107 protein-coding genes, 1 tRNA gene, 1 other RNA gene and 1 pseudogene are annotated in these 110,858 nt (G+C 71.7%); 55 read left to right on the top strand and 55 right to left on the bottom strand.

Annotation, left to right across the window (positions count from 1 at the left end; translation table 11 throughout):
* Positions 1-91 precede the first annotated feature (91 nt).
* Positions 92-493 (top strand): host attachment family protein, encoded by a 402-nt coding sequence (locus J5Y10_RS14565; RefSeq protein WP_209374752.1) that lies wholly within the window; start codon positions 92-94, stop codon positions 491-493.
* A gap of 680 nt (positions 494-1,173) precedes the next feature.
* Here J5Y10_RS14565 and J5Y10_RS14560 read toward each other — a convergent pair.
* From J5Y10_RS14560 to J5Y10_RS14530, 7 genes are all read right to left on the bottom strand, one after another.
* Positions 1,174-1,575, bottom strand: a complete 402-nt coding sequence (locus J5Y10_RS14560) for a hypothetical protein (RefSeq protein WP_209374751.1) — start codon at positions 1,573-1,575, stop codon at positions 1,174-1,176.
* A 238-nt stretch (positions 1,576-1,813) separates the two neighbouring features.
* On the bottom strand, positions 1,814-1,975 hold the full coding sequence (locus J5Y10_RS14555; RefSeq protein WP_209374750.1) for a hypothetical protein: 162 nt from the start codon (positions 1,973-1,975) through the stop codon (positions 1,814-1,816).
* A 524-nt stretch (positions 1,976-2,499) separates the two neighbouring features.
* Positions 2,500-2,940: a DUF4823 domain-containing protein gene (locus J5Y10_RS14550; RefSeq protein WP_209374749.1), complete on the bottom strand. Its 441-nt coding sequence runs from the start codon at positions 2,938-2,940 to the stop codon at positions 2,500-2,502.
* 615 nt (positions 2,941-3,555) lie between these two features.
* The gene (locus J5Y10_RS14545; RefSeq protein WP_209374748.1) at positions 3,556-3,795 is read right to left on the bottom strand and encodes a hypothetical protein; all 240 of its coding nucleotides are present in this window, start codon (positions 3,793-3,795) and stop codon (positions 3,556-3,558) included.
* A 33-nt stretch (positions 3,796-3,828) separates the two neighbouring features.
* Positions 3,829-4,389 (bottom strand): DUF2569 family protein, encoded by a 561-nt coding sequence (locus J5Y10_RS14540; RefSeq protein ID WP_342452928.1) that lies wholly within the window; start codon positions 4,387-4,389, stop codon positions 3,829-3,831.
* Positions 4,390-4,661: 272 nt separating this feature from the next.
* The gene (locus J5Y10_RS14535) at positions 4,662-4,859 is read right to left on the bottom strand and encodes a hypothetical protein (RefSeq protein WP_209374746.1); all 198 of its coding nucleotides are present in this window, start codon (positions 4,857-4,859) and stop codon (positions 4,662-4,664) included.
* 654 nt (positions 4,860-5,513) lie between these two features.
* Positions 5,514-5,675, bottom strand: a complete 162-nt coding sequence (locus J5Y10_RS14530) for a hypothetical protein (protein WP_209374745.1) — start codon at positions 5,673-5,675, stop codon at positions 5,514-5,516.
* Between the two features lie 233 nt (positions 5,676-5,908).
* Between J5Y10_RS14530 and J5Y10_RS14525 the strand changes: the two genes are divergently transcribed.
* From J5Y10_RS14525 to J5Y10_RS14455, 15 genes are all read left to right on the top strand, one after another.
* On the top strand, positions 5,909-6,226 hold the full coding sequence (locus J5Y10_RS14525; protein WP_209374744.1) for a hypothetical protein: 318 nt from the start codon (positions 5,909-5,911) through the stop codon (positions 6,224-6,226).
* Positions 6,223-6,450 (top strand): hypothetical protein, encoded by a 228-nt coding sequence (locus tag J5Y10_RS14520; protein ID WP_209374743.1) that lies wholly within the window; start codon positions 6,223-6,225, stop codon positions 6,448-6,450. Before J5Y10_RS14525 ends, J5Y10_RS14520 begins: the two co-directional genes overlap by 4 nt.
* On the top strand, positions 6,447-6,935 hold the full coding sequence (locus J5Y10_RS14515; RefSeq protein WP_209374742.1) for a hypothetical protein: 489 nt from the start codon (positions 6,447-6,449) through the stop codon (positions 6,933-6,935). Before J5Y10_RS14520 ends, J5Y10_RS14515 begins: the two co-directional genes overlap by 4 nt.
* Before the next feature lie 362 nt (positions 6,936-7,297).
* Complete coding sequence (locus tag J5Y10_RS14510) at positions 7,298-7,876, top strand: hypothetical protein (protein WP_209374741.1); 579 nt, start codon at positions 7,298-7,300, stop codon at positions 7,874-7,876.
* 98 nt (positions 7,877-7,974) lie between these two features.
* The gene (locus tag J5Y10_RS14505) at positions 7,975-8,181 is read left to right on the top strand and encodes a MerR family transcriptional regulator (RefSeq protein WP_209374740.1); all 207 of its coding nucleotides are present in this window, start codon (positions 7,975-7,977) and stop codon (positions 8,179-8,181) included.
* 145 nt (positions 8,182-8,326) lie between these two features.
* On the top strand, positions 8,327-8,557 hold the full coding sequence (locus J5Y10_RS14500; RefSeq protein WP_209374739.1) for a hypothetical protein: 231 nt from the start codon (positions 8,327-8,329) through the stop codon (positions 8,555-8,557).
* Positions 8,554-9,564 carry a hypothetical protein gene (locus J5Y10_RS14495; protein WP_209374738.1) on the top strand — a complete coding sequence of 337 codons (1,011 nt, stop codon included), beginning with the start codon at positions 8,554-8,556 and terminating at the stop codon, positions 9,562-9,564. Before J5Y10_RS14500 ends, J5Y10_RS14495 begins: the two co-directional genes overlap by 4 nt.
* The gene (locus J5Y10_RS14490) at positions 9,564-11,615 is read left to right on the top strand and encodes a DUF927 domain-containing protein (protein WP_209374737.1); all 2,052 of its coding nucleotides are present in this window, start codon (positions 9,564-9,566) and stop codon (positions 11,613-11,615) included. The genes J5Y10_RS14495 and J5Y10_RS14490 overlap by 1 nt, the downstream gene beginning before the upstream one ends.
* On the top strand, positions 11,612-11,827 hold the full coding sequence (locus tag J5Y10_RS14485) for a hypothetical protein (RefSeq protein ID WP_209374736.1): 216 nt from the start codon (positions 11,612-11,614) through the stop codon (positions 11,825-11,827). Before J5Y10_RS14490 ends, J5Y10_RS14485 begins: the two co-directional genes overlap by 4 nt.
* On the top strand, positions 11,817-13,061 hold the full coding sequence (locus J5Y10_RS14480; protein ID WP_209374735.1) for a phage baseplate assembly protein: 1,245 nt from the start codon (positions 11,817-11,819) through the stop codon (positions 13,059-13,061). The genes J5Y10_RS14485 and J5Y10_RS14480 overlap by 11 nt, the downstream gene beginning before the upstream one ends.
* A gap of 44 nt (positions 13,062-13,105) precedes the next feature.
* Complete coding sequence (locus J5Y10_RS14475; RefSeq protein WP_209374734.1) at positions 13,106-13,381, top strand: hypothetical protein; 276 nt, start codon at positions 13,106-13,108, stop codon at positions 13,379-13,381.
* 58 nt (positions 13,382-13,439) lie between these two features.
* Complete coding sequence (locus J5Y10_RS14470) at positions 13,440-14,135, top strand: hypothetical protein (RefSeq protein ID WP_209374733.1); 696 nt, start codon at positions 13,440-13,442, stop codon at positions 14,133-14,135.
* A 26-nt stretch (positions 14,136-14,161) separates the two neighbouring features.
* Positions 14,162-14,716: a hypothetical protein gene (locus J5Y10_RS14465; RefSeq protein ID WP_209374732.1), complete on the top strand. Its 555-nt coding sequence runs from the start codon at positions 14,162-14,164 to the stop codon at positions 14,714-14,716.
* 235 nt (positions 14,717-14,951) lie between these two features.
* Positions 14,952-15,422, top strand: a complete 471-nt coding sequence (locus tag J5Y10_RS14460; protein ID WP_209374731.1) for a hypothetical protein — start codon at positions 14,952-14,954, stop codon at positions 15,420-15,422.
* A 562-nt stretch (positions 15,423-15,984) separates the two neighbouring features.
* A complete protein-coding gene (locus J5Y10_RS14455) occupies positions 15,985-16,332 on the top strand; it encodes a hypothetical protein (RefSeq protein WP_209374730.1) in 348 nt (115 codons plus the stop codon).
* A 510-nt stretch (positions 16,333-16,842) separates the two neighbouring features.
* Here J5Y10_RS14455 and J5Y10_RS14450 read toward each other — a convergent pair.
* A complete protein-coding gene (locus tag J5Y10_RS14450) occupies positions 16,843-17,316 on the bottom strand; it encodes a hypothetical protein (RefSeq protein ID WP_209374729.1) in 474 nt (157 codons plus the stop codon).
* Between the two features lie 102 nt (positions 17,317-17,418).
* On the opposite strand from J5Y10_RS14450, the gene J5Y10_RS14445 reads away from it, so the two are divergent.
* From J5Y10_RS14445 to J5Y10_RS14405, 9 genes are all read left to right on the top strand, one after another.
* Positions 17,419-19,188, top strand: a complete 1,770-nt coding sequence (locus J5Y10_RS14445; protein WP_209374728.1) for a heparinase II/III domain-containing protein — start codon at positions 17,419-17,421, stop codon at positions 19,186-19,188.
* Positions 19,189-19,216: 28 nt separating this feature from the next.
* Positions 19,217-20,122, top strand: a complete 906-nt coding sequence (locus tag J5Y10_RS14440; RefSeq protein ID WP_209374727.1) for a hypothetical protein — start codon at positions 19,217-19,219, stop codon at positions 20,120-20,122.
* Between the two features lie 295 nt (positions 20,123-20,417).
* Positions 20,418-21,671, top strand: a complete 1,254-nt coding sequence (locus tag J5Y10_RS14435) for an O-antigen ligase family protein (protein ID WP_209374726.1) — start codon at positions 20,418-20,420, stop codon at positions 21,669-21,671.
* Positions 21,664-22,359: a sugar transferase gene (locus tag J5Y10_RS14430; RefSeq protein ID WP_209374725.1), complete on the top strand. Its 696-nt coding sequence runs from the start codon at positions 21,664-21,666 to the stop codon at positions 22,357-22,359. The genes J5Y10_RS14435 and J5Y10_RS14430 overlap by 8 nt, the downstream gene beginning before the upstream one ends.
* 133 nt (positions 22,360-22,492) lie before the next feature.
* Positions 22,493-23,725 (top strand): DegT/DnrJ/EryC1/StrS family aminotransferase, encoded by a 1,233-nt coding sequence (locus J5Y10_RS14425; protein WP_209374724.1) that lies wholly within the window; start codon positions 22,493-22,495, stop codon positions 23,723-23,725.
* The gene (locus J5Y10_RS14420; protein ID WP_342452927.1) at positions 23,722-25,011 is read left to right on the top strand and encodes a glycosyltransferase family 4 protein; all 1,290 of its coding nucleotides are present in this window, start codon (positions 23,722-23,724) and stop codon (positions 25,009-25,011) included. Before J5Y10_RS14425 ends, J5Y10_RS14420 begins: the two co-directional genes overlap by 4 nt.
* A gap of 32 nt (positions 25,012-25,043) precedes the next feature.
* Positions 25,044-26,162, top strand: a complete 1,119-nt coding sequence (gene wecB, locus J5Y10_RS14415) for a non-hydrolyzing UDP-N-acetylglucosamine 2-epimerase (RefSeq protein ID WP_342452922.1) — start codon at positions 25,044-25,046, stop codon at positions 26,160-26,162.
* The gene (locus J5Y10_RS14410) at positions 26,159-28,759 is read left to right on the top strand and encodes a glycosyltransferase (RefSeq protein ID WP_209374723.1); all 2,601 of its coding nucleotides are present in this window, start codon (positions 26,159-26,161) and stop codon (positions 28,757-28,759) included. Before wecB ends, J5Y10_RS14410 begins: the two co-directional genes overlap by 4 nt.
* 11 nt (positions 28,760-28,770) lie before the next feature.
* Positions 28,771-30,723 (top strand): polysaccharide biosynthesis protein, encoded by a 1,953-nt coding sequence (locus J5Y10_RS14405; RefSeq protein WP_209374722.1) that lies wholly within the window; start codon positions 28,771-28,773, stop codon positions 30,721-30,723.
* Between the two features lie 286 nt (positions 30,724-31,009).
* Here the strand turns inward: J5Y10_RS14405 and rpoD are convergent, their stop codons facing one another.
* The gene (gene rpoD, locus J5Y10_RS14400; RefSeq protein ID WP_209374721.1) at positions 31,010-32,929 is read right to left on the bottom strand and encodes an RNA polymerase sigma factor RpoD; all 1,920 of its coding nucleotides are present in this window, start codon (positions 32,927-32,929) and stop codon (positions 31,010-31,012) included.
* 307 nt (positions 32,930-33,236) lie between these two features.
* Between rpoD and J5Y10_RS14395 the strand changes: the two genes are divergently transcribed.
* Positions 33,237-35,576 (top strand): type IA DNA topoisomerase, encoded by a 2,340-nt coding sequence (locus tag J5Y10_RS14395; protein WP_245214717.1) that lies wholly within the window; start codon positions 33,237-33,239, stop codon positions 35,574-35,576.
* Positions 35,577-35,850: 274 nt separating this feature from the next.
* Here J5Y10_RS14395 and J5Y10_RS14390 read toward each other — a convergent pair whose 3' ends face one another.
* The 4 genes from J5Y10_RS14390 to J5Y10_RS14375 are packed head-to-tail and all read right to left on the bottom strand — an operon-like array spanning position 35,851 to position 40,722.
* Positions 35,851-37,920: an acetate--CoA ligase family protein gene (locus tag J5Y10_RS14390; protein WP_209374720.1), complete on the bottom strand. Its 2,070-nt coding sequence runs from the start codon at positions 37,918-37,920 to the stop codon at positions 35,851-35,853.
* Complete coding sequence (locus J5Y10_RS14385; RefSeq protein ID WP_209374719.1) at positions 37,917-38,750, bottom strand: enoyl-CoA hydratase/isomerase family protein; 834 nt, start codon at positions 38,748-38,750, stop codon at positions 37,917-37,919. The genes J5Y10_RS14390 and J5Y10_RS14385 overlap by 4 nt, the downstream gene beginning before the upstream one ends.
* Positions 38,747-39,736 carry a D-2-hydroxyacid dehydrogenase family protein gene (locus J5Y10_RS14380; RefSeq protein ID WP_209374718.1) on the bottom strand — a complete coding sequence of 330 codons (990 nt, stop codon included), beginning with the start codon at positions 39,734-39,736 and terminating at the stop codon, positions 38,747-38,749. The genes J5Y10_RS14385 and J5Y10_RS14380 overlap by 4 nt, the downstream gene beginning before the upstream one ends.
* Entirely contained in the window at positions 39,733-40,722 is a 990-nt protein-coding gene (locus J5Y10_RS14375) for a Bug family tripartite tricarboxylate transporter substrate binding protein (RefSeq protein ID WP_209374717.1), read from the bottom strand. Before J5Y10_RS14375 ends, J5Y10_RS14380 begins: the two co-directional genes overlap by 4 nt.
* 135 nt (positions 40,723-40,857) lie before the next feature.
* Here J5Y10_RS14375 and J5Y10_RS14370 point away from each other — a divergent pair, with 135 nt between their 5' ends.
* Positions 40,858-41,733 (top strand): LysR substrate-binding domain-containing protein, encoded by an 876-nt coding sequence (locus J5Y10_RS14370; protein ID WP_209374716.1) that lies wholly within the window; start codon positions 40,858-40,860, stop codon positions 41,731-41,733.
* A 3-nt stretch (positions 41,734-41,736) separates the two neighbouring features.
* Here J5Y10_RS14370 and J5Y10_RS14365 read toward each other — a convergent pair whose 3' ends face one another.
* The gene (locus tag J5Y10_RS14365; RefSeq protein ID WP_209374715.1) at positions 41,737-44,871 is read right to left on the bottom strand and encodes an efflux RND transporter permease subunit; all 3,135 of its coding nucleotides are present in this window, start codon (positions 44,869-44,871) and stop codon (positions 41,737-41,739) included.
* An 8-nt stretch (positions 44,872-44,879) separates the two neighbouring features.
* A complete protein-coding gene (locus tag J5Y10_RS14360) occupies positions 44,880-46,049 on the bottom strand; it encodes an efflux RND transporter periplasmic adaptor subunit (RefSeq protein WP_209374714.1) in 1,170 nt (389 codons plus the stop codon).
* 110 nt (positions 46,050-46,159) lie between these two features.
* On the opposite strand from J5Y10_RS14360, the gene J5Y10_RS14355 reads away from it, so the two are divergent.
* On the top strand, positions 46,160-46,831 hold the full coding sequence (locus tag J5Y10_RS14355) for a TetR/AcrR family transcriptional regulator (protein WP_209374713.1): 672 nt from the start codon (positions 46,160-46,162) through the stop codon (positions 46,829-46,831).
* 14 nt (positions 46,832-46,845) lie between these two features.
* Here J5Y10_RS14355 and J5Y10_RS14350 read toward each other — a convergent pair whose 3' ends face one another.
* The 6 genes from J5Y10_RS14350 to J5Y10_RS14330 form a co-directional block, all read right to left on the bottom strand.
* Positions 46,846-47,826 carry a substrate-binding domain-containing protein gene (locus J5Y10_RS14350; RefSeq protein ID WP_209374712.1) on the bottom strand — a complete coding sequence of 327 codons (981 nt, stop codon included), beginning with the start codon at positions 47,824-47,826 and terminating at the stop codon, positions 46,846-46,848.
* A gap of 1 nt (position 47,827) precedes the next feature.
* Entirely contained in the window at positions 47,828-49,975 is a 2,148-nt protein-coding gene (locus J5Y10_RS14345; protein WP_342452921.1) for a molybdopterin cofactor-binding domain-containing protein, read from the bottom strand.
* Positions 49,972-50,463, bottom strand: coding sequence for a (2Fe-2S)-binding protein (locus J5Y10_RS27915; RefSeq protein WP_245214716.1), 492 nt, complete (start codon positions 50,461-50,463; stop codon positions 49,972-49,974). Before J5Y10_RS27915 ends, J5Y10_RS14345 begins: the two co-directional genes overlap by 4 nt.
* Positions 50,463-51,440, bottom strand: coding sequence for a tripartite tricarboxylate transporter substrate binding protein (locus J5Y10_RS14340; protein WP_209374710.1), 978 nt, complete (start codon positions 51,438-51,440; stop codon positions 50,463-50,465). Before J5Y10_RS14340 ends, J5Y10_RS27915 begins: the two co-directional genes overlap by 1 nt.
* Positions 51,441-51,465: 25 nt before the next feature.
* A complete protein-coding gene (locus tag J5Y10_RS14335; protein ID WP_209374709.1) occupies positions 51,466-52,464 on the bottom strand; it encodes a tripartite tricarboxylate transporter substrate binding protein in 999 nt (332 codons plus the stop codon).
* 112 nt (positions 52,465-52,576) lie between these two features.
* A complete protein-coding gene (locus J5Y10_RS14330; RefSeq protein ID WP_209374708.1) occupies positions 52,577-53,491 on the bottom strand; it encodes a fumarylacetoacetate hydrolase family protein in 915 nt (304 codons plus the stop codon).
* A gap of 94 nt (positions 53,492-53,585) precedes the next feature.
* Between J5Y10_RS14330 and J5Y10_RS14325 the strand changes: the two genes are divergently transcribed.
* A complete protein-coding gene (locus J5Y10_RS14325; RefSeq protein WP_209374707.1) occupies positions 53,586-54,260 on the top strand; it encodes a FadR/GntR family transcriptional regulator in 675 nt (224 codons plus the stop codon).
* Positions 54,261-54,455: 195 nt separating this feature from the next.
* Positions 54,456-54,701, top strand: coding sequence for a hypothetical protein (locus tag J5Y10_RS14320; protein WP_209374706.1), 246 nt, complete (start codon positions 54,456-54,458; stop codon positions 54,699-54,701).
* 73 nt (positions 54,702-54,774) lie between these two features.
* Here J5Y10_RS14320 and J5Y10_RS14315 read toward each other — a convergent pair whose 3' ends face one another.
* Both J5Y10_RS14315 and J5Y10_RS14310 read right to left on the bottom strand, forming a co-directional pair.
* Positions 54,775-55,572, bottom strand: coding sequence for an SDR family NAD(P)-dependent oxidoreductase (locus J5Y10_RS14315; RefSeq protein ID WP_245214715.1), 798 nt, complete (start codon positions 55,570-55,572; stop codon positions 54,775-54,777).
* 12 nt (positions 55,573-55,584) lie between these two features.
* Entirely contained in the window at positions 55,585-56,622 is a 1,038-nt protein-coding gene (locus tag J5Y10_RS14310) for a tripartite tricarboxylate transporter substrate binding protein (protein WP_209374702.1), read from the bottom strand.
* 100 nt (positions 56,623-56,722) lie between these two features.
* On the opposite strand from J5Y10_RS14310, the gene J5Y10_RS14305 reads away from it, so the two are divergent.
* Genes J5Y10_RS14305 through J5Y10_RS14285 form a run of 5 tightly spaced genes read left to right on the top strand, consistent with a single transcriptional unit; the run spans position 56,723 to position 60,888 of the window.
* Complete coding sequence (locus J5Y10_RS14305) at positions 56,723-57,520, top strand: IclR family transcriptional regulator (protein ID WP_209374700.1); 798 nt, start codon at positions 56,723-56,725, stop codon at positions 57,518-57,520.
* A gap of 23 nt (positions 57,521-57,543) precedes the next feature.
* Positions 57,544-58,116, top strand: a complete 573-nt coding sequence (locus tag J5Y10_RS14300) for a carboxymuconolactone decarboxylase family protein (protein WP_209374698.1) — start codon at positions 57,544-57,546, stop codon at positions 58,114-58,116.
* On the top strand, positions 58,113-59,048 hold the full coding sequence (locus J5Y10_RS14295) for an SMP-30/gluconolactonase/LRE family protein (RefSeq protein WP_209374696.1): 936 nt from the start codon (positions 58,113-58,115) through the stop codon (positions 59,046-59,048). Before J5Y10_RS14300 ends, J5Y10_RS14295 begins: the two co-directional genes overlap by 4 nt.
* Before the next feature lie 24 nt (positions 59,049-59,072).
* Complete coding sequence (locus J5Y10_RS14290) at positions 59,073-60,050, top strand: Bug family tripartite tricarboxylate transporter substrate binding protein (protein WP_209374694.1); 978 nt, start codon at positions 59,073-59,075, stop codon at positions 60,048-60,050.
* A 37-nt stretch (positions 60,051-60,087) separates the two neighbouring features.
* Complete coding sequence (locus J5Y10_RS14285) at positions 60,088-60,888, top strand: SDR family NAD(P)-dependent oxidoreductase (protein ID WP_209374692.1); 801 nt, start codon at positions 60,088-60,090, stop codon at positions 60,886-60,888.
* 267 nt (positions 60,889-61,155) lie between these two features.
* On the opposite strand, the gene glk is transcribed toward J5Y10_RS14285, so the two are convergent.
* Positions 61,156-62,097, bottom strand: coding sequence for a glucokinase (glk, locus tag J5Y10_RS14280; protein WP_209374691.1), 942 nt, complete (start codon positions 62,095-62,097; stop codon positions 61,156-61,158).
* On the bottom strand, positions 62,094-63,047 hold the full coding sequence (locus tag J5Y10_RS14275; protein WP_209374689.1) for a 1-phosphofructokinase family hexose kinase: 954 nt from the start codon (positions 63,045-63,047) through the stop codon (positions 62,094-62,096). The genes glk and J5Y10_RS14275 overlap by 4 nt, the downstream gene beginning before the upstream one ends.
* 114 nt (positions 63,048-63,161) lie before the next feature.
* On the opposite strand from J5Y10_RS14275, the gene J5Y10_RS14270 reads away from it, so the two are divergent.
* Positions 63,162-64,790: an NAD(P)/FAD-dependent oxidoreductase gene (locus J5Y10_RS14270; RefSeq protein WP_209374688.1), complete on the top strand. Its 1,629-nt coding sequence runs from the start codon at positions 63,162-63,164 to the stop codon at positions 64,788-64,790.
* Positions 64,791-64,924: 134 nt separating this feature from the next.
* Complete coding sequence (locus tag J5Y10_RS14265) at positions 64,925-65,134, top strand: hypothetical protein (protein ID WP_209374686.1); 210 nt, start codon at positions 64,925-64,927, stop codon at positions 65,132-65,134.
* 367 nt (positions 65,135-65,501) lie between these two features.
* On the opposite strand, the gene J5Y10_RS14260 is transcribed toward J5Y10_RS14265, so the two are convergent.
* The 9 genes from J5Y10_RS14260 to J5Y10_RS14220 form a co-directional block, all read right to left on the bottom strand.
* Complete coding sequence (locus J5Y10_RS14260; RefSeq protein WP_209374684.1) at positions 65,502-66,383, bottom strand: ABC transporter permease; 882 nt, start codon at positions 66,381-66,383, stop codon at positions 65,502-65,504.
* Positions 66,383-67,318: an ABC transporter permease gene (locus J5Y10_RS14255; RefSeq protein WP_209374682.1), complete on the bottom strand. Its 936-nt coding sequence runs from the start codon at positions 67,316-67,318 to the stop codon at positions 66,383-66,385. The genes J5Y10_RS14260 and J5Y10_RS14255 overlap by 1 nt, the downstream gene beginning before the upstream one ends.
* On the bottom strand, positions 67,318-68,358 hold the full coding sequence (locus J5Y10_RS14250) for an ABC transporter ATP-binding protein (protein ID WP_209374680.1): 1,041 nt from the start codon (positions 68,356-68,358) through the stop codon (positions 67,318-67,320). The genes J5Y10_RS14255 and J5Y10_RS14250 overlap by 1 nt, the downstream gene beginning before the upstream one ends.
* Entirely contained in the window at positions 68,355-69,341 is a 987-nt protein-coding gene (locus J5Y10_RS14245; RefSeq protein ID WP_209374678.1) for an ABC transporter ATP-binding protein, read from the bottom strand. The genes J5Y10_RS14250 and J5Y10_RS14245 overlap by 4 nt, the downstream gene beginning before the upstream one ends.
* Complete coding sequence (locus J5Y10_RS14240; RefSeq protein WP_209374677.1) at positions 69,338-70,963, bottom strand: ABC transporter substrate-binding protein; 1,626 nt, start codon at positions 70,961-70,963, stop codon at positions 69,338-69,340. Before J5Y10_RS14240 ends, J5Y10_RS14245 begins: the two co-directional genes overlap by 4 nt.
* Positions 70,960-72,507, bottom strand: coding sequence for a phosphoric/sulfuric ester hydrolase PehA (gene pehA, locus J5Y10_RS14235; RefSeq protein ID WP_209374676.1), 1,548 nt, complete (start codon positions 72,505-72,507; stop codon positions 70,960-70,962). Before pehA ends, J5Y10_RS14240 begins: the two co-directional genes overlap by 4 nt.
* Before the next feature lie 155 nt (positions 72,508-72,662).
* A complete protein-coding gene (locus J5Y10_RS14230) occupies positions 72,663-73,301 on the bottom strand; it encodes a hypothetical protein (RefSeq protein ID WP_209374675.1) in 639 nt (212 codons plus the stop codon).
* Between the two features lie 75 nt (positions 73,302-73,376).
* Complete coding sequence (locus J5Y10_RS14225; protein ID WP_245214714.1) at positions 73,377-74,390, bottom strand: Bug family tripartite tricarboxylate transporter substrate binding protein; 1,014 nt, start codon at positions 74,388-74,390, stop codon at positions 73,377-73,379.
* A gap of 53 nt (positions 74,391-74,443) precedes the next feature.
* Positions 74,444-74,878 carry a type II 3-dehydroquinate dehydratase gene (locus J5Y10_RS14220; protein ID WP_209374674.1) on the bottom strand — a complete coding sequence of 145 codons (435 nt, stop codon included), beginning with the start codon at positions 74,876-74,878 and terminating at the stop codon, positions 74,444-74,446.
* 259 nt (positions 74,879-75,137) lie between these two features.
* On the opposite strand from J5Y10_RS14220, the gene J5Y10_RS14215 reads away from it, so the two are divergent.
* From J5Y10_RS14215 to J5Y10_RS14205, 3 genes are all read left to right on the top strand, one after another.
* A complete protein-coding gene (locus tag J5Y10_RS14215) occupies positions 75,138-75,917 on the top strand; it encodes a GntR family transcriptional regulator (RefSeq protein ID WP_209374673.1) in 780 nt (259 codons plus the stop codon).
* 282 nt (positions 75,918-76,199) lie between these two features.
* Positions 76,200-77,048: an endonuclease/exonuclease/phosphatase family protein gene (locus tag J5Y10_RS14210; protein ID WP_245214712.1), complete on the top strand. Its 849-nt coding sequence runs from the start codon at positions 76,200-76,202 to the stop codon at positions 77,046-77,048.
* Between the two features lie 13 nt (positions 77,049-77,061).
* Positions 77,062-78,501, top strand: coding sequence for a phospholipase D family protein (locus J5Y10_RS14205; RefSeq protein ID WP_209374672.1), 1,440 nt, complete (start codon positions 77,062-77,064; stop codon positions 78,499-78,501).
* Positions 78,502-78,800: 299 nt separating this feature from the next.
* Here J5Y10_RS14205 and J5Y10_RS14200 read toward each other — a convergent pair whose 3' ends face one another.
* From J5Y10_RS14200 to J5Y10_RS14180, 5 genes are read right to left on the bottom strand one after another with little or no spacing between them, the layout of a single operon-like run.
* Complete coding sequence (locus J5Y10_RS14200; protein ID WP_209374670.1) at positions 78,801-80,297, bottom strand: LpxL/LpxP family acyltransferase; 1,497 nt, start codon at positions 80,295-80,297, stop codon at positions 78,801-78,803.
* Positions 80,294-80,602: a 3-hydroxyacyl-ACP dehydratase FabZ family protein gene (locus J5Y10_RS14195; RefSeq protein WP_209374668.1), complete on the bottom strand. Its 309-nt coding sequence runs from the start codon at positions 80,600-80,602 to the stop codon at positions 80,294-80,296. Before J5Y10_RS14195 ends, J5Y10_RS14200 begins: the two co-directional genes overlap by 4 nt.
* Positions 80,599-81,915, bottom strand: a complete 1,317-nt coding sequence (locus tag J5Y10_RS14190; protein ID WP_209374666.1) for an AMP-binding protein — start codon at positions 81,913-81,915, stop codon at positions 80,599-80,601. Before J5Y10_RS14190 ends, J5Y10_RS14195 begins: the two co-directional genes overlap by 4 nt.
* The gene (locus tag J5Y10_RS14185) at positions 81,908-82,420 is read right to left on the bottom strand and encodes a hypothetical protein (RefSeq protein ID WP_209374664.1); all 513 of its coding nucleotides are present in this window, start codon (positions 82,418-82,420) and stop codon (positions 81,908-81,910) included. The genes J5Y10_RS14190 and J5Y10_RS14185 overlap by 8 nt, the downstream gene beginning before the upstream one ends.
* Before the next feature lie 44 nt (positions 82,421-82,464).
* Positions 82,465-82,740: a phosphopantetheine-binding protein gene (locus J5Y10_RS14180; RefSeq protein WP_342452920.1), complete on the bottom strand. Its 276-nt coding sequence runs from the start codon at positions 82,738-82,740 to the stop codon at positions 82,465-82,467.
* A 79-nt stretch (positions 82,741-82,819) separates the two neighbouring features.
* Here J5Y10_RS14180 and J5Y10_RS14175 point away from each other — a divergent pair, with 79 nt between their 5' ends.
* Positions 82,820-83,842 (top strand): polysaccharide deacetylase family protein, encoded by a 1,023-nt coding sequence (locus tag J5Y10_RS14175; RefSeq protein ID WP_209374662.1) that lies wholly within the window; start codon positions 82,820-82,822, stop codon positions 83,840-83,842.
* Between the two features lie 258 nt (positions 83,843-84,100).
* Here J5Y10_RS14175 and J5Y10_RS14170 read toward each other — a convergent pair whose 3' ends face one another.
* On the bottom strand, positions 84,101-84,676 hold the full coding sequence (locus J5Y10_RS14170) for a nucleotide exchange factor GrpE (RefSeq protein WP_209374660.1): 576 nt from the start codon (positions 84,674-84,676) through the stop codon (positions 84,101-84,103).
* Between the two features lie 159 nt (positions 84,677-84,835).
* Between J5Y10_RS14170 and J5Y10_RS14165 the strand changes: the two genes are divergently transcribed.
* The 5 genes from J5Y10_RS14165 (at position 84,836) to hemJ (ending at position 88,999) form a co-directional block, all read left to right on the top strand.
* Positions 84,836-85,285 (top strand): MarR family winged helix-turn-helix transcriptional regulator, encoded by a 450-nt coding sequence (locus J5Y10_RS14165; RefSeq protein ID WP_209374851.1) that lies wholly within the window; start codon positions 84,836-84,838, stop codon positions 85,283-85,285.
* The gene (locus J5Y10_RS14160) at positions 85,282-86,496 is read left to right on the top strand and encodes a multidrug effflux MFS transporter (RefSeq protein ID WP_209374658.1); all 1,215 of its coding nucleotides are present in this window, start codon (positions 85,282-85,284) and stop codon (positions 86,494-86,496) included. The genes J5Y10_RS14165 and J5Y10_RS14160 overlap by 4 nt, the downstream gene beginning before the upstream one ends.
* A gap of 267 nt (positions 86,497-86,763) precedes the next feature.
* Positions 86,764-87,891 (top strand): ferrochelatase, encoded by a 1,128-nt coding sequence (hemH, locus tag J5Y10_RS14155; RefSeq protein WP_342452919.1) that lies wholly within the window; start codon positions 86,764-86,766, stop codon positions 87,889-87,891.
* Positions 87,891-88,550: an HAD family hydrolase gene (locus tag J5Y10_RS14150; protein ID WP_209374656.1), complete on the top strand. Its 660-nt coding sequence runs from the start codon at positions 87,891-87,893 to the stop codon at positions 88,548-88,550. Before hemH ends, J5Y10_RS14150 begins: the two co-directional genes overlap by 1 nt.
* Positions 88,547-88,999 carry a protoporphyrinogen oxidase HemJ gene (hemJ, locus tag J5Y10_RS14145; protein ID WP_209374654.1) on the top strand — a complete coding sequence of 151 codons (453 nt, stop codon included), beginning with the start codon at positions 88,547-88,549 and terminating at the stop codon, positions 88,997-88,999. Before J5Y10_RS14150 ends, hemJ begins: the two co-directional genes overlap by 4 nt.
* Positions 89,000-89,003: 4 nt before the next feature.
* Here hemJ and J5Y10_RS14140 read toward each other — a convergent pair whose 3' ends face one another.
* The 7 genes from J5Y10_RS14140 to J5Y10_RS14110 form a co-directional block, all read right to left on the bottom strand.
* Entirely contained in the window at positions 89,004-89,243 is a 240-nt protein-coding gene (locus J5Y10_RS14140; RefSeq protein ID WP_209374652.1) for a DUF3072 domain-containing protein, read from the bottom strand.
* A gap of 240 nt (positions 89,244-89,483) precedes the next feature.
* Positions 89,484-91,067 carry an ABC transporter substrate-binding protein gene (locus J5Y10_RS14135; RefSeq protein WP_209374650.1) on the bottom strand — a complete coding sequence of 528 codons (1,584 nt, stop codon included), beginning with the start codon at positions 91,065-91,067 and terminating at the stop codon, positions 89,484-89,486.
* A complete protein-coding gene (locus J5Y10_RS14130) occupies positions 91,064-92,416 on the bottom strand; it encodes a CapA family protein (protein WP_209374648.1) in 1,353 nt (450 codons plus the stop codon). Before J5Y10_RS14130 ends, J5Y10_RS14135 begins: the two co-directional genes overlap by 4 nt.
* Positions 92,417-92,486: 70 nt before the next feature.
* Positions 92,487-93,038: a hypothetical protein gene (locus tag J5Y10_RS14125; protein ID WP_209374646.1), complete on the bottom strand. Its 552-nt coding sequence runs from the start codon at positions 93,036-93,038 to the stop codon at positions 92,487-92,489.
* Positions 93,035-93,322, bottom strand: coding sequence for a phosphoribosylamine--glycine ligase (locus tag J5Y10_RS14120; protein WP_209374644.1), 288 nt, complete (start codon positions 93,320-93,322; stop codon positions 93,035-93,037). The genes J5Y10_RS14125 and J5Y10_RS14120 overlap by 4 nt, the downstream gene beginning before the upstream one ends.
* A complete protein-coding gene (nudC, locus tag J5Y10_RS14115; RefSeq protein ID WP_209374642.1) occupies positions 93,319-94,248 on the bottom strand; it encodes an NAD(+) diphosphatase in 930 nt (309 codons plus the stop codon). The genes J5Y10_RS14120 and nudC overlap by 4 nt, the downstream gene beginning before the upstream one ends.
* A 56-nt stretch (positions 94,249-94,304) precedes the next feature.
* Entirely contained in the window at positions 94,305-95,045 is a 741-nt protein-coding gene (locus J5Y10_RS14110; RefSeq protein ID WP_209374640.1) for a hypothetical protein, read from the bottom strand.
* Between the two features lie 269 nt (positions 95,046-95,314).
* Between J5Y10_RS14110 and ffs the strand changes: the two genes are divergently transcribed.
* The 8 genes from ffs (at position 95,315) to J5Y10_RS28465 (ending at position 103,696) form a co-directional block, all read left to right on the top strand.
* An RNA gene (gene ffs, locus J5Y10_RS14105) (signal recognition particle sRNA small type) lies at positions 95,315-95,411 on the top strand.
* Positions 95,412-95,461: 50 nt separating this feature from the next.
* Positions 95,462-97,504, top strand: coding sequence for a DNA polymerase III subunit gamma/tau (locus J5Y10_RS14100; protein WP_209374638.1), 2,043 nt, complete (start codon positions 95,462-95,464; stop codon positions 97,502-97,504).
* A 48-nt stretch (positions 97,505-97,552) separates the two neighbouring features.
* Positions 97,553-97,894: a YbaB/EbfC family nucleoid-associated protein gene (locus tag J5Y10_RS14095; RefSeq protein ID WP_209374636.1), complete on the top strand. Its 342-nt coding sequence runs from the start codon at positions 97,553-97,555 to the stop codon at positions 97,892-97,894.
* Between the two features lie 264 nt (positions 97,895-98,158).
* Positions 98,159-98,791, top strand: coding sequence for a recombination mediator RecR (gene recR, locus J5Y10_RS14090; protein WP_245214733.1), 633 nt, complete (start codon positions 98,159-98,161; stop codon positions 98,789-98,791).
* A gap of 113 nt (positions 98,792-98,904) precedes the next feature.
* The gene (locus J5Y10_RS28755) at positions 98,905-100,269 is read left to right on the top strand and encodes an FkbM family methyltransferase (RefSeq protein ID WP_209374634.1); all 1,365 of its coding nucleotides are present in this window, start codon (positions 98,905-98,907) and stop codon (positions 100,267-100,269) included.
* Positions 100,270-100,284: 15 nt separating this feature from the next.
* On the top strand, positions 100,285-101,322 hold the full coding sequence (locus J5Y10_RS28750; protein WP_209374630.1) for a glycosyltransferase family 4 protein: 1,038 nt from the start codon (positions 100,285-100,287) through the stop codon (positions 101,320-101,322).
* Positions 101,319-102,353, top strand: coding sequence for a glycosyltransferase family 4 protein (locus J5Y10_RS14075; RefSeq protein WP_209374629.1), 1,035 nt, complete (start codon positions 101,319-101,321; stop codon positions 102,351-102,353). Before J5Y10_RS28750 ends, J5Y10_RS14075 begins: the two co-directional genes overlap by 4 nt.
* Positions 102,350-103,696 (top strand): glycosyltransferase, encoded by a 1,347-nt coding sequence (locus J5Y10_RS28465; RefSeq protein WP_209374628.1) that lies wholly within the window; start codon positions 102,350-102,352, stop codon positions 103,694-103,696. Before J5Y10_RS14075 ends, J5Y10_RS28465 begins: the two co-directional genes overlap by 4 nt.
* Before the next feature lie 163 nt (positions 103,697-103,859).
* Here the strand turns inward: J5Y10_RS28465 and J5Y10_RS14065 are convergent, their stop codons facing one another.
* The 7 genes from J5Y10_RS14065 to J5Y10_RS14035 form a co-directional block, all read right to left on the bottom strand.
* Positions 103,860-105,095, bottom strand: coding sequence for a NupC/NupG family nucleoside CNT transporter (locus J5Y10_RS14065; protein ID WP_342452918.1), 1,236 nt, complete (start codon positions 105,093-105,095; stop codon positions 103,860-103,862).
* A complete protein-coding gene (locus J5Y10_RS14060; RefSeq protein ID WP_209374626.1) occupies positions 105,095-105,478 on the bottom strand; it encodes a gamma-butyrobetaine hydroxylase family protein in 384 nt (127 codons plus the stop codon). The genes J5Y10_RS14065 and J5Y10_RS14060 overlap by 1 nt, the downstream gene beginning before the upstream one ends.
* Positions 105,479-105,482: 4 nt before the next feature.
* Entirely contained in the window at positions 105,483-105,689 is a 207-nt protein-coding gene (locus J5Y10_RS14055) for a Trm112 family protein (protein ID WP_209374625.1), read from the bottom strand.
* Between the two features lie 38 nt (positions 105,690-105,727).
* On the bottom strand, positions 105,728-106,390 hold the full coding sequence (locus J5Y10_RS14050; protein WP_209374623.1) for an LON peptidase substrate-binding domain-containing protein: 663 nt from the start codon (positions 106,388-106,390) through the stop codon (positions 105,728-105,730).
* 62 nt (positions 106,391-106,452) lie between these two features.
* The gene (locus J5Y10_RS14045) at positions 106,453-107,385 is read right to left on the bottom strand and encodes a thioredoxin family protein (RefSeq protein ID WP_209374621.1); all 933 of its coding nucleotides are present in this window, start codon (positions 107,383-107,385) and stop codon (positions 106,453-106,455) included.
* 381 nt (positions 107,386-107,766) lie between these two features.
* Positions 107,767-109,158 carry a cytochrome P450 gene (locus J5Y10_RS14040; RefSeq protein WP_209374619.1) on the bottom strand — a complete coding sequence of 464 codons (1,392 nt, stop codon included), beginning with the start codon at positions 109,156-109,158 and terminating at the stop codon, positions 107,767-107,769.
* Positions 109,145-110,344: a hypothetical protein gene (locus J5Y10_RS14035; RefSeq protein WP_209374617.1), complete on the bottom strand. Its 1,200-nt coding sequence runs from the start codon at positions 110,342-110,344 to the stop codon at positions 109,145-109,147. Before J5Y10_RS14035 ends, J5Y10_RS14040 begins: the two co-directional genes overlap by 14 nt.
* Positions 110,345-110,498: 154 nt before the next feature.
* Here J5Y10_RS14035 and J5Y10_RS14030 point away from each other — a divergent pair.
* A tRNA-Gly gene (locus J5Y10_RS14030) sits at positions 110,499-110,573 on the top strand.
* A gap of 177 nt (positions 110,574-110,750) precedes the next feature.
* On the opposite strand, the pseudogene J5Y10_RS27895 reads toward J5Y10_RS14030, so the two are convergent.
* Positions 110,751-110,858: pseudogene (locus tag J5Y10_RS27895) on the bottom strand (IS630 family transposase); the annotation flags it as partial.

Genomic DNA, 110,858 nt, shown 5'->3' with positions numbered 1-110,858 from the left:
GAGCAGCCCAGGCGAACCGCCTTTTCATCTCCTCCGGCGTTGCACCCCGGCAGCAGGGCAATGCCCCGCCGCTTTCATTAGGAGGCGCCACATGGCCCACAACATCCCTCACAACGCCCTCGTTCTCGTCGCCGATGGGGCCAAGGCGATCCTGTTCCGCAATGCTGGCCAAGGCGGTGATGTTAACCTGCACGAAGAGCGCCGCCTGACCCTGTCCGACTTCAGCAACGACGGCCCGTCCGGCTCTCAGGGCCAGGAGGCATCTCCGAACGACACCGACGAGGCTACCTTCGGCAAGAAGCTCGCCCAAACCCTTCAGACAAGGCGCGCGGCGAACGACTACGACGCCCTCGTAATCATCGCCGATCCTCAGACACTCGGAGAGATCCGGAAGGTCATGCACAAGACGGTCGAGGCCAGCGTCGTGCACACGATTGCCAAGGACCTGACTAACCACGCCGCTGGAGACATCGCAGCCGCACTGGTGAAGTGATGAGGCGGGCGCGGAGGAGGCCTACGGTTGTTCCGCGCCCCTACCCTCCTGCCGTACCCCGTGATGGTCACCCTGCCCGCTACAGAGGCAGTCCCTCGTAGCCGCCCGGCAGCGGAAACGGATAGGCCGCGAGGTACGCCCCCGCACCTAAGCCCGCCGCCAGGACCAGAAGGGGGCCGCCGACGGCCAGCCACGCCCACCGGGAACCCCGGCTCTGCAGTGTCCAAGCTGCTACAGCACCCACGAAGGCTAGGGCCGCTGGGGCGATCGACATCAGCACGCCGACGATCGACACTCCACCCGCATCATCGCGTCGGGCCGTGGCCAGGTCGTCTTGGAAAAAGTAGCTCAGGAGCACCTGGGCAATGCTCCCCAGGAGCAGCAGCAGGCAAATCGCCCCGGTCACTGCGCGATCGTCTTTCTCCGTCAGCACACCCTGCCCCGTCCCGCACGCCCTTGGCGTAGGCGCGCCGCTCCCCGAAGAACTGTCCGGCACCGATGAACCCCCCGCCCACGAACAACGTGAGCAGAGCCCAGCCCAAATGTTCTGAGCCCCAGAGATGTCCAGTCGTGATCAGAAGGGTCGCACCCACCCAGTTCGCAAGCTTGGCAGGCCATGTTGGCGGGAGCGACGAGGTGGGGAGGACAGTTGATAGTCGTGGCCCCACGTCGCTCACCCGCTATTCCTTCCACAGCGTTTCTGCAGGCACCACGCCCGCACGGCGCGGCACCCTCTCCGTCTCCTGATCGGTGAGCAGCAACGCGCCAAAGCCGATCATCAGGACCGACCACCACTGCATCGCCAAGCCGCAGAAGCGGTGCGGAGCTGGGCCGGACGCGTCTTGTGCACGGGTCTGCACAAGAAGCTCGCGCGCAGATTGCCGGTTCCACCACACGCCGAGCGGCAGGGTCAGCGCCCCGACGAGCACGAACCCGGCCGAAAAAGGCCACGGGCCTAAGGTGCCGAGGCCGGCACCAGGCGCCCTGGCAAAGAATGCGATGACCAGACCGACAACAATCGCTGCGATGCCAAAGAACGGGACAAGTCTGCCTCGCCCTGACCAGGATACCCAGAAGATCAACGCCCGCCCCCCTCCTGAACCTTCAGCAGCCGCACCTCTGCCCCGCCCCCATTCTCCGCGACGAGCTCGATGCCGGCCGTCTCCAGGGCTGCTTGCATCGCGGCAATGGTCGTCGGTCGTACCTTGAAGGCACCTTTCTCGAAGTTCCTGACTGTAGACGCGCAGGTGGCCGACTTGATTGCCAGCCGCTGCTGGGGCCAGCCAAGTAGCTCCCGCGCAGCGCGACACTGTTCTGGTGTCACGTGCCGTTCTCGTCGATGGGATGGTTCGAGCCGGTCGTGGTTACGCCGCCCTGGAAGTTGTCCAATCGGGCCCCGGCCACACTCGCCAAGCATACTCCGGGCCCGCCGCCGTCTGCATCGATGAACTCGACGCCCGCGACTTCCAGAGCGGCCTTCATGGCTGCAATCGTCTGCGATTTTACCTTGTGAGCCCGTATTTCAAAACGCCGTACAGTGTTAGCGGAAGTATCTGACCTTACAGCAAGCCGCTGTTGCCGCCAGCCAAGCAGCGCTCGCGCAGCACGGCACTGCTCCGGCGTCACGTCGCGTCCTCGTCGACGGGAGGGTTCGAGCCGGGACTAGTGACGCCGCCCTGGACGGTGGCCGATCGGTCCTGGGCCGCAGTCGCCAGGCGCACTCCGGGCCCGCCACCATTCGCTTCGATGAACTCGACGCCAGCCGTCTTCACGAGGGCAGCTTCCCGCCATTCGCCACGCACGCATCAATCAATCGCTGCCGCTCATTCCTGCTGCGCGAGAGCGAACCTGGCGCGTAGCGGCGATCCACCTCCTGTCGGCACTGGAGTTCCACTGGAGACGGCGGCGGCCGCTCTTGGGCGGAGGCGTTGGCCCAAACTCCGAGCAACATGACGCCCAGGACGCCCAGTCGCGTCATGGTACTTCCTCCAGCGCAGTTCCCCTGCCTAGAACAAGCTTGCTGCGTAAGCATTCATGGGCTCCGGCAAGAGGTCCTGCGGGTGGTCACCACCGAAGGTGAACCAGGTGCTGCGTCCCTGGATGCTGGTCCGATTGACCACGGCGCCCGTCTTCGCGTCGTAGATTGTCAGCAGGACCTCGGCGCGATCCGGCAGGCCGGACCATTCAGTGGCCCTGTCCTCCCAGTGCGCGATAACCGGAACGAGGACCAGATCCGCACCGACAGCACGCCCGGACATCAGGGCAGCATCTACACCCTCCATAGCCTGCCCGCGGTCCACTCGACCGAGACGCTGCTGAAAGGCCGACTGCGCGAAGCGGGCAACTGTCTGGCCCGAGCCCGGGTAGAGTTCGCTCCCATACCGGCCGTCCTCGGGGACCGATACGTAGAGCCGCGCGGCCGGGCTGAGCGAGTTCCCTGAGGTCATAAGGGGGACGGTCTCCCTGCTCCCACATCCCGCCAAGACCAGCCCCACGACCCCCAGCACAGCCCCACGCATAGCCCGTTCCCCTCGGTGACGCCGAAACGATGCATCCTGCAGGGTCTGGCGTGAAGTCCTGTGCAGGGAGCTACTTTCTCAGCCTTACCCTGCCTCGCCCCGGCCTCCGCGATGAACTCGACGCCCGAAGGCAATCTGGCTTATGTCCCGAACAGGTAAGCCTGCCGTGGGAGCGCCCGTTCCACCTCACTAGCCTGAGCCTTCGTCTCGCATGCCATCGTGCGATACTCGATGACGTTCAGGTGCTCCAAGACGAAGGTGCGCTTGCTGCTGTTGTTCCGTCCCTTACACCCCAACGGCTCAGGCAGAAGCGACGCCATCCGAGCGCAGACGTTGCTACCAATGCCGAAGAGGACCGGCTGTAAAGTGTCACGCCGGCGGAGATCGTAAACACCAGGCCCGAAGGGCGCCATCAGCAGCTCGCCACAGCGAGGATCCGGAAAGGGATGCCAGTCGGTCCAGCTGCCCATCATTTCTAAGCCTTCCTCAGCTTAATTCCTGCCCCGCCCCCATTCTTGGCGATCAACTCAACCCAAGCGACCTCTAGGGGCGAAACCGCCCCTTCTCGCACCAGAAGCGGGTTTTCACGCCCGGCTGCGCCATGAACAGCTCTGCACCAAGCCGGCAGTTCTCGCCATTGTAGGCATCGCCGTCAGCGGCATCGAAGGTGGCGATATGGATCCGTGCATTGGGATGGCCAGGAGATGAGCGATAGAGGGTGTGCTGGCCACTGTCGTCGCACCCCATAAGGATGGCAGTGACGAGTAGCGGCAGCGCCTGCACGCCACGGCGTCGAACCGGTGTCACTGAGTGACCTCACCGCACACAGGTGATCGCCACCCGTCGGGAACGCCGGACGTACATGAGCCAAGCGGCGATGATTAAAGTACCGGCAACCCACTGGCCGACGAACTGCGCATCAACCGATGTCATGACAGCTCCGACGGTGACTGGCACCGCGTACCACACGTTTAGAAAGAGGTATCCAAGAAGGAGCGATAAGGGAGGGATAAGCACCACAGACGCGGCTAAGTAGTGGAAGGCGGCCAGAAATCGGCGTGACTGACGTGTTAGCAACCACGCCGTATAGACGAGCAAAACCAGGCCGAGCCCACCAATCACGGCATCGGCGACGGAAAGCAGGGGAAACTGCTTCGCCACCGTCGGATCTTGATCGGCAAAGCTCTTCGCGAACTCCACGAGCGATCGGAGGCTGCCGACCCAAAGGGCGACGTTCAGGAAAGCGAGCCACCCACGCAGCCCAGGCTTCAGCCCCGTCCCCGGTGGTTCCTCCGCTCTTTGACGCTGCTGAGTGAACCAGATGGCTAGGCTAATTATGCCGAGGACGAGAGCTAGCGGGATAAATTGCGCAACCACAGCCACGATCTACACCTGCACAATGGATACGAAACGATACGCCGAAGTCCGCGAGCACGTAACTGCGCCCTCTTCAGCAGAAACCCCAGCCCCGCCTCCGTTCTCAGCGATGAACTCGACGCCGCCAGCCTCTAGCGGCAAAACCGCCCCTTGCTGCGTGGCTACATTCGGCTTGGTCGGGGCTGTACTGCCGGTAGATGCTGTTGGTGATCGTCGAAAGGTGGGCAACAGGTTTACACATAAGAATGCGTGAGATCCAAAGAACAGGGCTGTCAGCTGACGTCCTCCCGGCGTGAGGCCGATCTGTAGAGGAATATACCTGCGCCGAGCCAGAATAGGCCGCTGCCGAGGCCGAGCACGGTGATCCAGAGCAGCTTCAGCGTGCCAATCGGCTGGTGGGTCTCTGTGTCCCGGATCGGTACTCCGAAACCGAGAGATGCGATCGTGAAGGCGAGGACCCCAAGGATCATCAGAGAGGCCATACTTATCCAGCAGCAGGCGATGACGCGCCTCAGCCATGACGGGCCGTGAAGCCTGCGGCGAAACTGCCTGAGTGTGTGAGGCGGCCAATCCACAGCTACAATCTTGTTTCAGTAGGGGAACAGACGCAAGGCCGGACTGGGTAGGTCGTCAGTTCCGCAGGCACTTCGCCGACCTATCCGGCGCTGAACTCGCCGCCGACGCCTTCGAGGGCGGTGCGGATGGCCTGGACAGTTTTCGGCTTCAATGGACGAGCTTAAGTATCGAAGGCTCTCACCGGGCTGCCGCTACGACCTGAACGGACGCCCAGTCACTGCAGGTTTCAGCCGAGAATTTCCCGGGCAGTGCGGCACTGCTCTGGTATCACTCGATCACGCCCCCGAGCCCAGGAAGTCTACCGTTCGGGCCAAAACGGCGTGTCGCTCATGGCGCGCCCTTCCTGAGCAGCACGCCAGGCGCTTGCCCTCCTATAAACTCCACACCCGCGCTTTCGAGAGCAGCTTCAAGCCTGGAAACAGCTTCTGGCTCAACCCTCTCGCCTCTTTCGAACCTCTCGACCACGGCCACAGTTACCAGCGCCAACGCGGCGAGCTTCTTTAGGTCCCAGGCTAAGCCGGTCCGTGCCGAGCGGCATTGTCCGGGCGTCATTCGGCTGCCTGCGCCAAGTAGCCCTTCTCGCGGAGCCACATCGACAGGATCCGCTCCACCAAGTTGGACACGCTGCGATCATCTTCGGCAGCTGCCACGGTAAGTGCCTCTCGAACTTCCGGGCTTACCCGAAGCGCCAGCATCGCTGACTTCGCCATACTTACACCTGCTTACATTTCACTTGACTGGGCCACTTGCACTGTAAGAAGATGTAAGCGGCCGAGCAAGGAGTTTGCACCTCCGCGCCCGGCCTAACCGCAACCGCGATGCTGGAGGCAACGCGACTATGGCTACTCACGCCCATATCACGCCCGGCGCCCTGCCCAGAAGAGTTCATGCTGACCTGGCGCACGACCCGAGAAGAAGACCCCTCCCCTTCGCTGCTACCGTCATGACCCCGAAGCTCCGCGTCGAGATGGGTAGGAAGGCGGAGGAACTGCTGGACGAGGCGCGCGCTGCCATGGATGGCGCGGCCTACCTGATCGGCTTCCTGGACGCGGCCGATCGCCCCGTCATGGACCTGGAGCCGGACTGCGATGGCGAGGATGAGCCTGAGGAGGCAAGCGCCCAGCCCGTCACCCTCGCCCCTGACCGTGTGTGCGATACCGTACATCGCCCCACCCGCCGCCAGATGGTCGCCGCTTACCGCCGTGTAGGCGCTCCAGTGCCGGCGAACCTGCGCGGCCTGTTCGGGAGGGCCTGGGCATGAGCGGGGAGGCCTTCGCTAAGCTCGACGAGAAGCTGATGGAGATCGAGCTCGGCGTGCGCGCCATCGACTTCCTCGCCACCATTACCGTCCAAGCCCACGACCCGCTTGAGCGCGAGAGATCCGGCCTGTGCATCCAGTGGGTGGCCGAGCGGCTGCTCCCCATGATCAACGAGGCGGCGCACTTCGCGGAAGATCACAGCCGCGGCCGGGGGGCCGGAACATGACCCGACGCGCCCCCCCGAACCGCCGCGCGCTCCTGTCAGGGGCGAGCAGCGCGGCGCTCCTGCTGGCTGCCCCGGCCGCCGGGTCCACCAAGGCCACCGAGTTGGACGGCGAGCTGATTGCCCTGCTGGACGAGGCGCGCGAGACGCGGCTCAACCCCGACGCTGAGACGGTCGCCTACCTCAACGCGGATCCGGTATTCGCCGTGCCGCCGGAGGAGGGGATGCTGGCCCTCGCGGCTGCGCTCCCCGCCAGAACCCCGGAAGGCCTGAGAAGAAAGGCCGAGGCGGTAGCGGACTGGTTGGCCGGCGGCGACCGCGCGAACGGCCTCATCCACCTCAACCGCGACGGGGATGCCCTGGTGGCCTGGAGCCTGCTCCGCGACCTGCTGGGGGCGGAGACGCTGCCTGAGGCCCGTCCGCGCGCGCCGCTGACACCTGCGATCCTGGCTGCCGCGCGCGCTGCTCAGCGGGGAGGCGTGGCATGACCGGCTTCCTCCCACTTTGGCTGGCAGCTCCAGGCCTCGCTCTCTCCGCTGGTGTGACGGTGGTTACGATCGGCGCCGGGTCGCGTGTTCCGCGCTGGCTGGTTCCGGGCGCGGCGGTCCTGGTCCTGGGCACGTTCGGCCGATGAGGCAGGCCCAGGACACGGCATCCATCCTCTCCTCCGGCGCCACCTATCGGGTGCTGGAAGGGGTGCTGGACGATGGTGGGCCGGGCCGCGGCGTGATCGCCGCGCTCCGGCCTGCTACACTCGGCATTGGCAGGGCGGGGGTGGCCACCCTTTGCGCCGGGACCTCCGCCCCGGCCGCCCTGCCGCTCACACGCGGGGTGTGCTGCGGAGTGCCAAGTGGATACAGGAGAGCCGGCTCTGCCGCCGGGTGGTGCGGACAAAGCCGCGCAGCTGACCGAGTTGCGGCGCGTTGCGAACCTCACAGGCAACAACCTTGCTGTATGGCAAGCACTAGCGCTCCTCCTTGGGGGGCGTGGTGCCTGGGAGGCATACGACCCGGCAACAGTGAAGGACGAGCAGACCGTCCAGATCCCTGCTTGGTGCGCGCAATACTTGCTGGAATGCGCTCTCAACGTTGGCGAACTCGCGGACAAGTATTTCGATCGTCATATCGCTCGCGGTCGGGCGTCCGAAGGGCTGAGCGCGAGGGACACGCTGGAACTGCTTCCACGTGCGCTCGGATTGACCGGCAGTGGCTGGAACGCATTCAAGCGCGCGGTCTCAACATGGGAGAGCTTGGAGGACTGGCGCATGTTTCGCGAGGCGAAGGCGCGCGGTCTGACCTCTACGGAAGGCGTAGAGGAAGTAAGGCGTTTTCGTGGTCTGGGGAATGGGCCTCGGGATCATCGTGCTGCAGCGAGGCGGATTGCCAACGGACGCAAGCTTACCGAACAGCTGACACAACCTCACCCCTAGGTTTTGTCAGGACCAAACCTTCCCGCGAGCATCCGTCGTTATGGGCGAAGGCACGAAGTCTCAAGTTCGCACCCGTCCACAGCAGCACGGGTCGAACCATGAAGACGCGTAGTTCACCGGAGAAGATCGCGTTCACCGTCGCCGAAGCCGTGGCCAGCACGGGCATCGGCCGGACGCGGATCTTTGAGTTGATCAAGGAAGGCCAGCTGGAGGCGCGTAAGCTGGGCAGCAAGACGCTGATCCCGGCGCCGTCTCTCCGCTCACTGGTGGATGGGCTGCCCATCGCCCGCCGGACCGCCGCCTAGAAACGCAAAACCCGCCACGGCGGGGACCGGGCGGGCTGCGGGAAATCTACGCTACTGGATCGGGACACTACGCACCCCGCATGTAGCGCATCGCACGCCGGCTTTCCAGTCCTTTCCGTGGTCCCCGCCGATGGAGACCACCACCATGCAGAAGACCACCCGGATCAAGCGCCGCCGCGTGAAGGCCGCGCCCACGATCTATGCGCCGATCAGGCTTATGCATTTGCCTGCCGCACTGCATGACGACGGCGAGCCGCGCGTGATGCTGGAGGTGCCGCCTGGTCCTGGCAGCATCACCCGCCGCCCGATGCTCCGCGCCTTTGCCACCATCGCCGCCGCCCTCGCTGCCAAGGCCGAGATGGAGGGCCGGCATTGATCGACAGCCTCACCATCCTCCGCAGCCGCGGCCGGCGCCTGGCGAAGCTGATCCGCGCCGGCGGCGACGTCGAGGGTTACGACCGCGCCCGCCTCTACGACATGCACACACTCCGGTTCGGCGACCTGGAAGGGCTGCGCGACCACCTGGCCGCCCTCGCCCACCGTCCCGAGCACTGCGTCGTGCGCGGCGCAATAGTGGATCCGTCGCACGCCAAGGGTGTCCGGCGCCTGGTTCACCCCGACAAGGAGACGGGCGAGGTGCCGACGCTGACCGACGCGCCCCGCCTGTGGGTGGCGCTGGACTGCGACGGCATTCCCGCACCGGAGGACATGGACCGCCGCGATCTGGAGGCCTGCGGCATCCTGGCCCGGCTGACGATGCCCGACGCCTTTCACAGCGTCGCCTGCATCGTCCAGGCCACCGCTGGCCACGCAATCAAGCCCGGTCTCCGCCTTCGCCTCTGGTTCCTGCTGGAGCGGCCGCTCACCGGCATCGAGTGCCAGCGCTGGCTGCGCGGGGTGCCGGGGGTGGACCCAAGTACCCTCCGCGCCGCGCAGGTCACCTACACGGCCGCGCCCCTCTTCGTGGACATGCTGGATCCGCTGCCGCGTCGCCTGGCGATGCTGCCCGGACTGGACGCGGTGCCCTGCCCCACGGAGGAGGAACTGCAGCCACCTTCCCGCCCTCCCGCCAACGAGAACCGCACGCGCAACGCCGCCAGCACGGGCAGCAGTGACCGCTACGTCCGCACCGCGCTGATGCGGGCCTGCAGCAACATCGCGACGGCGCCGGTGGACAGCCGGCACCCGACCGCAGTGTCTGAGGCCTGGGGGCTGGCCCGGTTCGTGGTGGCCGGACTGATGACCGCCGACGAGGTGATCCGCGCCGTGGACGGGGCGCTGGAGCAGGCCGGGAAACCCAAGGGCGAAGGGGCGAAGATCGCGGCCTGGGCCGTGTCGCAGCGAACCGACAGCGGCAACCTGCCCACCGGAGGGCGCGAGTGATGGACGCGCGCATGGACGAGGACACCGCGTTCCAGGGCTTCGCGAGCGCCGCGAGCGATGCGTCGGAGGAGAGCAGCAACACCTCTCGCGCCGACATCGCCCTGGAGGTGGTTCGCCTAACCGGGCTGTCCGAGCCCGACTACCAGCAGCAGCGGAAGGCCGCGGCGCGCGATTGCGGCCTGTCCCTCGCCGCCCTCGACAAGCTGGTGAGGGCCGAGCGCGCCCGCCGGCGCCGAGAGGACGCCACCACCACCCGCCGCAAGGCACCGCCAGAGCCCGGCGAGGTGCGCTGGCCGCACGGCTTCGACATGGAGCGGGACGGGCTCTACGCCGACCAGGGCGAGGCGGGGTCCGTCTGGCTCTGCGCACCGCTGGAGGTGCTGGGCGAGGGGCGGGACGCCGCCGGCGAGGGCTGGGGCCTATGGCTGCGGTGGAAGGACCGCGACGGGCGGATCCACACCTGGCCCATGCCGGCCCGCCTGCTGGTCACCGCGCCCGGCGAGCTGGAGGCGGCGCTGCTGGAGCGGGGACTGCGGGTTTCGCCCAACCCCGCCGCCCGCATGCTGCTGCGCGAGGCCCTGGGCGGCGTCCAGGCCGGCTCCCGGGTCACGCTGGTGTCGCGGGCCGGCTGGCACGCGGTGGGCACCGATGAGGCCGCCTACATCCTGCCCGACGGTGCGGTGATCGGTGCCACGGCCGAGACGCTGGTGATGAAGGCACCACCCGAGAACGCGGTGCAGATGGTCGCGCAGGCCGGCACGCTGGACGGGTGGAAGGTGGAGGTGGCCGCGCCCGCTGCCGGTAACCCGATGGCCGCCTTCCTCCTCGCCGCTGCCTTTGCCGGGCCGCTGCTGGACGCCTGCGGGGAACCGTCCGGCGGGTTCCACATCACCGGCCGCAGCAAGGTCGGGAAGACCCTGGCGCTGCGTCTCGCCCTCTCCGTCTGGGGGCCTCCGGTGAAGGGGGCGATGCTGCGGGACTGGCGGAGCACGGCGAACGGGCTGGAGGGCGCGGCCGAGGAGGCCGGCGACGGGGTGCTCGGGCTGGACGAGCTGCATCAGGCCGACCCGCGGGAGGTGGCCTCCGCCTGCTACATGCTGGCGAACGAAAGCGGCAAGGGTCGCATGCGGCGCGACACCACGGCGCAGCGCCGCCGCACCTGGCGGACCTTCATCCTCAGCACGGGCGAGCTCGACATCGCCACCGTCGTCTCCCGCACGGGGCAGTCTCTCCCGGCTGGGGCCGAGGTGCGGCTCCCCTCCATCAGCGTAGACGGCGGCACCTCCTGGCCCGCGCTGCACGGGCGCGCGACGCTTGGCGAGCTGATGACCGACCTGCACGCCGCAGTGCGCCGGCACCACGGGCATGCCGCGCGGGCCTTCGTCGCGAAGCTGGCTGAGGTGCGGCGCGACGACGCGGCAGGGCTGTCCGAGGCCGCGATTGCCATGCGGGAGCGGGTCCTCGCCATCCTGCCAGCGGATGCGGATCCGCAGGTTCGGGACGTAGCACGGCGCTGCGCCCTGGTGGCCCTGGCCGGCGAGCTCGCCACCCTCTGGGACATCCTGCCCTGGCCGGAGGACGAGGCCTTCCGCGCGGCGGCGGCGATGCTGGCGCGGTGGGTGGAGAAGCGCGGTGGCGGCGGCGCGACTGAGGAGACGCAGCACGTCCGGGCGGTGCGGTTGTTCCTGACAGAGCATGGCGCGTCACGCTTCGTCGGCATCCACTTTGAGCGCGGCCTGAACAGCAGCGGCTGGGTTGAGAGCCACCCGGAAAGGCCGGTCATCAAACGGGCTGGCTGGCGGCGCCGGCAGGCCGATGGGCGCGACGAATACCTGATCTCCCCCGAAGTCTGGCGCGAGCTCTGCCGGGAGGCGGGCGTGGATCCGACCGAGGCAGCGCGGACGCTCCGGGCCGAGGGGTTCCTCAGCGCCGGCGAAGACAAGAACCTGGCCCGGCGCGAGACCATCCCCGGCGTGGGCCGCCCCCGCGTCTACGTCATCAAGGCTGATCTCATCGGGGATCCAGAGACAGCGAAGGGCAGTCTGCCATGAGCACGGACGCGTCCCGCACGCTCTCTGCCCTTGCTGCCCGCTGGAAGGCTGAGACGAACCACGACGCAGGCGAGGCAGCAGCGATGGCCGAGCACTACGCCGCGCCGGTTGGCCCGGACCTGCCCCACCCCGATCCCCTCACCGTCGGCTTGGTCCGCGGCTTCCACGCGCATCGCGCATCTGTCTTGAAGGAGCACGAGCATGCCGAGTGACACGGCCACATTCGCGGTGCCAGAGGTTGCGGTGACGGCCTCCGCCACCAATGACCTCCCCCTACCGCCTCCGCCGGCGCCCGGGGCGGCCGTTGATCCGGATGACCTCTCCCTGATCGTGAACGGCCGCATCTGGAGCGGCTGGGACGGCATCGCCGTTACCCGCAGCTGCGAGCGTCTGCCTTCGGTCTTCAGCCTGAGCCTGACGCAGCGCTTCCCGGGGGAGGCGGACCTGTCGTTCATGCCGGGTGACCCCTGCATCGTCCGGCTGGGCAAGGACCCCGTCATCACCGGCCGCATTGACCGGCACCAGCCGGCCATCGACGCGCGCAGCCACACGGTCCAGGTGACCGGGCGCAGCAAGTGCCGGGAACTGGTGGACTGTGCTGCGGTCATCCCCGGCTGGCAGATCAACGCCAAGACGGTGAAGGGCATCGCCGAGGCGCTCGCCGAATTCTACGACATCACGGTTTCCGGCGATGACGGGCCGCTGGTGCCGCAGCTAAACCTCATCCCGGGCGAGACGCCGTTCTCGGTCATCGATCGCCTCTGCCGCTTCGGCAAGCTGCTGTCCTACGACGACCCGGACGGGAACCTTGTTCTCTCCCCCGTCGGCACCGAGAAGCATGCGAGCGGCGTGCGGGAGCGCGTGAACGTCCTTGCGGCCACCACCACCCTCGCGGCCGACCAGCGCTACAGCGAATACTGGGTCTATCTGCAGAGCACGGCGGGCCTGTTCACGCAGCTCTCCCTGGCCACCGGCGGCAACGGCATGCTGCCGCCGTCCGGGCTGGCGAAGGATGAGGGTGTGCCCAATAAGCGGGTCCTCGTAATCCTCATGGAGCACGCCGGCCCGAACGACACGAAGGAGATCGCCCAAGCTCGCGCCGAGTGGGAGGCGTCCCGCCGCCGTGGTCGCAGCGAGGCAATCCGGGTGCGGGTGGACAGCTGGCGGGACAAGGCCGGTGAGCTCTGGCAGCCGAACAAGCGCATCCCCGTGCATGTGCCGTCCTGCAAGGTCTCCGAGGCCGAATGGATCATCGGCGAGGTGACGTACCGGCGCGGCCTCCAGGGCACGACAGCGGATCTGACCCTGATGCCGCCGTCGGCATTCGATCCCGTCTACGACCCGTATCTGCCAATGAACTACCAGCTCATGGCGGCGGAACGGGAGTACGAGCGCAACCGCCTTGAGGTGGAGGGTGCGCAACGCCGCTCGGAACTCGGCCAGTAGCGCGCTCGGCTCACCAGGCACGCCACCAGACAAGGAGACGAACCATGTCACCCTTCACCCTCATTCCTGAGACCGTCGGTTCGCCGCAGCCACAGCCGGCGCCAAGCGCCCGAGCCGCTGTCGAACTTCGCGACTGGCTGCTGGGATCCTTCCCGCAGGTCGGCATCTGGCGTGACGGGATCCCGGTCACCGAGGCGGAGCTCGCGCACCTCGCCGCGATGGAGCGCCAGGGGCCTGAGCAGCACGGGACCGCCGTGACGGCCGACGCTCCGCTCCTCCCACCGCCCGCGCCGCCGCTCCGCGTCGTGACGCGGCGCTGACCACCACCCCTTTCACCGAGGCCGCGCATCCCGCGCGCGCCGAATAGAGGACTGAACCATGTTGGACTTTCTGAAGCTCCGCCCGGCGACCAACACGTCCGCCGACATCGCCGAAGCGCTGGAGCGCGCCAGGACCGCCGCGGCGGAGACCGCCCCCCGCATTGAGGCCGCCCGCAAGCGCCGTGACGACCTGCTGCTGGACGGCGACGACAAGGCCATCACCGCGGCGGAGAAGGCGCTGGCCGACGCCCGTGAGGACGTGGAGCGCACCCACTCCGTCGTGTCTCGCCTGGAGGAGCGTTACGCCACCGCCGTGCGGGCCGAACGCATCGGACGGGCCGACACCGCTGCCAAGGTCGCAGAGGCCGCCGACACCGAACTGCAGCGGTGGTGGTCGAAGAACGAGGCGGGGCTGCGGCGCATCCTGGCGGAGGGCCACCGCCTCTCCGTCGCGATGACGGACGCCGCCATGACGGCGCAGATGCAGGCGAGGCTGGCGCTGGGCGAGTACCCCGACGCCGAGTTAGGTCACGGCGCTGTCGGCTACGGGGAACACCGCGAGTGGCCCAAGGCCATCGCCGCCCTGATCGAACATGGCGTGCAGCTGCCCCGCGCCGCGGCTCCGGCCACTCCGGCGGAGGAGACGACTGACACGACGGGGCCCACCGGGCCGGGCGGCTTGGCCATGGGCATCCAGAGCGTCGCGGGAAGCGGCTCGCAGATCATGACCTACGGCGGCGCGGCAGTCGGCTGAACCTCACCAGAGACAGGAGAGCGATCATGGAACCGATCAACCCGCCCGGCACCCTCGCAACGAAGGACGGCAGAGGGGGGCTGATGTTCAGCCCCGCTGACAACAAGTACCTCGTCGGTCGACCGTTGGGCCTCTACCACCTGCGTGACGCTTCGGGCGCGGTCGTCGCCGTCGCGAGGGGGCCCGGGCCGGGCCATGACGATGAGGGCTATGATTGGCGGCCCGACGATGAAGGGGAACCTGGCGCCGCCGCTGGGGCTGTGGCCGCGCCGCCCGTAGATCAGTCTCCCGCGGCGCAAGCGGCCCGTGCGGCGGGGGCGCATTCAACGTCCTCGCCGCTAGCCTCAGCGGGTGGCACGGACACTTCCTGGGCGGCCAGCGTGACGCGCGTCCATGGCGGGCCGGGCCATGCGACCCCCAGCGCCAAGCCGGCCGCATCCCGCGCGCCCACCCCTGTTCCGTTAGCCGCGCCGCGGGCACGCGCGCCGGCCAACACCGCCGAGATCGACGCCTCCTGGAAGGCGAGCGTGCAGCGGGTGTTCGGCGCCGCGCAGGCCCCGGGGCAGGAGCCCGGCCGATGATGCGGGGGAACAACGTCGGGCTGCCGCTCCGCAGCGTCCTGCAGTTCCACCACGGCTCCCGGACGGCTGGCCCGGGGGCCAAAGGACCAGGCGGAGGAAGGTTCGGTTCCACCTACCCGCGGCAGACACCGCCGGCGGCTAGCACCCGTCGCAACCTCCCTGCCTCGCCCACCTCCATCCAGGCATCTTGGAGAGCGAGCATCATGCGGGTGTTTGGGGCGGTCAGGGTTGATCTATGCCCATCGTGAACAAGCGGGAGCTGGCCGCCGCGGCCGGCATCGCCAAGGCCACCCTGGATGCAAAGCTGGCGGAGGATCCGGACTTCCCGGTCCTCCGCCGCGGCATCGGGCGTGGTGACGGGTGGCAGTTCGATCGGGAGGAGGCCCTGGCTCGCCTCGCTGAACTCATGCCTTCACGCGAGGAGTTCTCCCGCACCCAGCAGTTCATGGCGCTGCGCGTGCTGCGGATGGAGCGGCAGACGGCGGTGGAGGTCGGCGCACTCCTCCCGGCCGAGGAAGCCCGCACGGCGTTAGTGCGTGCCCTGACAGGCTTTCGCCGCAGCATGACGAATGACCTACCGGTTGAAGCGGGCAAGCTGCTGGGGCTGTCACGCGAGCAACAGCGCAAGCTTCGGGCGATGACGGAGGATGCCTTGCGAGCCTTCGTGGCCGGGCTGCATGCGTCGGGCCTACCTGACGCAAGCTGAGGCGCTGTCCGACCTGTCCGACCAGCCGCGGGGCAGTCGGACAGCAGTTTAGCCCCGATTTTATTGGTCGGTCCGACCTGTCCGACCTGTCCGACCGGAAAACGCGGGGGCGGGGTGAAAACGACAATCCGACCCACTCTGAAAGTCAGATACGGCGTGACGAGTTTTCACAGTCGGTGGGTAATGCTCCGCCCTCCCGGCCGAAGAAGAAACCTGGAGATTTTCAGGTCAGACGCACGCGAGAGCCGGGGCGCGAAATACCCCCGTTCGGGGGAGGGGGCAGGAAGGACCCGTGAACCCTGGCCAGCCTTCAGCCCCATCTACCCTGACCAGAGTTCGGCTGAGCAACCCTGGATCGCACTGAGCAACCCTGGCCGGGGTAGATGGCGAGGGCTGAGCAACCTTCAGCTGCAAAATAGGCCACGTCGCGCCTCGTTAGCGAGGGACCGGCGAGTAGGCTCCCGCGAGAGTTCGAGAACATTTCAGATGAGGTATGGTCGCGCGAGCGTGATTGAGCTAATCAACCTTGGGTTGAAACTTTCGACGAAGGCTGGGGGGGCCCATGTACGAAGGTAGCTCGTTGATCAACGACATGGGTCACTCGGAACCGGCGGAGATGGTTATCGGATGCGGACCGCTTAACGGGCCATCGTACCGCTACCGAAATGCTACGATCGACGGCAACCTGCCGGGAACGCTCTTCCGCATCACCATGGCTGGGCATGTCATCGATGGCTGGTCAGGCATGTGCCGGCTTCAAGATGCAGTTGGTCTTGTCGATGCCGCTCATTCCCGTTTGGAGCGGGCAATGCAGCTTCTATCGCCGGTTTTGCCAGGCCAGGAGACCCTTGGTCAGCGGGTACAACGCTCACTGAGCGTGTATCGATCGGGCCCTGATCGCAGCAACTGAACCTCCGTACTTACGCAAGCGATCGCCTCTGTTTCACCGGCCGTCAGAGCAGCAGGGTGATGCCCGTGATCCGACCTTCTAAGCAGCGGCGGAGGTGGTTCGTGAGGATGAGCCCTGCCCAGGCCATGACTGAGACGTCACAAGCGTAGTTGCAGGCTCCCCTTCGCCTGCCAGCCAGCAAGGCTGACACCCTGTCAGAACAGAGCGCGCAGGGCCGAGATGATGAGAGCCCAACCTGCAAGCGAGGATCCAAGGATTACCAAGCCCGCTTGCGGCCAAGGTGTCGGAACTTGGTTGTCGTTGAAGGAGGCCAGTGGATCTGTCCCAGCACCTTCACGGACGAAATCAGACGTTCCCTGCATTTTCTTGGCCCCTTCGGTGACCGCAGAATTCAGCATGGTTGTTAACTGATAGTTAAATCAACCTAAGATTGTGCAGATGGTTTCGCATCGATATTACCACGCCCTCAGAAGCCTTGTGGGCTGGAACATGGGCTAAACCACGCTTCTCTCACAACACAGTAGCAAATGCTGCATTGTTCAGCGTTGATCGTCGGAAGGTGTCGTAGCCGAACTGCCGCAGCGGCGGCTGCTGCTCCGGCAGGCGGGCGGCGAAGAAGGCCTCGGTGTTGGAGAGCGGCTCGGCAGGATCGAGTCGCGGCGCCGGCGAAGGAGCGGCGTAGGCGCCCGTGGCCGGGATCGGGGAGGCGGGCGGGGGCGCCGGGGCGGCCGGGGCCGGGCTGGCGGGGATGCCGCCGGAGGTCCGCGATCCCGCCGCGTCCAGGATGCGCTGCAGGATCTCCTGCTGCGAGCCGGAGGGCAGGCCCGGCAGTGGCATGCCGCCCGGCAGGGTGGATGGCAGCGAGGGCGGCATCAACGGCTGGCCCTGGGCCATGGCCCCACCCATTGGCGGGGGGGCGAGCAGCAGCGCCACGCCGAGGCGCCCTGCCCTGACAGCCCCGGTCCTGATCCTGCCGTCCCGCATCGGCAACCCGCCCCGCCCCCGGCCGAGCCCCGCCGCGCGCCGCAACCGGCCCGCACAGCGGAACAGATATAACGAAGTCGTGATCGTGCTATCACGCGCCTCATGCCCCTCCAAGCGCCCCAGGCCTTGCTGCGCCTCGATGCCGCCGCCCGGCTGGGCGCACGCCCACTGCTGTGGCTGGCATGGCACAGGGGGCGGGTGGCCTCCGGGCTGGCCGGGCGCGCCCTGCGGGATCTTCCCCTCCCCCCCGCCCCCTTCCTGCCGGGCACGACACCCCCGGCGCCGTCCCTCTCCCCCGGCGCCGCCACGGCGGTGCTGGCCGCCGCCGGCGCCCTTCCCCCGGCCGTCGCGCACGGCCCCTTCGACCCCTCCGCACCCGCCCTCGGCATGGATCTCTTCACGCCGGGCGACATCCGCCCGGTCTGGGAGGCCAACCGCCTCTCCTGGCTTCCCGCGCTGGTCCAGGCCCATCGTCTGGAGCCGGAGGCCGGACATCGCACGCGGGCCGAGGCCCGGCTGGCCGAATGGGCCGCCGCCAACCCGCCCTTCTGCGGCCCCGCCTGGGCCTGCGGGCAGGAGGCGGCGCTGCGGGCCCTGCACCTGGCATTGTCCCACGCCCTGCTCGGCGGCAGCGCGCCCGTGCCGGGGATGGCCGCCCTTCTGCGCCTGCACGCCCGCCGCATCGCGGCCACCCGCGCCTATGCCGTGGCGCAGGACAACAACCACGCGGTCAGTGAGCCGGCCGGCCTCCTCGCCTGCGCCTGGGCCCTAGGCGATGCGGCCATGGCCCGCCACGCCGCCGGGGACCTCGCCCGCGCCCTGGGGCGGCTGGTGGCAGCGGATGGCGGCTTCGCCCAGGTCTCGACCGGCTACCACCGCCTGCTGCTGGACGTGCTCTCCCTTACCGAGTGGCTGCGCCGCCACCACGGCGCCCCGCCCCTTCCCGCCCCCTTCCCCAGCCGCGCCGCCGCCGCCGCGCGCTGGCTGGCGCGGCTGGTGGACCCGGCCACAGGCACCACGCCCCACCTCGGCCACCAGGACGGCTCCGCCTTCGCCGACCTCTCCCTCGCCGGTCCTGCCGATGCCCGCGGCAGCGCGGAGCGGGCGGCCCGCCTCTTCCTCGGGGCCTCCGCGGGCGCCCCGGACGATCCGGGCTGCGCCTGGCTCGGCCTTCCCGGCGCCCCGCCTCTGGAAGCCAGGGCGGAGTGGAAAGCGGCGGGCACGCGCGGCTGGCAACGGGGCGGGGCCCGCGCGCTGCTCCGCACCGGTCCCCTGGCCTTCCGCCCCGGCCAGGCGGACCTGCTGCACCTCGACCTCTGGAACGGTCCGCTGAACCTCCTGCGGGACACGCGCACCGGCGCCTACAACCCGCCCCCGGGCCAAGCGTGGTGGACGGCCCATTTCGGGTCTGCCGCCGCCCACAACCTGATTCTGTTCGACGAAGCAGAGCCGATGCCGCGGGCCGGGCGCTTCCTCCTCGCCCGCTGGGTGTCCACCGAACCTCTCTCCGACGGCGCCGCCACCCGGGATTCCCGCGGCAACCGCCATGCCCGCCGCGTGCGGCCCCGCGAGGGGAGGTGGATCGTGGAGGACCGGGTCTCCGGCCCCTTCCGCGCCATCGCCCTGCGCTGGCACCTCGCCCCCGGCCCCTGGCGGCTGGAGGACGGCGTCCTGGACGGCCCGGCCGCCCGCATCGCCCTCTCCGCCGATGCCCCGCTCCGCCTCTCGCTGGAGGAGGGGTGGGAGAGTCCGGCCTATGGAGCCGTGCGACCGATCCCCGTGCTCGTGGCGCGCGCGGCGGCACCCGTCGGCATGATCACCACGCAAATCACGTTCCGTGCCGGTTGCACGGAGGTCAAAACCAGAGCCTAAGATAGGCAACACAGTCTCGTGATCGGGGATGCCGCTCGAACTTCTCCTGCTCGGCCTATGGCGCCTCCGCTGGCGGGTCGCCTCGGCGACCCTGGCCCTTTTCCTCCTGGGCGCCACGCTCATCATGCTCTGGCCGCGGCAATACGTGGCGGAGGCGGTGGTGGCGCCGGCCGAGACCACGGGGCTGGCCGCGTCCACTCTCATCCAGGGCGGCCTCGTCATGCCCGGCGCCCTGCTGGACACCCGCGCCGGCGGCAACTTCGCCATCTACCTCGCCGCCATCCGCAGCCCGGAGGCCGTGGCGATGCTGGCGCGGGACACGGATATACTGGCGGAGCTGACCCGTCAGAAACTGGCGGGCGTGACGGGCCGCATCCGCGGCCTCATCGGCTTCCCCCCGCCCCCCGCCGATCTGGACGACGTGGACCGCTGGCTGGACCGGAACCTCGGCGTCACCCAGTCCCTCGCCACCGTCACGACCAGCCTCGCCATCCCCCACCCCGACCGCGCGGCGGCGCTGGACATCCTCCGCCGCCTGCACGCCTTCGGCGAAAGCCAGGTGCGCGCCAGCCTGGATGATCTCGCCCGCCGCCGCATCGCCGCCCTGGAAGCCCGTCTCGCGACGGAGCGCGACATCTTCCTGCGCACCCCGATCTACGAGTTGCTCGCCCAGCACCAGCGCGCCGGCGTGATCGCGGCGGCGGATGACGCGGTGGCCGCCCGCCTCGTCTCCGTGCCCAGCGTCGGCCTCTGGCCCGCCCTGCCGAACCGCCCCCTGCTGCTGATGCTGCTGGGCGTCGCCGTGCCGCTGGCCTGCACCCTCCTCGCCGCCTGCCGCGTGCTGCTCTTCGGGGTGCCCGCGGTTCCGGAACGCCGCCCGGCCGGCGCCCGCATCGCGCCCCGTCCGGCCCTGGCGCGCAAGCGGGAGGAGTGATGGGGCGGGGTGCTTTTCCTGACCTGTCAGGCTCCGTGGCCCCGGGAAGAGGGACAAGGAATTCTTCCTCTCCCCGGCCCCCTCACCATCATCTTCTTCTAGGCTTTGGGACTGCACAGCTGACGGTGCGCCTCGGGTCCGTGCCCCGAGGCGGCTGCAAGGGCAGGATCGGTCCCGATCGTGGAGGGCTGACACGTCAGGTCGGTCCCGCGGCATCCCGATCGCGGGGTCCGGGGTGGGCGTTGCCACCCCGGCGAGGGTTCCAGGGGGCGGTGCCTCCTGGAGGCAGCCCGCGATGTCCCTGACGGTCCCCCGCCCTGGCGCCGCAGCCCTGGCAGCCCTGGCCGGGCTTCCCGCCGCCGGCATGCAGTTCGCGGGCGGCCTGAAATCCACCCCGCTGCTGGCGAACCTGCCCTTCGACCTGACGCTTCTCTGCACCCTGGCGCTCATGCCCGGGCTGCTGCTGCTGGCGGCGGGCACGCGCTGGCGGGCGCTGCCGGCGATCGCGCCGCCGCTGGCCTGCTGCGGCCTGCTCTGGGTCTGGCTCGTCCTCGCCGCGCTCTGGAGTCCTTCGCGGGAGGTGCTCTCGGCGAAGCTGCCGGAGGTGGTGCTGGTCGGCCCGGCCATGCTGCTGGCGGGGCTGGCGGTGGGGGGCGATTCCGGCGCGCGGCGCGTGCTGGCCGGGTCCACGCTGCTGCTCGGCCCCTTCATCGCCGCCTCCATCGCCCTGGGGCTGGCGAGCGGGAGCGTGGTGCTGGGCGGCGCAGTGGGGGCGAACCCGGACATGGTGCGCGTGCAGTACCAGCTGGCCGGGCTTGCCATCGCCTGCGCGGCGGGCCTCTCCGCCCTGCAGGTGGTGGAGGCCCGGGGCGTGTGGCGCCTGGGCTGGGCGCTGCTGACGGTATTCCTCGGCGGGGCGGGGCTGCTGCCGGGTGGGCGGGCGGGGCTGCTCGCGCTGGGGCTGGCGGTGGCGCTGGCGCCGGCCGCGCATCTCTGGTCGGCCGGGCGGGGCAGGGCGGCGCTGGGCTGGGTGGGACTGGCTGCGGGCACGGTGCTGCTGGGCCTGGCGGTGGTGCTGGCGGATCCCACCCGGGCCGAGGGGCTGCGGACGCTGGAGCGCTTCACGGGGGACGGCATCGCCGCGTCGGCCCGCCCCGTCCTCTGGGCAGAGGCGCTGCGCTGGACGGGGGAAACCCTGCCCTGGGGCCTCGGCACGGGCGGCTTTACGCTCGCGGCGGGGAACGGGGAGCGGCGCGGCCTCTATCCCCACAACCACATGCTGGAGGCGATGGTGGAGGGCGGGCTACCAGGCCTGCTGCTCTGGCTGGGGGCTTTCGGGGGCGGGCTGGCGCTGCTGGTCGGGCGGCTTCGGGCGCTGCCGCCGGGCGCGGCGGGGCGGCTGGTGGCGCTGGTGCTGCCGGTGGCGCTGGGCGCCATGGTCTCCACGGATATGGGGAACCGCATGGTCTGGTTTGCCCTCGGCCTGGCGCTCTCCGCCGGGCTGGAGGCGCGGCCGCGCGGATCGGAGGAGGAGATGCGCGTTGCCTGAAGGCTTCTACGCCCGGCACGGCAAGCGCTGGGTGGACGCGGCCGTGGCGGGCCTGCTGCTGGTGCTGCTCAGCCCCCTGCTCGTGGTGGTGGCGGTGGCGGTGCGGGCCGCGCTCGGCCCCGGCGTGCTGTTCCGGCAGGTGCGGGCGGGGCGGGGCGGCCTGCCCTTCACGCTTCTCAAATTCCGCTCCATGCGCGCGCCGCGATACACGGGGGAGGCAGATGCGGCGCGCCTGACCCGGTTCGGTCGCGCCCTCCGCGCCTGCGCGCTGGACGAGGCGCCGCAGCTCCTGAACGTGCTGCGGGGGGAGATGAGCCTCGTTGGCCCCCGCCCCCTGCCGATGGACTACCTGCCCCGCTACACGCCGCGCCAGGCGGAGCGGCTGCGCGTGCGCCCTGGGCTGGCGGGGCTCGCCCAGGCGCGCGGGCGCAACGCCGTGCCCTGGCCCGCCCGGCTGGAATGGGATGCGCGCTATGCCGGCTCCGTCACCGCGCGCGTCGACCTGATGGCGGCCCTGGGCACGTTGCGCGTGCTGCTCTCCGGCCGCGGCGTGAACGCCCCGGGCCACGCCACCATGCCGGAACTGCCACCCCGGGACTTGCGCCGCCCGCCGGGTCGCCCCTCGGGGCACCCGGATCGCCCTGGCGCGAATCGCCCGGCGCGGCGGGGACGGGTAGGTCCAGCATGATCCCCGGCGAAAGTATTCATCCCGAATACGGGGGTGCACAAAAAATAAGATTCATCCTTGTGGTTGTGGACCACCCTTGCGAACTCGCGGTGCGCCGCCACAACCTGAGAAGTAGCAAAATCGTGAGGGGCGAATGGCGCTGCGCCTAACACCGACCTCTGGCGCCCCAGGGGAGGCGAGCCCGTCTGCCGCCCTCGGAAACATCCTCCCGTTCCGGCGCTCTGGCGCCGAGGCAGACCCACCCCGGCGGATCCACCTCTCGCCGCCCCAGCTCGCCGGTGGCGAGATGCAGGCGCTGGAGGAAACGCTGCGAAGCCGCTGGCTCGCACCGGCCGGCCCGATCCCCCGGGCCTTCGAGGCCGCCTTTGCGGAGGCGTCGGGCTTCGGCGAGGTTCTCGCCACCTCCTCCGGCACGGCCGCGCTTCACCTGGGCTACCGCATCCTCGGCGTGACGCCGGGCGACGAGGTCTGGGCGCCGAGCCTCACCTTCGTCGCCACCGTCTCCCCGGCCGCGCAGATGGGCGCGCGCATTACCTTCCTCGACGTGGAGCCGGGCAGCTGGACCCTGGACCCGGACCTGCTGCGCGATGCCCTCGCCCAGGCGGCGCGCGAAGGCCGATTGCCGCGGGTGGTGGTGCCGGTGGACCTTTACGGCCAGTGCGCGGACCTCGACGCCATCGTCTCCGCCTGCGACCGCTGGGGCGTGCCGGTGCTGAGCGATTCCGCCGAGAGCCTCGGGGCGCAGGGGCGCGGGCGCGCGGCCGGCAAGGGGGCGCGCCTGGCCTGCTTCTCCTTCAACGGCAACAAGATCATCACCGCCGGCGGCGGCGGCGCCCTCGTCTCCGACGATCCGCGCCTGATCACCTCCGCCCGGCATTTCAGCATGCAGGCCAAGGAATCCTCGCCGCACTACCAACACGAGACGCTCGGCTACTCCTACGGCTTCTCCTCCGTCCTCGCCGCCGTCGGGCTGGTGCAGCTGCGGGCGCTGGAATCCCGCGTCGCCGCCCGCCGCGCGGTCTTCGCGCGCTACGTGGCGGGACTGGCCGACCTGCCCGGCATCTCCTTCATGCCGGAACCCGCCTGGGGGCGATCTTCCCGCTGGCTCAGCGTCATGCTGATCGACGCGGACCGATTCGGCGCGGACCGCGAGGTGGTGCGCGGCGCCCTGGAGGCCGTGAGGATCGAGAGCCGCCCGGTCTGGAAGCCGCTGCACCTGCAGCCGGCCTTCCGCGGAAGCCGCATGATCGGCGGCAACGTCTCCATCGGCTTATTCGAGCGCGGCCTCTGCCTGCCCTCCGGCGCCATGGAGCCGGGCGAGCAGGCCCGCGTGATCGAGGTGATCCGGCGCCTGGCCCGGGCCTGATTCCGGATCGTGCCGCCCTGAACCTCCTCTACCTCCACCAGCACTATTCCGGGCCGGGCGGCGCCACGGCCACCCGCGCCCATGCCATGGCCCGCGCCATGGCGGCGCGCGGCCACGCCGTCACCCTCGCCTGCGGCCGCTACGACGGGGCGGAGACGGGCCTTTCCGGCCCTTTCCGGCGCGGGCTGCGGGAGGGGCGGGTGGCCGGCTTCCGGGTGGTGGAGTTCGACATTCCCTGCGGCAATGCCCAGGGGCTGGGCGCCCGCACCGGCGCCTTCCTGCGCTATGCCGGGCGCGCCGCGCGGCTGGCGCTGCGCGAGCGCTTCGACCTCGCGCTCGCCTCCTCCACGCCGCTCACCGTCGCGCTTCCCGCGCTGGTTGCGCACCGGCTGCGCGGCCTGCCCTTCGTCTTCGAGATCCGCGACCCCTGGCCGGAACTGCCCCGCGCCCTGTCGGAAGCCCATCTCGGCGGCGGGGTGCCCGCCCCGGCCCTGGCTGCCATGGGCCGGCTGGCGGATGCCGCATGCCGCAACGCCGCCGCGGTGATCGGGCTGACCGAGGGCATGGCCGAGACGGCCCTTGCCCGCGGCGCCGCGCCCGCCCGCGTCCATGTGGTCCCGAACGGCTGCGACCTCGACCTCTTCGGCCCGCAGGTGGCGCCCTGGCGCCCGCCGGAGGCCGCGGCCTGGGAGGTGCTGGCCGTCTATGCCGGCGCCCATGGCCGCGCCAACGGGCTGATGACCGCGGTCGAGGCCGCCACGGTCCTCCGCAACGCGGGGGAGCGCCGCATACGCCTGGTGCTGGTCGGCGAGGGCGGGGAGCGCGCCCGGCTGATGGAGGAGGCGCGGCGGCGCGACCTCCGCAACGTCACCTTTCTCGATCCCCTGCCCAAGACCCGGCTCGCCGGCCTGCTCGCTGGCGCCGGGATCGGGCTGCACCTGCTGGCCCCGATCCCGGAATTCGCGGAGTGGACGGCGCCGAACAAGCTGATGGACTACCTCGCCGCGGGCCTGCCCGTCGTCACCAACGCCCCGGGCCGCGCCGCGCGGCTGGTGGGGGCGGGGGCGGACGGGATCGCCTGCGGCATCGCCGCGCCCCCCGGCGACGCGCCGGCCCTGGCCGACGCGTTGGCGGCGCTCGTCGCGGAACCGGCCCGCCGGACCGCGATGGGCGCCGCCGCACGGGCGCGCGCCGTGCGACTCTGGGACCGGCGCATCCACGCGGCCCGCTTCTGCGAAGTGCTGGAGGCGGCGGCGGAGGTGCCAGCCCTGGCGCGGGCGGCCTGAACTCCCTCCCCTCCCGGCCAGGACGGCGCGACGTGCTTCCCGAACTTCACCTGCCAGAACTTCACCTGATCGCGGCCGCCCGGCCGAACCTGCCGAAGCTGGCGGCGCTGCTGCACGCGCTGGCGGAGGCGCCGCCCTTCTGCCGGCCGGTGGTCGTCCATACCGGCCAGCACCACGACGCCGCCATGTTCGGCGGCCACCTGGCCGATCTCGGTCTTCCGCCGCCCGAGGTCTCGCTCGGCATCTCCGGCGGCGGCCATGCCGGGCTGACCGGGCGCACCATGATGGCCTGCGCCGAGCTCTGGTCCGCGCGCCGCCCCTCCATGGTGGTGGTGGCCGGGGACGTGGACGGCACGCTCGCCGCCACCCTGGCCGCCCGCAAGCTGGCGATCCCCGTGGCCCACCTGGAGGCCGGCCTGCGCTGCGGCGACCTGGACATGCCAGAGGAGATCAACCGCCGGGCGGTGGACGCGGTCTCCACCCTCCTCTGGGCGCCGGACGAGGGCACGGCCGCCCGGCTCCTGGCCGAAGGGCACGCCCCGGCCGCGGTGCGCACCGTCGGCAACACTATGATCGACAGCCTGCTGCGGACCCTGCCCGCCGCCCGCGCCCGTCCCCTGCCGGATGGGTTGCGGCCCGGAGGCTACGGCGTCCTCACCCTGCACCGCCCTGCGAACGTGGACAGCCGGAAGGCCCTGGCCGGGCTGCTGGAGGCCGTGGAGGCGGCGGCCCGGCACCTGCCCCTCGTCTGGCCGGTGCATCCCCGCAGCGCAGGACGTCTTTCGGAATTCGGCCTCCTCGTGCCAGAAAGGGTCATGTCCCTTCCGCCGCTTGGATACCGTGACTTTCTCGGCCTGCTCGCCCGCGCCCGCCTCGTGGCCACGGATAGCGGTGGCGTGCAGGAGGAGGCCTGGGCGCTCGACCTGCCCTGCCTGACGCTGCGCCCCTCCACAGAGCGGCCCGTCACGCTGGAGGCCGGCACCAACCGCCTCGTCGCGCCCGGGGACCTGGCCGGCGCGGTGGCGGCGGTGGTGGCGGGGGACCGCCCCCGGGCCCGGCCCATCCCGCTCTGGGACGGCAGGGCCGGCGCCCGCATGGTCGCGCATCTGAGGGAATATCTGGACACCTCCGCCGCGGAGGTCCGGGCATGACCGGCCGCAGCGACGCGCGCCCCGCCCCGGCCAAGGCCCCCCAGCCCCGCGCGCAGCGCGAGCCGCAGCGCGCCGCCGCGGCCCTGCGCCTCGCCGCCTCGCGCGAGGCGCCGCTGGTCCTCATGCTCTCGGCCGCGCACCCGCCGACGGACCTGCGCGTCGTCGGCAAGGAGGGCGCGGCGCTGGCCGAGGCCGGGTGGCGCGTCGCCCACCTCGCCCCCGCCCCGCTGCGCGGCGCGAAGGACGTGCCGCAGGAGATGGCGGGGGTGGAGATCCTCACCTATCCCCGCGTGGCCGGCTGGATCGGCCGGCTGCGCGCCGCCCGCGCCCTGGCCCGGCGCGCGGCGAAGCTGAAGCCCGCCGTGATCCACGCGCACGAGCCGGACAGCTGGTACGCCGCCATCCTCGCCGCCCGGATGACCGGGGCGGCGGTGGTGATCGACGTGCACGAGCACTACCCGTCCCGCCTGGACACGCGGCTGCCCGGGATGTTCCGCGGCCTCGGCCGCCGCGCCGTGATCGCCGCCTGCCGCTGGATGGCCGCGCGCGCGGACGCCGTGGTGGTGGCTAAGGACGGGCTGGAGGACGCCTTCCCCGAGGCGGAGGTGGTGCCCGTCCGCAACTACGCCGCCGCCGTGCCGGTGGCGCCGCGCGATCACCGCCACGGCCCGCTCACCCTCGTCCATCTCGGCGCGCTGACGCGCGAGCGGGGCGCCTTCGAGATGCTGCGCGCCCTGGCGAAGTGCCCGGAGGGCACGCGCCTCTCCCTCATCGGCCGCTTCACCGACAATTCGGAGACCGAGTTCCTCTCCGAGGCCAAGCGCCTGGGCGTATCGGGCGCGGTGGAGCGCCACGGCTGGCTGCCGCACGAGGCGGCGGTGGCCCTGGCGGCGGAGGCCGATATCGGCATCGTGCTGTTCCAGCCCGGCCACGAGAACCACCGCCTGGCCCTGCCGCACAAGCTGTTCGACTGCATGCTGGCCGGCCTGCCCGTGATCGTCCCCAACTTCGCCGAGGAGGTGGCGGAGGTGGTGCGGGAGACGGGTTGCGGCGTGCTGGTGAACACCGCCGATCCCGAGACGGTGGCCGAAGCGGTGCGCGCCCTGGCCGATCCGCATCTGCGCGCCGAGATGGGGGCCGCCGGCCACGCCGCCGCCCTCGGCCGCTACGGCTGGGCGGGCGAGGCGGAGCGGCTGGTCGCGCTCTACGAGGAGCTGGCCCCGCGGCCTGCGCCGATCGCCCGCGCGCCCGATCCACTCCCCGCTCCGCCGCGCCCCGCGGCCCCGGTGCCGGGCCGGCCCGCTGCCCAGGCCGCGCCCGAGCCCGCGCCGCGCCCGGCGCCGCCGGCCGCCCCAGAGCTTGCCCCGACGCCTGCCCCCATGCCTGCCCCGGCGCCGGCCCAGGCGGCGCCGGTGCCCCCGCCCCGCCCCGTGGCACCGCCCGTGCCGACATCTGCGGCCACTGCTTCGGCGGCAGCGGAGCCCCTCCGGGCTCCTTTGCCCGTGAATCCGATGCCCCGGGCCGCCCAGCCTGCCCCGATCGCACCGCCAGCTGCCCCCGCGCACCGCCCGGCGGCACCCGCGCCCGCACCCGAACTGCCCCCTTTGGCCCCGGCCGCGCCCCGCACGGCGGCGGATGCCTTCGCCAGCCTTTCCGCCGCCATGCGAGGAGAGGCGCGCCCCTCCCCTGCCCCCGCCGCGCCGCGGCTGCTGGAGGAGTCCGGCCTCGGCAACCGGGCCGTCGCGCCCGCCCTCACCGCCTTCCTCGAGCGCGGGCCGACGCCCGGCGCGCCCCGGTCCGCGGAGGCCGCGCCCTTCCGCCTGCTGGCCGAATTTACGCCCCCACCCCCGGTGCAGGAGGCCCCGGCCGCCATCCCGCCAACCGACCAGCCCCGATTGCTGACCGAGGCGGCGCTGACGCATGCGCTGGAGGTCCCGGCCAGCCTCGCCGCCGTCCTCGCGCGCGAGGCACAGGAGCCCACGCCCGGCCCGCCCCCCGCCGCACCGTCGCCCGGCGAGCTGCCGCCGCCGTCGGAGGTGCTCGGGCCCATGCCGGAGCTGCCCGACGCACTCGCCCTGCTCCCGGTGGCGGGTGATGCGCCCAGCCCCACCGTCGCGCTCGGCTCCATGGTGCAGGCGCTGCGGGTCGCCCCGGCGCCCCGGCCCGTCCCCGCCCCCGCTGAGCCGGTCTTCTCGCTTCTCGCGGGCATGCGGGCCGCGGCGAAGGCCCCGGCGCCCCTGGCCACCCCGCCGCGCCCGGTCCCGAAGCAGCCGGAACCTGCCGTCCCCACCCTCACCGGCCGCCCCATCGAAGTGCCGATCGGGATGGCACAGGGCGGTGGGCACAGGCTGCTGACGGAAGCCAGCCTCTTCGGCGGGGCGCTGCCCGCCGGGGTCGCCACCGTGCTCGCCCGCGCGCCAGAGGAGCCGGATGCCCCGGCCGCCCCGCCAGCCCCTACCTCCGACGTGCCGCTGATCGAGGCCGGCCTGCGCGCCTCCGCCAACCGTGGCGGGCCCATGGGGTTGGTCCCGGCCGAGTGGCGCCTGCTGCAGCCCGAACCGGTCCTGGCGCCGTCCCGGCCGGCGCAGGGCGCCTGAGGGACCGGCCCGTGGCGCCACAGCGCATCCTACTCAACCTCGCGCTGGATCTGGTGCTGGCGGCACTGGCCCTGCCGGCCGCGCTCGCCCTCGCCGCGCCCGGAATCTGGCCGCCGCCGCTCTGGTGGGTGGGCGGCCTGTCCGGCGCCCTGCTGGCCTTCGCGGCCGCGGCCCTGCCCCTGCGCCTACCCCGCCAGTACTGGCGCTATGTCGGCCTGCCCGACCTTCTGCCCGTGGCGGCGGCCTCCGTCGTGGCAGCGGGCCTGTTCTGGGCGGGGCTGATGATCGCCGGCGGCTGGCGTCCGCCCAACCCCGCCTTCCCCCTGCTGCATGCCGGGGTGCTGGCGGCGTTGCTCGGCGGCGCCCGGCTGGTGGGCCGCCTGCAATCCGCCCACCGCGCGGGCCCCGCCTCCGACGTGCCCGCCCAGCCCGTGCTGCTGGCCGGCGGCGCCGACGCGGCGGACCTCTTCATCCGCGCCCTGATCGCCCAGCGCGCCCCCGGCTACCGGGTGGAGGGCATCCTGGCCCCCCGCGCCCGGCAGCGGGGCCGCCGCATCCTCGGCACCCCGATCCTGGGCGCCGTGGAGGATGCCGGGGCGGTGCTGGACGCGCTGCGGGCGGAGGGGCGGCTGCCCGCCCTCCTCGTCCTCGCCGATCCCGCCCTGTCCGGTGCCGCGCTGGAGGCGCTGCTGGACGCCGCCGACCGCCACGGCGTGCCCGTGCGCCGCGCGCCCCGCCCCACGGCGCTGGACCCCGCCGCCGCGCGCCCCCAGAGTACGGCCCAAGCGGCCGCCCGGCGCCTGGAGCTGCGCCCCGTCTCCATCGAGGAACTGCTGGACCGCCCGCAGGTACCGCTGGACCGGGAGGGAATGGCGCGGCTGATCCAGGGCCGGCGCGTCCTCGTCACCGGCGCGGGCGGCACGATCGGCAGCGAGCTGGCCCGCCAGATCGCCGCCCTCGGCCCCGCCAGCCTCACCCTGCTCGACCACGGCGAGTTCGCCCTCTACGAGATCGACCTGGAACTGTCGGAGACCCATCCCGGCGTCGTCCGCCGCCCCGTGCTGGCCGATGTGCGCGACGAGGCGCGGCTGGGCCGGCTGATGCAGGAAATCCGGCCGGACCTCGTCTTCCACGCCGCCGCCCTGAAGCACGTGCCGATGGTGGAGAACGACCCGCTGGAGGGCCTCCTCACCAATGCCCTCGGCACCCGCGTGATCGCGGACGCCGCGCGCGCCAATGGCTGCCGCGCCATGGTCTTCATCTCCACGGACAAGGCGGTGAACCCCACCTCCGTCATGGGCGCCTCCAAGCGGCTGGCGGAGATGTACTGCCAGGCGCTGGACATGCAGGCGCGCCAGGGGATGAGCAACGGCAGCGGGGGCATGCGCTGCGTCACCGTGCGCTTCGGCAACGTGCTCGGCTCCACCGGCTCCGTCGTGCCTCTCTTTCGCCGCCAGTTGGAGCGCGGCGGGCCGCTGACGGTCACCCACCCCGACATGCGTCGCTACTTTATGACCGTGCGCGAAGCGGTGGGCCTGGTCCTCCAGGCCAGCGTCATCGGCGCCGAGGACCGGGCCGACCAGCCGCCGGAACTGAAGGACGGCGGCATCTTCGTCCTGGACATGGGCAAGCCCGTGAAGATCGTGGACCTCGCCCGCCGCATGATCCGCCTCGCCGGTCTGCAACCGGACGAGGAGGTGGAGATCCGCTTCACCGGCTTGCGCCCCGGCGAGAAGCTGTTCGAGGAACTCTTCCACGGCAAGGAAGCCCCGAGCCCGACCGAGTTCCCGGGCCTCCTCGTCGCCACGCCGCGCACCGCGGACGCCGCGCTGGTCGGCCGCGCCATCGACGAGATCGCCGCCGCCGCCCGCGGTGGCCAGGCGCGCCTGGCCCTGGCCGGCCTGGGGCGGCTGGTGCCGGAATTCGAGCACGCGCCCAATACGCCGGTAGCCGGGCGGGCTTAGGGCGGTCTGTCCCGGGGAGAGGAAGAAGGAATTCTTCCTCTCCCCGGACCCCTCACCATCATCTTCTTCTAAGTTTTGGGCTTACTCGGCTCACGGTGCGCCTCGGCTCTTGGAGCCGAGGCGACTGCAAGGGCAGGACTGTGCCCGATGGAAGGGACCACCGGCTGAAGTCGGTTCCGCGGGAGCCCGATGCAGGTCCAGGAGCCTCAGGCTCCTGGTTCGGGACAAACGCTTCGCGTTTGCCCGGGTGCTCCAGGGGGCGGCGCCCCCTGGTCCCGGAACGTTCCTAGACGCCGTCCAGGAAGCTACGGAGCTGCTTGGACCGGGTCGGGTGCTGCAGCTTCTTCAACGCCTTCGCCTCGATCTGGCGAATACGCTCGCGGGTCACGTTGAACTGTTGCCCGACCTCTTCCAGCGTGTGGTCGGAGTTCACGCCGATGCCGAAGCGCATCCGCAGCACGCGCTCCTCGCGGGGGCTCAGCTCGGAGAGGGCGCGGGTCGCCGCGTCGCGCAGGCCGGCATGGACCGCGACGTCGAGCGGCATGACGGCGCTGTCGTCCCGGATGAAGTCGCCGAGGTGGCTGTCCTCCTCGTCACCGATCGGCGTCTCGAGGGAGATCGGCTCACGCGCGATCTTCTGCGCCTTGATCACCTTGTCGACGGGCAGGCCCAGCTTCGTGGCCAGCTCCGCCGGCGTCGGCTCCCGGCCCAGCTCGTGCATCATCTGGCGGCTGGTGCGGTTCAGCTTGTTCACCGTCTCCGTCATGTGGACGGGCACGCGGATCGTGCGGGCCTGGTCCGCGATGGCGCGGGTGACGGACTGCCGGATCCACCAGGTGGCGTAGGTGCTGAACTTGAAGCCGCGGCGGTACTCGAATTTGTCCACCGCCTTCATCAGGCCGATGTTGCCCTCCTGCACGAGGTCGAGCAGCTGCAGGCCGCGGTTCGTGTACTTCTTCGCGATGGAGATCACGAGGCGCAGGTTCGCCTCCGTCATCTCCTTCTTCGCCCCGTTCATGTCGCGCTCCCCGCGCGCCACCACGGCCTGCACGCGGCGGAACTCATCCACCGGCATCCCCGCATCGGCGGCGATCGTCAGGATCGCGGAGCGGGCGGCCTCGGCCGCATCGGCGTAGCGGGTGGCCAGGGCCATCCAGCCCTTGCCCTTGCGGTTGGCCAGGCCCGCGATGAAGTCGGGCGAGGAACCGCCGGCGCGGTAGACGGCCAGGAAGTCGTCGCGCTTCACGCCGGCGCTCTCGGCGACGCGCAGCAGCCGGCCCTCGGCGGCGGTGAGCCGCTTGTTGACCTCGCGCATGCGGTCCACGAGCTCGGCGATGCGGTTGGCGTGCAGGTGCAGCCGGCCGACCAGCGCCACCAGCTCGCCGCGCAGGCGGGCATAGTCCGCCGCATCCGCGCGCGAGAGGGAAGCACCCTCGGCATAGGCCGTCATGCGGCGGGACTGGAGGCCCTTCAGCCCCTCATAGGCCGCCTCGATCGCGGCGAAGGCGGCCAGCGCCTCCGGCTTCACCTGCTGCTCCAGCACGGAGGGGGAGACGGTTCCGGAGCTGCCCTCCGCCTCGTCGCCCTCGTCCTCGCCGCCGGCCGCATCCTCCAGCGGCCCCTCGCCGGCGCCCGCAGTCGCCTCGAGGTCGAGCACGTCGCGCAGGAGCATGCGCTCCTCGCGCACGGCAGCCGCCCAGCCAAGGATGGCGTCCAGCACCAGGGGGGCCTCGCACAGCCCCTCGATCATCATGGCCCGCCCGGCCTCGATGCGCTTGGCGATGGCGATCTCACCCTCTCGGGTGAGCAGCATCTTCTCGCCCATGTCGCGCAGGTACATGCGGACGGGGTCGGCATTGATGCCCGTGTCGGCCTTGATGTTGCCGACGGCTTCCTCGTCCTCCTCCGCAGCCGCGCCGGAGCGGCCAGCGGCGGCGGTCTCGCCTTCCTCGCCTTCCTCGCCCTCTTCGCCTTCGGCCACTTCGACCCCGAGATAGGCCAGGACACGCAGGGCGTCCTCGATCCGGTCGGAGGAGATCTGGTCGCTGGGCAGCGCGGCCTCGACCTCGGCATGGGTCACGTGGCCGCGGCTCCGGGAGATCTCCGCCAGTTGACGCAGCGCCTGGCCCTCAGCCTCGGGCAGTGCGGCAAGGAGGGCCTCCTCGCGCTCATCCAGAACCAGTGCGCCTGCGTCCGTCGCCGCCATGCCAAGCCCTCCCCGAAATCACCCGCTAAAGAACACCCGCGGCCCTGAAGCACCCTGGACAGGCGACCCACGCGGGAAGGCGCCCATCTGGGGCTTGCGGGCCCGAATGCCCAGACCTGATTTGCACCGCACCGCCATTCCCACCGCATTGCGGCCCCGCGCACTCTGCATTTGGGATGGCGACCGGCGGTTGCGCCAGAGTAAATTTGGGTAGTCCAGGTGACCTGCACAACCGCCCAAAGCGACTGGAAAGGATGGGATTGGCAAGCCCGCTTCGGAACCTTTAGAGAACATCCGAAGGGCATCCATGACCGACCAGATCGTCATCACCGAGAAGACCAGCCAGGCGAAGGACGTGCGGGCCGCGGTGGGCGGCCGATACGGCGCGATCTTGCCGGCTGAGGGCCACCTGTTCGACCTGGAGGAGCCGGAGGAGGTCCTGCCGGAGTGGAAGCGTTGGACGCCGGTGCTGCTGCGGCCGGAGGGGCTCTACGCCACCAAGCCCGCCAAGGGCGGCAACAAGGCTTCCAAGCTCCAGGCCATCCGCGCCGCCCTGAAGGGTGCGAAATGCGTCTGGCTCGCCACGGACTGCGACCGGGAGGGGCAGCTCATCGGGCAGGAGATCCTGGAGCACCTGAAGTACCGCGGCCGGGTGATGCGGGTGATCTTCACGGCCCAGGACCCCCAGACCATCCGGGAGGCCTTCGCCAAGGCCAGGCCGAACGCCGAGTACGCCCGCCTCTATGCCGCCGCCGTGGCGCGGCGGCAGGCCGACCAGATCTACAACCTTTCGCTCACCCGCACCGCCACGGTCACCCTGGCCCGAGGGGCGCGCACCGTCATCGGCGTGGGGCGGGTGAAGACGCCGACGCTGGCCATCGTGTGCCGGCGGGAGCTGGAGATCCGCAACTTCGTCCCGCAGGCCTATTTCGAGGTGGTGGCCACCGCCGAGGCCGCGGCCGGCCCGTTCCGGATGCGCCACGCGCCGAAGGAAAGAATCCTGAAGCGCGAGGTCGCGGAGGCGATCGCCGCGATGGCGGAGGGCTTCGAGGGGCCGCTCTCCGTCAAGGTGGAGGAGAAGCGCCAGTCCCCGCCCCGCCTGCACGACCTGCCATCCCTCCAGAAACTCTGCGGCTCCCGCTTCGGCTGGTCCGCCGCGCGCACGCTGGAGGTGGCGCAGCAGCTCTATGACGGCGAGGGCAAGAAGGTCATCACCTATCCCCGCGCCGAAACCCGCTACCTGCCGGAGAGCGCGATCCCCGATGCGTCGCGGATCGTGGCGGGGCTGCGCGCCGGGCGCTCCTTCGCCGAAGTGCCGGTCCCCGACCCGCCGGTGATCCGCCGCGGCGCCGGCGGCGCCTTCCACGACAAGGGCCTGGCCGGAGCCAGCCACCACGCCGTGATCCCCAACGTGAACACGGTGGAGACCCTGCGCGAGGTCTGGCCGCGCCTCTCGATCGACGAGCGCAAGCTCTTCGACGTCATCGCGCGCTCCTACCTCGCGGCTGTCATGCCGGATTTCCGCTATCGCCAGACCACGGCACTGCTGGACGTGCGCGGCCACGCCTTCCGGGCCACCGGGCGCCAGCCGATCGAGATGGGCTGGCGCGCGGCCTTCCCGAACTGGCAGCCGGCCGACGAGAAGGGCGAGGATGCCGCGCTTCTCCCCACCCTGCGGGACGGGGAGGCGACCCGGCTGCACGACGCCGCGGTGGAGGACAAGGAGACCCGGCCGCCGCCGCGCTACAATGAGGGCACGCTGATCGAGGCCATGCAGAACGCCTGGCGCTTCGTGGAGGACGAGGCGCTTCAGGAGCGCCTGAAGGAGGCCAAGGGGATCGGCACGCCCGCGACGCGGGCCGAGGTCATCCGCGGCCTCAAGGCGCAGGAGTTCCTGGCCATCGACGGCAAGCACATCGTGCCCACGGAGCGCGGCCTCTCCCTCCACGCCGTGCTGGAGCGCGCCGACCCCGCGCTGGTGGACCCCGGCGTGACGGCGCAGATGGAGCGGCTGCTGGACGAGGTGCTGGTCGGCCAGCAGGAGATGACGGGCGCGATCGACGCCGTCTGCGCCCAGGCCAGCCGCATCATCGGGCGGCTGCAGGAGGGCGCGGGGCCGGTCGATCCCGCGCTGATCGGCCCGCCCCGGGGCAGCGCCCCGAAAGGCCGCGGTGGGCGGCTGCCCCCCACCCCGGCCATGAAGCGCTTCGTCGAGGGTCTGGCCCGGCAGAAGGGAATCGAGCCGCCACGTGGCTACGCCACCTCCGGCACCGTCTGCCGCGCCTTCCTCGATCAACACACCGGCAAGGCAGCCCCCGCGGAGCAGGGCGGTGCAGCGGCGGAAACCGGGGCTGAGCCCGCCCCGGCCAAGCGGCGCGCCGCGACAGAGCGTAAGAAGGCGGCGGCACCGGGCCAGGACGCGGCACGCCCCAAGCGGGCGACCAGGCGCTCGCCCGGGAAGTCGCGTCAGCCCGATGCCGCACCGCCCGCCCCTTCCACTGACGAAAGCGGGGAGGAGACGCCTCTGCGCATCCCTTTTGGGAACAAGGAAGCGGCGCTGCGGCTCGGCGCGCGCTACCGAACGGGCGGGTGGTACGCGCCCTCCGGCACCGATCTGAGCGGCTTTCGGGAGCGGGGATGGCTGTGATGGCGGGACACCGTTCTGAACTGTCCGGAGCCAGGGGGCGCTGCCCCCTGGAACCCCGCCAAGGGCCTGAGGCCCTTGGATCCCCGTCTGGCTGCCGCCGCACCGGCCTGACACGGGGTTTCTGCCGTGATGGGTCCTGTTCTGCCCTTACAGTCGCCTCGGGTCACTGAACCGAGGCGCACCGTCCGGCGGGTGAACCCAAAGCCTAGATAAAGATGATGGTGAGGGGTCCGGGGAGAGGAAGAATTCCTTCTTCTCTCCCCGGGACAGACCATCAGCGCAGCACCACAAGCCCGTCCACCGCCCGCGCGCCCTGCCCTTCCGGGAGCACGAAGATCGGGTTGATCTCCGCCTCCAGCAGGCGTTCCCCGGCCGCGCCGGCCATGGCGGCGAAGGCCATCACGGCATCGACCAACGCGGGGATGTCGGCCGGCGCGGCGCCGCGATAGCCGCGCAGGAGGGCGGCGGCCTTCAGTTCCCCGACCATCGCCTCCGCATCGGCGCGGGCGATCGGCAGCAGGCGCAGGGCGGTGTCCTGGAACAGTTCCGCCGCGACGCCGCCGGAGCCGAGCAGGATCACCGGGCCGAGCTGCGGGTCCCGGTGGAAGCCGAGGATCATCTCCACCCCACCGCGCACGCGCTCCTGCACCAGGAAGCCCTCCGGCGCCGGGGCGCCGGCCGCGCGGAGGCGTTCCAGCATGGTGGCGCAGGCGGCGGGGATTTCCTCCGCCGTGAGGCCGACCTTCACGCCGCCGAGGTCGCTTTTGTGGGCGATGGCGCGGGAGAGGATTTTCAGCACCACCTCGCCGCCCAGGGTGCGCGCCACGGCCTCGGCGCCCGCGGCGTCGGGGGCGGCGTGCTCCCGCGTCACCGGCACGCCGAAGCGGGCGAAGATGGCCTTGCTCTCGGCCTCGTTCAGGTTGCCGGAGGGGAGGCCGGCCAGCACGGACGCGTCCTCGGCCGGCGCGGCCACGGGGGGCGGGGTCTCGCGCCGGCGCAGCGCCCGCAGGACGGAGGCGCTGCTCTCCGGCGTCGCGAAGGCGGGGATGCCCTTTCCGTTCAGCAGCCGCACGAGGTGCGGCGCGTGGGGGCTGACATAGGCCAGGATCGGCTTCCCGCTGCGCGCCTGGCAATCGAGGATGGCGCCGGCGACGATGTCGGGCGTGGCGAGTGCGGAGGAGCCGATCACCACCATCACGGCGTCGTAGGAAGGGCTGTCCAGCAGCGCGTCGATGGCGCCGCGGAACAGGTCCGGCCGCAGCCCGGCCAGGGTCACGTCCACGGGGTTGCGCCCGATCGCCGCCGGATCCTCCTTCAGCAGCGCGGCGAGACGGTTCGTGGTCGCCTCGTCCGGCACCGGCACCTCGATGCCGGCTAGGCCGCAATTGTCGGCCAGCAGCGTGCCGGCACCGCCCGTGGAGGTGAGGATGGCAACGCGCCCGCCTTCCATGCGGCGCCCCGCCACCAGCGCAGCGGGAATGTCCAGCAGATCGGTGAAGCTCTCCGCCCGGATCACGCCGTACTGGCGGAACAGCGCGTCATAGACCCGGTCCGCGCCGGCCAGCGCGCCGGTGTGGGAGGTGGCGGCGCGGGCGCCGGAATCGGAGCGGCCGACCTTGTAGACGACGATCGGCTTGTTCAGCTCCGCCGCGCGGCGGGCGGCGCGCTTGAAGGCCTCCGGGCGGCGCAGCCCTTCCATGTACACGGCGATCACGTCCGTCGCCTCGTCCTCGACGAGGTGCTCGATCATGTCGCTGCTGTCGATGTCGGCCTCGTTCCCCGTGGAGACGAGCTTGGCGAAGCCGATGCCGCGGTCCGCGGCGCGGGAGAGGAGGGAGCCGAGGATGCCGCCGCTCTGCGACACCACGGAGATGCGCCCGGCGGGCAGCGCGCCCACCTCCAGCGCGCCCGTCGCGGAGAGCATCATCCCGTCCGTCAGGTTGACGAGGCCGATGGTGTTGGGGCCGAGCAGGCGCATCCCGCCCGCCGCCTCCTTCAGCGCGGCCTGGCGGCGCGCGCCCTCCTCGTTCGCCTCGCCGTAGCCGCTCGCCAGGACGATGGCGGCCTGACAGCCCTTGGCGGCAAGGTCGCGCACGGCCGCCTCCGCGCGGTCCGGCCCCAGCAGCACGATGGCCGCATCCGGCGCGCCGGGAAGGGAGGCGATGTCGGGGTAGCAGCGCAGCCCCGCGATGCTCTCCGCGCGCGGGTTCACCGGCCAGATCTCACCATTGAAGCCGTATTTCTGGAGATAGCCGACGGGGCGGCCGGTCATCTTGCTCGCATCGGCGGAGGCGCCGACGATCGCGACGCTGCGGGGCCGCAGCAGGGCACCGATGGCGCTCACGGCGCCTCCCCCCTCTCCTTGGCGGCGCGGCGCTGGGCCACGCCCTCCAGGAAGGCGGCCACCGAGTCCTGGTGCTCGCGCGAGCTGTAGCAGATGGCCTGCGCCTGGCTGCCCATGGAGAAAACCTGCTCGACCGAGAGCTCGAAGGTCTGGTCGAGGATCGTCTTGCTCAGCGCCAGGGCGGCGGGCGCCCCCTTGCCGAGTTCGGCGGCCCAGGTCCGGGCATCCTCGACGAGGGTGCCGGCCGTGGTGACGCGGTCGATCATGCCGAGGCGGAGCGCCTCCTCCGGCTCCACCGTGCGGCCGGTGAAGATCAGCTCTTTCGCCTTCGGCAGCCCCACGCGGCGCGGCAGGAAGTACATGCCGCCGCCATCGGGGATCAGCCCGCGCAGGATGTAGGTCATGGCAAAGCGCGCCTCCTCGGAGGCGATGATGAAGTCGCAGCACAGCGCCACGTCGCAGCCCAGCCCGGTGGCGGCGCCGTTCACCGCGGCGATGGTGGGCTTCGGCAGGGCGTGCAGCATGGAGATGGCGTGGTGCGTGCGCTGCTGCCGGCGCCAGCCGTTCAGCGCCACGTCGCCCGGCGGCACGGAGAGGCGCGCCTGCATCGACTTCACGTCCCCGCCGGCGCAGAAGCCCTTCCCGGCACCGGTGATCACCAGCGCCTTAATGGAATCCGTGCGTGCCACGTGGTCCAGCGCGGCCATCAGGTCGGCGCGCATGGCATCGTCAATCGCGTTGCGCGCCTTCGGGCGGTTCAGCGTCAGCGTGGCGACGGGACCGTCCGCCTCCAGCAGGATGGCGTCGGATTCGGGGTTGGCGGGGGTCATGCGTCGGCTCCTCGCGGTTGGCGTGCGGCGTCGTTGAGGGGGCGCGGCAGGGGGGCGCCGCGGTTCCAGGCGTGCAGGCAGTCCACAGCGCCCTCGAAGTAGAGGCGGAAGTTCTGCCGGGTGACGTAGCCGAGATGCGGCGTCAGGATCGTGTTCGGCGCGCGCCGGATCGGGTCGTCCGGCGTCATGGGCTCCGGCTCGTGCGTGTCGATCGCGGCGCCGCCGAGATGGCCGCTCTCCAGCGCCGCGATCAGCGCGCCCTGGTCCACCAGCGGCCCGCGCGCAGTGTTCACCAGCAGCGCGCCGCGCGGCATGGCGCCGATCTCCGCCGCGCCCACGATGCCGCGGGTGGAGGGGCCGAGGCCGAGATGCAGGGACACGATGTCGGAGCGCCCGAAGAGCCCGGCCTTGTCCACGAGTTCCGCCCCGGCCTCCCGCGCCGTCGCCTCGGTCATGTTCGGGCTCCAGGCCAGCAGGCGCATGCCGAAGGCGCGGCCGATGGCGGCCACCCCCGCGCCGATGCGGCCGAGCCCGGCGATGCCCAGCGTCGCACCCTCCAGCCCAAGCCCGGCACCGCGCTGCCAGCCGCCGGCGCGCAGGAGGGCCTCCTGCGCCGGGATCATGCGGGCGAGCGCCAGGATCAGGCCCCAGGTGAGCTCCACCGTGGGCGAGCCGCGGGAATCCGTGCCGCAGACGGCGATGTCCTGCGCCTCGCAGGCCGCCATGTCCAGCACGCGGTTCCGCATGCCGGCGGTGACGACGAGGCGCAGCGCCGGCAGTCGCTCGATGAGGGAGGCGGTGAGCGCGGTGCGCTCGCGGATCAGGATCAGCGCATCGGCATCGGCCAGGCGCCGCGCCAGCTCCTCCTCCGGCGGGTGGTCGTGGAGGAACTCGACGGGGAGGCCGCCCCAATCCGCCGAATCCCGCGCGGCATCCCCGAAATCGTCGAGGACGACGATCCGGCGCAAGGGTGCGGGCGCGCTCATTCCGCGCGGATGTTCGCGCGGGTGACCACGTCCTGCCAGCGCGCCTTCTCCTCGGCGATCAGGCGGGCGAAATCGGCGGGCGCGGCGCTGGCCTCGATATCCACGCCCTCCTCGGACATGCGCTGCTTCGTCGCGGCATCCGCCAGGGTGGCGTTCAGCGCGCCGTGCAGCGCGGCGATGCGGTCCTCCGGCGTGCCGGAGGGGACCAGCAGGCCGTACCAGGTGGAGGAGATGACGCCGGGGAAGCCGGCCTCCACCGTGGTCGGCACGTCGGGCAGGATCTCCAGCCGGCGCGGGGCCGCCACCGCCAAGGCGCGCAGCCCGCCGGAGGCGATGTGCGGCCGCAGCGGGGCGGCGGCATTGGTGATGATGTCCACCCGTCCCGCCAGCACGTCCGTGATGGCCGGTCCCGTGCCGCGATAGGGGATGTGCTCCATCGGCGTCTCGAAGGTGAGGGAGAGCAGCGCGCCGAGCGTGTGCCCGGTGGTGCCCACGCCCGGGCTGGCATAGGAGAGCGGCGGCTTGGAGCGGCGGGCGAGGTCGCGCAGCTCCGCCAGGCTCCGCGCCTCCACCTTCGGATTCACGGTGATGACGTTCGGCGCGCTGCCGACGAAGCCTACCGGCGCGAAGTCCCGGATGATGTCGTAGGGCACGCGCGGCTGCACGAGGCTGCTAATGAGGAAGCTGCCGCTGCCGCCGAGCAGGATCGTCAGCCCATCCTTCGGCGCCTGCGCCACCACCTCGTTCCCGAGGATGCCGCCAGCGCCGCCCCGGTTCTCCACCACGATGTTCTGGCCGAGGCGCGCGCCCATGCCGTCCGAGAGGACGCGGCCGACGATGTCGTTGCTGCCCCCGGCCGAGAAGGGGATGATCAGGCGGAGCGGGCGGTCCGGGAAGCGGGGCGCCTGGGCCAGGGCCGGGCGGGCGAGCGGGGTGAGGGCCGCGAGCGCGGGCACGAGCCGCAGGGCGGCACGGCGGTTCATCATGGCCAGGGATCCTCCAGGGTGTCCGTCTCCCCGTTCTTCGCGGGGCCTCGTCGGGGAACATGGTCCTGCCCTGCGCGTGGGCTGAGAAGTCCTAGAATTCCTTGCCCCACCCCAACGCCGGGTTATGCTGGGACGATGCGCCAAACTCCTCCCCTGGAGAGCCTCTGGGCCTTTCACGTCGTGGCGGAGACCGGCAGCCTCACGGCCGCCGCGGCGGTGCTGGGCGTCACCCAGCCGGCGGTCAGCAAGCGGCTGCGGGATCTGGAAGCCCTGCTCGGCTGCGCCCTGGTCCGGCGCGGCGCGAATGCGCTAGGCCTGACGGAGCGGGGGCGGCGTTTTGCCGCCGAGCTCGGCGATGGCTTCGCGCAGATCCAGGCCGCAACGGAACGGCTGGGCTCGGACGCCGTGCCGCTACGGATCCGCGCCTACACCACCTGGGCGCTGCGCTGGCTCATCCCGCGCCTGGCAGGCTTCCGGCAGAGCCATCCCGGCTTCGACGTAGAGGTCAGCACCTCCACCGCCGCGGTGGACCTCGCGCGGGAGGGCGTGGACGCGGCGGTCAGCACGGCGCCCTGCGACGCGCCGCCCTCGCCATCCTCCCGGCGGCTGCAGCCCGTGGCGGTGGCGCCCTTCGCCACCCCGTCCCTCGCCCGTTCCTGGCGGTCCGAGCGGCGGGAGCAGCAGTTGCTGGGCAGCAAGGTCAGGCAGAGCGACTGGCCGATGTGGCTGCGGGAGAACCGGATCCGCTGGGAGGCCAAGCCCCTGCTCTTCGAGAGCACGACCCTGGCGATCCAGGCCGCGCTGGAGGAGCTGGGCGTGGTGATCTGCGCGCCGGGCTACGTGCGCGCCGAACTCGCGGCCGGGCAGCTCGTCGCCCTGCCCGGCCGGGTGCTGAGAACGGGGGACTGCTACTGGCTGACCCTGCCCGGCGGGCGTATCGACGCGGCGCTGCAGACCTTCGCCGACTGGCTGGTGGAGCAGGCCGCCGCGGAGGAGGCGCTGACGGCTTAACCCCTACCCCGGCAGGTGCAGGGGCTCGCGCCGTGCCCCGGCCGGCGCGCGGAGCCGGCCGAGCAGGGCGCCGAGATCGTCCAGCACCGCGTAGACCACGGGCACGACGACGAGGCTGAGCAGCGTCGAGGTGACCAGGCCGCCGATCACCACCAGCGCCATCGGCGCGCGGAACTCGGAATCCGCGCCGACGCCGAGGGCGATATGGGCCATGCCCGCCGCCATCGCGATCGTCGTCATCACGATCGGCCGGGCGCGCTTGCGCGCCGCCTCAACCAGGGCCGTGTTGCGGGGCATGCCGGCGCGCCGCGCCTCGATCACGTACTCGACGAGAAGGATGGAGTTCTTCGCGACGATCCCCATCAGCATCAGCACCCCGATCACCGCGGAAATGCCGAGCGCCTTCTGCGCCAGCAGCAGCGCCATCAGCGCGCCGCCGAGCGAGAGCGGCAGCGAGGACATGATCGTCATCGGCTGCAGCACGCCGCCGAAGAGCAGGATCAGCACGACATAGACAAGGCCGATCCCGGTCAGCAGCGCGACGACGAAGCTGCCGAACAGCTCCTGCATCACCTCCGCGTCGCCCGTCGCGCGCTCCCGCACCCCGGCGGGCAGGTTGCGCATGATCGGCAGCGCCGCCACGAGCTTCGTCGCGTCGCCCAGCGCTAGGCCGTTCAGCTCCGCCTCCACGGTGGCCTTCCGCACGCGGTCCAGCCGCTCGATCTGGGCCGGGCCGGCGCCGTGGCGGATTTCCGCCACCGCGTTCAGGGGGATGGCGAGGCCGGCGCGGCCCTCCACGCGCAGGGAACGGAGCGCGGTGAGGTCGCCGCGCGCGGGCTCGTCCAGCATGACGCGGATGGGGATCTGCCGGTCCGGCAGGTTGAAGCGGGCGAGGTTCTGGTCCACGTCGCCCGTCGTCGCGATCCGCGCCGTCGTCGCGATGGCGGCGGGGGAGACACCGAGCTCCGCCGCGCGCGCCTCGTCCGGCACGATCTGCAGCTCCGGCCGCGAGAGGGAGGCGGTGGAGCGGGCGCTGGAGAGCTGGGGGATGCCCCGCACCTGCCGCTCCAGGTCGCGCACCGCGCTTTCCAGCGCCGCGGCATCGTCGGAGACGAGGGTGACCTGCAGCTTCGCGCCGCTCTGCCCATCCGCGCCGAAGCGGAAGCGCGCGCCGGGGATCCGCTCCAGCGCGGGGCGCAGTTCCGCCTCGATCCTCTGCTGGGACAGGGCCCGCTGCCCGCGCGGCACGAGGGTGACGATGAAGCTCGCCAGGCGCGGCTCGCCCTCCCGCGTGCTGCTGCCGAGCGCCGGGCCGCCGCCGGCGCTGCGGGTGCCGAGCGAGGTGAAGACGGAAGCCACCTCCGGCCGCGCCCGCAGGACCCGCGCCGCCTCGGCCGCCGCCGCCTCCGTGTCCGCCAGGGTGGCGCCGGGCGCGAGTTCCATCGCCAGGGAGGCGCGGCCGCGATCGGCGGCGGGCACGAAATCCTGCGGGATCAGCGGAACGAGGGCGACAGAGAGGGCGAAGAAGCCCGTCGCGCCGGCGAGCGTGGTCCAGCGGTGCCGCAGGCACCAGCCGAGGAGCGAGAGGTAGCGCCGCCCCACCGCGCCGTCCCCGACCTCCTCGGACCCGGCATGGGGTTTCGGCTTCAGGAGGTAGGCCCCGAGCAGCGGCGTCAGCATCCGCGCGACGACGAGGGAGAAGAACACGGCAGTCGCCACGGTCAGCCCGAATTGCCGGAAGAACTGGCCGGGGATGCCGGGCATGAAGGCCACGGGCACGAAGACCGCCAGGATCGTCGCCGTGGTCGCCACCACCGCCAGCCCGATCTCGGCCGAGGCGTCCAGCGCCGCCCGCATGGCGCTGCCGTCCCGCCGCGCGCGGAGGTGGCGGACGATGTTCTCGATCTCCACGATCGCGTCGTCCACCAGCACGCCGACGACGAGGGTCAGCCCGAGCAGGGTGATGTTGTTGATGGAGAAGCCGAGCAGCTTCATCGCGAGGAAGGTCGGGATCAGCGAGAGCGGCATGGCGAGGGAGGCGATGGCCGTCGCCCGCCAGTCCCGCAGAAAGGCCCAGACGACGAGCACGGCGAGGCCGGCGCCGAACAGCAGCGCCTCGATCGCGCCGTGATAGCCGGCGAGGACGAAGCCCACGGTATCCGCGACCTTCACGATGCTGAGGCCGGGATTCGCGGCCACCAGCGCCGCGACCCGCGCGGCGACACCCTCCGCCACCCGAACCTCGGAGGAGCCGCGGGTCCGCAGCACCTCGAAGGCGACCACGGGGCGGCCGTCCAGCCGCGCGGCGCTGCGGACCTCGGCCGTGGCGTCCGTGACCTCGGCGATGTCGCCCAGCCGCGCGGTGCGGCCGCCCGGCAGGATGATCGGCCGCTCACGCAGCGCCGCGACGCTGGGGGCGGAGCCGAGGGTGCGGATGGCCTGCTCCCCCTCCCCCACATTGCCCCGCCCGCCGGGCAAGTTGACGTTGAGGGCGCGCAGCTGCTCGTTCACCTGGCCGGCGGTGAGGCCGAGCGCGACCAGCCGGTCCGGGCGCAGCGCCACGCGCACCTCCCGCGTTACGCCGCCCACCCGGTTCACCTCGGCCACGCCGGGAACGGAGAGCAGGGCCTTCGCCACCGTGTCCTCCACGAACCAGGACAGCTCCTCCTCCCCCATGCGGGGGGAGGCAACGGTGTAGGTGAGGATGGCACCGCCCGTGGCCTCCACCCGGGTGATCACGGGGTCGCGGATGGCGGCGGGCAGGTCGGCGCGAATCTGCGCCACCTTGTCCCGCACGTCGTTCGTCGCGCGGTCCACGTTGGTGCCGACGGCGAACTCGATGGCGGTGGTGGAGGCGCCGTCCACCACGGTGGAGGTGATGTGCTTCACGTCGCCGAGGCCGGCGAGCGCGTCCTCCACCCGCCGCGTCACCTGCGTCTCCAGCTCGGAGGGTGCTGCGCCGGGCTGGGCGACGGTGACGACCACCGCGGGCAGGTCCAGGTCCGGCGTGTTGTTGATCCGCAGCGTGGGGAAGGCGAGCAGCCCCGCCAGGGCCAGCACGGCGAAGAGCACCAGCGTGGCCACCGGGTTCCGGATGGACCAGGCCGAGAGGTTCCGGTGTTCGGTGGGGGGCTGCATGGGCTCGCTCACTGGACCGCCACCCGCACACGGTCGCCGTCGCTGAGGAAGCCGGCGCCGGTGGCGACGACGCGCTCGCCCTCCGCGAGGCCGGAGGTGACCTCGACCACCCCCTCCCCCCGGCGGCCGGTGGTGATCGGGCGCAGGGCCACGCGGTCATCCGACACCACCAGCACGGCGGGGCGGCCCTCCCGGAACAGCAGGGCGGATTGCGGCACGGTCAGGCCCTGGGCCTCCCCGGGCTGGATCTCGGCGCGCGCGAACATGCCCGGGCGCAGGCCGGAATCGGCGGGCAGCGCGACATGGACGATGCCGAGCCGCGTCTCGGCCAGCACGGTCGGCGCCACGGCGCGCACCGTGCCGGTGACGACCCGGTCGCCATGGGTGACGCGGACGGGCTGGCCGGGCCGTACGGCGGCGAGCTCCAGTTCCGGCACGCGCGCGTCCAGCTCGATCCGGCCGTCGCGGATCAGGCGCAGCATCTCCTGCCCCGCCGAGGTGACATTGCCCGGCAACGCACTGCGGCGGGAGACGATGCCGTCCGTTGGCGCGAGGATCCGGGCCTGGGCAAGCCGGGCCGCCACCTCCCCCTGCCGCGCGACGGCAGAGGCGACCCGGGCCTCGGCCTGCAGCGCTGCCGCCTCGCGCAGCTCCAGCGTCTGGCGCGGGGCGTTGCCGCTGCGGGACAGGTCGGCGGCGCGGGCCAAGTCCTGGCGGGCATTGCGGAGAGCCGCCTGCGCCTCTGTCACCGCCGCCTCCGCCTGGCCGAGGACGGCGCGGAGAAGGGTCTCGTCCATGCGGATCAGGGGCTGGCCGGCGCGGACGGCATCCCCCTCATCCACGGCGACCTCCACCACGCGCAGGCCGCCGGCCTCGGCGCCGATCACCAGTTCCTGCCAGGGGACGACGGAGCCGTCGCCCACGACCGAGCGGGCCAGGGCGCGGGGGGTGGCGGCGGCCACGGCCACGGTCAGGGCGGGCGGGGGCTCGACGGGGACCGTGGCCACGGCCGGCGCGGGCCGGTGCAGCCCCGCCGCGATCTCGCCGCGCATCAGGACAGCACCGCCGACCGCCAGCAGAGCCAGAGCCCCGAGAACCCACCGGCCGCGGCGCGCCGGGGCGCGCCCGAGCATGGCGGGGGCGGCCGTCTCCGGATTTATGAGATTATGGTCAGGCATGACGAAGGGGCGCCCCGGGGCCTTGCTTACCGACCGAATGGTCAATAACTGAGGTGATATAGTCTTGTTGACGGTCCGGTCAATTGCCGGCCGTCCCGAGGAGGCGGATCTTGCACGACGAAGCTGCGGAAAAGGCGGAGACGGCCAGGGCCGCGGCGCCGCGCCGGCGCCTCACCCCGGCGGAGCGCCTGCCGCAGATCCTGGAAGCGGCGCTGGAGGAGTTCTCGGAGAGCGGCTACGGCGGAGCGAGCATGGCCGGGGCAGCGGCCCGGGCGGGTGTCGCCAAGGGCCTGATCTACCATTACTTCCCGGGCAAGGCGGAGCTGTTCACCGCCGTCGTCCGCTCCTGCATCCAGCCGGTCTTCACGGAGGCGGAGAAGCTGGTGGCGGCCCATGCCGGGTCCAATGCCGACCTGCTGCGGCAGCTGATCGGCCTGGCCTACCGGCGGGTCGGCGAGGACCTGCGGGACGGCGTGCTGTTCAAGCTGCTCCTCGCCGAAGCGGACCGCTTTCCCGAACTGGCGGATTTCTACCAGCGGGAGGTGCTCTCGCGCGGCCTCGCCCTCGTCGCCGGGGTGGTGCGCGCGGGCATCGCCGCCGGGGAGTTCCGGCCGGACGCCGCGGACCAGCCCGGGCTGGCGGCGGTGCTGATGGCGCCGGTCGCCATGTCCTCGGTCTGGCGCGGCATGCTCGGGCCGGACCGCGCGCCCTCCCCGGAAGCGATGTGCGAGGCGCAGGTGGCCCTTGTCCTGAACGGGCTGGCGCGGCCGGCGCCGGGCTGAGCGGTCTCCCGCGGTCAGAGCACGCTGGGGTGGAACAGCTCCTCCGGCGCGATCTCCTGGGCCGCCAGCCCGTCCGCCACGGCGAAGCGGATCATGGCGGCGATCTCGTCCCGGTTGCGGGCGAAGCCGTAGGGCCAGGGATCGCCGCCCATGAAGTCGATCTGCTTCTGCGCCTCCGCGGCGATCCAGGGCAGGGAGGCGCGCAGCACGTTCACCATGGTCAGGTCCGCCACCGCCATGGCGCGCGCCTTCGCGAAGGCGCGGAACAGCTCCTGCGGCAGCCAGGGATGCGCCGCCGCCAGTTCCTTGCGCAGCGCCACGCAGTGCATGATCGGGAAGAAGCCCGTGGCGCGGTAGTACGCCTCCTCCTCCGTGCGGAAATCCGGGTAGAGGCGGTCCACCGGCGCGCTGCGGTTCAGGAAACAGGAGGGCGGGCGCGGCCCCACCACCGCGTCCAGTTCGCCCGCGGCTAGCAGCCCGTTCAGCGTCTCCGTCGCGCCGATAGCCTGCACATCCATCCCGGGCGGCAGGCTCAGCTTCACCCGCTCGCCCAGCCCCGTCTCCTCCATGCCACCCGTGCGCCAAGCGATGCCCCGCGTGTCCAGGCCGTAGTATTCCCGCAGCGCCCCGCGCACCCAGAGCGCCGCCGTCTGCTGGTACTCCGGCAGGCCGATCCGCTTGCCCGCCAGGTCCTTCGCCGTGCGGATGCCGCGATCCGTCCGCACGTAGATCGCCGCGTGCCGGAAGGAGCGGGAGGGGAAGACGGGGATGCCGATATAGGGCGCGTCGCCCCGCGCCGTGGTGACGATGTGGCTGCCCATGGAGAGCTCCGTCACGTCGAAGGCGCGGTCGCGGAGCGCGCGGCGGAAGATGTCCTCCGGCTCCCCCGGCAGCACGGTGAGGGAGACGCCCTCCACCTCCACCCGCCCGTCGATGATGGGGCGCGTCCGGTCGGAGCTGGAGCAGGCGAGGGTGAGGCGGAGCTTCTCGGGCAAGTTACTGTTCCATCGCGGAGGCAAGGTTGTCGGGCGTGAAGGGCATGGCGCGCGGGCGGATGCCGAGGGCGGCATGGATGCCGCCCGCGACCGCGGCGATCGTCGGCCCGAGCGAGGGCTCGCCCGCGCCCAGCGGCCTGGCGTCGGGCGGGCCGATCAGCCGCACCTCCACCGCCGGCACCTCGGAGAAGCGCAGGATCGGGTAGTCCTCCCAGCGGGTGCTGGTGACGTTCGCCCGGTCGAAGCGAACCGCCTCCTTCAGTGCAATGGAGACGGCCTGCACCGCCCCGCCCTCCAGCTGGTTCGCCACCCCGTCGGGGTTGATCGCCTCCCCCACATCGGCGGCGATCCAGAGGCGGCGGCAGCGCACCACCTCGGCCGCCTCCACCTCCGCGGCCACGGCGCACCAGGCGCCGGTGCCCTTGTAGCGCGCCACGGCGATGCCTGTGCCGAGGCCTTCCCCGGCCGAGGCGCGCGGCCAGCCGCACATGGCGGCGGCCTCCCGCAGCACGGCGGCGGCGCGCGGGTCGTCCTCCAGGTGGCGCAGGCGGAAGGCCACGGGATCCTGCCCGCTCCTCTGCGCCAGCTCGTCAATGGTGGATTCGATGGCCCAGACGTTCAGCAGCGCGCCCAGTCCGCGCAGGGCGGAGGAGCGCAAGGGCATCTCCAGCAGCCGGTGCATCGTCACCTCCAGGGACGGCACGGCGTAGCCCGGCACGGCGTTGCGCTGCCCGCCGCCGCCGGCCGCGATCGGCGCGTCGATCGCCACGGGCCAGGGCTGCGGCGGATCGAGATAGGGCGCGGCGAGCAGGGTGGGCTGCTTCGCCCGCCCGGGGCGGGAGGAATGGCCGTTGCCGCGCAGCACCGTTCGCCAGCGGCAGAGCATGCCGTCGGCGTCCACCGCGGCCTCGATCTCCGCGAAGGCGGCGGGGGAGAGCGGGCCCCAGCCCAACTCCTCCTCCCGGCTCCACAGCGCGCGCACGGGCCGGCCGGGACTGGCACGGGCGACGAGGGCGGCATCCAGCGCCACGTCGTCCGCGCCGTTATGGCCGTAGCAGCCCGCGCCCTCCATGTGGCGCACGGTGATGGAGTCCGGCGGCAGGCCGAGCACGAGCGCAAGGTCGGCGCGCAGATTGTAGACGCCCTGGCTGTGGGTCCAGACCTCCAGCGCGCCGCCCGCCCAGCGCGCGACGGCGCAGGACGTGCCGATGGAGGCGTGGGCCACGAAGGGGCGCTGGAAGCGTGCGTGGACGGCCTGCGCGGGTGGCGGCGCCGGATCATCGCGCCGCGCCACCTCGCTCGCCTGGGCGGGGGTGGCGGCCAGCCAACCGGCCAGGGCGCTCTCCTCAGGCAGGCTCTCCCGCACCGCCCACTCCGCGCGGGCGGCCACCCGCGCGGCGGCCGCCTCGGCCGCCCATTCCTCCCCGGCGACCACGGCCAGGAAGGACCCATCCCGCACGGGCGCGGCATCGCCGGGCAGCGGCCCGTCCCGCAGGCCGAGCAGCCGCGCCGCCCGCGCCGGGGGCCGCACGGTGCGGGCGTGCAGCATCCCCGGCAGGCGCAGGTCGTGCAGGTAGCGGGGCGCGCCGAAAACCTTATCCGGCAGGTCCAGCCGCGGCAGGGGCTGGCCGGCGATGCGGCGGCTGGCGGCGGGCTTCGGCGCCACGTCGCCGCGCGCCTCCACCTCCAGCAGCGCGTCCTCCGCCTGCGCCCAGTAGGAGCCGATCTCCGTCCCATCCGGCCCCAGGAAGGTGCCATCCTCCACGCGGATCGAGTCGAGCGGCACGCCGCTGCGCCCGGCGGCGAGGCCGAGATGAATCGCCCGTGCCTCGGCACTCGCCTGACGAATGGCCGCCCCGCTCTCCTGGACCGAAAGGCTGCCGGAGGTCACGCCCTCGTCCGGGCTGGTTCCCGTCACCGCTGGCATCACGCGCAGCCGGGCGGGCGACACGTCCAGCTCCTCCGCCGCGATCTGCGCCAGCGCCGTCAGGATGCCCTGCCCGATCTCCACCTTGCCGGGCGTCAGCGTCACCGTGCGGTCCGCCGAGAAGCGCAGCCAGCGCGACAGACGCGGCTCCGCCCGCAGGCTGCCCGGCAGGTCCGGCGCGTTGCCGGTGGTGCCCATGGCGAAGGTATAGGCGAGGTTCACGCCGCCACCTCCGCCCCCGATCCCAACCGGGCGGCGCGCAGCACGGCGCGGATGATCCGGTTCTGCGCGCCGCAGCGGCAGAGATGCGGCTCCAGCGCCGCCCGCACCGCCGCCTCGTCCGGGTCCGGGTTCCGCCGCAGCAGCGCCGCCGCGCTCACCAGGATGCCGGAGAGGCACCAGCCGCACTGCCCGGCCTGCTCCGCCAGGAAGGCCGCCTGCAGGGGGTGCGGCGCCTCCGGCGTGCCCAGCCCCTCCACCGTGCCCACGGCGCGCCCCGCTGCGGCCTCCACGGGCATGGCGCAGGACGGGCGGGCCTCGCCGTCCAGCGTCACCATGCAGCTCCCACAGGCCTCCTGCCCGCAGCCGAAGCGCGGGCCGCTCAGCCCCAGCGGGCCGCGCAGCGTCTGCAGCAGGGTCATCCCCATGCCGCTGTCCTCTGGCGCCTCCACCTCCACGGCGGCGCCGTTCAGGGTGAAAGCGACATGCATCAGTTCACCTCGATCTTCGCCATCCGGATGTATTGCCGTTGGGTGTCCACGTCCTTCCGCAGGAAGGCGTCGAAACCGGCGACGGACATCGGCATGGGCTGCGCGCCCTGCTTCGCCATGGCCGCCCGCGTCGCCGGCTTCGCCAGCCATTCGTTCACCGCGGTGTTCAGCTTCTCGATGATCGGCCTGGGCATCTGCACCGGCGCCATGAGGCCGAGCCAGATGGAGGCCTCGTAGCCCGGCAGGCCGGACTCGCTCACCGTGGGCAGGTTCGGCAGCAGCGGGTCGCGCTCCAGCCCCGTCGTGGCCAGCGCCTTCGCCCGCCCGCCGGAGACATGCGGCTCCATGGTGGGGATGGCGTCGAACATCATCGGCACCTGCCCGGCGATGAGAGCCGTGCGCGCCTCGCCGGAGGAACGGAAGGGAATGTGCTGGATCTCGATCCCCGCCATGGCGCGGAACACCTCGCCCGCGATGTGATAGGGCGTGCCGGGGCCGGAGGAGGCGTAGTCGATCGTGCCGGGATTGGCCTTTGCCTTCGCGATCAGCTCCGCCACGCTGTTCACGCCGAGCGAGGGGTGCACGGCCAGCACGTGATGCGCCACGTTCACCGCCGCCGCCGCGGCCAGGTCCCGCATCAGCACGTAGGGGCGGTTGGCGATGAGCGTCTCGTTCGCCGTGTGCGTGTTGGACATCATCAGGATGGTGTAGCCATCCGGCGCCGACTTCGCGACGAGGTCCGTGCCGATCACCGCGCCCGCGCCGGGCCGGTTCTCCACCACGAAGGGCTGGCCGAGGCCCTGGCTCAGCGCCTCCGCCACGTTGCGCGCGGCGATGTCGGCGGAGCCGCCGGCCCCGAAGGGCACGACGATCCGCACGGCGCGGGCCGGCCACGCCGCCTCCTGCGCGATCGCGGGCGCGGCGAGCGCGCCGGCGGCGAGGGCACCGAGCCCGCGCCGCGTGATGCGATGGTCCATCCTTCCGTCCTCCCTTCGGCGGCCGTTAATCGACCTTGCCGATGCGCTGCACCGCGCGGACCAGCCGCGCGCTGTCCTCGTTGAAGAAATTCACGAAGGCCGGCCCGTCGAGATAGGCGATGGGGCTGCCCGCCGTGTCCAGCGCGCGCTTCAGCGCCTCATCCGTCTCGCAGACCTGGAGCGAGGCCTGGCGCAGACGCTCCTGGATCTCGGAGGGCGTGGCCACCGGCAGGAACAGCCCGGTCCAGATATAGAACTCCACGTCCGCGTAGCCGAGCTCCTTGAATGTCGGCACGTCCTCGAAGCCCGGGATCCGCTGGCTGCCCCAGTTCGCCAGCGCCCGCAGCTTGCCCTCCTTCACATGCACCGAGGCCGGGCCGGGGCCGGAGGCCAGCGAGTCCAGCGTGCCGGAGAGCAGCGCCGTCAGCGCCGGCCCGCCGCCCTGGAAGGGGACGTGCAGCAGGTCGAGATTCGCAGCCCCCGTCAGCATCGCCATGGCGACGTGCAGGGTGGAGTAGTTGCCGGCCGAGCCGTAGGTGATGACGCCCGGCCGCCGCTTCGCATCCGCCACGAAGTCGGCCAGCGTCTTCCAGGGTGAGCCTGCCGGCACCAGCAGCACGGTCGGGTCCGCCGTAAAGCGGGCGATCGGCGCGAATTGTTCCACGGTATAGGCGGGGGTGCGGCCCTGGAGCCGCTCGCTCTCCGGCAGCATGGCGTGGGAGGAGAGCGCCATCAGCGCCGTGTAGCCGTCCGGCGCGGCGCGCGCGACGCTCGCCGTGCCGACGATGCCGCCGGCGCCCGGCCGGTTCACCACCGGCATCGCCTGGCGGAACACCCGCTCCAGCGCGGCGGAGACGGGCCGCGCCGTGACATCGGCCTGCCCGCCCGGCGGGAAGGGCACCACCACCTGGATCGGCCGCGTGGGCCAGGATGCCCCCTGGGTTCCTCCCTGGGCCAGCGCCGCCCCCGCGGGCAGCGCGCCCGCGGCACCGAGGGCCGCCAAAAGCTCACGACGAAGCAGCAAGCCAGCCTCCCGCGGGTGCCCGGCACCCGCCTTCCTGAACCACGGGGCGAGGCGGCGTTCTGCCGTCTTCTCCCCCTCATTTCCTCTCGCGGCGCGCAGCGGGCGCGCCGTGTCAGGCGGCGCCGTGCAGCGCCGCCGGATCAACCTTGCGCAGCGTGTTGCGGATGCTGCCGATCCCCTCGATCGCGCACTCCACCACGTCGCCGTCCCGCAGGAAGCGCGGCGGCTTGAAGCCGATGCCCACGCCCTCCGGCGTGCCGGTGGCGATGATGTCGCCCGGCAGCAGCGCCATGCTGAGGGAGATGGTCTCGATCAGCGTGGGAATGTCGAAGATCAGGTCGGCAGTGCTGGCATCCTGCCGCTTCTCGCCGTTCACCATGCAGGTCACGCGCATGGTGCCCGCGTCCAGCTCGTCGGCCGTCACCAGGAAGGGCCCCATGGGGCAGAAGCCGTCGATGCCCTTTCCGAGCAGCCACTGCTTGTGCACCCCCTGCAGGTCGCGGGCGGTGACATCATTCACCAGCGTGTAGCCGAAGACATGCGCCATGGCCTGCGCCTTCGGGATGCAGCGCCCGCCGCGGCCGATCACCACGGCCAGTTCCGCCTCGTAGTCCACCTCCGCGTCCAGCCCGGGCACCATGGGGATGTCGTCCCAGGGGCCGGAGATGGAAGTGAAGGGCTTGGTGAAGATGATCGGCGCCTTCGGGATGGCGTCCGCCGCAGAGGTGGAGGAGGAATCGTAGCCGCTGCCCGCGAATTCCTTCGCATGGGCGTGGTAGTTCTTGCCGACGCAGAAGATGTTGCGCGGCGGCTGCGGCACGGGGGCCAGCAGCATCGCCGGGTCCAGCGCCTCGCCCTCGCCCGTCGGCTCCGGCATCGTGGCGCCGCCGGACAGCGCGGCGATCAGCGCCGTCATCTCGCCGGGCAGGTCCGGCGCCAGGGTCTCGATCGGCCAGAAGCGCCGGCCGGCCGCATCCACCCGCACCAGCCTTGCCCCACCGCCCGTCTTCAGCCTCGCCAGCTTCATGCGACCCGTCCTATACCAATTCTACTTTTCACTGAACCAATAAGGTCGTATGGTTCGCTTATTGGTTGCTCCGGTCAAGGCCTTCGTCGCGAGAATGGATCAAGCCTCTTTCGATTCCGTTGCGGGAGCCGAGGCGCTTCGGGCCGCCCTGGAGCGTGACCTCAACGCCGGCCGCTGGGCGCCCGGCGAGAAGCTGCCGACGGAGCGGGAGTTGGGCGCGCGCCACGGCATGGCCCGCAACACCGTGCGCCGCGCCCTGGACGCGCTGGAGGCGCAGGGTCTGATCCACCGGCATGTGGGCCGCGGCACCTTCCGCTCCGCCCCCTCGGCGCCGGTGGCGGAGGAGGTGCCGCTCAGCCCCTCGGACGTGGTGGAGTGCCGGCTGATGCTGGAGCCGGAGACCATCTCGCTGGCCGTCGCGCGCGCCACCCCCGCCGACATCGCCCGCATGGAAGCGTGCCTGCGCGGCACCGACGCGGCGAAGGACCTGCCGGATTTCGAGCACTGGGATGCGGCCCTGCACGATGCCTTTGCTCTCGGCACCCATAACGGCGCGGTCATCGCCATGTCCCGCTCCCTCGCGCGGGTGCGGGAGCGGACGGACTGGGGCCAGCTGAAGGCGCGCGGGCAGACGGGGGACCGGCGCGCGGTGCTGCAGGCCCAGCACCACGCCATGGTGGCGGCCGTGCGGGCGCGGGACCGCGCGGAGGCCCGGCGCGTGATGCGCGAGCACATCCTGTTCATCCAGGGCTACATGTTCGGGGATTAGCGCGCGCTTCGGTCCGCCAGGCCGGCGCTGGCGGCGGCCGGGAGGCGTGGCAGCGCGCCTTGCAGGTGGCGCCCGCTGCTGCGCCGCAACAAGCAATCCGGCCTGCCGCCCTCACGCAGACGAGACAAGGCACGGGATGACTCCGCGGGTCAGAGAGCCCTAAGCTTCCCGCCAAGAACGAACGAGGAGGCGAGCATGGCCCAAGAGATCCGGGACTATCCGACGAACGAGAGCGACTACCTGCCGCACGTGATCGCCCGCTGCGTCGAGAAGGCCAACCGCTACGGCATTCCCCACCGCTTCCGCCTGAACGGCGCCGAGGTCGTCGTCCGCCCCGGCAAGACAGCGGAGGAGGTGAACGAGGAAGTGCAGCGGCAGTGGCAGGCGGCGCGGGCACTTCCCTCCATGCCGCAGGGCGAGAGCGCCTCGGCGATGTTCTAGCGCCGCCGCACAGGGCGCGTGCCCATCGACCCGCCGCGATGGCGGGCCGGAACGGGTTGCGCGCCCCTGCCCTTCAGCCCCGCTTCTCCAGCAGCCCGCCATCCACGGGCAGGATCACGCCCGTGATGTAGCCGGCCTCGTCGGAGGCCAGGAAGACCGCGGCGTTGGCCACGTCCCAGGCCGTGCCCATGCGCCCCATCGGCACCAGCGCCTCCCGCTCCGCCCGGACCACCTCGCGCGGCACGCCGCGTTCCTGCGCGCGCCGCTCGATCGCCATGGGCGTGTCGATCAGCCCGGGCAGGATCACGTTGGCGCGGATGCCGTGTCGCGCATTCTCCATCGCGATGTGCTGGGTCAGCGCGTTCACCCCCGCCTTGCTCGTCTTGTAGGTCACGGTCGGCCGCGCGGAGAGCGAGGAGGTGGAGGAGATGTTGACGATGCAGCCCGCCTTCTGCGCGACCATCTGCGGCAGGACGTGCTTGCAGGTCATGAACATGCCCTTGAGGTTCATGCCCATGATGGCGTCCCACATCTCCGCGTCCATCTCGGCCGTCTTCCGGTCGCCCCTGGAACGGCCGACATTGTTGTGCAGCACGTCGATGCGGCCGTAGCGCTCCACGCAGATCCGGGCGATCGCGGCACAGTCCTCCTCCCGCGTGATGTCGGCGCGGAGCGTCGAGGCGGGGCGGCCGTGCCGCTCCACGGCGGCGCGGGTGGCCTCCGCCCATTCCTCGTTGATGTCCACCAGCAGAAGCGTCGCGCCCTCCTCCGCGAAGCGCTCCGCCACCGCGCGGCCGTTCCCCACCGTCTCGCCGGGCTGCTGCCCCGCGCCGACGATGATCGCGACCTTGCCTTCAAGCCTTCCGGCCATGCTCATTTTCCTTCAGTCCGAGGTGATGCGGCCGTCGGTGACCACGCGGCGCCAGCGGGCCTCCTCGGCGCGCATGAAGCGGGTCATCTCCTCCGGGCTGTTCACGGCCACGGTCAGGCCCTCGCCTTCCAGGCGGGAGCGGTAGGAGGGCGCCTGCGTCACCTTCCGCATCGCCTCGTTCACCCGCGCCAGGATCGGGGCGGGCGTGCCGCCGGGCGCGAAGACGGCGTACCAGACCTCCGCCTCGTAGCCCGGCAGGGTTTCGGCCACGGTCGGCACGCCCTCATAGGCCGGGGTGCGCTGCGGCGAGGTCACGGCCACGGCGCGCATCTGGCCGCCCTTCACGAAGGAGGCCACGCCGCCCGCCGTGCCGAACACCATGTCCAGCCGCCCGCCCAGCAGGTCCGTGTACGCCGGCCCCGCGCCGCGGTAGGGCACATGGGTGATGTCCACCCCGGCCGTGAGCTTCAGCAGTTCCGCCGCCAGATGCACCGCCGAGCCGTTGCCGGAGGAGCCGTAGGTCAGCTCGCCCGGCTTCGCCTTCGCCGCGCGGATGATGTCGGCCATGCTGCGGTAGGGGCTGTCGGGGCGCACCACCACCACGTTCGGGCCGTGGCAGATGAGGCCGACCTCCGAGAAGCCCTTCTCCGTGTCGTAGGGCAGGCTCTTCACGAGGGAGGCATTGATGGCGAGGGCGGAGGTGGTGAGGAGCAGCGTGTAGCCGTCCGGCGGCGCCTTCGATGCCAGGTCGGAGCCGAGCACCGTGCCACCGCCCGCGCGGTTGTCGATCACCACCGCCTGGCCGAGCTCGGTCGAGAGCAACTGGGCCAGTTCACGTCCCACCACGTCCGTGCCGCCGCCGGCGGTGAAGGGCACGATCACCCGGATCGGGCGGGCGGGGTAGGTTTCCGCGCCCAGGGCCGGAACGGCGCCCAGGGAGACCAGGAGCCCGGCCCCGGCGCCGAGGCGCAGCAAGTCCCGCCGCCCCGCAGGCAGCCCGACATGGGGCATCGTTCCGGCGGCCCGGCCGCCGCGTCGTTCGGAATCCATGGCGCATCCTCCCGCCTTCGTCTTGGCGAGAGGCTTGGCACCGACTTCCATCCTGCGCAAGCTACTTCCACTGGATGAAAGGTGTGGCTAGGCTGTGACCATGGCAAAGCAGCCCCGACGCAACCCGCCTGCCGCGGACCAGCCGGCCGAAGACCGGCCGGGATCCCCCGGCGCCTCGCTCCGCGCCGTGCCGCCCGCCGCCCCCGTCGGCGCCCTGCCGGCGGAAGGGGTGCGCGCCGTGGACCGCGCCCTGGTGCTGCTGCGCGCCTTCCGGGAGGAGGACGGGCCGCTGGGCCTGACGGAACTCTCCCGCCGCGCCGGGCTGAACATGACCACGGCGCTGCGCCTGCTCGGCACACTGGAGGGGCACGGCTTCGTCAAGCGCCTGCCCGCCGGCGGCTATCTTCTCGGCCCCACCCTGCTGCTCCTCGGCGACGTGTTCCGCCGCTCCCTCCGCCTGGAGCACCACGTCATGCCCGCGCTGGAGCGGCTGCGCGCCGAGAGCCGGGAGAGCGCGGCCTTCTTCGTGCGGGAGGGCGACCAGCGCCGCTGCGTCTTCCGTCTGGATTCCCCACAGCTCGTCCGCGACGTCGCCCATGTCGGGGAGGCGCAGCCGCTGGGCCGCGGCGCCCATGGCCGCTCCCTCATCGCGCTGGAGAGTGGCGACCGCCTGCCGGTGGTCAGCCGGGGGGAGCGCCTGCCGGTGATCGCCGCCATCGCCTGCCCCGTGCTGGACGCGGAGGGGCGGGTCGCCGGCTCCATCGGCATCTCCGTGCCGCTCTACCGCTTCACGGCGGAGACGGAGGCGCTCTGCACGCCGCTGGTGCTGCGCGAAGCGATGGCGATGACGCGCGACCTGGGCGGCGACCCGGCGCCGCTGGAACGCGCCGCGCGCTGAGCGCGGCAGGAGGGAGAGGAAACATGGCACGGATCGAGTTGACGCCCGAGGCGGAGCGCACGCCGGAGGAGCAGGAGGTCTGCCAGGAGGCTGTCTCCGGCATTCGCGGCCGCGTCCCTGCCCCGATGATCGCCTGGCTGAAGAATCCGGAACTGGCGCGCCGCGGCCAGCGCCTGGGCGAGCTGCTGCGCTACCAGACCACGCTGGAGCCGCGCCTGTCGGAGCTGGCCATCCTGGTCGTCGGGCGGCACTGGACGGCCCATTACGAGTGGACCGTGCACAAGCGCGAGGGACTGAAGGCCGGGATGGACCCGGAGGTGGTCGCCGCCATCGCGGAGCGCCGCGTGCCGATGCTGCGGGACGCGCGGGAGAGAGCGATCTACGACGTCTCCACCACCCTGATGGCGACGCGCCGCGTCCCGGACGACCTCTACCGTCGCGGGGTGGAAGCTCTCGGCGAGCGCGGCATGGTCGAGCTCGTCGCCCTGCTCGGCTACTACACCCTCGTCGCCATGACGCTGAACGTCTTCGAGATCGGCCTGCCCGATGCCTTCGCGCCGGAACTCGGGGCGGAGCCGGGGGATCCCGTGCCGTGACGGGCTGGGAGCCGAGCCTGCGCTACCCCGATCCCGCCATCCGCGCGCTGGACCACAGCTTCGAGCGGTATCACCTGGCGCTGGCCGGCGTGGAGCGCCTCCACACCGGCCTCCGCTGGGCCGAGGGGCCGGTTTGGTTCGGCGCCTGGCGCAGCCTGCTGTTCAGCGACGTGCCGAGTGACCGCATCCTCTGCTGGAGCGAGGCGACGGGCGCGGTCTCGACCTTCCGCGGCCCTTCCAACAATGCCAACGGCAACACCCGGGACCGCGAGGGACGGCTGGTCACCTGCGAGCACGGCGGCCGCCGCGTGACGCGCACGGAGCATGACGGCGCGATCACCGTCCTTCTCGATTCCTTCGACGGCAAGCGGTTGAACTCGCCGAACGACGTGGTGGTGAAGTCGGACGGCTCCATCTGGTTCACCGACCCGCCCTTCGGCATCGTCGGCTACTACCAGGGCGAGAAGGCGGAGCAGGAATTGCCGTCTTGCATCTACCGGATCGACGGCGCCACCGGCCGTGCAAAGGTGGTGGCGGACGACGTGAACGGCCCCAACGGCCTCGCCTTCTCACCGGACGAGAGCAAGCTCTACGTCATCGAATCCCGGGCCCGCCCGCGCAACATCCGCGTCTTCGACGTGGCGGGCGATGCCCTGCGCAACGGCCGCGTGCTGGTGGATGCGGGAACCGGCACGCCGGACGGCTTCCGCGTGGACCTGGACGGCAATCTCTGGTGCGGCTGGGGCATGGACCCGGACCAGGACGGGGTGCGCGTGTTCAACCCCGCCGGCGAACCGATCGGCCATATCCACCTGCCCGAGCGCTGCGCCAACCTCGCCTTCGGCGGGCGGCACCGGAACCGGCTGTTCATGGCCGCCAGCCACTCCCTCTATGCGCTCTACGTCAACACCCAGGGAACGCCCGGCGGCTAGCCGAACGGTCCAGGAGAAGACAGGATGACCACCCGCCGCCAGCTCGCCGGCCTGATCGCCGCCGCGGCACTGCCCCTCGCCCGCCCGGCGCTCGCGCAATCCGCGCGCATAGCCGAAGGGCCCATCCGCCTTGTCGTGCCCTTCCCGCCGGGCGGGCCGAACGACCTCGTCGCCCGCGTCCTCGGCCAGAAGCTCGGTGCGATCCTCGAGCGCAACGTGGTGGTGGAGAACCGCTCCGGCGCCGGCGGCGTGATCGGCACGGACAACGTGGTGAAGGCGGCGCCTGATGGCCGCAGCCTCTGCCTCACCAGCGCGGGCGCCATCGCCATCTCCCCCGTGCTCGGCGCCCCCATGCCCTTCGACGTCGCGAAGGACGTGGCCCCCATCACCCTCGTCGCGCTGATGCCGGAACTCCTGGCCGTGCCCCCCTCACTCCCCGTGAACAGCGTGGCGGAGCTGGTGGACTACGCGAAGAAGAACCCGGGGAAGGTGAACTACGGCTCCTCCGGCATCGGCTCCATGCCCCACCTGGCCGGGGAAGCCTTCCGCGCCGCCGCCGGGATCGACATCACCCACGTCCCCTATCGCGGCGCCGCGCCTGCCGTCACGGATCTCATCGCCGGCCAGGTGCAGATGATGTTCGCGGACATGCCGGCCATGATGTCCCAGGTGCAGGGCAACGCGCTGCGCCCCATCGCCCTCGCCAGCGGCGAGCGCTCCCCCCTCCTGCCGCAGACGCCCACCATGGCCGAGGCCGGCGTGCCGGTCGTCGCGGACAATTGGTACGGCCTCGTCGCCTCGTCGAAGGTGCCCGCCCCGATCCAGGCCCTGCTGCAGGAGGCCGCCGCGCGCGCCCTGCGCGACCCGGATCTGGTGAAGGCTTACGCCGAGCAGGGCGCCCGCCCCGTGGGCGGCAGCCAGGCGGAGTTCCGCGACTTCATCGTCAAGGAAAGCGCCCGCTGGGGCGAGGTCGGCCGCCGCGCGAACATCCGGATGGACTGAGGCGGAACGCCTCCCTCAAGAAGCAGGATACCAGACAATGGCAGGACGCCTCGAAGGCAAGGTCGCCGTCATCACCGGCGCCGGTTCGGTTGGCCCGGGCTGGGGCAATGGCCGCGCCGCCGCCGTGCTCTTCGCGCGCGAAGGCGCGCTCGTCTACGGTGTGGACAAGAACCCCGCCGCCATGGAGGAAACCGCCGCCCGCATCCGCGAGGAGGGCGGCCGCTTCGCCGCCGGCAGCTGCGACGTGATGAGCAGCGATTCCATCGCCGCCATGGTGCAGGCCGCGCTGGCGGAATACGGCCGCATCGACGTGCTGGTGAACAATGTCGGCGGCTCCGCCAAGGGCGGCCCGGTGGAGATGAGCGAGGAGGTCTGGGACACCCAGATCGACTACAACCTGAAAAGCGTCTTCCTCACCTGCAAGCACGTCCTTCCCGTCATGGTGCAGCAGGGCGGCGGCGCCATCGTCAACACCGCCTCCACCTCCGGCCTCCGCTGGACCGGCGCGGCGCAGGTGGCCTACGCGGCCTCCAAGGCCGGGATCATCCAGTTCTCCCGCGTCGTGGCGGTGGAATACGCCGCCCGCAACATCCGCGTGAACACCGTGGTTCCCGGCCAAATGCACACGCCGATGGTGGAGACGCGCCTGGCCGGCCAGCGCGCGGGCGGTGACGTGCAGGCGCTGCTCGCCGCCCGCGTGAAGCGCATCCCGCTGGGCTTCGCGGGCGATGGGCGCGACACGGCGGCGGCCGCGCTGTTCCTCGCTTCGGATGAGGCGCGCTTCGTGACAGGTACGGAGATCGTGGTGGATGGCGGAATGTCCGTCCGCTGCGACTGAGGCGAGGGGGGAAGAAAGAATTCTTCTCCCAGACCCCAATCATCTTTTTCTTGGGGACTGCTGCGGAATGTGCGGCTTGCGGCTCGCCTCGGGTCCAGGCCCCAGGCGCGGGACTCGTCAGCCCCTTCCGACGCGGGATCAAGGAAGCAATACCACCACATCCGCATCACGCGGCGGCCCGATAGAAGAAGATGACGGGGTCGAAGGCACTGCCTTCGACGGGTCCGGGGAGAGGGAGAATTCCTTCTCCCTCTCCCCGGGACAGCGTCACCCCTCGATATGCCAGGCCGCCCCGCCCAGCAGCCCGGAATGCGGCCGCATCACCTGGGTCACCGGCACGCCCTCCAGATACCCGGCAAAGCGCCCCTTGCCCGTGAACCCCGCCCGCATCGCTTCCACATCGAGAAGCGGCCCGAGATTCCGGCATAGGCCGCCGGTCACGAAGACCCCGCCATCCGCCAACACCGTCAGCGCCAGGCTTCCCGCGGCAGCGCCCAGCACGGAGGAGAAGACCCGCAGCGCCTCCTGGCAGGCCGGGCAGTTCCCCGCCGCCGCGCGGGCGGAGACATCGGGCGGCCCGGCCAGTTCCACGGGCCGGCCCTGCACATCCCCGATGATCCGCGCCAGCTGCAGCAGGCCGGGCCCGGACAGCACGCGCTCCAGCGAGACGTGCCCGCCATAGGTGCCGCGCAGCCGCCGCAGCACCTCCTCCTGCAGGGCATCCTGCGGTGCGAAGGAGGCGTGGCCGCCCTCGCTCGGCAGCACCCGCGCCAGCCCGCCGGCATGGATGAGGAAGGCCACGCCCAGCCCCGTCCCCGGGCCGAGCACCACGGCCGGCGCACCGGGCTTCGCCCCGCCGGGCTTCAGCGCCCGGCACTCGCCCTCCGCCAGATGCGGCACGGCGGAGGCCTGGGCGACGAAGTCGTTGATGATCGCCAGCCGCTCCACCCCCAGCCGCCGCTTCGCGTCGCTGATGGAGAAGCGCCAGGGGCTGTTGGTGAAGGCCACCTCGTCACCCAGTACGGGGGTGGCGACGGCCAGCACCGCCTCCTCCACGCTGCGCCCGGCCAGATAGGCCTCCGCCGCCTCGATCGGGCCTGGAAAATCGGCGCCCGGCAGCTTCGCCTCCCCGTAGGGTGCCGCGCCATCCTCGGACAGGGCGAAACGGGCATTCGTGCCGCCGATATCGCCCACCAGTCGCAGGGTCATGCCGCCAGCTCCCGCAGGGCTTCATCGGGGATGCGCCGCCGCAGCGCTTCCACATCCGCGCGCCTGGGATGGGCCGTGCCGGCACTGGAAACCGCCGCGGCCCCGGCCGCCACGCCCCAGGCGAAGGCCTCCGCCGCCGGCCTGCCGTCCGAGAGCGCCATGGTCATGGCTGCCAGGAAGCTGTCCCCCGCGCCCACTGCCCCCTTCACCTCCACCGGCAGGGCGGGCAGCCGCAGCGCGCCCTCCTCCGTTGCCAGCATCGCCCCGTCCCGCCCCAGCGTCACGGCCAGGATCCCCACCTTGCCGGAGCGAACCAGCTCCACCGCCGCCCGCTGCTGGTCGCCTTCATTCTCCAGCTTGCGGCCCACCAGGGCCTCGAACTCGCCGAGGGATGGCTTGGCGAGCGCGATCCCCCCCGCCTCCACCGCCGCCCGGAGCGCGGCGCCCGAGGTATCCAGCACGAAGGGCAACCCCCGCTTCCCGGCCAGCGCCGCCAGCCGGGCGTGGAAGTCCTCCGGCACGCCGCGGGGCAGGCTGCCGCTGCCCACCATCCAGTCCGCCTCCACCTCCTCCATGGTGGCCAGCGCGGCCTTCCACTCCGCCTCCGTCACCTCCGGCCCTTCCGGCACGAAGCGGTATTCCTGCCCGCTGCTCCGCTCCATCACCGTCTGGCTGATCCGCGTCAGGCCGGAGACGGGAACGCCCCGGTGGGGCACGCCCCCCTCCTCCAGCAGCTCCTCCAGGAAGCGCCCGGTCACCCCGCCGGAGAGCACCACGGCCAGGGCCCGGCCACCCAGTTCCTGCACCACCCGGGCCACGTTCACCCCGCCGCCGCCGGGGTCGTGCCGCTCCTCCGTCGTACGGATCTTGTGGATCGGCCGCACCTTCTCCGCCTCGCAGGCCAGGTCGATGGTCGGGTTCGGCGTCAGCGTGGTGATCAGTCCCGGCATTCCGTTCGATCCACTCCAAAGGCAGGGGGCATATGGGGCAGGGAACGCACGCGGGCCACGGAGGTCGCCGCGCGCATATCATTCGGGGGAAAGCGACCCTATATCCCCGCCGCCATGCTTCGCCTGACCGAGATCAAGCTCCCCCTGGACCACGAGCCGGACGCGCTGCGCGACGCCGTGCTCGCCCGCCTGCGCGTGGCGCCGGAGGAGGTGCTGGACATCACCGTTTTCCGCCGGGGCCACGACGCGCGCCGCCGCGGGGCCATCGCCCTCATCTACACGCTGGACGTCGCCCTGCGGGACGAGGCGGCGGTGCTGGCGCGCCTGACCGGGGAACGCCACGTCGCCCCCACGCCGGAAACCTCCTACCGCCTTCCCCCCGCCCCGCCCGTGCCGCGCCTGCGCCCGGTGGTGATCGGCGCCGGCCCCTGCGGCCTTTTCGCCATGCTGGTCCTGGCCCAGCTCGGCCTGCGCCCGATCCTGATTGAGCGCGGCAAGGTGGTGCGGGAACGCACGCAGGATACATGGGGCCTTTGGCGCCGCTCCGTCCTCACCCCGGAATCCAACGTGCAGTTCGGCGAGGGCGGCGCCGGCACCTTCTCCGACGGCAAGCTTTATTCCGGCATCGGCGACAACGCGAACCGCATCCGCAAGGTGCTGGAGGAGTTCGTGGCCGCCGGCGCGCCGGAGGAGATCCTCTACCTCTCCAAGCCGCATATCGGCACCTTCCGCCTCGTCTCCATGGTCGAGAAGATGCGCGCCGGCATTGAGGCGCTGGGCGGAGAGTACCGCTTCGGCACCCGCGTGGAGGACATCGAGCTCGGCCCGGACCGCGCCCTGCGCGGCCTCCACCTCTCCGACGGCAGCTTCCTGGAGGCGGACCGCGCGGTGCTCGCCATCGGCCACTCCGCCCGCGACACCTTCGGCGTGCTGCACGATCGCGGCGTGTTCATGGAGGCCAAGCCCTTCTCCATCGGCGTGCGGATCGAGCACCCGCAGGGCCTGATCGACCGCTGCCGCTTCGGGCCGCAGGCCGGCCACCCCGTCCTCGGTGCCGCCGACTACAAGATCGTGCACCACTGCAAGACCCCCGCCGCCGAGGGCCGCGCGGTGTACTCCTTCTGCATGTGCCCCGGCGGCCAGGTCGTCGCCGCCGCGTCCGAGCCGGGCCGCCTCGTGACCAACGGCATGAGCCAGTACTCGCGCGCCGAGCGCAACGCGAATGCCGGCATCGTCGTCTCCCTCACGCCGGAGCGCGACTATCCCGGCTCTCCCCTCGCCGGCCTCGCCTTCCAGCGCCACTGGGAGGAGCGGGCCTTCGTCGCCGGCGGCAGCAACTGGAACGCCCCCGTGCAGCGCGTGGAGGATTTCCTCGCTGCCCGCCCCTCCACGCGCCTCGGCGAGGTGATCCCTTCCTACAAGCCCGGCGTCACCCCCACCGACCTCGCGGCCTGCCTGCCCGATTTCGCCGCCGCCGCCATCCGGGAGGCCCTGCCCGCCTTCGACCGCCAGATCCGCGGCTTCGCCATGGGCGATGCGGTGATGACGGGCGTGGAGACCCGGACCTCCTCCCCCCTCCGCATCCGCCGCGACGAGACCGGACAGAGCCTCAACACTCCCGGCCTCTTCCCCGCGGGAGAGGGCGCGGGCTATGCCGGCGGCATCCTTTCCGCCGGCGTGGACGGCATCCGCGCCGCCGAGGCCGTGGCCGCGAGCCTCTCAGCCATCCCCCTGGTGGCTTAGGACCGATCCGGTTTCATCCATCTCGTGGATAGCTGCCATCCACGCGCTGCGTTGGTATTCCCGAACCCCCGGGCGCATCTCTCTGTCAACGAAGGGCGGCACCTCGTCGCCCCATCGACCCAGGACATGCAGTCATGATCAACCTTCGCACCATCGCCCTCGCCGCCGCCCTGATCGGTTCCCTCGCCGCCCCGGCCTTCGCCGACCAGGAGCGCGTGCCCGCCGGTGCCACCGCCTCCAGCGCCTGGACTCAGTCCGGCAACCGCACCCCGCTCGCCGGCGGCTCCGGGCAGACCATGCTCGAGATGAGCGGCGCCACCGGCGGCGGCGGCCAGCACAGCTGAGCCATCCGCTCCGGGCCTGATCCCGGGTCGAACGCAGCCCCAGGACCGATCGGTCCTGGGGCTTTTCGCATTCCGGGGGTCATCTCCTGATGGGCTCAGGACCAGGGGGCGCCGCCCCCTGGAACCCCTGCCAGGGGGCTGGTTGGACCTATAGGTCCAACCCTGGACCTGCATCGGGCAGCCGCGGAACTGACCTGATATGTCAGCCCTTGGGATCGGGCCTGATCCTGCCCTTGCAGTCGCCACGGCTCCACGAGCCGAGGCGCACCATCAGGCGAGCAATCCCAAAGCCTAGAGAAAGATGATGGTGAGGGGTCCGGGGAAGGATCCCTCCTTTCTCTCCCCGGGACTGACCACCCCCAAACAATCAGCGCAGCGTCGGATCCAGCCGATCCCGCAACCAGTCGCCGAGGAGGCTGACGCAGAGCGTCGTCAGCACGATCACCGAGGACGGGGCGAGCAGGATCCACGGCGCCCGCGTCAGGTATTCCCGCCCGTAGCCGACCATGTTGCCGAGCGAGGTCATGGGCGGCTGCACGCCGAGGCCGAGGAAGGACAGGCCGCTCTCCAGCAGGATGATCTCGGGGAAGGAAAGGGTCATGGAGACGATGAGGGTGGAGGCGATGTTCGGCAGCACGTGGCGGCCGTAGACGCGCCAGGGCGAGGCGCCGAGTCCCTTCACCGCCGCCGCGTAGCCCTGCGAACCCGCGGAGACGGCGAGACCGCGGGCAATCCGGGCGTAGCGTTCCCAGCCGTGCAGGCCGAGCAGGCAGATGAAGAGGGGCAGGGAGTTCCCGAAGAAGGCCAGCACCGCGAGCGCCAGGATCAGGAAGGGCATGGAGGCCTGGAAGTCCACCAGCGCCAGCACGGCCTGCTCCACCACCCCGCGGAAGTGAGCGGCGAGGAAGCCGAGGGAGACGCCGAGGACCGCGGAGATGACGGTGGCGCCGAAGGCGATCAGCAGGCTCATGCGGATGGAGGCGATGAGGCGGGAAAGGACGTCCCGCCCCAGTTCATCCGTGCCCAGCGGGTCGACCCATTCGCCGCCCATGCCGATCGGGGGCGTCAGCCGGTTCTGCAGGTCCAGCGCGGTGTAGGAGTAGGGGCTGACCAGATCCGCCGCGAGGGCGGTGAGCAGCATCAGCAGCAGCCAGGCGATGGCGAAGATCACCATCCCCGGCAGACGGGCCCGCTTGCGGGCGGGCGGGGCGGAGGCGGCGGGGACGGCGTCCAGAGGGATGTCGGACATCAGGCGGTGGCTCCGCGCGGCGCGGCGCGCAGGCGGGGATCCAGCGCGCCGTAGAGGAGATCCACGACGAGGTTGGCGGTCACCATGGTCGCGGCGACGAGCAGCAGGATGCACTGCACCACCGCCAGGTCCCGGTTCGCGACGGCCACCACTAGCAGGCGACCGACGCCGGGCCAGGAGAAGACGCTCTCCACCACCACCGCGCCGGCGAGCAGGCTGCCCACCATGAAGCCGATGATGGTCACGGTGGGGATCGCCGCGTTGGGCAGGGCGTGGCGGCGCACGGCGACGTGCCAGGGCACGCCCTTGGCCAGGGCGGTCCGCATGTAAGGCTGGCCCAGCACCTCCAGCATGGCGGAGCGGGTGAAGCGCGCCAGCACGGCGGCACCGCCGATGCCGAGGGTTATCACCGGCAGCACGGCGTGGCGCCAGCTCTCCTGCCCGCCGGAAGGCAGCCAGCCCAGCGTCACGGCGAAGACCAGCACCAGCACGAGGCCCAGCACGAAGGAGGGCACGGTGAAGCCCGCCACCGCCAGCAGCATCACCGCCCGATCCGCGAAGGAGTTGCGGTGGAGCGCGGCATAGACCCCGGCGGGGACGCCGAGGCCGATCTTGATGAGCAGGGCGGGGATGGTGAGCGCCAGGGTGGCGGGAACGCGTTCCGCCACAAGCTCGATCGCCGGGCGGCCGTCGCGCATGGACTGGCCGAGGTCTCCGCGGAAGATGGCGGCGAAGTAGCGCAGGTACTGCTGCCAGATCGGGTCGTTCAGGCCCCAGGATTCGCGGAAGGCGGCCACGGCCTCGGGCGGCGCGTCGGCGGACATGATGAGCAGCGCGGGATCGCCGGAGAGGCGCAGCACCACGAAGGCGAAGGTGACGACGAGCACCATGGTCAGCAGCGCGCGGGCCAGGCGGATGCCAAGGAAGCGAAGCATCAGGCGTTCATCCGTTCCGGCACGGGCTGCGCGATGGCGGTAGGCACCGCGCCGTCATTGGCCGCCACGTCGCCATGCGCGACGTGGCAGGCCACCAGCCGCCCATCGGAGGCGCGGCGCTTGAGGGCCGGGACCTCGCGCGCGCAGAGCGCGGCGGCATCGGCGCAGCGCGGGTGGAAGGCGCAGCCCGGCGGCCGGGCGGCGGGGTTGGGCGGATCGCCGCGCAGCACGATGCGCCCACCCTTCCGGCCGGGATGCGGGATGGCGGAGACGAGGGCCCGGGCATAGGGATGCGAGGGGGCGTGCAGCACCTCGTCCGGCTCGCCCTCCTCCACCACGCGGCCCAGATACATCACGGCCACACGGTGGCTCATCTGCCGCACGGCGCGCAGGTCGTGCGAGATGAAGAGAAGGGCGACGCCGCTGCGCGCCTGCACCTCGGCCAGCAGGTTCATCACCTGGGCCTGGATGGAGACGTCGAGCGCGGAGATCGGCTCATCGCAGACCAGCAGGTCCGGGCCAGTGGCGAGCGCGCGGGCGAGGACGGCGCGCTGGCGCTGGCCGCCGGAGAGCTCGTGCGGATAGCGGTCCGCGTGGTCGCCGCGCAGGCCGACGTCCCGCAGCAGCGCCTCCACCCGGGCGGGCCGGTCGGCGCGGGTGCCGATGCCGTGGATCTCAAGCGGCTCCGCCACCTGGGCGCCGATCGTCAGGCGGCGGTCCAGGGCGCCGAGCGGGTCCTGGTACACCATCGCCATGCGCGCGCGCAGGCGGCGCCATTCCGGGGTGGCGGGGGCAGGCATCCGCTCGTTGCGGAAGGCCACACCGCCCTCGTCCGGCATCTCAAGCCCCAGCACCATGCGGCCGGTGGTGGACTTGCCGCAGCCGGACTCGCCCACCAGGCCGAGGGTCTTGCCGCGATGCAGGGTCAGCGAGACGCCGTCCACCGCGCGCTCCTCCGCCGGGCGGCCGAACAGGCCGCGGCGCATGGCGTAGCGGCGCACCAGGCCTTGCGCGTGCAGAAGAGGTTCGGTGTCGCTCATGCCAGGGCCAGTTCAGGGGTGCGCTCGGGCTCGACCGGGCGGATGCAGGCGGCGCGGTGGGCGGGGGCGACGGGAATCAGCGGCGGCACCGCCCTGTCGCAGGCGGCGACATGGCGTGGGCAGCGCGGGGCATAGGGGCAACCGGGGGGCATCGCCCAGGGCTCCGGCACCCCGCCGGGGATGGCGGCCAGCGGGCGGCGCGGGCCGTCCATGGGGGGCAGCGCCGCCAGAAGCCCGGCAGCGTAGGGATGGGCGGGGGCAGAGAAGAGCTCGGCCGAGGCCGTCTCCTCCACGATGCGCCCGGCATACATGACGAGGACCCGGTCGCAGGTCTCCGCCACCACGCCGAGGTCGTGAGAGATGAGGACCAGGGCCATTCCGGTGTCGCGGCGGATCTCGGCCAGCAATTCCAGGATCTGGGCCTGGATGGTCACGTCCAGCGCCGTGGTCGGCTCGTCCGCCACCAGCAGCTCCGGCCCGCCGGCCAGGGCCATGGCAATCATCACGCGCTGGTTCTGCCCACCGGAGAGCTCGTGCGGGTAGGCGTCCAGGCGCCGACGGGCATCGGGCATGCCCACGCGGTCCAGCAGCCGCCGCGCCTCCTCCTTCGCCACCGCGCCGTCCATCCCCCGGTGTAGGCGCAGGGCCTCCGTGATCTGGCGGCCGATGCGGTGCACCGGGTTCAGGCTGCTGGCGGGGTCCTGGAAGATCATCGCCACCCGGCCGCCGCGCACGCGGTCCAGCACGGCGGGGGCGGCGTGCAGGATCTCCGCCCCGTCCAGCCGAACGCTGCCCGTGACGGCCGCCTTGCCCGGCAGCAGGCCGAGGGCGGCGAGCCAAGTCACGGACTTGCCGCAGCCGGATTCGCCGACCAGCGCCACCGCCTCGCCGCGCCCCACCAACAGGTCCACGCCGCGCAGGGCGGGGATGCCGTCGAAGGAGGCGGTGAGGCCGCGGATCTCGACCAGGGGCGTCGTGGTCAACCCCAGTTGCCCTGGCGGAAGTCCATCGCGAAAGCGGGGGCGGCGCGCCACTTGATGTCCTTGCGCTTGGCCGTGAAGGTCGCGTTCTGGTGCAGCACCGTGTAGGCCGGGTCCTCGCGCTCGCAGATCTCCAGCATGCGGCGGAAGGCGCGCTTGCGCTCCGCGCGGTCGGTGGAGGTCTCCAGCAGGACGGAGAGGCGGTTGCTCTCCTCATTGGTCCAGATGCCGACCTGCTGCGGCTGCCCGTTCGGGCCCCACTGGTTCACGTTGCAGGACACGGGATCATTGAAGGGCGCGCTGGCCGACCAGTCATAGACGCCGCGGGAGCCGTTCCGATCGAGGATCTGGCTCCAGTTCTCCTTCATGTCGATCTGAACGTTCAGCCCGACCGCGCGCCACATCTCCACCAGCACCTGCGAGGTCGGGGTCTGGTTAATGTAGTAGTTGTTCAGCAGGCGGTAGGGGATCGCCTCGCCCTTGTAGCCGGCCTCGCGCAGCAGGTTGCGGGCGAGGGCCGGGTCATATTTCGGCGCCTCCCAGTCGCTGACGTACATGTCGCCGTAGTACTCGAACTGCAGTCCGCGCGGCACCACGGTGCGGCCGCCCCAGAGGCTGTCCACGATCGCCTTGCGGTCGATGGCATGGGTCAGCGCGCGGCGCACCCGGGCGTCGCGCAGCGCGGGGTTATTCTTGTCCATCACGGAGATGCGGTGGTTCAGGATGGTGCCGCCCTGCACCTCGTAGGCACGATCGCGCTCGATGCCGCCGATCTGGTCGGGCGGGATGTCGCAGGCGAACTGCACCTCCCCGGTGCGGAGCGCGTTGATGCGGGCGGAGACCTCCGGGATCTCCAGGAAGCGGATCTGGCGCAGCGGTGGGCGGCCGCCCCAGTACTCGTCATGCGCGGCAAGGGTGAGGGAGTGGTCCGGGCGGAACTCCACCACCTTGTAGGGGCCGGTGAGGACGGGCTTGCGCGCCCAGTCGAACCAGCCCTTCGCTTCCTGATAGGCGCGGCGGGAGATGATCTCGCTGCCGAAGCGCGACAGGCGGCCTTCCAGCGTCACGTCGGGGGTGGCGTTGTGGAAGCGCACGGTGCGGGCATCCACGACCTCCACCCGCTCCAGCGCCGGCCAGGCGCGGCGCGCCACGCCCGTGACCTCCGCCGGCAGCTCGCGCTGGGCGGGGGACGGGATGGCATCGCCGCGGATGGAGATGGTGCGGCCCTGCGCGGTGGGCAGGGTCTCGCCGAACATGCGCTCCCGCCCGAAGGAAAAGGCCACGTCCTCGGCCGTCATCACGTCGCCGTTGTGGAAGCGGACGTTCTCGCGCAGCGTCAGCTCTACCACGCTGTCGCTGATGCGGCGCCATTCCGTGGCCAGGCCCGGCACGGTCTTCATCTCGTTCAGCCAGTCACGGCCGATCAGCCCTTCCCAGAGGGAGGAGAAGAAGATGCGCTCGCCGACGTTGGACTGCTCGCGCAGCACCTCCAGCGTGTTGGAGTTGCTGATCTTCTGCACGGCGATGTTGATGGAGGGCCGCTGGTCGGACTGGCCGATGGCGAAGCGCGGGAGCGCCGCGGCAGCGGCTGCGCCCAGCAGCAGGGGACGGCGGGACAGGATCACGGGGTTCTCTCCTCGAGGCCCTTGGGAGTGGCTCGGTAGTGGGTCAGGGTGCGCTCGGCATGGCGCATGCGGTGAGACAGGGCGCGCTGCGCGTAGTCCCGCACCACGCCGGCATAGGCTGGGTCGTCGGCCAGGTTCGTGAAGCCGTGCGGGTCGTTCTCCAGGTCGAAGAGAAGCGGCGGCAGCGCGGCGAAGTGGACGTATTTCCAGTTCTCGTCCTGCACGACGAGGAGGGAGCAGTCGTCCATGTGCAGGCCGAGGCTGTCCTCCGGCCGGGAATAGAAGACGTCGCGGAAGTCGTACTCGTAGAACAGGTGGTCCCGCCAATCCGCGGGCCTCTCCCCCGCTACCAGCGGCAGCAGGGAACGGCCGTCGCAGGCGCGGGGGGCGGAGCCGCCCAGCCAGTCCAGGATCGTGGGCATCACGTCCACGCTCTCGGTGAAAGCGCCCTCGATGCGGCCCTGCGCGCCCGCGGGGGCGTCCGGGTCCTTGATCACCAGCGGGATGCGGAAGCTCTCGTCGTGATAGCCGACCTTGCCGAGCAGGTAGTGGTCGCCCAGCTGCTCCCCGTGGTCGGAGGTGAAGATGACGAGCGTGTCCTTCCACTGCCCCGTCTCATCCAGATGCGCGATCACCTGGCCCAGCGCGTCGTCCACCTCGGAGATCATGCCGGAATAGGTGGCGCGCATCTGCGCGACCGCGCCCGCATCCAGTTCCGTCGCCGCGCCGCCCGCGCCGTGAAAGAAGGAGCCCTGGCTGATGCCGCGCAGATAGAAATCCAGCAGCGGGTGCTGCCGCGCCTCCTCCTGCCAGGTGTCGCGCCGGTGCAGGGGCGGCATGTCCTCCGGCCGGTACATGGCGTGGTAGGGGGCGGAGGCGATGAAGGGCGGGTGCGGGCGGTAGTAGCCGAGGTGGAGGAACCAGGGCTTGCCGTTGCGGCCCTTCAGGTAGGTCAGCGCCCGCTCCGTGAAGTAGGCCGTGTCCGACAGCGCGGCGGGGATGCGGCTGGGGCGGGCGGTGGCGCCGGGCACGGCATCCTCCCCCTCCGGCAGCCAGATGTCCTCACGGTTCGGGGGAAGGGCGTAGCCCTTCTGGGACAGCCATCCGAAATACCCGTCCATCGTCGGCTCGAAGGCGCCCACGGCGCGGAAGCCGTCCATCAGGTCGCCCAGCGTCGTGAAGCGGGGGTCAAGCGCGCCGGTGGTGCGGGGATCCGGCGTGGTGGTGGTGTAGCCGATCAGCGCGGGGTCGTAGCCGATCCGCCGCAGCTCCTTCGCCAGGTTGGTGTGGCGGGCATCCAGCGGCACGGTGTTCTGCACGGCCCGGTGATTCATCAGGTACAGCCCGGTCAGCAGGCTGGCGCGGGCCGGGCCGCAGGGCACGGTGTTGGTGACGTGGTTGCGGAAGGTCACGCCCTCCCGGCAGAGCCGGTCCAGGTTCGGGGTCCGCAGGAAGCCCGCCCCCAGCGCCGGCACGAAATCGGCCCGCCACTGGTCCACCACGACGAGCAGCACGTTACGAGGCTTCGATGATGGGGAAGGCATGCCCGCGGCGGCTCCAGGAACGGCCGGACGCTTACTGCGGGGCCCGCGACACCCATGCTTCAGATTTGTTGTGGTCAGATGACAATCGCGCATCCGGCGTCGCAGGACGCGCCAGGGGCGCGACGGACGGGCCGATCAGAACGGGTGCGGCAGCATCAACCCGCGTCGCCGCGAAGCATGAAAATCGCCGAGTAGGCGGGCAACTCCGTTTCGGCGCCGAGGGCGGCGATGGCCTCGCCATGCTCCAGCATCACGGTCTGCAGCGCCGCTTCGTCCGTCGCCTCGATCAGGAGCAGGGCGGCGAAGCTTCCGTCTCCGCCGCGCAGCGCCTTCTCGTTCGTCGGCACGTCGGAGCCGGCCCGGTCCACCGCGAGGAGCCGCACGGCGCAGACCCGGTCCTCCGCCGCGATCGCCTCGAGGGGGACATCGTCGGATACCGCGTGCGGGAGGCGCAGGGCCAGGACGTGCCCGCCCTGCCCCATGCCGAGCGCGCGCACCACCTTGCCGCCGCCGCGCGCGAAGTTCCGCAGCTTCGGCATGGTCCGGCTGGACCAGGGCGTGGGATCGTTCAGACGGGCCAGATAGGCGTCGCTCGTCAGCACCGATGCGGAGGAGAGGTCGTAGAGGATCAGGTAGCGGCGCAGATCGGCGAGGCCGGCGCGGAACACGCGCACGCCTTCGAAGCCGGGGATGCCCACCCGCTCCGCCGTGTGCTCGCGGGTCAGCCAGTGCAGGTAGTCCGTCTCTCCGTCCGGATCGACGTCGCTCCAGATCGCGAGCATGCCGGTTGCCATGATGCGCAGGTCCCCCAAGTCATCGGCCGCAGGATTCGGACGGCGAGCGCGGGTCGCGCCGGCCATGGCCGCCGCCTACTCCATCTTGATGTTGCGGCGGCGGATCAGGTCGCCCCAGCGGCGAGCCTCCTCCGCCTGATAGGGCGGGAAGGCCTCGGAGGTGCCGGCGTAGATGTCGATCGAGGCGGCATCCAGCCGCGCCTTCACCTCGGGCGTCGCCAGGATCTTCCGCGCGGCGTCGGAGAGTTGCGCCACGATCGCGGGCGGGGTGCCGGCGGGCGCGAAGAAACCGAAGTCGTTGGTGGCGCGGTAGCCGGTGAGGCCGCACTCGGCGAGGGTGGGCACCTCGGGCATCTGCGGGCTGCGCCCAACGCTCGTCACGGCCAGCGCGCGCAGGTCGCCCGACTGGATGTAGGGAATGGCGGTGACGGTATCGATGAAGCCCATCGTCGTCTCCTTCGCGATGACGGCCTGCACCTGTAGCCCGCCGGAGCGGTAGGCGACGTGCAGCATCTGCGTGCCGGACATGTCGAGCATGAGCTCGGGCGCGAGATGGGCGATCGTGCCGGCGCCTGCGGAGGCGTAGGTGAGCTTGCCCGGCTGCGCCTTCGCCGCCGCGATTAGCTCGGCATAGGTGTTGATACCGCTGGAGGAATGGACGCAGACGAACATGGCGTTGCCGGCGAGAAGGCTGATCGGCGCGAAGCCATGGTCGCTGTCATAGGGCAGCTTGTCGAACAGGAAGGGCGCGAGCGCGAAGGTGCCGGTCGGCGAGACGCCGAGGGTGTAGCCGTCCGGCCGCGCGCGGGCCACGGCGCCGTGGCCGACGGTGCCGCCGCCGCCGGCGCGGTTGTCCACCACGAAGTTGCCGTTCAGCCCGGTGGACAGGTACTGCGCCATCAGCCGCGCCACGAAGTCCGTGGAGCCGCCCGGCGCGAAGGGCACGATGATCGTGACCGTCCGGTTCGGATATCCCTGGGCCTGGGCATGGGCGCCGCCGGTCCCGAGCGCGGGCAGGGCGACGGCCCCGATCCCGGCCAGCAGCGCGCGCCGGCGCATCGGCGCGGCCTTCGTCGGATCCTCTCGCATCGTCACTCTCCCTCTCTCTTCTTGTGCTGGATTCAGGGACCGCGGGCCGGACTTCAGCCCAGCAGGTCGTGCATGGAGCGGATCGCCGTCGCGTAGCCCCGCGCGCCAAGCCCGGCGATGACGGCCGTCGCGACCGTCGAGACGAGCGAGCGGTGGTAGATCGCGTCGCGCTTGTGGATGTTGGTGATGTGCAGCTCGATGATCGGGCGCCCGAACATCTTCAGCGCGTCGAGCACGGGGATCGAGGTGAAGGTCAGCCCGGCGGGGTTGATGATGATGCCGGCGGCGTCACCGTCCGTCGCCTCGTGGATCCAGTCCACGAGCTGGCCTTCCCAGTTCGTCTGCCGGAAGACGATCGCCGTGTCCCCGGCCGCCTCGCGGCACATCGCTTCGACCTCGGCGAGGGTCGTGTGCCCGTAGATCTCCGGCTCGCGCTTGCCCAGCCGGTTGAGGTTGGGCCCGTTCAGGACGTGGATCGGCCCGGTCACGGCAGATGGACCGCGTGCCGATAGCTCTTCCGAAGGACGCGGCGGGCACAGGTCCCCCGCCACGGATTCCTGTTCCGCAAGTCCGTCATCCCCCTTCGCGGCGCCCATTCCCGGGCGCCGTCCCAGGGAATGGGTAGCAGCATCGTTTCGCGCGTTCAACCGATGAAAGAGCGATCCTCTGGTTTATGTGCGATCACCCGCCAGTAACCGGCTTTGCTCCCGGACCGCGCTGAGGCAACCTGTAGGGAGGAGGAAGTCCTTGGAACGCGAAGTCCCATCAGCCCCGGACGAGGCGACGGTCAGCGAGACGGTCTATCGCCGGATCCGCGCCGACATCGTCTTCGGGCGCCTCTCCCCCGGGCAGAAGCTTGGGCTCGACCGCATGCGCGCCACCTACGGCGCCAGCATCAGCACCCTGCGCGAACTGCTGAGCCGCCTGGCCTCGGAAGGCCTCATCGTCGCGGAGGGGCAGAGGGGCTTCGAGGTGGCGCCGGTCTCGGCGGAGGATTTCCAGGAGGTCACCTCGCTCCGGCTCCTGCTGGAAGCGCACGCGATGGAGGGGTCCTTCGCGGCCGGTGGGCTGGACTGGGAGGGCGGGGTGGTCGCGGCCCACCACAAGCTTGCGGCCCTGGAACGCCAGCTCCTCGCGGGGGAGGAGGCCGATGTCGAGCTCTGGAAGCGCTACGACTGGGAGTTCCACCGCGCCCTGATCGCGGCCTGCGGCTCCAGGGCCCTGCTCCAGGCGCATGCGGCCATGTACGACCGCTATCTGCGCTACCAGATGGTGGCGGTGGTGTTCCGGGGCACCGAGGCGGCGGAGGAGCACCGCCGCCTGCTGGAGAGCGCGCTGGCCCGCGACAGCGTCACGGGCCGTCAGGCCCTGGCCGAGCACCTCGACAATTGCGTCCAGCACGTCCTGCGGAGCGGGGCGCTGGAGGGCTTTGCCCGCGGGCGGGCCACTGATACGGCCGCCCGTCCGCCGGGCTCCGCCGCGCCCGCGCGCAAGCCGGCGCGCAGGGCGGCTCAGAAAGCGCTCTAGCCGGCCGGGCATGGGGCGGTGCCGGAGAGGTGACCGCCCTGCTGCCGCACCAGCCGGCAGGGTGGAAGGCCGGGGGGGGAAAGGGCGCGAAAGGGGCGGCACGGCTGGGCGCAGGCGCCTTCGTCCGGTAGACTGCAAGGGATGGCGGCGCGGGCCTGATGGCGCGGGGCGAAGGACGAAATGGGCCCCGGCCGGGGGGCCTGCCTTGGACGGAAGCCCCTCCGCTCCCATCTCGGCCCCTCCCCAGGGTGCTACGGCGCGCCCCTTCGTCACTGAGGCAGGATGATCCCTTCCACCGTGCGGACCACCCCCGAGCTGCGGGCCATGCGGCCCCGTGTCCTTGCCCTGCTCCGGGGGCGCCGCAGCGCCACGGCGGGCGAAGCCGTGCCCCTACGTCCCGGGGATCTCACCATCGGCTCCTACAACGTCCACAAGTGCGTCGGCACGGACCGCCGCTTCGATCCCGCCCGGGTGGGTGAGGTGATCGCGGAACTGGACGTGGACATCCTCGCCCTGCAGGAGGTGGACCGGCGCTTCGGGCACCGCGTGGGCCTGCTGGACATGGCGGGGATCGAGCGGCGGACCGGGTTGCGCCATGTCCCCCTTTCCAGCGTGCCGCTGGGGCAGGGCTGGCACGGCAACGCGCTGATGCTCCGCCGGGGCGAAGTGACCCGGCTGCGCCGCCTGACCCTGCCGGGCGGGGAGCCGCGCGGGGCGGCGGTGGCCGACCTGCGCCTGCCCGCCGGGCCGCTGCGCGTCGTCTCCGCCCATTTCGGCCTGCTGCGGCGGCACCGGGCGCGGCAGGTGGCCGCCATCCTGGAAGCGCTGGAGGCGGCGGACGACATGCCGACCGTGATCCTCGGCGATCTTAATGAGTGGCGCCCGGGCCGCCGTTCCTCCTTGATGGCGCTTGAGGGGCGGTTCGAGGGCGTGCGGCCGGACCACGCCACCTTCCCCAGCCGCCTGCCCCTGCTGCCGCTGGACCGCATCCTCGGCCGCCCTTACGGGCTGGTGGAGATGGTGCGCGCCCATGACACGCCGCTGGCCCGCCTCGCCTCCGACCACCTGCCGCTGAAGGCGCGGCTGCGGCTGGCCGCGGTGCACGGCACCGCCCTGGCCAACGCGGCCTGAGGGAGGCCACCTGATGCCCGACGCCACCGGGACGGAGGGGGCCACCACCGCGCCCGCCACCCCCTGGCCGGCGGGGGGCAGCGGCGTGGCGGTGGCGCCGGACGGGCTGGTGGCCTTCGCCGCCCGCTGCCGTGCGGCCCGCGAGGCACAGGAAAGCCTGGACCTCCTCTACTACATCTGGCGCGACGACCTGACCGGCCGCCTGCTGGCGCGGGAGGTGCTGCGGGCCGCAGGCCGCGGCGTGCGCGTGCGCCTTCTGCTGGACGACATGTACGCGCTGGGGCGGGAGCGCGTTCTGTCGATCCTCGACGCGCACCCGCACATCGAGGTCCGGCTGTTCAACCCCACGCGCTGGCGCCGCTTCGGCCAGGCGGGGATGGTCATGGAGATGCTGTTCGGCGGGCGGCACCTGAACCGGCGCATGCACAACAAGGCCTGGATCGCCGATGGCCGCGTGGCGGTGGTGGGCGGCCGCAACGTCGGTGACGAGTATTACGACGCCTCCGGCGCCTTCAACTTCCGCGATCTCGACCTCGTCCTCGCCGGGCAGGCGGTGCGCGACGTGCAGGCCGTGTTCGAGCGCTACTGGCGGCACCCGCTGGCCCGGACTGTGCGGCGCGCCAGCGGCCTGCGCCCGCGCCCCGGTCGCCTCGCGGCCCTCACCCGGCGCCTGGACATGACGGCCGCCGGGGAGAGGGCGCGGCCCTTCCTGGAGGGGCTGAAGACCGATCCCGGCGTGGCGAAGGTCATGGAAGGCGGTACCGACGGCCTCACCCCCCTGCCCCGCGACGCCATCCGCGTGGTCGCGGATTCCCCGGACAAGGTGCTGTCCCAGGCGCCGATGAAGGAGTGCCTCGCCCCCGCGATCCTGGAGGCGCTGCAGGAGGCCCGTCAGGAGGCGCTGCTGATCTCCCCCTACTTCGTGCCGGGCGAGGACGGCATGGCGGTGCTGGAGGGCCTGGCGCGGAAGGGCGTGCGCGTCGCCGTGGTCACCAACTCCCTCGCCGCGACGGACGTGGTGGCGGTGCATGGCGGCTACGCGCGCCACCGCGGCCAGCTGCTGGATGCGGGGATCGAACTCTACGAGCTGAAGCGGTCCGGCAAGGAATCCGCCGGCGTCTTCGGCTCCCGCGGCGCCAGCCTGCACACCAAGGCGCTGGTGGTGGATGGCGGGCACGCCTTCGTCGGCTCCTTCAACCTCGATCCCCGCTCGGCGACCCTGAACACGGAAATGGGCGTCTTCGTCCGCCACGCGGCGCTCAGCGACGCGGTGCAGGAGGAGTTCGCCCGCCTCTCCGACCCGGCGCGAAGCTGGCAGGTGATGCGGGGCAAGGACGGCGGCCTGTGCTGGAACGGACCGGACGGAACCGTGACCGCCGAGCCCGACGCCTCGCTCCGCCGGCGCGCCCTGGCCTGGCTGGTGCGCTGGCTGCCGATCGAATCCCAGCTCTGAGGTGCGGGGCCTGTTCTGATGGGTCCGGAGCCAGGGGGCGCCGCCCCCTGGAACCCCCGCCAAGGGCCTGAGGCCCTTGGATCCCCGTCTGGCTGCCGCCCGCGCCGTCCTGACACGGGGTTTCTGCGTGGGGCACCTTAATCCTGCCCTTGCAGCCGCCTCGGGTCATGGACCCGAGGCGCACCGTCATCCGAGCCAGACCAGCACGAAGAAAAAGATGATGGTGAGGGGTCCGGGGAGAGGAAGAATTCCTTCTTCTCTCCCCGGGACAGACCGCCAGCCCAAGAAGGGCCGTGGCATCACCGCAGCGTCCTGATCTCCATCACCGAAGATTCGTTCCCCACCGTCTCGAACCGCGAGATGGCGCCGCCGCGGCCGTGGATGATCACGCGCTGCACCACCGCCATGACCCGGACGGAGAGGGGCGTGAGATGGATGGTCCAGTTGTCCGGATTGCCCTCGAAGTCGGCCTTCCAGAAGCGGAGCAGGGTGGGGAGGTCGCCGGCGAGGGTGGAGCGGATGGCCTCCACCAGGGCGCGCACCTCCGGCGCCTGCTCCAGGTTCACCTCCTGCCGCTCGCGTCCGTCGCGCTCATACACCACGCGGTTTCCGGAGACGGTGACGCGCTCGGCGAAGGGCTCCACGACCCGCTTCTCCAGGGTGGAGGGGGCCTGCCAGAGGAGGGTGCCGCGGCTGGGCAGGGTGTCGGCGAGCCCGGCGATCTCCTTGCGCTCCTCGAATTCGGCCTCGGTCCGGCGCACGGCGGCCAGGGCGGCCATCACCGCCTCCAGCCCGCCCGGTTGAGCCGATGCAGGGATAGAGGCAGCGAGGAAGGGCAGGCACAGGGCGGCCCGGCGGAGGAGGCGGGGCGCGGGGGCGGCGGGTTCGGACATCTCCTCCCAGAAGTCGTAGAAGTTGAACCAGTTGCCAGGATGGGCGCGGGCCACGCGCTCCAGCGCGGCGGCGTAGCGGGCGGCGCTGGCGCACAGGTCCTCCTCCCGCGTCCGGCGGTTCAGCACCAGGCGGTCGGCGAAGGGCTCGAAGCGGATCTCGTAGCGGCGCGGCCCCTTCCAGATGCCGAAGGCCAGCATCACGGGGGCGCCGAGCACGGCCGCAAGGATATGCGGGCCCGCCGGCATGGGGGCGGGGACGCCGAGGAAGGGCACGATCACCACCCGGTCTTCCCCCACGGCGGGGCGACGGTCGGCCAGGATGCCGACGAGGCCGCCGCGCTCCAGGCACTCCTTCGCCCGCAGCATGGAATCCGGGCGGCCGAGTGGCACCACCAGCCGCGCCTTCTCGGCCGAGAGGGCGGAGAAGACGGCGTTCGCGCGGGCCGCGTTATCCTCGTACATGAAGGCCATCACCTCCACGGGGCAGCCCCCGTGGCCGTTGCCCTCGTCCGCCAGCGCCCGCATGGCGGTGAAGCTGCCGAGATGGGCGCCCAGCAGCACGCAGCCCCGCCCTTCCGCGATGCGGGCGTCCAGCATGTCCAGGCCGGAGGTGGTGATCTCGAAGCCCCGGGTCTCGCCGCGCAGGAGGTAGACGCGGTCGAGCATGGTGGCAGCAAAGGCAAAGTAGGGCCGCCAGAGGTCGCGCCAGCCCGGCGCGCGCCCCAGAGCCCGGCGCTGGAAGCGGCGCATCGCCTCCTTCTGCCGCGCGGGGGCGGAGAGGAGGAAATAGGCGGTGACGGGGAAGAGCAGCGCGTAGGAGAGGTGCCAGCCGGCGCAGCGGGCGATCCAGGCCATGAGCTGCAGCGCCGCGCCGCCGCGCTCGCGCTGGGATTTCCAGCTCACGCCAGCTCGCCCTGGAAGGCCGGGGTGCCGGCGACGCTTCCGGCGAAGGCCAGGCGGCCGGTGGCGGTGCGGCGCAAGGTCAGCTCCACCTCCTCCTCCGGGCCGACGGGGCGCAGGAACTTGGCGGCGGGCAGGCGCGCGGTGGCACCCGGACCCGCGCCTGCCAGCCCGGCGGCCTGCGCTGCTTGCATCACATGATCCAGCAGCACCACGCCCGGCACCACGGGGCGGCCGGGGAAGTGGCCGGGCAGGCAGGGATGGTCCGCCGGCACGCGGAAGCGGGCGGTCCAGGGGCCGTCGCTCACCTTTCCCGTCCCTTCGCCTCGTCGCGCAGGGATTCCAGGCCGCGGCGGGTGATCTTGCCGACGGCGTCGCGGGGCAGGCGGTCCACCAGCACCACGGGGCGGGGCAGGAAGACCGCCTCCACCCGTTGGCGCAGCGCGGCCACGATCTCCCCGCTCGTGCGGCCGGGGGCGACGACATAGGCGGCCAGGCGCGCGGCGGGATTGGCTTCCAGGTCGTCCGGGGCGAGGAAGACGCCGTCCTCCACCCCCTCGATCTCCGACAGCACGCGGTTCAACCCGGCCAGGGAGGCGCGCTTGCCGCCGCGCTTCACCATGTCCCCGCGCCGGCCGAGCAGGCGGAAACGGCCATCGGGTTCCAGTGCCACGAGGTCGGCCAGCGGCACGGGTTCGGGCAGGCCGGGCACAAGGGCGCTCGCGGCCTCCTCCCCCCGCAGCGCCACGCCGTCGTAGAGAGTCCAGGCCTCGCCCTCCACCGTGCGGCGGCTGGCGATGGAGCCCATCTCCGTCGCGCCGTAGATCTCCAGCACGGGCGCGCCGAGCGCGGCTTCCGCCTCCGCCGCCAGGGCCGGGGAGAGGGGGGCGGTGGCGGAGATGAAGGCGCTGGCGCCGCCCACCGTGCCCGCCACCAGGGCGCGGAGCTGGAGGGGCGTGGTCACCACCACGCGGCGGCCCGGCGCGGCGGCCACGGCCTCCGCCACCTCCACCGGGTAGAAGTGCGGGCCGGAATGCACGGCCACCGGCGCGCGCAGCGGCAGCATCATCGTCGTCTCGAAGCCGTACATGTGCTGGGCGGGCACGGTGCCGATCACCGTGGCGGGGTTCCCGGCATCGTCCAGCCCGAAACGGGCGGCAGCGGCCCGCGCGGCGGCGGCCAGGGCGCCCCAGGGCTTCGCGTGCGGTTGCGGCTCCCCCGTGCTGCCGGAGGTGAAGCCGATGGCCGCCACGCGATCCTCGGGGATGGCGAAGTTGGCCCCCTCCCCCTCGCCCCAGGCGCCGGCCGCCACGGCGGGGATCACGGTCTCCACACCGTCCGCGATCGCCACCGTGCCGGGCCAGGCGGCCGCCAGCGCCCGCTGCCGGTGCGGGGAACGGTCGGCCGAGAGCAGCGTGACCTGCCCGCGCGCGAGCGCCGCGCCGAAAGCCACCAGCGCCAAGTAGCGGTCCGCGCAGAGGTTCAGGGCGTAAGGGGCGTCCGGCAGCCGCGCGGCCAGGGCCGCCACGTCGGCCAGGTAGCGCCCGGCCGTGACGGGATCCCGGCCCCGCCATGACAGGACATCGCCGGGGCTGCGGTGCAGAAAGGGGATCTCAGCCATGCCGCGCCACCTCCGCCCGCAGGATGGCGCGGAGCGTCTGGCTGGGCCAGGCGATCCCGCCTTCCGGGAAGCGCAGGCTTCGGACCACGTGCTCGCCGAGGAAAAGGGCCAGCAGGGTTCCCTCCGGCGCCCAGCCGAGATCCGCGCCGCGCAGCGCCGCCACCAGCTCCACCATCGCCAGCCCCGCCATGGCCACCGCCCAGAACAGGGTCAGGCCGCGCGCGTAGCCGGCGCAGGCCAGGAAATCGCGCCGTTCGTCGAAGCGGATGTACTCCGCGATCAGCGGCTGCGCGCCCGGGCGCAGCGTGCGGGCGAAGGCCCAGGCGATGCCGGCATCGGCCAGCACGGGAATCATGGCCTCCGCCTCCCCGACCCAGTCGCCGAGCCCGAAGGGCCAAGCCGAGGCCGGCAGGACCCAGGCGAGGAGCAGGGGCAGCGTCAGCGCCAGGCGCCAAGCCGCCCGGCGCCGCGCGCGCGCCAGCCCCTCCCGCGTCAGGACCGGCATCGGACCCGGCCCCAGCCCCGGTCCCGCAGCCGGACCAGCCATGCTCACCCCGCCCGGTTCTTCTCAATATGAGCGGACAGACTCCGCAGGGAGGCGAAGATCCGCCCGTTCCGCTCGTCGTCGGAGCGGAGCTGGAAGCCATACTTGCGCGAGATGGCCAGCGCCATTTCCAGCGCATCAATGCTGTCCAGGCCCAGCCCCTCGCCGAAGAGGGGCGCGTCCGGGTCGATCTCCTCCGGCTGGACCTCCAGCTGGAGGGCGCCGACGATCAGGGCTGCCACCTCCGCCTCAAGCGCCGTCATCGCAGTCGTCGCACCCACGCGTTCCGTCTCCACCCTGGTCCTGGCAATCACATGCGGATAAAGCACACGGGATGGTGACGCGCCTTAAAAATTCGGCATGACGGCGCATCCTCCTCGCCTCGGCAGGCCGGAAACGAACATCGGCGACGGCAATCCTGACGGTGCCCGCTCGCCCCTGCGGGGAAGCACGTCCGTTTCACATCCGGCCGATGCCCCCGCGTCCCAGCGGGACGCCTCCTTCGCCGGCCTGCCGCGCTGCCTCAGCTTCACCGCGGACATCGAGCCCAGCCCCACCGACCGCACGGGCCGGCGCCATTTGGCCGCCACCTCCGCCCTGCTGGACCTGCTGGACGAGGCCGGGGCGCGCGGCACCTTCTTCGTCCTCGGGGAAGTAGCGGATGCGGCCCCCTGGCTGGTTCGGGACATCGCCGCGCGCGGGCACGAGCTGGCCAGCCACAACCAGACCCACCGCGCCCTGGCCGCGATAGGCCCCGCCACCCTGCGGGAGGAGGCCGGGCGTTCCCGCACCGTGCTGCAGGACCTCTCCGGGCAGATGGTAGCGGGATTCCGCGCCCCGTACTTCTCCCTCACCCCGGACACGGAATGGGCGGCGGAGGTGCTGCGGGGGGCGGGCTACGCCTATTCCTCCTCCGTGCTGCCGGCGCGGTGCTTCCTCTACAACCATCCTTCGGCCCCGGCCCGGCCCTTCGCCTGGCCCTGCGGGCTGCTGGAGCTGCCGGTTCCCGTGGCCGCGATCGGACCGCTGCGCCTGCCGGCCCTGGGCGGGATGTACCTGCGCTACCTGCCGCACTGGGACCTGCGCCGCATGATGGCGCGGCTGGAAGGCCCCCTGGCCTGGACCTACTGCCACCCCTACGACATCGACGCGGCCGAGCCCTTCCACACCAACCGGGAACTCGGCCTGATGAGCAGCTTTTTCCTCTGGGCCAACCGCGGCGTCACCGCCCGGCGCCTGCGGGCCATGCTGCAGGGGCGCGTCTCCGTGCCACTGGGGGAGCGGCTCGACGAGGCCTGGGAGATGACGGACGCGGTGCCGGAGTTAGAGGCCGTGTCCCGCGGCACGGCGCGGCGGCTGCTGGCGATCGCGGTCGGGGGATAGAGGAAGCGCAGGGGCTCTGCCCCTGCACCCCGCCAGAAGCCTGAGGCTCCTGGACCTGCATCGGGCTACCGCGGCAGGGTTCTGACACGGGGTCTCCGCGTGAAGAGCCTGATCCTGCCCTTGCCATCGCCTTGGCTCCCCGAGCCGAGGCGCACCGTCAGCCGCGAGATCCCAAAGCCTAGAAAAAGATGATGGTGAGGGGTCCGGGGAGAGGAAGAATTCCTTCTTCTCTCCCCGGGATGGACCGTCAGCGAAGGATCAGCCCTTCCCGGCCACGACCACCATGGCGGGCTTGAGCAGGCGCCCATTGATCGTCCAGGCCGGCGTCCAGGCCGTGATGACGGTGCCGGGCTCCACGCCCTGGGGGGCGGGCTGCTCGGCCATGGCCTGGTGCAATTCCGGGTCAAAGGGCTTGCCGGAGGGATCCTCGGCCTTCACCCCGTGGCGCTCCAGCATGGCGAGGAAGGCGCGCTCCACGCCCTCGAAGCCGCCGCGCAGCTTGACGATGGGGGAGTCCTCGCCCTCCGCCGTAGGGGGAAGGGCGTCCAGGCCGCGACGCAGATTCTCGGCGGCGTCGGCCACGTCGCGGGCGAACTTCGTCACGGCATAGTTGCGGGCGTCCTCCAGCTCGCGCTTATGGCGGTTGCGGAGGTTCTGCATCTCGGCCTCGGCGCGCAGCCACTTGTCACGCATCGCGGAGAGTTCCGCGGCGATGTCGGGCACGGGAGTCTCGACGCTGGAGGTGCCGGGGGTGGTGCCGGGATCGGGCGTCTCGGGTGCGGCGGTGGCACCGGGCTGGGCATCGACTTCGGAAGGCTTCTGAGGATCGCTCATCGGATGTTCTGGTCTTTCCTGACCCGCATGGGGGCCGTTTCTCGGCGCATCACCTAGGGTCCGTGCGGCGCTGCGGCAAGTTGCGCCGTCCCTGCGGGGCTGTCGGCAGCGCAGGACATGTTGCGTCGCAATAAATCGATGACATACCATCTATTGGCGATGCACACGTCCCCGCGGGCGACCCTGCCCACCCTAATCGCCTCAACCGCGCGGCACTGGCGCCGGGCCGTGGACCGACGGCTGGAGCCGTTCGGGCTCTCCGAGGCCACCTGGCTGCCTCTGATCCGCCTGGCCCGCGCACCGGCGCCGATGCGGCAGAAGGAACTGGCCCTCTCCCTCTCCCTGGACGGCTCCTCCGTCGTGCGGCTGCTGGATTCCCTGGAGGGGGCGGGGCTGGTGGAGCGGCGCGGGGAAGGCACGGACCGGCGCGCCAAGGCGATCGTGCTGACCGAGGCGGGGCGGAGCCTGGCCTCCCGGGTAGAGGAGGTTTCCGCCGCCATGCGGGACGAGGCCCTGGCCGGGCTGACGGAGGAGGAGATCGCGGCGGCGCACCGGGTGATGACGCAGATCATGGCCTGGCTGGCGGACCCGGAGGTGCAGGCGGCATGAGCGACGCGCCCAAGACGCCCCCCAGCAGCCAGAACAGGCCGCAGGTTCCGCTCTGGCTGCTGGCGCTGGTGACCTTCAGCGGCACCGTGGCGATGTACATTTTCGTGCCCGCGCTGACGGAGGCCACCTCGGCGCTGGGCGCCAGCCAGGGGGTGCTGCAGCTCACCATCAGCCTCTACGTGCTGGGCCTCGCGCTCGGGCAGCCCATCTATGGGCCGCTGGCGGACCGGTTCGGGCGGCGGCCCGTGCTGATGGCAGGCCTTTCCCTCTACACCCTGGCCGGGCTGGCGGCGCTGGTGGCGCCGAACGCGGAGACGCTGGTGGTGGCGCGGCTGTTCCAGGCACTGGGCGGCTGCGCCGGCGTGGTGCTCGGCCGCGCCATCGTGCGCGACACCTCCGGCGCGAAGGACGCGGCGCAGCGCCTGGCGCTGCTGAATCTGATGGTCACCGTCGGCCCCGGCCTAGCGCCGCTGGTGGGCAGCGCGGCGGTGGCCACGGCCGGCTGGCGCTCCGTGCTGGCGATCCTGTGCCTGCTGGGGGTCGCCAACCTGTTCTTCACCTGGCGCATGCTGCCGGAAACGGGCCAGCCCGCCGCCACGCCCGCCGCCACCCTGGTGCGGGACTATTTCCGCCTCGCCTCCTCGCCCGTCTTTCTCGGCTACGCGGTGTGCGGGGGCTGCGTGACCACGGCGGGCTACGCCTTCTTCAGCGCCGCCCCCTTCATCTTTCACGAGCTCGGCCGGCCGGCGCATGAGGCGGGCATCGCCCTCAGCGTCCTCGTCGTCGGGATCTCCATCGGGAACTGGCTGGCCAGCCGGCTGATGCGGCGCGGCTCGCTGGACCGCGTGCTGGCCCGGGCCAGCCTGGTCGGGGCGGCCGCCTCCCTCACCTTGCTGGCGGTGGTGCTGACAGGGCACCTGAACGTGGTCTCGGCCATGCTGCCCATGTTCGTCTTCACCCTCTGCGTCGGCATCGCCGGTCCCGCGGCGCTGACCCAGGCCATCAGCCTTAATCCCCGCGTCACCGGCTCCGCCTCCGGCCTCTACGGCTTCATCCAGATGGCGATCGGCGCCCTCTGCTCGGCCCTGGTCGGGCTGGGATCGAACCCAGCCCTCGCGGCGGCGATCGTGCTGACCGGGGCGGGGATCGCGGGGCAGGCCGCCTTCCGGACGGCGCTCTACGGGAAGGGGCGGATCGTGGCGGCGGAGTAGGGGCGGTTGCCCCAAGGGAGGGGAGAAGGAATCCTCCCCTCCCTTGGATCCCTCCCCTGATCTTCTCCTGGGAGGATGCTGCGGAATGCTCGTCCGGCGGTCCGCCTCGGGTCGGTGGTCCGAGGCGCGGGCATGGCCGTCGGCATTGCTGTTGGATGAAAGATGATGGGGTCCAGGAGAAGAATTACTTCCTTCCCTGGCCGTGGTCCCGAAAGGCGGAGCCTCGCGAGCCTTGACCCCACCGCCGGGGATGGCATCTGGCACCCCATGGACATGAACGAAGCTGGCCCGCCCGGGCCTCGGCGACGGTTGGCGGTGGTGCTGTTCAACCTCGGCGGGCCCGACAGCCCGGCGGCGGTGCGGCCTTTCCTGACGAATCTCTTCACGGATCCGGCGATCCTGCGCCTCCCGGCGATCCTGCGGATCCCCCTGGGGCGCTTCGTGGCCGCGCGGCGGACGAAGGCGGCGACGGAGAACTACGCCATCCTCGGCGGCAAGTCCCCGCTGCGGGAGCTGACGGAGGAGCAGGCGCGCGCGCTGGAAGGCGCGATGGCGGAGGAGGGCGTGGAGGCGCGGTGCTTCGTCGCCATGCGCTACTGGCACCCCTTCACGGAGGAGGCGGTCCAGCAGGTCAGGGACTGGGGGGCGGAGGAAGTGCTTCTGCTGCCGCTCTATCCCCAGTTCAGCACGACGACGACGGGCAGCAGCCTGACCGTGTGGCACGCGGCGGCGAAGAAGGCCGGGCTTTCCGTGCCGACGACGACGCTGTGCTGCTGGCACTCGGACGAGGGCTATGCCGGGGCGACAGCCGCCATCATCCGCAAGGCGCTTACGGAAGCGCGGGCGGCACTGCCCGAAGGCGCGAAGCTGCGGCTGCTGTTCAGCGCGCACGGCCTTCCCGAGACGATCGTGAAGCAGGGCGATCCCTATCAGTGGCAGGTGGAGCGCAGCGCGGCCGCGGTGATGGCCGCGCTGGACATGCCGGAGCTGGATCACGCGATCTGCTACCAGTCCCGCGTGACGCCGCAGAAATGGCTGGGGCCGAGCACGGAGGAGGAGATCGCGCGCGCCGCCACCGACGGCACCGCGATCCTTGTCTGCCCCATCGCCTTCGTGTCCGAGCATTCCGAGACGCTGGTGGAGCTGGATGTGGAGTACCGGGAGCTGGCGGAGCACAAGGGCGTGCCCGGCTACTTCCGCGTGCCCGCGCAGAACAGCGACCCGGCCTTCATCCGCGCCGTGGCCGCCCTGGTCGCGCACGCACGGACGGAGACGCGCGGTTCGCGCGATGCGGCGGGCGGGAAGCTCTGTTCCTTTGCCGGCGGGCGGCAATGCCCGAAGGCCCATACGGGTTGCCCGCATTCCGCGGCCCAGCCCATGCGGAGTGCCGCCTGATGCGTCCTGCTGCCGTGCTGTTCGATTGCGACGGGGTTCTTGCGGACAGCGAGGCGGTGGCGAACGGCTCCATCGCCGAGGACCTGACCGAGCGCGGCTGGCCGATGACGATGGAGACCGCGAAGGACACCTTCATGGGCACGTCGCTGCCGGATATCGTGGCGGTGGTGCGGGACAGGCTCGGCATCGCCCTGCCCGATGATTGGCCGCGGCAGATCGTCGCGCGCATCGTCGGCAAGTACCGCGCGGGCCAGCTGGAACCCATCCCCGGCGCCCAGGGCGCGGTGGAGGCGGTGGCGGCGGCGGGAATCACCATGGCCATCGCCTCCAACTCCGGGCGGGACGAGCTGCGGACGAAGGCGGGCCTCCTGCCCTTCTTCAAGCATTTCGAGGGCCGGCTTCTCTGCTTCGAGGACGTGGAGCGGCCGAAGCCCTACCCCGACCTCTACATCGCCGCAGCCCGCCTCTGCGGCGCCGATCCCGGCGATTGCGTGGTGATCGAGGACAGCGTGACGGGCGCGCGCGCCGGCGTGGCCGCCGGCTGCCGCGTGCTGGGCTTCGCGCATGAGACGCCGGCGATGGACCTGCTGGAAGCGGGCGTGGCGGATGTCTTCACCAGCCACGCCGCCCTGCCCGGCCTGCTGGGCATCGCCCGATGACGATCCCCTGGCTGATCAATCTCTATCCCTGGACCAAGGCGCTGCACCTGACCGCTGTGGTCGCCTGGATGGCCGGGATGTTCTACCTACCGCGCCTCTTCGTGTACCACTCCACCGTCCCGATCGGCAGCGAGACGTCGGAGACCTTCAAGGTGATGGAGCGCCGCCTGCTGCGCGCCATCATCAACCCGGCCATGACCGCCACCTGGCTGCTCGGCATCACCCTGGTGCTGACACCCGGCATCATCGACTGGTCGCAGGGCTGGTGGCACGTGAAGCTGCTGAGCGTGCTGCTGATGAGCGGCTTCCACGGCCATCTTTCCGCCGCGCGCAAGCGCTTCGACCGCGACGAGCGGCCGAAGAGCGAGCGGTACTGGCGGATCGCCAATGAGGTGCCGACGATCCTGCTCTTCGTGATCGTGGTGATGGTGATCGTGCGGCCGTTCTGAGCCCTCAGGTGCCGCGGCCGGTCTTGTCCTGCAACTCGTCGATGCGCTTGGAGGCATCGGCCTTGGACAGACCCTCGTCGAACTCCTCGCCCGCCTCTTCCGAAAGGGTCTTGAGGTAGGAGGCCTGAGCCCCGGTCATGGGTTGGTCTCCCGTGGTCCAGTCGCTCGGGTCCTTGATGGTGTTGGAACCGGGCTCGGGATCGGTCTTCGGGTTGTGCGCGTGCTGCTCGGGCTGCTTCGCCATAGTGGCATCCTCCTCGTGTATGTTCTCCAAACGTTCGCCACGGAGGAGGGTTGCGCGGGTGGCCCCAGGAAGGCGCCGCAGCCCTTTTTGATTTCAGCTCAGCGTGGACGGACCTTCCCCACGCCTCGGGTCATCGGCCCGAGGCGAAGCGCTAGATGAACATCCCGCGGCAGCCCGAAAGAAAGAGAGGAGGGGTGGGGTTCCAGGGAAGGGGAGAATTCCTTCTCCCCTCCCCTCGGGTTACCCACGCCGCACCCCATAGAACAGCGGCGCCCCCGGCGCGAAGCCGGAGAGATCGCTCTTGTGTGCCGTCAGGGTGCGGTACTCCCCCAGGGGGATGTAGGGCACGTCCTGGAAGGCCTGCCGCTGCATTTCCGCGCAGAGGGCGGCCTGCGCGACCGGATCCGGGGCGGTGATCCAATCCTGGCGCAGTTCCTCCAGCTTCGGGCTGTCCGGCCAGCCGAACCAAGCGCGGGCGCCGTTGGCGCGCAGGCCGAGGTGTCCGCCGGGGTCGATCGTGTTGCCGAGGCCGGTGACGAAGACGCTCCAGCCGCCCTTGTCCAGCGGGCCGCGGTTGGCGCGGCGGGTGCTGATGGTGCCCCAGTCGCCGTTCTGCACTTCCACGTTCATGCCGACCTGCTTCAGCAGGTCCGCCGTGACCTCGGCGAGACCCTTCAGCGAGGGATAGTCGTCGGCCTGCAGGACGACGACCCGTTCGCCCGCGTAGCCGGCGGCCTGCAACTCGCGCTTTACCTTCGCCAGGTCGCGGCGGCTCGTCAGCGCCTCCAGCCCGACCTTGCTGGCCATGGGAGAATCCGAGGTGAAGTAGCCTACGCCGATTTCCCAGGCCGCGGGGTCGGTGCCGTAGGCGGCGGTCATGAAGTCTTCTTGGCTGACGGCGCCGAGGATCGCTCGGCGGATCGCCGGCTTGTCGAAGGGCGGCTGCAGCCAGTTGAAGCGCATGATCGTGCTGAACAGGTCGTCGACCACATGCACGTTCAGCCCGCGGTTGCGCTTCAGCAGCGGGGCGAGGTCGTTGTTCGTCACCTCCAGCCAGTCCACCTCGCCCGCCAGCAGGGCGGAGGCGGCGGTGGCCTGGTCGGGGATGATCGTCCACTCCACACGGTCGAAATGGGCGACCTTGGGGCCGGCGGTGCGGCTGGCCGTGCCGTCCGGGCGGGGGAGGTAGCCCTCAAAGCGGGCATAGGCGGCGCGGGCGCCGGCCATGCGCTCATCCGCCAGGAAGCGGTAGGGGCCGCTGCCCACCATTTCCGTGACCTGCCGCGTCGCCTCCGTCGCGGCGAGGCGCTCCGGCATCATCGGGCAGACGGAGGCGCCGTTCTTGCCGAGCGCGGCGTGCAGGCCGGGGAAGGGCTTCTTCAGGCGGAAGCGGATGGTGCGGTCATCCGGGGCGCTGATCTCGTCGGCTCGCGCGATCACCTCCTGGCCGTACATGTCGCGGTTGCCCCAGCGCTTGATGCTCGCCACGCAGTCGCGGGCGCGCACGGGCTCGCCGTCGTGGAACTTCAGACCCTCGCGCAGGGTCATGGTCCAGGTCAGGCCGTCATTCTCGACGGTGTGGCCGGCCACCATCTGCGGGTGCGGGCGAAACTTCGCGTCCAGGCCGTAGAGATAGTCGAAGACCATCGCCGAGTGGTTGGTGGTGACGGCAGCGGTGGTGAAGACGGGATCGAGCACCGCGAGATCGGCCTGCGGCACGAATTTCAGCACGCGCCGCCCCTGGGCGGCGGCGAGGCGCGGTGCGGCCAGGAGCGCGGCGCCGGTGCCGAGGGCGGCGCGGCGGGTAAGGGTCGGGCCGCTCATGCGGGCTCCTCCTGGCGAATGGGGGCGGGCTCGGGGGAAAGGTCGAGGGTGGCGCGATCGCCCTCCAGCCGCAGGCGCGTGCCGAAGGGGGCGGACAGGGCGGCGAAGCGTTCCAGGATGGCCCGGGCCTGCACCCCTTCCGCCAGGCGCGGACGGCCGCGCAGGTGGCGCGCCTCGCCGAGGCCGAGGGAGACGGGGACGATTTCCATCCCCGTCATCCGGCCCTCCTCGAAGGTGAGGAAGGGCACCACCGTCTCCCAGTAGCGGCCGTCCGAGGGGAAGCCGCCCTCGTCGTTCCGGGTGCGCTGGCGATAGACCATGCCGGGGGTCAGGGCCGGGTCCGCGCGGAAGCGCTCGTAGGAATCGCTGGGCAGGCGCGGCACCAGCTCGTTCTGCCCGATGAAGTTGCCGAGCGAGTAGAAGATCGGGCGGCCCTTGTAGACCTCCATGCCGCGCAGGAGGTGCGGGCCGTGGCCCACCACGAGGTCCGCGCCCTCGTCGATCATGCGGCGGGCGAAGACGGGCAGGAACTCGGCCGGATGCTCCTTGCCGAGGGCCGGGTCGTGCTCGTGCGCGTGGAAGGAGACGAGCACGATATCGGAGGTCAGCCGCGCCTCCCGCACCCAGCGGGCGATGCCGTCCATGTCCGCGGGCTTCGCGGTCTGGCGCTGCGCGACCTTCTCCGCCTCCCGGAAATTCAGCGTGGCGAAGGGGAAGACCCCTTCCTCCGGCGGGAAGCCGAAGCCGAGCTTCACGACCATCTGGCGGAAGGCTTCCAGCCCCAGCCCGTCCGCCATCTCGCGCAGCGCCTGCATATGCGCCGGCAGCACCTCGTGCACCGTATCGTAGCGCAGCGGGTTCAGGCCGGGGCGGCCCGGCATGTCCGGCCGTTGGGCGCTGGCTTCCTGCCCTTTCGCGAAGGTGGCGGAGCAGGCGAGCATCGCCACGGTGCCGTTGGGGTGGCCGTGGAAGACCGGCCGCCGCGCCTCCTCCAGGTTGCGGCCGAGGCCGGCATGGGACAGGCCGCGCGCGTCCAGGGCCTCCAGCGTCAGCAGCAGGCCGGAGATGCCGTAGTCCAGAGCGTGGTTCGTAGCGGTGGCAAAGAGAGAGAAGCCGCCCTCCGCCAGCTCGTCCAGCACCCAGGCCGGGGCGCCGAAATGAGAGCCGCCGGATTCGAGGGCGGGATCCCCGCGGAAGTCGTTGGCAAGCGTCTCGAAATTCGTGAAGGCCACGTCCGCGCCACGGATCATGTCGAAGAGCGGGCGGAGGACGGGATCGGTGCGCGAGAGAAGGCGACGCTGGAGGATGCTGTCGCCGGTCAGGGCGAGGCGGAGCGGGGAAGCGGGCAAGGCAACGTCTCCAGGAGCGAGCCCGCCGATCCTGGCACGGGGCGTGCCAATCCGGCGCGCGGAATCTCCGTCAGCCGCAGCCCAGCCAGGCGATGAAGTCCGGGTGATCAGGCGCGACGGTGCGGGCCACCACGCCCTGGCGGCTCGCCCAGTTGCAGTGGAAGGCGCGGATCAGCGCGGCCCCGTCCCTGTCGGGCGGGGCGGCGAGAAGAGCGGCCACCTCCGCCTCGCGCTCGATCAGCCGCATCTCCTCGGGCCGCAGCGGGCGAACGCCCTGGATGCCGAGCGGGGCGAGCCCCCCGGCGAGGAGGATGATCCGGGTCGGGGCGCCGGGGCGCGTCTCGGCCGCGGCCCAAGGGGCAGCGACCTCGACGCCGTCGGCCAAGCCCGGGCGCTGCCGGTAGGCGAAGGCGTAGCGGCGCAGGGCGGCGGTTCCGTCCGGCGGCCAGGCGAGAGGGAAAGCGGGCGAGACGAGGGGGGACCAGCCGCGCGCGGAAGGGCCGAGGGCGGCCCAGGCCGCCTCGACCTCCGCACCAGGCGGAAGCGGCTGGGCACCGGCGGGGAGGGCGAGGAGGAGCGCGGCGCCGAGGCCACGCCGGCCCGGCCGCGCCCCGCCCCTCATTGCGGCGGGCGGACCGGCTGCACCCCGCCCGGCGCCGCGAGACCCTTGAGGCGGAGGCAGCGCAGGTAGGCCTCGCGCTCGGCGAAGCCGATGTCGCTCATCACGCGCTGGCTCTGGGTCGGGTTCTGCGTCTGCAGCCGCTCGAAGCCCTTGTCCACGGCGGGGGAATCCTGCGCCTCCTTGCGGCAGGCGACCTCGGCCGCGCTGGCCGGGGGCGGCAGGGGATCGTTGGCCCTGCAGGCCGCCAGGACCAGCAGCGGGGCGAGGAGGAGGGCGCGGGTCATGGCGTGTGCTCCAGCCAGTCCTCGATCAGGCGGCGGGCGATGGAATCCACCCGCGGCAGGGAGAAGCCGGCAGCTTCGGGATTGCGGATCTCCTCCCGCGTGAACCAGCGGGCGTCGCGCAGCTCGTTCGGGTCGATCGTGACCTCGCGGCTCAGTGCCTCCGCGTGGAAGCCCAGCATGATGGAGGCGGGGAAGGGCCAGGGCTGGGAGGAGTGGTAGTGGCAGGCACCGACGAGCACGCCCGTCTCCTCCTTCACCTCGCGCCGCACCGCCTCCTCCAGGCTCTCGCCCGGTTCCACGAAGCCGGCGAGGGTGGAGTACATGGTGCTGTTCGGGAAGCGCGTGGAATGGCCGAGCAGGCACTCGTCCCCGTTCACAACCAGCATGATGACGGCGGGGTCGGTGCGCGGAAAGTGCTGGGCGCCGCAATGGGTGCAGGCCATGGCGTTGCCGGCGCTGCGCGGCTCGCAGGTGTTGCCGCAGACGCCGCAGAAGCGGTGGCGGGTGCGCCAGTGCATCAGGCCGCGCGCATGGGCGAGCATGGAGGCCTCGCCAGGGGGCAGCAGGCCGGCGACGGCGCGCAGGTCGTGGAAGGCGCCCATGCCCTCTGGCAGCAGCGGCAGCGGGTCCTCCGCCGCGCTGCAATCCACCGTGAAGACGGGCGTGCCATCGTTGAGGCCGAGCAGGGCCCAGGGGCCGCCGGCCATCAGCACCGTCTCCGCCGCCTCCCGCGTCAGCAGCACCGCCTCCGGCGCGCCGGATTCGACGCCGCGCAGCAGGCTCTTCGAGCGCCAGACGGGGGCGATGAGGCTTTCCTTCGAGGCCAGGGCGGCCGCGACGAAATCGGCGTCGTCCCGCCGGTCCGAAACCCGGTCGAGCGGAGAGCCGGTATAGGCGTTGGGGCGGCTGGCGGGGATGGTGAGCATGGGAGGGCGGAACCTGCCATGGCCCGGGGATGCGGTCCATCCGCCGGGCCCGGGCGTCAGAACCGCCCACCGATGTTCAGGGTGATCCACTCGCTCCCGCCCACCCCGGGGCAGGAGGTGCCGATGCCCAGCGGCGCAGCGCCCTTCCGGCTGAGCTCCAGCCTCATCTCGCAGCCAGCGGAGAAGCCGCTGTCACGCAGGCCCGCCACGGGCCGGGTCGACACGACCTGCAGGTCGAAGCGCGTATCTGGGCCGGCGATGGGGGTGAGGTCGCCCGAGATCGCGGCCTCGCCCCGGAAGGCCAGTCCATTGGGCAGGCTGTCACCCCCCGCGGCGGAAAGGCCGGTCGGGTCGCCCAACCCGCCCTTGGCCCGCAGCTTCAGGCCCTCGGGCAGGGCGAGGGTCATCTCCTGGAAGACGGCGCCGCCGAGGAGGTGCCGGGGCTGGCCCTCCTCGGCCCAGCTCGCCTCCGCCCGGATGACCGGGCTGGTGAGGAGGGAGAGAGAGCCGTCCCGGAAGGTCTCGTACCGGGCGCCGAGGGTGCCCGTCCCGCCGGCTGCGGCGACCCGGCCCGCGAGGTCGCGCGTGGGCTTCGGGGTCTCGCCGCTGATCCAGAAGCTCTTGTCCGCGCTGTTCCAGCCCAGGTGGTAGGCGGGCTCGGGCAGGATTGGCGCCTGCTCGATCCGGGTCTGGGCACCGGCTTCCAGCACCACGTTATCGGCCGCGGCGGGCGGTGCGGGGCCGAGCGCGGCCAGAGTGGCAAAGGCGAGAGACAGGGGGAGCTTACGGAGCATCATGGCGCTATCTGGGCAAAGATGGCAAAATCTGGGCAGGGACTAGCCGCGTCCCTGCCCCGCCTCAAGCCGAAAGAAGCCCGCCGGCGACTCGGCAATATCGTGTTGCAGCGCAGCATCAGCTGGGAACCCTGCTGCCGCGCCGGATCCGGCAGGTATCCGCGCTGACTCGGTGCTCCCCAGGGCAAAGCGTCCGGCAACACGGGCCTGGAGCCGCATCTCCTGCCGCCCCCCGTTGCCCCGGAGGCCGTCTCCCCTCATATACCGCCGCGGAAGGCCGGTCGCGGACGGGCGCCCTGTCGACCTGGTCAGGTCCGGAAGGAAGCAGCCAAGGCGGGTTTCCGCCCGGGTCGCGGTCCGGTCTTCCACCTCTCTTGGTATGATGCCTGGCGGCCCAGGCCGCGTATGATGCGGCCCGGATGACCAGCGACACCGACCTCTCGACCGAAGCGCCGGACGACCTGCCGGAGCCCCCGATGGAGGGGCCCGGCCTGTTCGGCGATCCCGTGCCCGCTCCTGCCCCTGCTCCCGCAGCGGTGCCCACCCCGGCGCCCTCTCCCGCCCCAGCCGAGCCGGCCCAGCCCTATCGGGTGCTGGCGCGCAAGTACCGCCCGAAGAGCTTCGCGGACCTGATCGGGCAGGACACGCTGGTGCGGACCCTGCGGAACGCCTTCGCGCAGAACCGCGTGGCGCATGCCTTCATGCTCACCGGCGTGCGCGGGGTGGGAAAGACCACCACGGCCCGCATCATCGCCCGCGCGCTGAACTGCATCGGGCCGGATGGGAATGGCGGGCCGACGGCCGATCCCTGCGGGGTCTGCCCGGAGTGCCGCGCCATCCTGGCGGACCGGCACCCGGACGTGGTGGAGCTGGACGCGGCCTCCAACAACAGCGTGGACAACGTGCGGGAGATCCGGGAGGCAGTGCGCTTCCGGCCGAGCCAGGGGCGCTTCAAGGTCTATATCCTGGACGAGGTCCACATGCTCTCCGGCGCGGCCTTCAACGCGCTGCTGAAGACGCTGGAGGAACCGCCGCCGCAGGTGAAGTTCCTCTTCGCGACCACGGAGATCCGGAAGGTTCCGGCCACCATCCTCTCCCGCTGCCAGCGCTTCGACCTGAAGCGCGTGCCGCAGGAGACGCTGCGCGCCCATTTCACCCGGATCGCGGAGGCGGAGGGCGCGGTGGTGGAGCCGGAGGCGATCGCCATGGTCGCCCGCGCGGCCGATGGATCGGTGCGCGACGGCCTCTCCCTGCTCGACCAAGCCATCGCCATGCCGTCCGAGGACGGGCACGGCGTGACGGCCGAGGCGGTGCGGGAGATGCTGGGGCTGGCGGACCGCGCCCTGGTGATGGACCTGATGGAGGCCGCCATGAAGGGCGATCTTCCCGCCGTGCTCGCCACCATGGACCGCGCGCATGAGCGCGGCGCGGATCCCGGCGTGGTGCTGGCCGACATGGCGGAGCTGACCCACACCCTGACGCGCTTCCGGGCGGTACCGGCGCTGAAGAACGACCCCTCCGTGCCGGAAGCCGAGCGCACCCGCGGGGCGGCGCTGGCGGAGACGCTGACCATCCCCGTGCTCGGCCGTGCCTGGCAGGTGCTGCTGAAAGGCATCAACGAGGTAGCGGAGAGCCCGGACCGGCGCGCGGCGGCGGAGATGGTGCTGATCCGCCTGGCGCACTTGGCCGAGATGCCCACCCCCGGCGACATCGTGCGCCGCCTCTCCGGCGCCAGCCCGCCCCCGCCGCGCGGTGGCGGCGGTGGTGGCGGTGCGCCGTCCGGTGGCCCGGGCGGCGGGGTGGAGGCCGTGGGCATGCCCGTTGCGGCCGGCGGCCCGCCCGGCGGGTTCCGCGCCATTGCCGGCGGCGGTGGCGGCGCGGCGATGGCCGTGGCGACCGAGCCGGAGACGGAGGCCGTCCCCCTCGCCCGCCCGACCACATTCCGGGAGGTGGTGGCCCTCGCCATCGATGTCAGGCCGGGCCTGCACGCCGAGCTGAAGTCCTTCGTTCATCTCGTCCGCTTCGCGCTGACCCCGGAGGGTGGCCGGATCGAGTTGCGCCCGACCGCCAAGGCGCCGCGCGACCTGGCGGCGCAGCTCACCGCCCTTCTGGCGGAACGGACGGGGCAGCGCTGGACCATCGTCCTCTCGAACGAGGTGGGGGAACCCACCATCAACGAGCAGGGCAAGAGGGCCGAGGTCGATCGCTTCGGTGTGGCGGCGGAGCACCCCCTCGTGCGGGCCGTCCTCACGACCTTCCCCGGGGCCCAGATCCGCCAGGTGCGCGATGAGTCCCTCGATTACTACGGCCTGCCCCCGCCCACCCCGGCGGAGGAAGGGGCGGAACCGGCGATGGAGGAGCGCGGGTTCGACCCCGTCGAGCCGCCGATTGACCCGATGGACGACGAGGATTTCGGCTTCGCGCCGCTCGACGCCGAGCCCGCGGGGATGGACAGGCCCTGAGGCCTGGGCCATCGCCCTTCCCTGAACCCCTGACGTGAGGACCGCCGCATGAAGAACCTGGGCAACATGCTGAAGCAGGCTCAGCAGATGCAGTCGAAGATGCAGGAGATGCAGGCTAAGCTGGAGGCCGCCACGATGGAGGGCCAGGCCGGCGCCGGCATGGTGAAGGTCACCCTCTCCGGCAAGGGCGACCTCAAGGGCCTTGCCATCGACCCCTCCCTGATGGTTGCGGAGGAGCGCGAGGTGCTGGAGGACCTGATCATCGCCGCCCACGCCGACGCCAAGCAGAAGGTGGAGGCGATGATGGCCGAGGAGATGTCCAAGGCCACCTCCGGCCTCAACATTCCCGGCATGGGCGGCGGGCTGGGCGGGTTCAAGCTGCCGTTCTGATCGCGGGGGGCCCCAGGGGGCGGCGCCCCCTGGGGCCCGTCCCGCTGCCGCCGCGCTGGACTGACACGGGGTTTCGGTATGGGGAACCTGATCCTGCCTTGCAGTCGCCTTGGGTCGTCGACCCGAGGCGCACCGTCAGCCGAACCAAAGCCCAGAAGAAGATGATGGTGAGGGGTCCGGGGAGAGGAAGAATTCCTTCTTCCTCTCCCTGGTCCGCAAGCGCCGTCCGATGCGCCGGAAGGGGATCGTCACCATATGGCACGCATGCCGTTCGACCCTTCCACGATGCGCCAGGATCCGGTTCCGCCGAATGATCCGGTGGAGCAGCTGGTTGCCCTGCTGGCGCGGATTCCCGGCCTCGGGCGGCGTTCCGCCCGTCGGGCGGCGCTGCGGATGCTGCAGGACCCGGAGCGGCTGATGCGTCCCCTCTCCCGCGCGCTGGATGCGGCGGCGGAGGCGGTGAGCCCTTGCCGGGTCTGCGGCAACCTCGACTCGCGCGACCCTTGCGGCATCTGCCGCGATCCCCGGCGGGAGCGCGGGCTGGTCTGCGTGGTGGAGGGGGTTTCCGACCTCTGGGCGCTGGAGCGGGCGGGGGCGCATCGTGGGCTGTACCACGTGCTGGGCGGCACCCTCTCGGCGCTCGGCGGCGTGTCGCCGGAGGATCTTTCGATCCAGCCGCTGGTGGAGCGGGTGGCGAAAGAGGGGGTCGAGGAGGTGATCCTCGCCCTGCCGGCGACGGTGGAGGGGGCCTCCACCGGCCACTATCTGGCGGACCGGCTGCGGCCGCTTTCCGTGCCCGTCACCCGGCTTGCCCAGGGCGTGCCGATGGGCGGGGCGCTGGACGTGCTCGACGACGGCACCCTGGCCGCGGCTTTGCGGGCACGCCGCCCGGCATGACGCGGGCACGTCGCCCGGCCTGAGCCGCCCCCGGCTTGCCGCCTTCCGTGTTATCGTTATGAAGGCGCGGCGGCGCCTGGCGCCGATCTCTCAAGGCAGTCCGGGGGCCACGCGTGTCTGACAACCAGCCCTCTCGTCCCATTCACAGGCGTGCCGGCCGGGTTGCGCTGCGCGGGCTGCGCCCCTTCGCCCTGCCCTTCCTGAACCGATTCCAGCTGCGGGTGCGGCAGGCGGTGGAGGATGCCGATCTCGAGGCCCGGATCAACGGCGGGGTTGCCGCCACGGTCACGGCGGCCGTGCACGCGCTGACGCGGCCTCTGCAGGCCCTCTCGGACCGCCTGGATCCGCTGCCTTCGCGGCTGGACGACCTCGCGGGGCGGGTCGAGCGGGTGGAGGAGCACCTTCGGGCCGAGACGGCGATGTTCGAGCGGGCGGTGGACCGGCTGGGGCTGCGCATGCAGGCACTGCAGCTCGGCATCGACGCGCTCCGCCTTGAGCAGGGGCCGCGGCAGGATGCGATCGCCGGGGCCATCACCGGGGCCGTGACCGGGGCCCTGGCCTCCACCGAGGAGCGGCTGACGGCGCAGACCGGCGGCCGGGCGGACGCGCTGCTCGAGCAGCTGCAGAGCCGCACCGACCTCCTCTACGGCCTCGTCCGGGACCGGACGGAGCCGCTGCTGTCGCGGGTGGCCATTCCCGCCGGCGACGCCCTCCTCATGCGCCTGCCCGAGGGCTTCCTCCTCATCCCCGCGGAGGACGCGCCGCTGGTGGCCGCCATGCACGAGAGCGGCGGACGGCTGGAGCCGGGCACGGTGGCGGTGATGCAAGCCGTGCTGCGGGAGGGCGACACGGTCCTGGACGTGGGCGCGAATGTCGGGCTGACGGTGCTGCCCGCCGCCCGCTGCGTCGGCCCCGGGGGCCGGGTGATCGCCGTGGAGCCCACGGCCCGCTTGGCGGAGCTGCTGCGGCGGAGCCTGGTGACGAACGGGCTGGACGGGATCGTGACGCTGCACCGCTGCGCGGCCGGTGCGGCGCGGGGCACGGCGGAGCTGAACATCGGCGTCACCTCCGGCCACTCCTCCCTGCTCGCCCTGCCGGGATCGGAGGGGAGCGAGACGGTGGAGGTTCGGCCGATGGACGAGCTGGTGCCGCCGGGCACGCGCGTCCACCTCGCCAAGATCGACGTGGAGGGCTTCGAGCCCGAGGTGTGGCGGGGCATGGGGCGCATCCTCTCGGAGAACCCGGGGATGGCGGCGCTGGCGGAGTTCGGGCCGGAGCACCTGCGCCGCGCCGGAGTCTCGCCGGCGGAGTGGATGGCGATGTTCACCGGGGCCGGCTTCACGGCCTATGAGGTGGACGAGGCGACGGGCGCCGTGCAGCCGGCGCGGCCGGTTTCGGCCCTGGCCGCCGTGACGACGGCCAACCTGCTGATGCTGCGCCAGCCGGTCGAGGCTTATCCCGCGCTGCGGCTGGCCTGAGCGGGGCCAGCGCGCGTGAAGATCGGCATCGTCTCCACCGCCGTGCCGCTGGTGTATGGCGGCGGGCGCTTCATCGTGGACTGGCTGAAGGAGAAGCTCGTCGAGCGCGGGCATCAGGTGGAGATCGTGTACCTGCCCTTCGTCGAGCGGCCGGACGAGATCCTGTCGCAGATGGCGGCGTTGCGGATGATGAAGCTGGAGCACTACTTCGAGCAGGTCATCACCATCCGCCCGCCCGCCCATGCGGTGCGCCACCCGCGCAAGGTGGCGTGGTTCATCCACCACATCCGCGGCTTCTACGACCTGTGGGACACGCCCTACCGCCCGATCGCGGCCAACGCCGCCGGCTTGGCGCTGCGCGATTCCATCATCGCGGCGGACACCGAGTGCCTCTCCGAGGCGCGGCACCTGTTCACCAACTCACGCGTTGTCGGGGAGCGGCTGCGGCGCTTCAACGGGCTGGAGAGCGAGGTGCTCTACCCGCCCATCCTGCGGCCTGAGATGTTCGTCTCCGGCACCTATGGGGACGAGATCGTCTCGGTCTGCCGCATGGAGCACCACAAGCGCCAGCACCTGATGGTGGAGGCGATGGGGCACACGCGCACGGCCGTGCGGCTCCGCCTCTGCGGCGTCTCCATGGACACGTCCCACGTGCAGGGGATGCGCGAGCGGGCGCGGGCGCTGGGCGTCGCGGACCGCGTGACGATCGAGGAGCGCTGGATTTCCGAGGAGGAGAAGGCCGAGCGGCTGAAGAATGCCCTCGCCTCCGCCTACCTGCCCTTCGACGAGGACAGCTACGGCTACCCGACCATCGAGGCGGCCCATGCCGCGCGCTGCACCGTGACCGTCTCCGATTCCGGCGGCGTCGCGGAGTTCGTGAGGGATGGCGTGACCGGGCTGATGACGGAACCGGACCCGGCGGCCATCGGCGCCGCCTTCGATCGGCTGCACGCCGACCGGGCCCTGGCCGCGCGCCTGGGCGCCGCCGCGCGGGAGCATGTGGCGGAGCTGGGCATCGACTGGGACACCACGATCGAGAGGCTGCTGGCATGAAGGTGCTCGTGCTCAGCACCATGGTGCCCTTCGTGCACGGGGGCGCGGAGGAGCTGTTCGACCACCTCGTGCTCAACCTGCGCCGGCAGGGGCACGATGCGGAGGGGATGAAGCTTCCCTTCACCTGGGACCCGGCCGAGGGCCTGATCGAGGAGATGCTGATCGCCCGGCAGATCCGCGTGACCAACATCGACCGGCTGATCGCCCTGAAGTTCCCGGCCTACATGGTGCCCTGGCACGACAAGGTGCTGTGGGTGCTGCACCAGTACCGCCAGGCCTACGACCTGCTGGATGCCGGGCAGAGCAACATCCCAGACACCCCGCGCGGGCGGGAGATCCTGGCGGCGATCCGCGCCGGCGACGCGCAGGCCTTCCGCGAGTCCAGGCGCATTCACACCAACGCGCCCATCACCTCCCGCCGTTTGAAGCAGTACAACGGCTTCGACAGCAGCGTGCTGCGCCCGCCGCTGAACGACCCGGAGCTGTTCACGGGCGGCGAGGCGGAGGGGTACATCCTCGCAACCGGACGGGTGAACGCGGGCAAACGGCAAGCCCTGCTGGTGCGCGCACTGCGCCATGCCCCGGACGTGCGGCTGGTGGTGGCCGGCCCGCCCGACACGCCGGCGGATGAGGAGGCCTTGCGCCGCCTTGCCGCGGAGGAAGGGGTGGAGGACCGGGTGACGCTGGACCTGCGCTTCCTGCCCCGCGCGGAGCTGGCGCGGCTGGTGAACGGCGCGCTCGCCGTGGCCTACCTGCCCTATGACGAGGACAGCCTGGGCTACTGCACCATGGAAGCTTTCCAGGCCGCCAAGCCCGTGATCACCGTGACCGATTCCGGCGGCGTGCTGGACATCGTGCGGGACCGGGACAACGGCCGCATCGTGCCGCCCGATCCCCAGGATCTGGCCGAGGCCATGGCGGGGCTGGTGGCCGATCCGGCGCTCAGCCGGCGCTACGGCCGCGCCGGGCGCGGTGCCATGGAGGATGCGGGGCTGGACTGGCCCACCACCATCGAGAGGCTTGTCGCGTGAGGCCGCTTCGGATTGCCTGGGCGGGGCCCTGGAACGAGCGCTCCGCCATCGCCGCCTTTGGTCAGGGCGTGGTGGAGGAGCTGATCTCCCGCGGGCACGCCGTGACGGTGCTGCGGACGGAGGCCGGGGAGGCCCTGGCCCTGCCGCCGCGCCCGGCGCCCTGCGACGTGCACGCGATGGACCTGGTGGGCGATGCCACGATCGAGCAGGGCTTCGACGTCGTGGTCGGGCAGATCGGGGACAACCACGACTTCCACGGCGCCCTGCTGCGCCGGATCAACCCGATGATGACCGTGGGCGTGTTCCACGACGCCTTCATCGCCAACCTCTTCGCCGGCCACGCCCACCGCACCGGCCGGCCGGAGTTGCTGACCAGCGTACCCCGGGCGCTGTACGGGCCTGAGGGGCTGCGCGAGGGCGAGCCCTACTGGGCAGACATGGAGGAGATGGCCCGGCGCCGCCCGATGCTGGAGTGGCTGGCCCGCCGCTGCGCCGGGGCTGTGGCCCATGCCCGGCACTACGCGCCGCGCCTGGCGGCCGCCTGCCCCGGCCCGACCGCCACCATCCCGCTGGCCTTCGAGGTGCCGGACCTGCCTCCGCTGCCGACCGCCTGGAACCGGATAACGGTGGCGGCCATCGGCCACGCCAACCCCAACCGGCAGCTCGACCAGATCCTCATGGCCATCGGCGCCTCGGGGAGCCTGCGCGGGCGCTGCCGGCTGCGGGTCATCGGCGCGGCGGATCCGGCGGAGCGGGCGCGGCTGACGGGCCTTGCCAGGCTGCTCGGCGTGGAACCGCCGGAGTTCACGGGCTGGGTGAGCGACGAGGACCTGCGCTGGCAGTTGCGCGACGTGGACGCCATCGCCTGCCTCCGCAACCCGGTGCTGGAGGGGGCCTCGGCCTCGGTCATCCTCGCCCTCGCCTCCGGGCGGCCGACGCTGGTGACGAACCACGGCTCCTACGCCGAGATCCCCGGCGATGCCGTGCTCCCCTGCCGGCCGGAGGAGGAAGCGCTGGACGCGATGCGGCACCTGGAATGGGTGCAGGCGCAGCCCGCGGAAGCGGCCGCCCTGGGCGCGCGCGGCCAGGAGGTGGCGCGGACCCGCCACTCCTCCCGGGCCTATGTCGATGCGCTGCTTCCGCTGCTGGAGGAGGTGGTGAAGGACCGTCCGCGGCGCGAGGCTCGCCTGCGGCTGTCCTCGATCCTCGAAGGCTTCGGGCTGGGGCCGGACGATCCGGTGGCCGAACGCGCCGAGGCGGTGGTGGACGCAATGGGGCTCGACCCGGCGAAGGTGGAGAAGGCCCGGCAGATCGCCGCGCCGGCGTTCCAGGCGCTGGCCTGAACCAGGGATAGAGAAAGAATTCTCTCCTCCCTGACCCCTTCTCATCTTTTTCAATCGGGCTGCCGCGGGATGATCGCTCGGCGGCGCGCCTGAGGTCGGTGACCTCAGGCGACTGACACGGCAGGCCGCGCCGCCACGATACTGGGCCACAAGTGCCAATGGATCAGGGCGAGAGCAGCCCCACCGTCGCGCCGGTCATGCAGCAGGCGATGGTGGCCGCGAGGAGCGCGGGCAGGCCGAGGCGGACGATCTCCGCCCGGCGTTCGGGGCAGAGGGCGCCCATGCCGGAGACCATGATCCCGACGCTCGCGAAGTTGGCGAAGCCGCAGAGGGCCCAGGAGAGGATGAGCTTTGTGCGGGGGGCCAGGGCGGCGCCGTTGGGGCCGGCCATGTCGAGGTAGGCGACGAACTCGTTCACCACGCCGCGGATGCCGAGCAGGCGGGCGGCGGCGGTGGCGTCTTCCGGCGCGATCCCCATGGCCCAGGCCAGGGGCCAGAGGAGGGTGCCGGCGATCGCTTCCAGGGTGGTGCCTGTGAGGGGCTGGAGAATCATGTTCACGAGCGCCACCAGGGCCACGAAGACGATCAGGCCGGCCATGATGTTCAGCAGGAGCGAGAGGCCGTCCGCGGTGCCTCGGGTGAGGGCGTCCATGCTGCTGTCGTAGAGGGGTGGGGCCTCGATGTCGGCGGCCTCGGGGGCCGCGGCCTCGGGCCGCATGAGGCGGGCGGCGAGGATGGCGGCGGGGGCGGAGACGAGGGAGGCGGCGAGGAGCTGGCCGGCGGCGTCCGGCACGGCATTGGCGAGCATGGCGGCGTAGACCACCAGCATGTTGCCGGAGATGGTGGCCAGGCCCGCCGTCATCACCACCAGGAGCTCGGAGCGCGAGAGGGTGGCGAGCCAGGGGCGGATGAAGAGGGTGGCCTCCACCATGCCGGTGAAGACGTTGGCGGCGACCGAGACGCCGCAGGCGCCGGAGACTCCGAATGCGGCGCGGAGCGCGCGGGACATCACGCGCACCAGGGCCGGCAGCACCCGCCAGTGGTAGAGCAGCGCGGAGAGGGCGCCGACGAGCAGGACGATCGGCAGGGCCTGGAAGAACAGGACGAAGCTTCCGCCGGGCTGGGTCTCGGCGAAGGGCAGTGGCCCGCCGCCGAGATAGCCGAAGACGAGGCTGGTGCCGGCCCGCGTGGCCTGCGCCAGCGCATTCACCGCGTCGCCGACCAGGGCGAAGCCGGCGCGCAGCGGGGGAATGTGCAGCAGGGCGGCAGCGAGGGCGAGCTGGAGGGACACCCCGGCGAGGACGGCGCGCCAGGGCAGCGGGCGCCGGAAGCCGCCGCAGGCCCAGGCGAGGACCAGCAGAGAAGCTAGGCCAATTGCGGATTGGAGTTGCGGCGGCACTACCGGGTGGTCTTGGGGGCAGCACGGCCGCGCAGGTCGCGGGACAGCCCCTTCTCCTCCAGCGCGGCAAGATAGGCGGGCCAGAGGGTGTCGTATTCCCGGCCCAGGCGGTGCAGCGTTTCCCAACTGTAGATGCCGGTGTCGTGCAGGTCGTCGAAGGTCAGGCGGACGGCGTAGTTCCCCACCGGCTCGATCCCGATGATCGCGACCTCCCGCTTGCCGTGGACGAGGTTCTTCTGCCCGGGGCCGTGGCCCTGCACCTCGGCGGAGGGGCTCTCCACCCGCAGGTACTCGGCGGGCAGGCCGAAGCGGCTGCCGTCGTCGAAGGCCACCTCCAGGCGGCGCTCGGCGCGGTTCAGCCGGATTTCGGTGGGGGTTGGCACGCTCCTACAGGCGGCGCGCCTCGTCCGGCAGCATGATGGGGATGCCGTCACGGATGGGATAGGCGAGGCCCGCGCCCTCGCTCACCAACTCCCCGGCGGCGCGGTCGTAGCGCAGCGGGCCCTTGGTGACGGGGCAGACGAGGATCTCCAGCAGGCGGGGATCGACCGTCACGGTGTTGGCATCGCCGGCGGGCGGCGTCGTCTGGCTCATGGGGAAGTCCTCGGCACGGGCGCCCGGACCTGGGCGCCTCAACTCGGGCGCATGTCTTGGCCCGGACCGGGCAGGCTGTCCATCCGCAGCATCGCGGCCAGCGTCTCGGCCAGGGCAGTGGGGTCGGCCGCCTCCAGCAGGGCCTGCTTCTCCACCGGCTCGAAGGGGCAGACCATCGCGAGGGTCGCGACGAGGGGGCCGTCCTCCATCCCTTCGATCGCCTCCCAGTTCGCATCGATTCCCTTGGCGCGGAAATAGGCCCGCAGGAGGCCGAGCATCGTCGTGCGGTCCAGCACGGGCGAAGGGGCGGGCCGGGCCAGGTCGGCGGCGAAGGGGGCGTAGTCCGGCCGGATGCGGCGGTAGCCGTCTCGCATCGGCAACTCCTCCGCCACGTGGAAACGGGCAAGGCCGGTGAGGCTGATCAGCAGGCGCCCGTCCTCTGTCTCCGCGAAGGAGGAGATGCGGCCGAGGCAGCCCACCCGGTAGAGGGCGGGGCCGGTGGGGCCGGGGGGCGCCTGCGGGTCCGGCTGGATCATGCCGAGGCAGCGGCCGCTGGAGAGGCTCGCCTCCATCATCGCCAGGTAGCGCGGCTCGAAGATGTTCAGCGGCAGCCGTCCCCCGGGCAGGAGGAGGGCTCCGGGAAGGGGAAAGATCGCGATCTCAGCCGGCAGGGCGCCGAGGTCCCGGGGGTGAAAGGGCATGTCCGGGAACTCCTGATGGGCATCGGGAAGGGGGAGGACGGGCGCCCTCCCCCGGTTCCACCTCAGCTGAACAGCATGGAGGAGAGCTTGCGGCGCCCGGCCTTCGTGGCCGGGTCCTCGAAGCCCCAGGCCTCGAAGAACTTCAGCAGCTGCTTGCGGGCAGCCCCGTCGTTCCAGGCGCGGTCGCGCTTGAAGGCATCCAGCAGGGCGTCGGCCGCGGCCGTGCGGTCCCCGGCGGCGTTGAGGGCGACGGCGAGGTCGATCCGCGCCTCGTGATCGTTCGGGTCGGCGGCTAGGCGGGCTTCGTACTCCGCCAGCTTGCCGCGCGCCTCGCGCCCGGCCTTCGCAAGTTCCAGCGAAGAACGGACGGCGACGACCTCCGCGTGGTCGCGCAGCTTCGGCGGCAGGCTCTCCAGCACCTGCTCCGCTTGGTCCTCCTCACCCAGTTCCATCAGGCAGCGGGCGACGCCGGCCATGGCGGCGGCGTTCTCCGGCTCCTGCTGGGCCAGGGCGCCGAAGAGCTCCAGGGCGCCCTGGAAGTCGCCCTCCTCCACCGCCTGCTTCGCCTCGGCCAGGAGGTCGGCGGAGGGCATCTGCCCGCCGGCCATCTTCAGCAGGTTCTCGATGAATTTCTTCACCTCGCTCTCGGGCAGCGCGCCCTGGAAGATGTCGGCGATCTGGCCCTGCCAGAAGGCGGCCACCGTGGGCACGGACTGCAGCGGCAGGCCGAGCTGCGACAGCTGCTGCACCAGGGCGCGGTTGGCGTCGATGTCGATCTTCACCAGCCGCACCCGGCCGCCGGCGGCGCGGACCACCTTCTCCAGCGTGGGGGTGAGCTGCTTGCAGGGGCCGCACCAGGTGGCCCAGAAGTCGACCAGCACCGGCACCTCGCGGCTGGCCGCCACGACGTCCTGCATGAAGCTCTTCTGGTCGCCGTCCTTGATGACGTCGTCGGCGGCCGCGCCGCCCGGGGCAGGGTTGAAAAGGGAATCCATGGTGACTGACGCCTGTCCGGAGTGATTTACCCTTAGATGCGGATCATGTGGCGCCTGGGCAAGTCGTGCGCGAGAGAGCGTTGATTTCGTTGTGCCCTGTGTCCTCATCGGTCCGGAACCAGGGGGCGCCGCCCCCTGGAACCTCCGCTAAGGGCCTGAGGCCCTTGGATCCCCGTCTGGCTGCCGCCTGCGCCGTCCTGACATGGGGTTTCGGCGTGAGGGGATTGATCCTGCCCTTGCAGTCGCCTCGGGTCGTGGACCCGAGGCGCACCGTCAGCAAAACAGGACCAACCGCTAGAAGAAGATGATGGTGAGGGGTCCGGGGAGAGGACGAATTCCTTCGTCCTCTCCCCGGGACAGACCGGAAGTGAAGGATGTCCCCTACCCGCGCGCCCGTGCCTGACAGAGGACGGTGCCGTTCGGGCGGATGGTCAGCCGGGCGCTGGGTTGGATGCTGGCCGGGGAGACGGGGGTGATGTCAAAGTTCCCCATCAACCGGGCGAGGAGGAGGGTGCTTTCCACCGTGGCGAAGGCCGCGCCGGGGCAGATGCGCGGGCCGAGGCCGAAGGGGATGTAGGCGTCCTTCGGGATGTCGGCCGCGCGCTCCGGCAGGAAACGGTCAGGGTCGAAGAGGTCGGGATCCTTCCAGAAGCCGCGGTGGCGGTGGATCACCCAGGGGGAGACGACGACGAGGTCGCCGGGCTGCAGGGTCCAGCGGCGGACCTTGTCCGGGGCAAGGGGTGAGCGGACGAGAAAGCCGACGGGCGGGTAGAGGCGCAGCACCTCGCGCAGGACGCGCTTCGTGTAGGGCAGGCCGGCCTGCAGCGCTTCCAGGCTGGGTTCCCCCTGCCCCAGCGCGTCCGCCTCAGCCCTGATGCGCGCCGTGGCGCCGGGCAGGTTGGCGAGGATGACGAGGGCCCAGGTGAGCATGCTGGCCGTGGTCTCGTGGCCCGCGAGGAAGAAGACGGCGATCTGGTCCACGAGTTCTTCCCGCGTGAAGGCGCGGCCGGTTTCCGGGTCGGTGGCACCGATCAGGGCGTCGGCGATGTCACGCCCGGCCGCGGCGCCCGAGGCCAGGCGGCGGTCCACCATGCGGCCGAGCGTGCCGCGGATGGCGGCGCAGGCGGCGCGGAAGCCGGCGGCCTGGGGCGGGGTGGGCGGCCTGCCGGAGTAGAGGAGCTTCCAGGGGGCGAGCTGGTCCGACAGGACCTGGAAGCGGGCGAAAGCCTCGAAGACGGTCATCGCCTCCTCCGCCTCGATCGGCTCGGAGAAGATGGTGCGGAAGACGACGTCGGCGGTGACGTGGCTGAGCTCCGCGTCCAGCGCAAAGGGCTTGCCCGCCCGGGCCTGGGCCGCGACGCGGGCGACGCAGTCCGCCACCGCCGCGCCCATGTGGGGATATGCCCGGGAGAGGGCGATTCCTGACATGGCCGGGCGGATCATGTCGCGCTGGCGACGCCAGCTGCTGCCGTTGGCGACGAAGACGCCGTCCCCGACGAGGGGGGAGAGCGCGTCCACGAAGACGGCGGCCTTGGGGTAGTTCGCCGCGCGCTCCACCATCACCTCGCGCGCCGTTTCCGGGTGATTGATGATGTAGAGGCGGCGGTCGCCGATGACGCGCTCGCCCATGAGGACGTCGAAGACGCGGCGCGGCAGGGCGGTGAGGAGGTTGGCGTCCCGGCTCAGCAGCACCTTGAGGAAGGTGCCGAGATTGCCCGAGGGAACCGGCGCAGGGGGGCGGTAGCGGGGAGGCGTGGTCTCAGCCAGGTTCACGCGTGACGGACTCCAGGGGCTCGGGGCCGGCCAGGAAGCGGTAGAACTCGTACTCGCCGTGCCTGTCGTTGGCGCGCAGGAACTGGAAGTGCAGCTCGTAGAAGCGGTAGGCCAGTTCGGCGTAGCGCTCGGCCGAGAAGATCTCCCGGAAGCGGGCGGAGCGCACCGTGGGGTTGTGGCGAGGCCGGCCGCCGAGGTCGAGGCGGAAGGCGGAGACCGGGTCCAGCCAGGGGAAGTTCAGCACGTCCTGTGGGGCGAAGTAGTCCACCCAGAACAGCCGGTCGTCGGTCACCAGGTTGCGGATGGCGCGGCGGGTGCGTGTTTCCGGGCGGCCGGCGGCCGCAATCGGGGTGTTCCCGCCGATGGTCATGAGGCTGAGCCGGGGGCCTTCCCGGCCGGCCTCGCCAAGGAGCTCCAGCGCGCGCGCCGTCACGGAGATGGCGACGAAGCTGCCGGAGCTGTGGCCGATGACCAGCACCTCATCGAGCGTCGGGTCCCGTGCGGCATCCGCCACGCGCCGGGCAAAGTCCTCGAACCGCGTATCGGCCTGCGGGTCCCGGTGGGTGCGGTGGCGCCAGGTGAAGATCCAATCGTTGATGAGGTACCAGACGTAGAAGCGGCGATCGAGGTATTCGGTCAGTCGCAGCAGGCCGAAGAGGCCGAGGGCGGCCGGAACCAGCCCCGCCAGGGGATGCAGGCCCAGCGCGGCGGCCAGCGCCAGGAAGGCCGCCACGAGGCCGAGCGCCGCCAGCGCGTAGAGCGTGGCCATGGCCCAGGGATAGAGCGAGAAGATCCCGAACTTCCAGTTCAGGCGGAGCATCTGGACCACCGTGCCGGTCCTGATCGCAACACCGAGCACGCGAAGGCTGAGGAGCGCGACGCGCCACTTCGGAACGGCGAAGTCGCGCACGGCGATCTCGTGCCAGGAAAGGCAGTCCACCACCGTCTCCACCGGGCTGTCAGGCCAGTCCGCGGCGATGTGCCAGTGGGTGGAGGGGTCTTCCTTTCCCGCGCGCATGCGGGCGGCGATGCCGTGGAGGGCGGCGAACTTCCGCAGCTCGCGGGAGAAAAGGAGGAAGTAGGTGCGCGGGCTGCGAGGGTCGTAACCCGGGACGTAGAAGACGTGGCGGCGCCGGACCCTGGCGGGCGGCCCACCGCCCTCGGCGCGGTCTTCGGCAGGGATCATGGGATCGAGCCTACATGCGGCGGCGGGAGGAGGGCCAGGGTGGGTGGACCCTTGGTCGCTGGGAGGTGAGGCAGGGCGTTGCTGGTGCGAGACGAACGGCGGAGGGGGTTGCAAGGCCCCGTGGCCCGTGTCATACGCCCGCCACGCACGGAGCGCGGGCGTAGCTCAGGGGTAGAGCACGACCTTGCCAAGGTCGGGGTCGAGGGTTCGAATCCCTTCGCCCGCTCCAATCTTCTCCAGAAGAACTTTTCTCTGGATGGATTGGGATCGCGCTTTTCCGTGTGTCTTCCCTACATTTCTGGCGTGCACCTAGATACTTCGAAGGTGGAACGAGCGCCGTTTTCTCTCTCCGGAGAGCCGTTTGTCTCCGAAGTTTGGGACTTGGGCGATTTAGAGCATTTCCAGCTTACTCGGACGCGTATCCTGAGTTGGCGAGGTAGTTTCTGCACTCGGCTTGGGTGAAGGTGTCGAGCAGGCGCCCGATGGTGGTCCAGAGGGCTTCGCGGGTACGGGT

The sequence above is a fragment of the Roseomonas indoligenes genome (assembly GCF_017813365.1).
Classification (GTDB): Bacteria; Pseudomonadota; Alphaproteobacteria; order Acetobacterales; family Acetobacteraceae; genus Roseomonas; species Roseomonas indoligenes.
The sequence above is the reverse complement of the archived record's forward strand: the minus strand, read 5'-3'. Positions and strand labels throughout refer to the sequence as shown.

Excerpts from the sequence above, each read along its gene's own strand:
- J5Y10_RS14325 (WP_209374707.1), top strand. The coding sequence starts at position 53,586 with ATGGATCAAGCCTCTTTCGATTCCGTTGCGGGAGCCGAGGCGCTTCGG.
- J5Y10_RS14505 (WP_209374740.1), top strand. The coding sequence starts at position 7,975 with ATGAAGACGCGTAGTTCACCGGAGAAGATCGCGTTCACCGTCGCCGAA.
- glk (WP_209374691.1), bottom strand. The coding sequence starts at position 62,097 with ATGACCCTGCGACTGGTGGGCGATATCGGCGGCACGAATGCCCGTTTC.
- J5Y10_RS14410 (WP_209374723.1), top strand. The coding sequence starts at position 26,159 with ATGACCGGCCGCAGCGACGCGCGCCCCGCCCCGGCCAAGGCCCCCCAG.
- J5Y10_RS14525 (WP_209374744.1), top strand. The coding sequence starts at position 5,909 with ATGACCCCGAAGCTCCGCGTCGAGATGGGTAGGAAGGCGGAGGAACTG.
- pehA (WP_209374676.1), bottom strand. The coding sequence starts at position 72,507 with ATGCCTTCCCCATCATCGAAGCCTCGTAACGTGCTGCTCGTCGTGGTG.
- J5Y10_RS14275 (WP_209374689.1), bottom strand. The coding sequence starts at position 63,047 with ATGCCGGGACTGATCACCACGCTGACGCCGAACCCGACCATCGACCTG.
- J5Y10_RS14425 (WP_209374724.1), top strand. The coding sequence starts at position 22,493 with ATGGCGCTGCGCCTAACACCGACCTCTGGCGCCCCAGGGGAGGCGAGC.
- J5Y10_RS14190 (WP_209374666.1), bottom strand. The coding sequence starts at position 81,915 with ATGGCTGAGATCCCCTTTCTGCACCGCAGCCCCGGCGATGTCCTGTCA.
- J5Y10_RS14255 (WP_209374682.1), bottom strand. The coding sequence starts at position 67,318 with ATGCTTCGCTTCCTTGGCATCCGCCTGGCCCGCGCGCTGCTGACCATG.
- J5Y10_RS14095 (WP_209374636.1), top strand. The coding sequence starts at position 97,553 with ATGAAGAACCTGGGCAACATGCTGAAGCAGGCTCAGCAGATGCAGTCG.
- J5Y10_RS14395 (WP_245214717.1), top strand. The coding sequence starts at position 33,237 with ATGACCGACCAGATCGTCATCACCGAGAAGACCAGCCAGGCGAAGGAC.
- J5Y10_RS14265 (WP_209374686.1), top strand. The coding sequence starts at position 64,925 with ATGATCAACCTTCGCACCATCGCCCTCGCCGCCGCCCTGATCGGTTCC.
- rpoD (WP_209374721.1), bottom strand. The coding sequence starts at position 32,929 with ATGGCGGCGACGGACGCAGGCGCACTGGTTCTGGATGAGCGCGAGGAG.
- J5Y10_RS14210 (WP_245214712.1), top strand. The coding sequence starts at position 76,200 with ATGATCCCTTCCACCGTGCGGACCACCCCCGAGCTGCGGGCCATGCGG.
- J5Y10_RS14445 (WP_209374728.1), top strand. The coding sequence starts at position 17,419 with ATGCCCCTCCAAGCGCCCCAGGCCTTGCTGCGCCTCGATGCCGCCGCC.
- hemJ (WP_209374654.1), top strand. The coding sequence starts at position 88,547 with ATGACGATCCCCTGGCTGATCAATCTCTATCCCTGGACCAAGGCGCTG.
- J5Y10_RS14100 (WP_209374638.1), top strand. The coding sequence starts at position 95,462 with ATGACCAGCGACACCGACCTCTCGACCGAAGCGCCGGACGACCTGCCG.
- J5Y10_RS14185 (WP_209374664.1), bottom strand. The coding sequence starts at position 82,420 with ATGCCGGTCCTGACGCGGGAGGGGCTGGCGCGCGCGCGGCGCCGGGCG.
- J5Y10_RS14455 (WP_209374730.1), top strand. The coding sequence starts at position 15,985 with ATGTACGAAGGTAGCTCGTTGATCAACGACATGGGTCACTCGGAACCG.
- hemH (WP_342452919.1), top strand. The coding sequence starts at position 86,764 with ATGGACATGAACGAAGCTGGCCCGCCCGGGCCTCGGCGACGGTTGGCG.
- J5Y10_RS14365 (WP_209374715.1), bottom strand. The coding sequence starts at position 44,871 with ATGCAGCCCCCCACCGAACACCGGAACCTCTCGGCCTGGTCCATCCGG.
- J5Y10_RS14290 (WP_209374694.1), top strand. The coding sequence starts at position 59,073 with ATGACCACCCGCCGCCAGCTCGCCGGCCTGATCGCCGCCGCGGCACTG.
- J5Y10_RS14035 (WP_209374617.1), bottom strand. The coding sequence starts at position 110,344 with ATGATCCCTGCCGAAGACCGCGCCGAGGGCGGTGGGCCGCCCGCCAGG.
- J5Y10_RS14170 (WP_209374660.1), bottom strand. The coding sequence starts at position 84,676 with ATGAGCGATCCTCAGAAGCCTTCCGAAGTCGATGCCCAGCCCGGTGCC.
- J5Y10_RS14555 (WP_209374750.1), bottom strand. The coding sequence starts at position 1,975 with ATGAAGGCCGCTCTGGAAGTCGCGGGCGTCGAGTTCATCGATGCAGAC.
- J5Y10_RS14535 (WP_209374746.1), bottom strand. The coding sequence starts at position 4,859 with ATGATCCTTGGGGTCCTCGCCTTCACGATCGCATCTCTCGGTTTCGGA.
- J5Y10_RS14270 (WP_209374688.1), top strand. The coding sequence starts at position 63,162 with ATGCTTCGCCTGACCGAGATCAAGCTCCCCCTGGACCACGAGCCGGAC.
- J5Y10_RS14475 (WP_209374734.1), top strand. The coding sequence starts at position 13,106 with ATGTCACCCTTCACCCTCATTCCTGAGACCGTCGGTTCGCCGCAGCCA.
- J5Y10_RS14485 (WP_209374736.1), top strand. The coding sequence starts at position 11,612 with ATGAGCACGGACGCGTCCCGCACGCTCTCTGCCCTTGCTGCCCGCTGG.
- J5Y10_RS14500 (WP_209374739.1), top strand. The coding sequence starts at position 8,327 with ATGCAGAAGACCACCCGGATCAAGCGCCGCCGCGTGAAGGCCGCGCCC.
- J5Y10_RS14530 (WP_209374745.1), bottom strand. The coding sequence starts at position 5,675 with ATGGCGAAGTCAGCGATGCTGGCGCTTCGGGTAAGCCCGGAAGTTCGA.
- J5Y10_RS14385 (WP_209374719.1), bottom strand. The coding sequence starts at position 38,750 with ATGACCCCCGCCAACCCCGAATCCGACGCCATCCTGCTGGAGGCGGAC.
- J5Y10_RS14310 (WP_209374702.1), bottom strand. The coding sequence starts at position 56,622 with ATGGATTCCGAACGACGCGGCGGCCGGGCCGCCGGAACGATGCCCCAT.
- J5Y10_RS14055 (WP_209374625.1), bottom strand. The coding sequence starts at position 105,689 with ATGAGCCAGACGACGCCGCCCGCCGGCGATGCCAACACCGTGACGGTC.
- J5Y10_RS14330 (WP_209374708.1), bottom strand. The coding sequence starts at position 53,491 with ATGAAGCTGGCGAGGCTGAAGACGGGCGGTGGGGCAAGGCTGGTGCGG.
- J5Y10_RS14045 (WP_209374621.1), bottom strand. The coding sequence starts at position 107,385 with ATGGATTCCCTTTTCAACCCTGCCCCGGGCGGCGCGGCCGCCGACGAC.
- J5Y10_RS14470 (WP_209374733.1), top strand. The coding sequence starts at position 13,440 with ATGTTGGACTTTCTGAAGCTCCGCCCGGCGACCAACACGTCCGCCGAC.
- J5Y10_RS14250 (WP_209374680.1), bottom strand. The coding sequence starts at position 68,358 with ATGAGCGACACCGAACCTCTTCTGCACGCGCAAGGCCTGGTGCGCCGC.
- J5Y10_RS14515 (WP_209374742.1), top strand. The coding sequence starts at position 6,447 with ATGACCCGACGCGCCCCCCCGAACCGCCGCGCGCTCCTGTCAGGGGCG.
- J5Y10_RS14140 (WP_209374652.1), bottom strand. The coding sequence starts at position 89,243 with ATGGCGAAGCAGCCCGAGCAGCACGCGCACAACCCGAAGACCGATCCC.
- J5Y10_RS14440 (WP_209374727.1), top strand. The coding sequence starts at position 19,217 with ATGCCGCTCGAACTTCTCCTGCTCGGCCTATGGCGCCTCCGCTGGCGG.
- J5Y10_RS14480 (WP_209374735.1), top strand. The coding sequence starts at position 11,817 with ATGCCGAGTGACACGGCCACATTCGCGGTGCCAGAGGTTGCGGTGACG.
- J5Y10_RS14125 (WP_209374646.1), bottom strand. The coding sequence starts at position 93,038 with ATGAGGGGCGGGGCGCGGCCGGGCCGGCGTGGCCTCGGCGCCGCGCTC.
- J5Y10_RS14050 (WP_209374623.1), bottom strand. The coding sequence starts at position 106,390 with ATGCCCTTTCACCCCCGGGACCTCGGCGCCCTGCCGGCTGAGATCGCG.
- J5Y10_RS14230 (WP_209374675.1), bottom strand. The coding sequence starts at position 73,301 with ATGGCAACCGGCATGCTCGCGATCTGGAGCGACGTCGATCCGGACGGA.
- J5Y10_RS14460 (WP_209374731.1), top strand. The coding sequence starts at position 14,952 with ATGCCCATCGTGAACAAGCGGGAGCTGGCCGCCGCGGCCGGCATCGCC.
- J5Y10_RS14160 (WP_209374658.1), top strand. The coding sequence starts at position 85,282 with ATGAGCGACGCGCCCAAGACGCCCCCCAGCAGCCAGAACAGGCCGCAG.
- J5Y10_RS14165 (WP_209374851.1), top strand. The coding sequence starts at position 84,836 with ATGCACACGTCCCCGCGGGCGACCCTGCCCACCCTAATCGCCTCAACC.
- J5Y10_RS14075 (WP_209374629.1), top strand. The coding sequence starts at position 101,319 with ATGAAGGTGCTCGTGCTCAGCACCATGGTGCCCTTCGTGCACGGGGGC.
- J5Y10_RS14110 (WP_209374640.1), bottom strand. The coding sequence starts at position 95,045 with ATGATGCTCCGTAAGCTCCCCCTGTCTCTCGCCTTTGCCACTCTGGCC.
- J5Y10_RS14120 (WP_209374644.1), bottom strand. The coding sequence starts at position 93,322 with ATGACCCGCGCCCTCCTCCTCGCCCCGCTGCTGGTCCTGGCGGCCTGC.
- recR (WP_245214733.1), top strand. The coding sequence starts at position 98,159 with ATGCCGTTCGACCCTTCCACGATGCGCCAGGATCCGGTTCCGCCGAAT.
- J5Y10_RS14260 (WP_209374684.1), bottom strand. The coding sequence starts at position 66,383 with ATGTCCGACATCCCTCTGGACGCCGTCCCCGCCGCCTCCGCCCCGCCC.
- J5Y10_RS14360 (WP_209374714.1), bottom strand. The coding sequence starts at position 46,049 with ATGCCTGACCATAATCTCATAAATCCGGAGACGGCCGCCCCCGCCATG.
- J5Y10_RS14305 (WP_209374700.1), top strand. The coding sequence starts at position 56,723 with ATGGCAAAGCAGCCCCGACGCAACCCGCCTGCCGCGGACCAGCCGGCC.
- J5Y10_RS14340 (WP_209374710.1), bottom strand. The coding sequence starts at position 51,440 with ATGGACCATCGCATCACGCGGCGCGGGCTCGGTGCCCTCGCCGCCGGC.
- J5Y10_RS14225 (WP_245214714.1), bottom strand. The coding sequence starts at position 74,390 with ATGCGAGAGGATCCGACGAAGGCCGCGCCGATGCGCCGGCGCGCGCTG.
- J5Y10_RS14375 (WP_209374717.1), bottom strand. The coding sequence starts at position 40,722 with ATGATGAACCGCCGTGCCGCCCTGCGGCTCGTGCCCGCGCTCGCGGCC.
- J5Y10_RS27915 (WP_245214716.1), bottom strand. The coding sequence starts at position 50,463 with ATGCATGTCGCTTTCACCCTGAACGGCGCCGCCGTGGAGGTGGAGGCG.
- J5Y10_RS14565 (WP_209374752.1), top strand. The coding sequence starts at position 92 with ATGGCCCACAACATCCCTCACAACGCCCTCGTTCTCGTCGCCGATGGG.
- J5Y10_RS14205 (WP_209374672.1), top strand. The coding sequence starts at position 77,062 with ATGCCCGACGCCACCGGGACGGAGGGGGCCACCACCGCGCCCGCCACC.
- J5Y10_RS14370 (WP_209374716.1), top strand. The coding sequence starts at position 40,858 with ATGCGCCAAACTCCTCCCCTGGAGAGCCTCTGGGCCTTTCACGTCGTG.
- J5Y10_RS14450 (WP_209374729.1), bottom strand. The coding sequence starts at position 17,316 with ATGCGGGACGGCAGGATCAGGACCGGGGCTGTCAGGGCAGGGCGCCTC.
- J5Y10_RS14465 (WP_209374732.1), top strand. The coding sequence starts at position 14,162 with ATGGAACCGATCAACCCGCCCGGCACCCTCGCAACGAAGGACGGCAGA.
- J5Y10_RS14285 (WP_209374692.1), top strand. The coding sequence starts at position 60,088 with ATGGCAGGACGCCTCGAAGGCAAGGTCGCCGTCATCACCGGCGCCGGT.
- J5Y10_RS14135 (WP_209374650.1), bottom strand. The coding sequence starts at position 91,067 with ATGAGCGGCCCGACCCTTACCCGCCGCGCCGCCCTCGGCACCGGCGCC.
- J5Y10_RS14175 (WP_209374662.1), top strand. The coding sequence starts at position 82,820 with ATGACGGCGCATCCTCCTCGCCTCGGCAGGCCGGAAACGAACATCGGC.
- nudC (WP_209374642.1), bottom strand. The coding sequence starts at position 94,248 with ATGCTCACCATCCCCGCCAGCCGCCCCAACGCCTATACCGGCTCTCCG.
- J5Y10_RS14550 (WP_209374749.1), bottom strand. The coding sequence starts at position 2,940 with ATGACCTCAGGGAACTCGCTCAGCCCGGCCGCGCGGCTCTACGTATCG.
- J5Y10_RS14490 (WP_209374737.1), top strand. The coding sequence starts at position 9,564 with ATGGACGCGCGCATGGACGAGGACACCGCGTTCCAGGGCTTCGCGAGC.
- J5Y10_RS14320 (WP_209374706.1), top strand. The coding sequence starts at position 54,456 with ATGGCCCAAGAGATCCGGGACTATCCGACGAACGAGAGCGACTACCTG.
- J5Y10_RS14315 (WP_245214715.1), bottom strand. The coding sequence starts at position 55,572 with ATGGCCGGAAGGCTTGAAGGCAAGGTCGCGATCATCGTCGGCGCGGGG.
- J5Y10_RS14520 (WP_209374743.1), top strand. The coding sequence starts at position 6,223 with ATGAGCGGGGAGGCCTTCGCTAAGCTCGACGAGAAGCTGATGGAGATC.
- J5Y10_RS14300 (WP_209374698.1), top strand. The coding sequence starts at position 57,544 with ATGGCACGGATCGAGTTGACGCCCGAGGCGGAGCGCACGCCGGAGGAG.
- J5Y10_RS14435 (WP_209374726.1), top strand. The coding sequence starts at position 20,418 with ATGTCCCTGACGGTCCCCCGCCCTGGCGCCGCAGCCCTGGCAGCCCTG.
- J5Y10_RS14150 (WP_209374656.1), top strand. The coding sequence starts at position 87,891 with ATGCGTCCTGCTGCCGTGCTGTTCGATTGCGACGGGGTTCTTGCGGAC.
- J5Y10_RS14380 (WP_209374718.1), bottom strand. The coding sequence starts at position 39,736 with ATGAGCGCGCCCGCACCCTTGCGCCGGATCGTCGTCCTCGACGATTTC.